112 protein-coding genes, 3 tRNA genes and 2 pseudogenes (1 of these 117 running past the window's edge) are annotated in these 110639 nt (G+C 69.0%); 36 read left to right on the plus strand and 81 right to left on the minus strand.

The genetic code is table 11. From position 1 onward, the window contains the following. From BWR60_RS06615 to putA, 3 genes are all read right to left on the minus strand, one after another. Window positions 1-260, minus strand: a 260-nt coding sequence (locus BWR60_RS06615; protein ID WP_429913010.1) for a hypothetical protein, incomplete at its 3' end; no start/stop codon positions are given. Window positions 261-650: 390 nt separating this feature from the next. Further along, window positions 651-1121, minus strand: coding sequence for a hypothetical protein (locus BWR60_RS06620; RefSeq protein ID WP_230982973.1), 471 nt, complete (start codon window positions 1119-1121; stop codon window positions 651-653). Window positions 1122-1297: 176 nt separating this feature from the next. Continuing rightward, window positions 1298-5191, minus strand: coding sequence for a trifunctional transcriptional regulator/proline dehydrogenase/L-glutamate gamma-semialdehyde dehydrogenase (gene putA / locus BWR60_RS06625; RefSeq protein WP_088150227.1), 3894 nt, complete (start codon window positions 5189-5191; stop codon window positions 1298-1300). 258 nt (window positions 5192-5449) lie between these two features. Here putA and BWR60_RS06630 point away from each other — a divergent pair, with 258 nt between their 5' ends. After that, window positions 5450-6070, plus strand: coding sequence for a hypothetical protein (locus tag BWR60_RS06630; protein ID WP_144445534.1), 621 nt, complete (start codon window positions 5450-5452; stop codon window positions 6068-6070). A gap of 96 nt (window positions 6071-6166) precedes the next feature. On the opposite strand, the gene BWR60_RS06635 is transcribed toward BWR60_RS06630, so the two are convergent. From BWR60_RS06635 to BWR60_RS06660, 6 genes are all read right to left on the minus strand, one after another. Then, the gene (locus tag BWR60_RS06635) at window positions 6167-7876 is read right to left on the minus strand and encodes an aconitase X (RefSeq protein ID WP_088150229.1); all 1710 of its coding nucleotides are present in this window, start codon (window positions 7874-7876) and stop codon (window positions 6167-6169) included. A gap of 222 nt (window positions 7877-8098) precedes the next feature. Next, a complete protein-coding gene (locus BWR60_RS06640; RefSeq protein WP_088150230.1) occupies window positions 8099-10102 on the minus strand; it encodes a CocE/NonD family hydrolase in 2004 nt (667 codons plus the stop codon). 22 nt (window positions 10103-10124) lie between these two features. Next, complete coding sequence (locus BWR60_RS38625; RefSeq protein ID WP_088150231.1) at window positions 10125-11726, minus strand: ABC transporter ATP-binding protein; 1602 nt, start codon at window positions 11724-11726, stop codon at window positions 10125-10127. Continuing rightward, window positions 11723-12538 (minus strand): ABC transporter permease, encoded by an 816-nt coding sequence (locus tag BWR60_RS06650; protein ID WP_088150232.1) that lies wholly within the window; start codon window positions 12536-12538, stop codon window positions 11723-11725. The genes BWR60_RS38625 and BWR60_RS06650 overlap by 4 nt, the downstream gene beginning before the upstream one ends. Window positions 12539-12544: 6 nt before the next feature. Continuing rightward, window positions 12545-13492 (minus strand): ABC transporter permease, encoded by a 948-nt coding sequence (locus BWR60_RS06655; RefSeq protein WP_088150233.1) that lies wholly within the window; start codon window positions 13490-13492, stop codon window positions 12545-12547. Further along, complete coding sequence (locus BWR60_RS06660) at window positions 13492-15057, minus strand: ABC transporter substrate-binding protein (protein WP_088150234.1); 1566 nt, start codon at window positions 15055-15057, stop codon at window positions 13492-13494. Before BWR60_RS06660 ends, BWR60_RS06655 begins: the two co-directional genes overlap by 1 nt. A gap of 205 nt (window positions 15058-15262) precedes the next feature. Between BWR60_RS06660 and BWR60_RS06665 the strand changes: the two genes are divergently transcribed. Beyond that, window positions 15263-15526, plus strand: a complete 264-nt coding sequence (locus BWR60_RS06665) for a CBU_0592 family membrane protein (protein WP_088150235.1) — start codon at window positions 15263-15265, stop codon at window positions 15524-15526. Here the strand turns inward: BWR60_RS06665 and BWR60_RS06670 are convergent. Continuing rightward, window positions 15523-16410, minus strand: coding sequence for a LysR substrate-binding domain-containing protein (locus BWR60_RS06670; RefSeq protein WP_088150236.1), 888 nt, complete (start codon window positions 16408-16410; stop codon window positions 15523-15525). The two genes, BWR60_RS06665 and BWR60_RS06670, sit on opposite strands and share 4 nt — an antisense overlap. A 166-nt stretch (window positions 16411-16576) precedes the next feature. On the opposite strand from BWR60_RS06670, the gene BWR60_RS06675 reads away from it, so the two are divergent. From BWR60_RS06675 to BWR60_RS06685, 3 genes are all read left to right on the plus strand, one after another. Beyond that, window positions 16577-17203 (plus strand): DapH/DapD/GlmU-related protein, encoded by a 627-nt coding sequence (locus tag BWR60_RS06675; RefSeq protein ID WP_088150237.1) that lies wholly within the window; start codon window positions 16577-16579, stop codon window positions 17201-17203. Window positions 17204-17547: 344 nt separating this feature from the next. Next, window positions 17548-18051: a hypothetical protein gene (locus BWR60_RS06680; protein WP_230982974.1), complete on the plus strand. Its 504-nt coding sequence runs from the start codon at window positions 17548-17550 to the stop codon at window positions 18049-18051. Window positions 18052-18078: 27 nt separating this feature from the next. Then, entirely contained in the window at window positions 18079-18795 is a 717-nt protein-coding gene (locus BWR60_RS06685; protein WP_088150239.1) for a metallophosphoesterase family protein, read from the plus strand. 59 nt (window positions 18796-18854) lie between these two features. Here the strand turns inward: BWR60_RS06685 and BWR60_RS06690 are convergent, their stop codons facing one another. Both BWR60_RS06690 and BWR60_RS36215 read right to left on the minus strand, forming a co-directional pair. Beyond that, window positions 18855-19391 (minus strand): DUF882 domain-containing protein, encoded by a 537-nt coding sequence (locus BWR60_RS06690; protein WP_179221655.1) that lies wholly within the window; start codon window positions 19389-19391, stop codon window positions 18855-18857. A gap of 327 nt (window positions 19392-19718) precedes the next feature. After that, window positions 19719-21401 carry a L,D-transpeptidase family protein gene (locus BWR60_RS36215; RefSeq protein ID WP_179221656.1) on the minus strand — a complete coding sequence of 561 codons (1683 nt, stop codon included), beginning with the start codon at window positions 21399-21401 and terminating at the stop codon, window positions 19719-19721. A gap of 207 nt (window positions 21402-21608) precedes the next feature. On the opposite strand from BWR60_RS36215, the gene BWR60_RS06705 reads away from it, so the two are divergent. Continuing rightward, window positions 21609-23465 (plus strand): ABCB family ABC transporter ATP-binding protein/permease, encoded by a 1857-nt coding sequence (locus BWR60_RS06705; RefSeq protein ID WP_088150242.1) that lies wholly within the window; start codon window positions 21609-21611, stop codon window positions 23463-23465. Between the two features lie 28 nt (window positions 23466-23493). Then, window positions 23494-24225 (plus strand): DUF4241 domain-containing protein, encoded by a 732-nt coding sequence (locus BWR60_RS06710; protein ID WP_179221657.1) that lies wholly within the window; start codon window positions 23494-23496, stop codon window positions 24223-24225. A 19-nt stretch (window positions 24226-24244) separates the two neighbouring features. Here the strand turns inward: BWR60_RS06710 and BWR60_RS06715 are convergent, their stop codons facing one another. Continuing rightward, window positions 24245-25552, minus strand: coding sequence for an MFS transporter (locus tag BWR60_RS06715; protein WP_088150244.1), 1308 nt, complete (start codon window positions 25550-25552; stop codon window positions 24245-24247). A 63-nt stretch (window positions 25553-25615) separates the two neighbouring features. Then, on the minus strand, window positions 25616-26443 hold the full coding sequence (locus BWR60_RS06720; protein ID WP_088150245.1) for a phytanoyl-CoA dioxygenase family protein: 828 nt from the start codon (window positions 26441-26443) through the stop codon (window positions 25616-25618). Window positions 26444-26522: 79 nt separating this feature from the next. Here BWR60_RS06720 and BWR60_RS06725 point away from each other — a divergent pair, with 79 nt between their 5' ends. Next, the gene (locus BWR60_RS06725) at window positions 26523-27311 is read left to right on the plus strand and encodes an IclR family transcriptional regulator (protein WP_179221658.1); all 789 of its coding nucleotides are present in this window, start codon (window positions 26523-26525) and stop codon (window positions 27309-27311) included. Between the two features lie 9 nt (window positions 27312-27320). On the opposite strand, the gene BWR60_RS06730 is transcribed toward BWR60_RS06725, so the two are convergent. Continuing rightward, window positions 27321-27635, minus strand: a complete 315-nt coding sequence (locus BWR60_RS06730; protein WP_088150247.1) for a metalloregulator ArsR/SmtB family transcription factor — start codon at window positions 27633-27635, stop codon at window positions 27321-27323. A 134-nt stretch (window positions 27636-27769) separates the two neighbouring features. On the opposite strand from BWR60_RS06730, the gene BWR60_RS06735 reads away from it, so the two are divergent. The 9 genes from BWR60_RS06735 (at window position 27770) to BWR60_RS06775 (ending at window position 36411) form a co-directional block, all read left to right on the plus strand. After that, window positions 27770-28687 carry an acyl-CoA desaturase gene (locus BWR60_RS06735; RefSeq protein WP_088150248.1) on the plus strand — a complete coding sequence of 306 codons (918 nt, stop codon included), beginning with the start codon at window positions 27770-27772 and terminating at the stop codon, window positions 28685-28687. Window positions 28688-28707: 20 nt separating this feature from the next. Further along, entirely contained in the window at window positions 28708-29145 is a 438-nt protein-coding gene (locus tag BWR60_RS06740) for a hypothetical protein (RefSeq protein ID WP_088150249.1), read from the plus strand. Window positions 29146-29203: 58 nt separating this feature from the next. Beyond that, on the plus strand, window positions 29204-30190 hold the full coding sequence (meaB, locus tag BWR60_RS06745) for a methylmalonyl Co-A mutase-associated GTPase MeaB (RefSeq protein WP_275542368.1): 987 nt from the start codon (window positions 29204-29206) through the stop codon (window positions 30188-30190). A 156-nt stretch (window positions 30191-30346) separates the two neighbouring features. Continuing rightward, window positions 30347-30700, plus strand: coding sequence for an OmpA family protein (locus tag BWR60_RS38940; RefSeq protein ID WP_429913014.1), 354 nt, complete (start codon window positions 30347-30349; stop codon window positions 30698-30700). Between the two features lie 337 nt (window positions 30701-31037). Continuing rightward, window positions 31038-32414 (plus strand): FAD-containing oxidoreductase, encoded by a 1377-nt coding sequence (locus BWR60_RS06755; protein ID WP_088150252.1) that lies wholly within the window; start codon window positions 31038-31040, stop codon window positions 32412-32414. Then, window positions 32411-32689 carry an acyl carrier protein gene (locus BWR60_RS06760; RefSeq protein WP_088150253.1) on the plus strand — a complete coding sequence of 93 codons (279 nt, stop codon included), beginning with the start codon at window positions 32411-32413 and terminating at the stop codon, window positions 32687-32689. Before BWR60_RS06755 ends, BWR60_RS06760 begins: the two co-directional genes overlap by 4 nt. A gap of 138 nt (window positions 32690-32827) precedes the next feature. Then, window positions 32828-34630: a tetratricopeptide repeat protein gene (locus tag BWR60_RS06765; protein WP_088150254.1), complete on the plus strand. Its 1803-nt coding sequence runs from the start codon at window positions 32828-32830 to the stop codon at window positions 34628-34630. 104 nt (window positions 34631-34734) lie between these two features. Next, on the plus strand, window positions 34735-35802 hold the full coding sequence (locus BWR60_RS06770) for an alpha/beta fold hydrolase (RefSeq protein WP_088150255.1): 1068 nt from the start codon (window positions 34735-34737) through the stop codon (window positions 35800-35802). 54 nt (window positions 35803-35856) lie between these two features. Further along, window positions 35857-36411 (plus strand): thioredoxin family protein, encoded by a 555-nt coding sequence (locus tag BWR60_RS06775; RefSeq protein WP_088150256.1) that lies wholly within the window; start codon window positions 35857-35859, stop codon window positions 36409-36411. Between the two features lie 40 nt (window positions 36412-36451). Here BWR60_RS06775 and BWR60_RS06780 read toward each other — a convergent pair whose 3' ends face one another. Then, window positions 36452-38014: a winged helix-turn-helix domain-containing protein gene (locus BWR60_RS06780; RefSeq protein WP_088150257.1), complete on the minus strand. Its 1563-nt coding sequence runs from the start codon at window positions 38012-38014 to the stop codon at window positions 36452-36454. A 107-nt stretch (window positions 38015-38121) separates the two neighbouring features. Between BWR60_RS06780 and BWR60_RS06785 the strand changes: the two genes are divergently transcribed. Beyond that, window positions 38122-38583, plus strand: coding sequence for a cupin domain-containing protein (locus tag BWR60_RS06785; RefSeq protein WP_088150258.1), 462 nt, complete (start codon window positions 38122-38124; stop codon window positions 38581-38583). Between the two features lie 58 nt (window positions 38584-38641). Beyond that, the gene (locus BWR60_RS06790) at window positions 38642-39580 is read left to right on the plus strand and encodes a GNAT family N-acetyltransferase (protein WP_088150259.1); all 939 of its coding nucleotides are present in this window, start codon (window positions 38642-38644) and stop codon (window positions 39578-39580) included. A gap of 16 nt (window positions 39581-39596) precedes the next feature. On the opposite strand, the gene BWR60_RS06795 is transcribed toward BWR60_RS06790, so the two are convergent. Together BWR60_RS06795 and BWR60_RS06800 are read right to left on the minus strand one after the other, a co-directional pair. Then, window positions 39597-39788, minus strand: coding sequence for a hypothetical protein (locus BWR60_RS06795; protein WP_088150260.1), 192 nt, complete (start codon window positions 39786-39788; stop codon window positions 39597-39599). Window positions 39789-39891: 103 nt separating this feature from the next. Further along, entirely contained in the window at window positions 39892-40245 is a 354-nt protein-coding gene (locus BWR60_RS06800; protein ID WP_088150261.1) for an ArsC family reductase, read from the minus strand. A 133-nt stretch (window positions 40246-40378) separates the two neighbouring features. On the opposite strand from BWR60_RS06800, the gene BWR60_RS06805 reads away from it, so the two are divergent. Further along, window positions 40379-40885: a GFA family protein gene (locus tag BWR60_RS06805; protein ID WP_088150262.1), complete on the plus strand. Its 507-nt coding sequence runs from the start codon at window positions 40379-40381 to the stop codon at window positions 40883-40885. On the opposite strand, the gene BWR60_RS06810 is transcribed toward BWR60_RS06805, so the two are convergent. The 3 genes from BWR60_RS06810 to BWR60_RS06820 all read right to left on the minus strand — a co-directional run bounded on the left by BWR60_RS06810 (window position 40882) and on the right by BWR60_RS06820 (window position 44068). Then, entirely contained in the window at window positions 40882-42135 is a 1254-nt protein-coding gene (locus tag BWR60_RS06810) for an MFS transporter (protein WP_230982975.1), read from the minus strand. The genes BWR60_RS06805 and BWR60_RS06810 overlap by 4 nt on opposite strands. 83 nt (window positions 42136-42218) lie before the next feature. Continuing rightward, window positions 42219-43157 carry a LysR substrate-binding domain-containing protein gene (locus BWR60_RS06815; protein ID WP_088150263.1) on the minus strand — a complete coding sequence of 313 codons (939 nt, stop codon included), beginning with the start codon at window positions 43155-43157 and terminating at the stop codon, window positions 42219-42221. 23 nt (window positions 43158-43180) lie between these two features. Next, window positions 43181-44068, minus strand: coding sequence for an arginase family protein (locus tag BWR60_RS06820; protein WP_088150264.1), 888 nt, complete (start codon window positions 44066-44068; stop codon window positions 43181-43183). Between the two features lie 95 nt (window positions 44069-44163). On the opposite strand from BWR60_RS06820, the gene BWR60_RS06825 reads away from it, so the two are divergent. Both BWR60_RS06825 and BWR60_RS06830 read left to right on the plus strand, forming a co-directional pair. Further along, window positions 44164-44496 carry an ArsR/SmtB family transcription factor gene (locus tag BWR60_RS06825; RefSeq protein ID WP_088150265.1) on the plus strand — a complete coding sequence of 111 codons (333 nt, stop codon included), beginning with the start codon at window positions 44164-44166 and terminating at the stop codon, window positions 44494-44496. A gap of 33 nt (window positions 44497-44529) precedes the next feature. After that, entirely contained in the window at window positions 44530-44976 is a 447-nt protein-coding gene (locus BWR60_RS06830; protein ID WP_088150266.1) for an SRPBCC family protein, read from the plus strand. Window positions 44977-45014: 38 nt separating this feature from the next. Here the strand turns inward: BWR60_RS06830 and BWR60_RS06835 are convergent, their stop codons facing one another. The 3 genes from BWR60_RS06835 to BWR60_RS38950 all read right to left on the minus strand — a co-directional run bounded on the left by BWR60_RS06835 (window position 45015) and on the right by BWR60_RS38950 (window position 46794). Continuing rightward, window positions 45015-45602 (minus strand): 2'-5' RNA ligase family protein, encoded by a 588-nt coding sequence (locus BWR60_RS06835; RefSeq protein ID WP_088150267.1) that lies wholly within the window; start codon window positions 45600-45602, stop codon window positions 45015-45017. Between the two features lie 218 nt (window positions 45603-45820). Next, the gene (locus tag BWR60_RS38945) at window positions 45821-46357 is read right to left on the minus strand and encodes a zinc-binding dehydrogenase (protein WP_429913011.1); all 537 of its coding nucleotides are present in this window, start codon (window positions 46355-46357) and stop codon (window positions 45821-45823) included. After that, window positions 46357-46794 (minus strand): alcohol dehydrogenase catalytic domain-containing protein, encoded by a 438-nt coding sequence (locus BWR60_RS38950; protein WP_429913012.1) that lies wholly within the window; start codon window positions 46792-46794, stop codon window positions 46357-46359. Before BWR60_RS38950 ends, BWR60_RS38945 begins: the two co-directional genes overlap by 1 nt. Before the next feature lie 91 nt (window positions 46795-46885). Between BWR60_RS38950 and BWR60_RS06845 the strand changes: the two genes are divergently transcribed. Continuing rightward, window positions 46886-47749 carry a LysR substrate-binding domain-containing protein gene (locus BWR60_RS06845; protein WP_088150268.1) on the plus strand — a complete coding sequence of 288 codons (864 nt, stop codon included), beginning with the start codon at window positions 46886-46888 and terminating at the stop codon, window positions 47747-47749. Window positions 47750-47752: 3 nt separating this feature from the next. Here BWR60_RS06845 and BWR60_RS06850 read toward each other — a convergent pair whose 3' ends face one another. Next, the gene (locus tag BWR60_RS06850) at window positions 47753-48631 is read right to left on the minus strand and encodes an aldo/keto reductase family oxidoreductase (protein ID WP_088150269.1); all 879 of its coding nucleotides are present in this window, start codon (window positions 48629-48631) and stop codon (window positions 47753-47755) included. A 97-nt stretch (window positions 48632-48728) separates the two neighbouring features. Here BWR60_RS06850 and BWR60_RS06855 point away from each other — a divergent pair, with 97 nt between their 5' ends. Both BWR60_RS06855 and BWR60_RS06860 read left to right on the plus strand, forming a co-directional pair. Beyond that, the gene (locus BWR60_RS06855) at window positions 48729-49631 is read left to right on the plus strand and encodes a LysR family transcriptional regulator (RefSeq protein WP_088150270.1); all 903 of its coding nucleotides are present in this window, start codon (window positions 48729-48731) and stop codon (window positions 49629-49631) included. Window positions 49632-49673: 42 nt separating this feature from the next. Further along, entirely contained in the window at window positions 49674-50081 is a 408-nt protein-coding gene (locus tag BWR60_RS06860; RefSeq protein WP_088150271.1) for a VOC family protein, read from the plus strand. Window positions 50082-50141: 60 nt separating this feature from the next. On the opposite strand, the gene BWR60_RS37605 is transcribed toward BWR60_RS06860, so the two are convergent. From BWR60_RS37605 to BWR60_RS06880, 3 genes are read right to left on the minus strand one after another with little or no spacing between them, the layout of a single operon-like run. Continuing rightward, entirely contained in the window at window positions 50142-51041 is a 900-nt protein-coding gene (locus tag BWR60_RS37605; protein WP_218823378.1) for a GFA family protein, read from the minus strand. 21 nt (window positions 51042-51062) lie between these two features. Continuing rightward, entirely contained in the window at window positions 51063-51311 is a 249-nt protein-coding gene (locus BWR60_RS06875) for a hypothetical protein (protein ID WP_088150272.1), read from the minus strand. Further along, a complete protein-coding gene (locus tag BWR60_RS06880; protein ID WP_088150273.1) occupies window positions 51304-52077 on the minus strand; it encodes a DUF899 domain-containing protein in 774 nt (257 codons plus the stop codon). The genes BWR60_RS06875 and BWR60_RS06880 overlap by 8 nt, the downstream gene beginning before the upstream one ends. A gap of 114 nt (window positions 52078-52191) precedes the next feature. Here BWR60_RS06880 and BWR60_RS06885 point away from each other — a divergent pair, with 114 nt between their 5' ends. Beyond that, the gene (locus BWR60_RS06885; RefSeq protein WP_088150274.1) at window positions 52192-53430 is read left to right on the plus strand and encodes a helix-turn-helix domain-containing protein; all 1239 of its coding nucleotides are present in this window, start codon (window positions 52192-52194) and stop codon (window positions 53428-53430) included. A 32-nt stretch (window positions 53431-53462) separates the two neighbouring features. Then, the gene (locus BWR60_RS06890; RefSeq protein ID WP_088150275.1) at window positions 53463-54092 is read left to right on the plus strand and encodes a DUF6923 family protein; all 630 of its coding nucleotides are present in this window, start codon (window positions 53463-53465) and stop codon (window positions 54090-54092) included. Between the two features lie 54 nt (window positions 54093-54146). On the opposite strand, the gene BWR60_RS38955 is transcribed toward BWR60_RS06890, so the two are convergent. Further along, complete coding sequence (locus BWR60_RS38955; protein ID WP_088150276.1) at window positions 54147-54824, minus strand: HNH endonuclease signature motif containing protein; 678 nt, start codon at window positions 54822-54824, stop codon at window positions 54147-54149. Then, window positions 54760-54927, minus strand: a pseudogene (locus BWR60_RS38630) (glutamine-hydrolyzing GMP synthase); the annotation flags it as partial. The pseudogene BWR60_RS38630 and the gene BWR60_RS38955, both read right to left, overlap by 65 nt. A 98-nt stretch (window positions 54928-55025) precedes the next feature. Here BWR60_RS38630 and BWR60_RS06905 point away from each other — a divergent pair. After that, on the plus strand, window positions 55026-55490 hold the full coding sequence (locus BWR60_RS06905; protein ID WP_088150277.1) for a cupin domain-containing protein: 465 nt from the start codon (window positions 55026-55028) through the stop codon (window positions 55488-55490). Window positions 55491-55643: 153 nt separating this feature from the next. Here BWR60_RS06905 and BWR60_RS06910 read toward each other — a convergent pair whose 3' ends face one another. After that, window positions 55644-56540, minus strand: coding sequence for a LysR family transcriptional regulator (locus tag BWR60_RS06910; RefSeq protein ID WP_088150278.1), 897 nt, complete (start codon window positions 56538-56540; stop codon window positions 55644-55646). Between the two features lie 270 nt (window positions 56541-56810). Here BWR60_RS06910 and BWR60_RS06915 point away from each other — a divergent pair, with 270 nt between their 5' ends. The 4 genes and pseudogenes from BWR60_RS06915 (at window position 56811) to BWR60_RS06930 (ending at window position 59517) form a co-directional block, all read left to right on the plus strand. Then, window positions 56811-57545 (plus strand): SDR family NAD(P)-dependent oxidoreductase, encoded by a 735-nt coding sequence (locus tag BWR60_RS06915; RefSeq protein WP_088150279.1) that lies wholly within the window; start codon window positions 56811-56813, stop codon window positions 57543-57545. 41 nt (window positions 57546-57586) lie between these two features. Beyond that, the gene (locus BWR60_RS06920) at window positions 57587-58189 is read left to right on the plus strand and encodes an NADPH-dependent F420 reductase (RefSeq protein WP_088150280.1); all 603 of its coding nucleotides are present in this window, start codon (window positions 57587-57589) and stop codon (window positions 58187-58189) included. A 3-nt stretch (window positions 58190-58192) separates the two neighbouring features. After that, entirely contained in the window at window positions 58193-58684 is a 492-nt protein-coding gene (locus BWR60_RS06925) for an SRPBCC domain-containing protein (protein WP_088150281.1), read from the plus strand. A 38-nt stretch (window positions 58685-58722) separates the two neighbouring features. Beyond that, window positions 58723-59517: pseudogene (locus tag BWR60_RS06930) on the plus strand (SDR family NAD(P)-dependent oxidoreductase). Between the two features lie 173 nt (window positions 59518-59690). Here the strand turns inward: BWR60_RS06930 and guaA are convergent. From guaA to BWR60_RS06995, 13 genes are all read right to left on the minus strand, one after another. Then, window positions 59691-61265: a glutamine-hydrolyzing GMP synthase gene (gene guaA / locus BWR60_RS06935; RefSeq protein WP_088150282.1), complete on the minus strand. Its 1575-nt coding sequence runs from the start codon at window positions 61263-61265 to the stop codon at window positions 59691-59693. A 126-nt stretch (window positions 61266-61391) separates the two neighbouring features. Next, window positions 61392-61667, minus strand: coding sequence for a DUF1294 domain-containing protein (locus BWR60_RS06940; protein ID WP_088150283.1), 276 nt, complete (start codon window positions 61665-61667; stop codon window positions 61392-61394). After that, on the minus strand, window positions 61664-62197 hold the full coding sequence (locus BWR60_RS06945) for a GNAT family N-acetyltransferase (protein WP_179221660.1): 534 nt from the start codon (window positions 62195-62197) through the stop codon (window positions 61664-61666). Before BWR60_RS06945 ends, BWR60_RS06940 begins: the two co-directional genes overlap by 4 nt. 1 nt (window position 62198) lies before the next feature. Then, the gene (locus BWR60_RS06950; RefSeq protein WP_088150285.1) at window positions 62199-63560 is read right to left on the minus strand and encodes an RsmB/NOP family class I SAM-dependent RNA methyltransferase; all 1362 of its coding nucleotides are present in this window, start codon (window positions 63558-63560) and stop codon (window positions 62199-62201) included. A gap of 155 nt (window positions 63561-63715) precedes the next feature. Continuing rightward, window positions 63716-64213: a type II RES/Xre toxin-antitoxin system antitoxin gene (gene parS / locus BWR60_RS06955; protein ID WP_230982976.1), complete on the minus strand. Its 498-nt coding sequence runs from the start codon at window positions 64211-64213 to the stop codon at window positions 63716-63718. 333 nt (window positions 64214-64546) lie between these two features. Beyond that, window positions 64547-65677 carry a tRNA epoxyqueuosine(34) reductase QueG gene (gene queG / locus BWR60_RS06960; protein WP_088150286.1) on the minus strand — a complete coding sequence of 377 codons (1131 nt, stop codon included), beginning with the start codon at window positions 65675-65677 and terminating at the stop codon, window positions 64547-64549. Beyond that, window positions 65674-66144 (minus strand): preQ(1) synthase, encoded by a 471-nt coding sequence (gene queF, locus BWR60_RS06965; protein ID WP_088150287.1) that lies wholly within the window; start codon window positions 66142-66144, stop codon window positions 65674-65676. The genes queG and queF overlap by 4 nt, the downstream gene beginning before the upstream one ends. Before the next feature lie 9 nt (window positions 66145-66153). Continuing rightward, window positions 66154-67281 (minus strand): tRNA guanosine(34) transglycosylase Tgt, encoded by a 1128-nt coding sequence (gene tgt / locus BWR60_RS06970; RefSeq protein WP_088150288.1) that lies wholly within the window; start codon window positions 67279-67281, stop codon window positions 66154-66156. Then, window positions 67274-68314, minus strand: a complete 1041-nt coding sequence (gene queA, locus BWR60_RS06975; RefSeq protein WP_088150289.1) for a tRNA preQ1(34) S-adenosylmethionine ribosyltransferase-isomerase QueA — start codon at window positions 68312-68314, stop codon at window positions 67274-67276. Before queA ends, tgt begins: the two co-directional genes overlap by 8 nt. 13 nt (window positions 68315-68327) lie before the next feature. Further along, window positions 68328-68867, minus strand: a complete 540-nt coding sequence (locus BWR60_RS06980) for a queuosine precursor transporter (RefSeq protein WP_343216377.1) — start codon at window positions 68865-68867, stop codon at window positions 68328-68330. A gap of 112 nt (window positions 68868-68979) precedes the next feature. After that, the gene (locus tag BWR60_RS06985; protein ID WP_088150291.1) at window positions 68980-69396 is read right to left on the minus strand and encodes a DUF3592 domain-containing protein; all 417 of its coding nucleotides are present in this window, start codon (window positions 69394-69396) and stop codon (window positions 68980-68982) included. A 215-nt stretch (window positions 69397-69611) separates the two neighbouring features. Further along, window positions 69612-70136, minus strand: coding sequence for a chromate transporter (locus BWR60_RS06990; RefSeq protein WP_088150292.1), 525 nt, complete (start codon window positions 70134-70136; stop codon window positions 69612-69614). 4 nt (window positions 70137-70140) lie between these two features. Next, on the minus strand, window positions 70141-70716 hold the full coding sequence (locus tag BWR60_RS06995) for a chromate transporter (protein WP_088150293.1): 576 nt from the start codon (window positions 70714-70716) through the stop codon (window positions 70141-70143). 148 nt (window positions 70717-70864) lie between these two features. Here BWR60_RS06995 and BWR60_RS07000 point away from each other — a divergent pair, with 148 nt between their 5' ends. Further along, window positions 70865-71116, plus strand: coding sequence for an AbrB/MazE/SpoVT family DNA-binding domain-containing protein (locus tag BWR60_RS07000; RefSeq protein ID WP_088150294.1), 252 nt, complete (start codon window positions 70865-70867; stop codon window positions 71114-71116). A 23-nt stretch (window positions 71117-71139) separates the two neighbouring features. Here the strand turns inward: BWR60_RS07000 and BWR60_RS07005 are convergent, their stop codons facing one another. The 13 genes from BWR60_RS07005 to proS form a co-directional block, all read right to left on the minus strand. After that, window positions 71140-72039, minus strand: coding sequence for a nucleoside hydrolase (locus BWR60_RS07005; protein WP_088150295.1), 900 nt, complete (start codon window positions 72037-72039; stop codon window positions 71140-71142). A gap of 25 nt (window positions 72040-72064) precedes the next feature. After that, a complete protein-coding gene (locus tag BWR60_RS07010; protein ID WP_088150296.1) occupies window positions 72065-72934 on the minus strand; it encodes a carbohydrate ABC transporter permease in 870 nt (289 codons plus the stop codon). Next, window positions 72931-73845 carry a carbohydrate ABC transporter permease gene (locus tag BWR60_RS07015; RefSeq protein WP_088150297.1) on the minus strand — a complete coding sequence of 305 codons (915 nt, stop codon included), beginning with the start codon at window positions 73843-73845 and terminating at the stop codon, window positions 72931-72933. The genes BWR60_RS07010 and BWR60_RS07015 overlap by 4 nt, the downstream gene beginning before the upstream one ends. 23 nt (window positions 73846-73868) lie before the next feature. Further along, window positions 73869-75095 (minus strand): ABC transporter substrate-binding protein, encoded by a 1227-nt coding sequence (locus BWR60_RS07020; RefSeq protein ID WP_179221661.1) that lies wholly within the window; start codon window positions 75093-75095, stop codon window positions 73869-73871. Window positions 75096-75343: 248 nt separating this feature from the next. Then, window positions 75344-75721: a glyoxalase superfamily protein gene (locus BWR60_RS07025; RefSeq protein ID WP_088150299.1), complete on the minus strand. Its 378-nt coding sequence runs from the start codon at window positions 75719-75721 to the stop codon at window positions 75344-75346. Between the two features lie 202 nt (window positions 75722-75923). Further along, complete coding sequence (locus BWR60_RS07030) at window positions 75924-76349, minus strand: hypothetical protein (protein WP_144445538.1); 426 nt, start codon at window positions 76347-76349, stop codon at window positions 75924-75926. A gap of 63 nt (window positions 76350-76412) precedes the next feature. Further along, entirely contained in the window at window positions 76413-79886 is a 3474-nt protein-coding gene (dnaE, locus tag BWR60_RS07035; protein ID WP_088150301.1) for a DNA polymerase III subunit alpha, read from the minus strand. An 85-nt stretch (window positions 79887-79971) separates the two neighbouring features. After that, on the minus strand, window positions 79972-80286 hold the full coding sequence (locus BWR60_RS07040; protein WP_088150302.1) for a type II toxin-antitoxin system RelE/ParE family toxin: 315 nt from the start codon (window positions 80284-80286) through the stop codon (window positions 79972-79974). Further along, window positions 80274-80531: a type II toxin-antitoxin system Phd/YefM family antitoxin gene (locus tag BWR60_RS07045; RefSeq protein WP_088150303.1), complete on the minus strand. Its 258-nt coding sequence runs from the start codon at window positions 80529-80531 to the stop codon at window positions 80274-80276. The genes BWR60_RS07040 and BWR60_RS07045 overlap by 13 nt, the downstream gene beginning before the upstream one ends. A 40-nt stretch (window positions 80532-80571) precedes the next feature. Continuing rightward, window positions 80572-81819: a lipoprotein-releasing ABC transporter permease subunit gene (locus BWR60_RS07050; RefSeq protein ID WP_343216378.1), complete on the minus strand. Its 1248-nt coding sequence runs from the start codon at window positions 81817-81819 to the stop codon at window positions 80572-80574. Further along, a complete protein-coding gene (locus tag BWR60_RS07055; RefSeq protein WP_088150305.1) occupies window positions 81819-82520 on the minus strand; it encodes an ABC transporter ATP-binding protein in 702 nt (233 codons plus the stop codon). The genes BWR60_RS07050 and BWR60_RS07055 overlap by 1 nt, the downstream gene beginning before the upstream one ends. Then, complete coding sequence (locus tag BWR60_RS07060; protein WP_088150306.1) at window positions 82513-83775, minus strand: lipoprotein-releasing ABC transporter permease subunit; 1263 nt, start codon at window positions 83773-83775, stop codon at window positions 82513-82515. The genes BWR60_RS07055 and BWR60_RS07060 overlap by 8 nt, the downstream gene beginning before the upstream one ends. Window positions 83776-83801: 26 nt before the next feature. After that, entirely contained in the window at window positions 83802-85115 is a 1314-nt protein-coding gene (gene proS, locus BWR60_RS07065) for a proline--tRNA ligase (RefSeq protein ID WP_088150307.1), read from the minus strand. Window positions 85116-85266: 151 nt separating this feature from the next. Between proS and BWR60_RS07070 the strand changes: the two genes are divergently transcribed. Further along, complete coding sequence (locus BWR60_RS07070) at window positions 85267-86556, plus strand: NCS2 family permease (RefSeq protein WP_088150308.1); 1290 nt, start codon at window positions 85267-85269, stop codon at window positions 86554-86556. Between the two features lie 290 nt (window positions 86557-86846). On the opposite strand, the gene BWR60_RS07075 is transcribed toward BWR60_RS07070, so the two are convergent. Continuing rightward, a complete protein-coding gene (locus BWR60_RS07075) occupies window positions 86847-87911 on the minus strand; it encodes an Ldh family oxidoreductase (RefSeq protein ID WP_088150309.1) in 1065 nt (354 codons plus the stop codon). 83 nt (window positions 87912-87994) lie between these two features. On the opposite strand from BWR60_RS07075, the gene BWR60_RS07080 reads away from it, so the two are divergent. After that, window positions 87995-88678, plus strand: a complete 684-nt coding sequence (locus tag BWR60_RS07080) for an RraA family protein (protein WP_179221662.1) — start codon at window positions 87995-87997, stop codon at window positions 88676-88678. Window positions 88679-88944: 266 nt separating this feature from the next. Here BWR60_RS07080 and BWR60_RS07085 read toward each other — a convergent pair whose 3' ends face one another. Both BWR60_RS07085 and BWR60_RS07090 read right to left on the minus strand, forming a co-directional pair. After that, window positions 88945-89520 (minus strand): DNA-3-methyladenine glycosylase I, encoded by a 576-nt coding sequence (locus BWR60_RS07085; protein WP_218823379.1) that lies wholly within the window; start codon window positions 89518-89520, stop codon window positions 88945-88947. After that, window positions 89499-89765, minus strand: coding sequence for a DUF1467 family protein (locus BWR60_RS07090; protein WP_088150311.1), 267 nt, complete (start codon window positions 89763-89765; stop codon window positions 89499-89501). The genes BWR60_RS07085 and BWR60_RS07090 overlap by 22 nt, the downstream gene beginning before the upstream one ends. A 192-nt stretch (window positions 89766-89957) precedes the next feature. Between BWR60_RS07090 and BWR60_RS38055 the strand changes: the two genes are divergently transcribed. Then, window positions 89958-91475 carry a calcium-binding protein gene (locus BWR60_RS38055; protein ID WP_088150312.1) on the plus strand — a complete coding sequence of 506 codons (1518 nt, stop codon included), beginning with the start codon at window positions 89958-89960 and terminating at the stop codon, window positions 91473-91475. A gap of 312 nt (window positions 91476-91787) precedes the next feature. Here BWR60_RS38055 and mce read toward each other — a convergent pair whose 3' ends face one another. From mce to BWR60_RS07200, 21 genes are all read right to left on the minus strand, one after another. Next, window positions 91788-92192, minus strand: a complete 405-nt coding sequence (gene mce / locus BWR60_RS07100) for a methylmalonyl-CoA epimerase (RefSeq protein ID WP_088150313.1) — start codon at window positions 92190-92192, stop codon at window positions 91788-91790. A 163-nt stretch (window positions 92193-92355) separates the two neighbouring features. Beyond that, window positions 92356-94032 carry a ribonuclease J gene (locus BWR60_RS07105; RefSeq protein ID WP_088150314.1) on the minus strand — a complete coding sequence of 559 codons (1677 nt, stop codon included), beginning with the start codon at window positions 94030-94032 and terminating at the stop codon, window positions 92356-92358. Continuing rightward, the gene (locus BWR60_RS07110) at window positions 94029-94814 is read right to left on the minus strand and encodes a type III pantothenate kinase (protein ID WP_088150315.1); all 786 of its coding nucleotides are present in this window, start codon (window positions 94812-94814) and stop codon (window positions 94029-94031) included. Before BWR60_RS07110 ends, BWR60_RS07105 begins: the two co-directional genes overlap by 4 nt. 1 nt (window position 94815) lies before the next feature. Next, window positions 94816-95574, minus strand: a complete 759-nt coding sequence (locus tag BWR60_RS07115; RefSeq protein WP_230982977.1) for a biotin--[acetyl-CoA-carboxylase] ligase — start codon at window positions 95572-95574, stop codon at window positions 94816-94818. Beyond that, window positions 95575-97041 carry an NADH-quinone oxidoreductase subunit NuoN gene (nuoN, locus tag BWR60_RS07120; protein WP_088150316.1) on the minus strand — a complete coding sequence of 489 codons (1467 nt, stop codon included), beginning with the start codon at window positions 97039-97041 and terminating at the stop codon, window positions 95575-95577. A 16-nt stretch (window positions 97042-97057) separates the two neighbouring features. After that, entirely contained in the window at window positions 97058-98578 is a 1521-nt protein-coding gene (locus BWR60_RS07125; protein WP_088150317.1) for an NADH-quinone oxidoreductase subunit M, read from the minus strand. A 9-nt stretch (window positions 98579-98587) separates the two neighbouring features. Further along, window positions 98588-100534 (minus strand): NADH-quinone oxidoreductase subunit L, encoded by a 1947-nt coding sequence (gene nuoL / locus BWR60_RS07130; protein ID WP_088150318.1) that lies wholly within the window; start codon window positions 100532-100534, stop codon window positions 98588-98590. 10 nt (window positions 100535-100544) lie between these two features. Continuing rightward, a complete protein-coding gene (gene nuoK, locus BWR60_RS07135) occupies window positions 100545-100853 on the minus strand; it encodes an NADH-quinone oxidoreductase subunit NuoK (RefSeq protein WP_034832270.1) in 309 nt (102 codons plus the stop codon). A gap of 4 nt (window positions 100854-100857) precedes the next feature. Then, window positions 100858-101457, minus strand: a complete 600-nt coding sequence (locus tag BWR60_RS07140; protein ID WP_088150319.1) for an NADH-quinone oxidoreductase subunit J — start codon at window positions 101455-101457, stop codon at window positions 100858-100860. Between the two features lie 122 nt (window positions 101458-101579). Beyond that, a complete protein-coding gene (nuoI, locus tag BWR60_RS07145; protein WP_034832276.1) occupies window positions 101580-102068 on the minus strand; it encodes an NADH-quinone oxidoreductase subunit NuoI in 489 nt (162 codons plus the stop codon). Window positions 102069-102079: 11 nt separating this feature from the next. Beyond that, window positions 102080-103087 carry an NADH-quinone oxidoreductase subunit NuoH gene (nuoH, locus tag BWR60_RS07150; protein WP_088150320.1) on the minus strand — a complete coding sequence of 336 codons (1008 nt, stop codon included), beginning with the start codon at window positions 103085-103087 and terminating at the stop codon, window positions 102080-102082. 7 nt (window positions 103088-103094) lie between these two features. Continuing rightward, window positions 103095-105149, minus strand: a complete 2055-nt coding sequence (nuoG, locus tag BWR60_RS07155) for an NADH-quinone oxidoreductase subunit NuoG (protein ID WP_088150321.1) — start codon at window positions 105147-105149, stop codon at window positions 103095-103097. A 10-nt stretch (window positions 105150-105159) separates the two neighbouring features. After that, on the minus strand, window positions 105160-106458 hold the full coding sequence (nuoF, locus tag BWR60_RS07160) for an NADH-quinone oxidoreductase subunit NuoF (RefSeq protein ID WP_088150322.1): 1299 nt from the start codon (window positions 106456-106458) through the stop codon (window positions 105160-105162). Beyond that, window positions 106458-107123 carry an NADH-quinone oxidoreductase subunit NuoE gene (nuoE, locus tag BWR60_RS07165; protein WP_088150323.1) on the minus strand — a complete coding sequence of 222 codons (666 nt, stop codon included), beginning with the start codon at window positions 107121-107123 and terminating at the stop codon, window positions 106458-106460. Before nuoE ends, nuoF begins: the two co-directional genes overlap by 1 nt. Continuing rightward, window positions 107120-108301 (minus strand): NADH-quinone oxidoreductase subunit D, encoded by a 1182-nt coding sequence (locus tag BWR60_RS07170; protein WP_088150324.1) that lies wholly within the window; start codon window positions 108299-108301, stop codon window positions 107120-107122. The genes nuoE and BWR60_RS07170 overlap by 4 nt, the downstream gene beginning before the upstream one ends. Before the next feature lie 5 nt (window positions 108302-108306). Further along, window positions 108307-108957 carry an NADH-quinone oxidoreductase subunit C gene (locus tag BWR60_RS07175; RefSeq protein WP_088150325.1) on the minus strand — a complete coding sequence of 217 codons (651 nt, stop codon included), beginning with the start codon at window positions 108955-108957 and terminating at the stop codon, window positions 108307-108309. Between the two features lie 17 nt (window positions 108958-108974). Then, window positions 108975-109535 (minus strand): NuoB/complex I 20 kDa subunit family protein, encoded by a 561-nt coding sequence (locus BWR60_RS07180; protein ID WP_429913013.1) that lies wholly within the window; start codon window positions 109533-109535, stop codon window positions 108975-108977. Window positions 109536-109558: 23 nt separating this feature from the next. After that, complete coding sequence (locus tag BWR60_RS07185; protein ID WP_034832298.1) at window positions 109559-109927, minus strand: NADH-quinone oxidoreductase subunit A; 369 nt, start codon at window positions 109925-109927, stop codon at window positions 109559-109561. A gap of 334 nt (window positions 109928-110261) precedes the next feature. Continuing rightward, window positions 110262-110338: transfer RNA gene (locus tag BWR60_RS07190), tRNA-Asp, on the minus strand. A gap of 73 nt (window positions 110339-110411) precedes the next feature. Then, a tRNA-Asp gene (locus tag BWR60_RS07195) sits at window positions 110412-110488 on the minus strand. A 149-nt stretch (window positions 110489-110637) separates the two neighbouring features. Further along, a tRNA-Val gene (locus BWR60_RS07200) sits at window positions 110638-110639 on the minus strand (it continues 74 nt past the right edge of the window).

Raw genomic sequence — 110639 nt, forward strand, 5'->3', positions numbered from 1 at the left:
CCCGCGGCGGCAGCCGGGGCTGCCGCCGCGGGAGCGGCCGCGGCCGGCGTCGCCGCCGCCGGGGCGGCGTCTGCGCCGCATTCGGCCTTGCGGAAGTCGTTCCACTTCATGCCGTTGAGCGTGCCCGCGGTCTGCGCCGCCTGATACTTGACGCTGCATTCCTGCATGGTCAGGGCCTGGGCCGGCGACGCCAGGACGAAGGTCGCGCCGGCCGCCAGAACCAGGGCACCCACACTGTTCCGAATTGTCAGACTGATCATCGGCATCCTCCCGACAGAGTACCGAATCGCTCGGATCGAGCAGCGGCATCGACCCGTCACCACGAGCAGGCGCATGCCGGCGTCGATACTAACACTCTATGTTCTTGAAGGTTGCAAGAATTGACGGCGGCACGCCCCAGTAGAGCGGCCGCCGCGTCTGTACGTCCGACAAGTCCTCAGCGCGCTTCCCCTACCCGATCGTCATCAGGCTGGCATTGCCGCCGGCGGCCGCGGTGTTGTCGCTGACCGACCGCTCCAGCACCAGCCACTCCAGCGCGTAGCCGGCACGGCTCTCGGCCAGATCGGCGCGGCCACGCCCTGCACCGGCACCAGCAGGCCCGGCCGGGCCGCAAGCCGCCTCTCAGGCCAGCATGCGGCCCGGCTCAGGGATCAGCTCTTCAGGCGGGCGTTGCACTGGCTGTAATAGCCGCCGCCGGTCTGGATCCAGCGCAGGCCGCCATTGCTCTTCGTTGTCTTGTTGAGGTTGTACTGGTCGCGGCAGGTGTGCATCCGCGCCCTGGCCGGGGGCTCGGCCGCGTATTTGGACGAGACGGCCGGCGGGAACACCGCATCGCCGGCCGCCGCCGGCACCGCCGGGGCGGCGGCGGGCTTGGCGGCAGCGACAGGCACGGCCGACGCCTGGGCGGCCGGAGCCGCAGCCGGGGCGACATCGGCACTGCACTCGGCCTTGCGGAAGTCACTCCACGTCATGCCGTCGAGTTTGCCCGCGGCCTGCGCCGCCTGATACCTGGCGCTGCATTCCTGCAGGGTTGCGGCCTGCGCCGGTGACGCCGCAGCGAACACCGCGCCGGTCGCCAGAATCAGTGCGCCCACACTGTTCCGGATTGTCTGGTTGATCATCGGCATCTTCCCCACAGGTGAGAGTCGCTCCGATTGAGCAGCGGCAGCGCCCACGAGCAGGCGCGTGCCGACACGCATCCTAGCAGTTTACTCTATTAAAGATTGCCGAAAATTATTGGATACTATTTATTTTCCCCCATCGGTATGTCGAGCCGGCCGGACACATCGCCGGCGCGTCACCCGATCGTCATCAGGCTGGCATTGCCGCCGGCCGCGGCGGTGTTGTTGCTGACCGACCGCTCCAGCACCAGCCATTCCAGCGCATAGCCGGCGCGGCCCTCGGCCAGGTCGTCGCGGGCCGCGCCCTGCACCGGCACCAGCGGGCCGGGCCGGGCCGCGACCGCCTGGTTGACCGCGTGCAGCGCGTCACCGTCGCCCTCGAACAGCACCGCGTCGGCCGGCGCCGCGGCCCAGTCGTCGGCACGGGACAGCAGCGGCTTCAGCGACGCCGGCAGCGCGCCGAGCAGGGCGTCGGCGACCTCCTTCGGGGCCGAGAGAGCGGCTTTGTTGCCGGTGGCCAGCGCCGCGCCGATCTGCAGCGCCGCGCCGGTCGCGGTCTGGGCCAGGCACAGCACCGTACCGCGCGGCTCGACGCTGTAGCTGTTCTTCTCGCCGACCGGGCCCGGCAGTTCGAGCGTCACGCCGATCGGGCTCAGCGCCTCATAGCCGGAGACGCGGTCGGCCTCCGCCGCCCGGCCGGCCTTGCGCAGCGCGGCCGCCCAGTCGCGCAGCGGCTGGAAGCGCTTCTCCGCCCCGGCGCCGGCATCGGCCGCCACCGGCCCGGCCTCGGGCCGGACCGAGAGCAGCCGGTACAGGTACATCGGGCCGCCGGCCTTGGGGCCAGTGCCGGACAGGCCGTGGCCGCCGAAGGGCTGCACCCCGACCACCGCGCCGATCAGGTTGCGGTTGACGTAGACGTTGCCGGCCGTGGCGCGGTGCGACACGCGGGCGATGGTCTCGTCGATCCGGGTGTGGACGCCGAAGGTCAGGCCGTAGCCGGTGGCGTTGATCGCGTCCAAGAGCTGGTCCAGCTGGCTGCGGCGGTAGCGCAGCACATGCAGCACCGGCCCGAACACCTCGCGCTTCAGCTCGGCGATCGAGTCAAGCTCGATCAGCGTCGGCGGCACGAAGGTGCCGTGCTTCGCCGCCTCGGGCAGCGGCAGGGCCTGGACCTTGCGGCCCTTGGCCTGCATCGCCTCGATGTGCGCAGCGATGATCCCGCGCGCCTCGTCGGTGATCACCGGGCCGACATCGGTGGCCAGCCGGTCCGGGTTGCCGACGGCGAGCTCCGCCATCGCCCCCTTCAGCATGGTCAGGACGCGGTCGGCCACATCCTCCTGCAAGCACAGGATGCGCAGGGCGGAGCAGCGCTGGCCGGCGCTGTCGAAGGCCGAGGCCAGCACGTCGCCCACCACCTGCTCCGGCAGGGCCGAGCTGTCGACGATCAGCGCGTTCTGGCCGCCGGTCTCGGCGATCAGCGGGATCGGCCGGCCCTCCGGATCCAGCCGGTCGGCCAGCACCTTCTGGATGATCTTGGCGACCTCGGTCGAGCCGGTGAACATCACGCCGCGGGTGCGGCCGTCGGCGACCAGCCGCGCCCCGACCTCACCGGCGCCCGGCACCAGTTGCACCGCCCCGGCCGGCACCCCGGCCTCGCGCAGGATTCGGACCGCGGCGGCGGCGATCAGCGGCGTCTCCTCCGCCGGCTTGGCCAGCACGGTGTTGCCGGCGGCCAGCGCCGCCGCCACCTGGCCGGTGAAGATCGCCAGCGGGAAGTTCCATGGGCTGATGCAGACCACGGGGCCGAGCGGCCGGTGGGTGTCGTTCGAGAAGCCGTCGCGCACCTGGGCGGCGTAGTAGCGCAGGAAGTCGACCGCCTCGCGCACCTCGCCGATCGCGTTCGGCAGGGTCTTGCCGGCCTCGCGGATGATGGTGCCCAGCAGGGCCGGCATCCGCGCCTCCATCAAATCGGCGGCGCGCATCAGGCAGGCGGCGCGGTCGCCCGGCGGGGTGGCCTGCCAGATCGGCGCGGCCGCGGCGGCCTGGGCCATGGCTTCGTCGACCTGCTCGGCCGAGGCCTCGACCACCTGCCCGACCACGTCGCGCCGGTCGGCCGGGTTGCGGACCTCTCGCGCGGGCCCGTCGCGGTCGCCATCGCCCAGCATCGGCACGGCGCGCACCGCGGCGTCGACCCCGCCGAGCAAGGCGGCCGACAGCGAGGCCAGGCGCTGCTCGTTCGACAAATCGATGCCGGCCGAGTTGTCGCGGCTGTCGCCGAACAGGGCGCGCGGCTGGGCAATCTTGGCGTGCGGGGCGCCCAGCGGCTGCACCTTGCGCGCCGCCTCGACCGGGTCGGCGATCAGCTCGTCGATCGAGACATCCGGGTCGCCGATGCGGTTGACGAAGGAGGTGTTGGCCCCGTTCTCCAGCAGGCGGCGGACCAGATAGGCCAGCAGCGTCTCATGGGTGCCGACCGGCGCGTAGATCCGGCACGGCCGGTCCAGCTTCTCGCGCCCGACCACCTCCTCATACAGCCCCTCGCCCATGCCGTGCAGGCACTGGAACTCGTACTGGCCGCGATAGTAGTTCTCGCCGGCCATCTTGTAGATGGTCGCGAGGGTCTGGGCGTTGTGGGTGGCGAATTGCGGGAACACCGCGTCCGGCGCCGCCAGCAGCTTGCGGGCGCAGGCCAGGTAGCTGACGTCGGTGTAGATCTTGCGGGTGTAGACCGGGAAGCCTTCGAGGCCGTCGACCTGGGCGCGCTTGATCTCGCTGTCCCAATAGGCGCCCTTGACCAGCCGCACCATCACCCGGTGGCCGCTGCGCCGGGCCAGGTCGACGACGTAGTCGATCACGAAGGGGCAGCGCTTCTGGTAGGCCTGGACGACGAAGCCGATGCCGTTCCAGCCGGCCAGGGCCGGGTCGAAGCACAGCGCCTCCAGCAGGTCGAGCGACAGCTCCAGCCGGTCGGCCTCCTCGGCGTCGATGTTGAGGCCGATGTCGTAGCTGCGGGCCAGCACCGCCAGGGCGGTCAGTCGCGGCAGCAGCTCCGCGGTGACGCGGTCGGCCTGGGCGCGGGAATAGCGCGGATGCAGCGCCGACAGCTTGATCGAGATGCCCGGCCCCTCATAGATGCCGCGCCGCTCCCCCGCCTTGCCGATGGCGTGGATCGCCTGCTCGTAGTCGCGGTAGTAGCGGTCGGCGTCGGCCGCCGTCGTCGCCGCCTCGCCCAGCATGTCGTAGGAGTAGCGGAAGCCCTTGGCCTCCAACTTGCGGCCGTTGGCCAGCGCCTCGGAGATGGTCTGGCCGGACACGAACTGCTCGCCCATCATCCGCATCGCCATGTCGACGCCCTTGCGGATCAGCGGCTCGCCGCCGCGACCGATCAGCCGGGTCAGCGCGGCGGACAGGCCGGCCTCGCTGTTGGTGGTCACCAGCTTGCCGGTCACCACCAGGCCCCAGGCGGCGGCGTTGACGAACATCGACGGGCTCTGGCCGACATGGGACTGCCAGTCGCCGGAGGAGATCTTGTCGCGGATCAGCGCGTCGCGGGTGGCGCGGTCGGGGATGCGCAGCAGCGCCTCGGCCAGGCACATCAGGGCCACGCCCTCATGGCTCGACAGCGAGAATTCCTGGATCAGCCCCTCGACCCCGGCGCCGACGCCCTTGGCGCGCAGCGCCTCGACCAGGGTGCGGGCGATGCCCCGCGCCCCGTCGGTCACCGGCTTCGGCAGGCTGGCGCCGGCCAGGATGAAGGGCAGGCACTCCTCCTCCGGCCGGCGATAGGCGGCGGTGATCTTGGCGCGCAGCACCGTCTGCGGCTGCACCGACTGGGCGAAGTCGAGGAAGGGCTGCGGCCCGGCCTGCTCGGCCGACGCGCCATCGGCCGGGTCGCCGGCATCGGCCTCGTCGGGGCCGCCGAAGGTCTCGCCGCGCTCGACCCGGTCGAGCATCAGCAGCATGGCTTGCTTGACCAGCCAGTGCGGGGTGCGGCCCTGCTTCTCCGCCGCCACCTTCAGCCGCGCGCGCAGCTCGTCATCGATCTTCACGCCGAACGTCGTGCTGGCCATGGTCCCGCTCCACGGGCTTGTTCTGCGGAAGTAGTACCATTGACAGGGAGGAAGGTGCAACCTCACTCCCTAGAGGTTGCACCTCACCTGATGCCGAGGTCTCGCAAGCGGGATGGGCAACGATTCCAGCTACGTTTGCAAGCATCCTGCTTCAGATGTCATCACAAGCATCATAGCGGCCCTGGGTTTGTAGGTCTCCGGCAACAATTGTGGAGGAATCTTTAGCCTGGCGTGAAATTCAGTCGACTGGAGGATGGCGTGTACGACAGAAGCGCTTTTTTGTCAGAACTCGATACCCTGGAATCTAAATACAAGGGGAATATTCCGCGCTGGAAGAAGCGAGTGAATTATCAGGAGGAGACAAAGAAGGCATGGACGCTGTACAGCAATGCATACTTCACACAGCTCGACACGCTCCTTCTTGGTGGGATCGAGATCCGGGGTGACAAGGCGCTGCTCGGTAATTTCGGAACGACCGCGCAGAAGCCGGTCAAAGGGAAAGCGGCCAATACGAAGGGCGACGGCACCGCATCGATAACACAGGGCAGCGTTCTCAACGACGTGGAGTGGTGGCCTTTGCTGAACGATGCGTGGATCCTGGGCGGGATCACGTCCGGGTCGGATTTTTATCTGGCGTCCCAGAAGATGCCAGCCGACGACGACATCTGGGACGAGAGCTTCAGGCGCCCCCGGGTGCTGGGGCGGGAGCTCATCGCCCTGGCATCCTTCGGATACCAGAGGACGGCGCACTCCAAGCTGGGCACGGCCTTCGTGGCGGATGACGCCGACCGGGCGCGTGGCGCCACCTTTACGGCCTATCTCGACGCGATCGGCCAGTACGGCAGCGCCGCCGAGATCCGGGCCGCCATCCTCCTCTAACGAATTGGCGGGACAGGAAGAGTCCGGCTGAGGATCCTGTCCGGACACCATCGTCGCCGCCAGAAAGCGTGGGGTCCAAACGTTGGAGACAATCCACTAGGACAGCCAGCCCGGCCGCCGCAGCGGGGCGCGCCCGGTCAGCGCCGCCTCGATGCAGTCATCGAGGGTGCCGAGGCGCACGGCGCAGCCCGACAGCCCGGGCCCGTAATGGGCGTATTTGCCCGAGGTGGTGATGACCGTCTTCGCCGCCGCCGGGAACACCGGCCGCGAGATCGAGCACCAGCACAGATCGGGAATCACGTCGACGCCAGCGGCCCGCAGGGTCGCCATCGTGCCGTCGGCCTCGGCGGCGGCGATCACCTGCCGGCCGGCGGTGACGATCGCGGCCACATCCGGTGCCCGCGGGCGGCCTGCAAGCCCATCGGCCAGCGCGCGGCATTCCGAAAGCGAGGCGTGCGGGCTGCCGATGGCGACAAGGTCCACCGCCTCCGGCCCGCCGCTCAGCCGATCCCAGCCCTCGGCGAGCTGCGCCCGGGTGATGACCACGCGATCGACACTGGCATCGACCTCCTGCCCCGCCTCCGGCGTGACGCCCTCGACATGCAGCATCGGTGCCGCCGAGGTCGTGCCGAAGGCGGCGCAGAGCGCCTTCAGATCGTCCTGGGTTGGTTTCGCCTCGGCCAGCCCCCGCAGCAGCGGCACCCGGTCCGGCGCGGCATGGCCGGCGAGATAGCCGATCAGCGGCCAGGCCTCCGGCCCGGCGCCGTCGGAAAGCTCGATCTCGATGATCCGCCTCGCCCGCCGGTGCTCGTCCAGGAAGGCGCCGGCGAGAGGGGCGCGGCCGGTGAGCGCGATGCAGAGGTCGAGGAAATCCGGATGCTTCGCCGTCCGGGCACCGAGGACGGAGTTGGCGAAGATCACCGCATTCGATTCCGACCAGCCGATGGTTTCGCCGGGGGTCGGCGGATCGTCCAGAAGATAGGGGGCACAGGTGAAGCTCGGCCGGCAGCCCATCCGCACATGGGAGTCGGCCAGCCGCGCCGCCGGCCCGCCGAACTCCGGCGGCACACCCTGGGCCTGCCAGTTCTCCCGGTCGACCGAGATGGCGTTCATCGTCGTCGGGACACGGACCCGAGCGCCCAGCTGCTCCATCGTCTCGGCGAAGACGAGGTTCGCCGGCCCGGCATAGATGCAGCCGTCGATATGGGCGCGCGTCACGTCGGTGAGCGCCGCCGCCCCCTGCTGCCGCGCCATGGCGCAGAGGATGCGCATGGCCTGCTGCAGGGCCGGGCCTTCGGTGCCGTCGAGCATGGCCCGGTCGCGCGCCTCGAGCGCCAGCGCATCGGCCGGCGGCGGCGCGACCGGGATCCGCAGGCCGTCGATCTCCACGGCCTCCGGCGTGATCGACGCCGTCCCGGCAGCCGCCACGGCCGCGAAGGCTGCGGCCGGCAGACGCAGCACCGGGATCACCCGCCCGGCCAGCTCCGCGGCAACGATCGCGCCGAGGGTCAGCGTGTCCTCCGGCTCGGAGAACACCAGCGCCGCCGGCGCCCGGCCGGCCATCGCCAGCTCGAGCAGCACGCCAGACCCCGAGCAGGATCCGCGGCTGGTGGGCATCAGCACGACCGCCCCAGCCAGCGCGGCGCCGCGCCGGGGATGATGGACATCGATCACCATCCCGGTGGCGGCATCCACCCCGCCCCAGAAGCTCAGCCCTTCCGCCATCGCGACGACGGGGCCGCTGGCGGTCCCACTCAGGAGGCTGAGACCCTGGTCGAGGCGGGGGCTGTCGGCGCTGGCTGGCATGGGTGCGTCCGCTGGCTTCAGGCCGACAACTGTAATGCGTCCCGATCCGGCGCAACACAGACGGCCTGAATTATTGAGCCGTCATGGCGAGCCCCGAAGGGGCGTGGCCATCCAGGGGCGGCTCGCACCGGCCCCTGGATGGCCACGTCGCTGCGCTCCTCGCCATGACGGTGAGTGATTGGCGACGTCGGTTGTTGAGGCCGCCGATACAAATCGGCCCACCTACACCAGGTCGCGCGGGATGTCCTCGGTCCAGGAGCGCTCGGTCACGACCTCGCCATTCTCCTTCGCCGTCAGCTCGGTGGTCAGGTGCCAGCGATCGAGATCCGCGGTCAGCACCGACCGGCTCTCGATCAGGATGCGCCAGCCCTCGCGGCCCATCTCGTAGGACTGGGTCAGCACGTAACGGGCCGAGAGCGGGTCGTCGTCGCGGATCGTCAGCTCGCGCTTCAGGCTGTGGGCCAGGGTGGTGTCAATCTCGTCGAAGCGCAGGATGCCCTCGCCGAACACGCCGCCGACGCCCTCGGTGACATAGATGGTCTCGCCGCTGATGTGGTCCTGCTTCGAATACCGCCGGATGCTGCCGGCCGACACCTGCGTCGTGGGCGCGGCCGGGCCGCGCACCGGCGGCTCGAAGGCCACGACGCCCCCTGCCCCGCCTTGCCGCACCGGCAGGTCGAGATGGCTGGCCCCGGCCCGCAGGGTCAGGGTGGCGGCGGTGGGCGCCGGCCAGACGGTCGGCCAATAGCCGGTGGCGACGGCGATGCGGATGCGGTGCCCGGCCGGGAAGCGGTGGCCGCAATCGTTCAGCTTCACCCGCACCTGATAGCGCTTGCCCGGCTCCAGCGGCGCCGGGGAGTCGTGGCCGTCGCGATGGGTCAGGTTCAGCACGCCGTAGCTGATCCGGGCCGAGCGGCCGTCCGGCGCCACGTCGCACAGCCGCACCGCCAGCTGCGCCACCGGCGCGTCGGCGGCGAGGTCGAGCAGCAGCTCCGGCGCGCCCAGGATCTCCACCGCCTCGTTCAGCGGCGCGGTGTCGAACAGCTGCGCCGCGCCGTCATCCAGGCGCTGGTCGACCGGCAGCTCGCCGGGGCAGCCGGTGGCCATCCATTCGCCGGCCGCCTTGCCGTGGCTGAGCGGCGAGCGGACCGGGATGTCGCTCTCATCAGCGGCCGTGTCGGCCAGCGCGCCCGGCGCATTCAGGGCCCAGCGCCGCGGCTGGATGGCCGGGCTGGGCCATTCCGCCTCGCCGACCCAGCGGCCTTCGGTCTCGGCCCGGGTGCCGGCCGGGACGTTCCAGTCCTCGACGAAGGCGCGCAGCATCGGCTCTTCCATCACCCCGGTGTCGTGGCCCTTCAGCCACTGGTCCCACCAGCGCAGCGCCTCCTGCAGGAAGCCGATCGCCGGGCCCGGCGCGCCGTCCTGCGGGTAGACATGGCCCCAGGGCCCGATGATGCCGCGGCGCGGCACGGTCAGCCCGGCCAGCAGGCGCGGCACGGCGTTGGTGTAGCTGTCGGCCCAGCCGCCGACCGCCAGGACCGGGACCTGGATCGCCGACCAGTCCTCGCAGACCGAGCCGTGCTTCCAGTATTCGTCATAGCGCTGGTGGCGCAGCCACAGCGCCGGGAAAAACGGCATCCGCTCCAGCCGCTCCAGCCACTGCCGGCGCCAGCCCTCGCCGACGATCGCCGGGTCGGCCGGCCGGGCCTGGTACGCCAGCATGATGGCGCCCCACCACAGATTGTCGTTCAGCAGGCAGCCGCCCTGGTAGTGGATGTCGTCGGCATAGCGGTGGTCGGTCGAATAGACGGTGATGATCGCCTTCAGCGCCGGCGGCCGGCGCGCCGCCACCTGCAGCGCATTGAAGCCGCCCCAGGACTTGCCCATCATGCCCACGGCGCCGGTGCACCAGGGCTGCGCGGCGATCCAGGCGATCACCTCCAGCGCGTCATCCTGCTCCTGCTTCAGGTACTCATCGGCCATGTGGCCGTCGGATTCGCCGGTGCCGCGCATGTCGACGCGGAGGGCGGCATAGCCCTGGGCGGCGAACCAGCCATGCATCGGCTCGTCCCGGCCGCGGGTGCCGTCGCGCTTGCGGTAGGGGATGTATTCCAGCACGGCCGGCGCGGGCGCCGTCTCCGCCCCCTCCGGCAGCCACAGCCGGGCGGCCAGGCGGGTGCCGTCGGCCAGCGGAATCCAGATGTTCTCCTCGACGCGGATCGGCATGTCGGGTCTCCCTTGAAGAGGGTCAGGCAGTGGCGCGCGCGGCCAGGACCTGGTCGAGCCAGTCGCGGCGCAGCTCGGGGACGGAGGCCAGCAACCGGCCGGTGTAGTCGTGGAAGGGCGGCGCGAAGATTTCTTCGGTCGGCCCCTGCTCCACCACCCGGCCGCGCTGCATCACCGCGGTGCGGTCGGCCAGGCGGCGGACGACGCCGAGGTCGTGGGTGATGAACAGATAGGCGACGCCGAGCTCGTCCTGCAGCCGGCGCAGCAGGCGCAGGATCTCCTCCGCCACCAGCGGGTCGAGCGCCGAGGTCACCTCGTCGCAGATCATCAAATCCGGCCTGGCCGCCAGAGCGCGGGCGATGCAGACGCGCTGCTTCTGCCCGCCCGACAGCGCGCCGGGCAGCCGGCCGGCGAAATCCGGATCCAGGCCGATCAGGCCCAGCAGCCGCGCTACCTCCTGCCTCTGCTCGCGGCCCTTCAGCCCGAAATAGAAACCGAGCGGCCGGCCGATCGCCTCGCCCACCGTCTGGCGCGGGTTCAGCGCCACGTCCGGCAGCTGGTAGACCAACTGGATCCGGCGCAGCAGGTCCCGCTTGCGGGCGGTGTAGGATTGCGGCAGCGCCTGCCCGTCCAGCCGCACCGAGCCGGCGGTCGGCGGCAGCAGGCCGGTGATCACCCGCGCCAGGGTCGACTTGCCGGAGCCGGATTCGCCGACCACCGCCAGCGTCTCGCCCCGGCGCAGCGACAGCGAGACGTCGGCCAGCACCGGCACCTTGTGATAGGCGGCGGAGATGCCGTCGACCGCCAGCAGCTCGGCGCCGCCCTCATGCCGGCGCGGCTCCCCGGCCAGGCTGGCCTGCCGCTCGCCGACCAGCCGGCGCGTGTAGTCCTCGCGCGGCGCTTCCAGCACCTGTTCCGTCGGGCCGAGCTCGACCGGCTTGCCGTGGCGCAGCACCTGGATCCGGTCGGCGATCTGCGCCACCACGGCAAGGTCGTGGCTGATGTACAGCGCCGCCGTACCGTAGCGCTGGATCAGCCGGCGCAGCAGGGCCAGCACCTCGATCTGGGTGGTGACGTCCAGCGCCGTGGTCGGCTCGTCCAGCACCAGGATGTCGGGGCGGCAGGACATCGCCATCGCGACCATGGCGCGCTGCAGCTGCCCGCCCGAGACCTGGTGCGGGTAGCGGTCGCCGAAATGCTCCGGGTCCGGCAGGTCGAGGGCACGGAACAGCTCCAGCATCCAGGCGCGTGCCGCGGCCTTGCCCATCGCCCGGTGGTGCTTCGGCCCTTCCAGCACCTGGCGGCCGATGGTCAGCGCCGGGTTGAAGGCGGCCGCCGCGCTCTGCGCCACATAGGCGATGCGGGCGCCGCGCAGCCGGGCGCGGCCGGCCGAGCCGACGCCAGTCACCGTCCGGTCGCCGATCGCCACGGTGCCGCCGGCGATGCGGCAGCCGCCGCGGCCCCAGCCCATGGCGGCCAGGCCGATGGTCGACTTGCCGGCGCCGGATTCGCCGATCAGGCCCAGCACCTCGCCCTTCCTGAGGTCGAGGTCGATGCCATGCACCAGCACGGTGCCGTCCGGCGCCTCGACCCTGAGGCCGCGGATGGTGAGGATGTCGGTCATCGTCCCTCTCCCTGCGGCCGGGTGCGGCCGGCCAGCAGCCAGTCGACCACCAGATTGACCCCGATGGTCAGCAGCGCGATCGCGGCCGCGGGGTACAGCGGCGCGTAGAGGCCGTAGAGGATGCCCTGCTGGTTGTCCTTCACCATGCCGCCCCAATCGGCATAGGGCGGCTGGATGCCGAGGCCGAGGAAGGACAGGCCGGCGACGAACAGGAAGGTGAAGCAGAAGCGCATGCCGAATTCGGCGATCAGCGGCGCCGCGGCGTTCGGCAGGATCTCCTTGCGGATCAGCCACCAGGCGCCCTCGCCGCGCAGCCGCGCCGCCTCGGCATATTCCATCACGTTGATCCCCTGCCCCAGGATCCGGGCCAGGCGGAAGACGCGGGTCGAGTCCAGGAGAGCGATGGTGACGATCAGCACCGGCAGCGAGGAGCCGAGCGCCTGCAGCACCACCAAAGCAGAGATCAGCACGGGGATGCACATGATGGTGTCGACCAGCCGCGACAGCACCGTGTCGACCCAGCCGCCGCGCAGCGCGGCGAGGAAGCCGAGCGGCAGGCCGACCGAGAAGGACAGCAGCGAGGCGGCCAGCGACACGCCGATCGACATCTGCGCGCCGTACAGCAGGCGCGAGAGCATGTCGCGGCCGTTCTGGTCCAGGCCGAACCAGTTCAGCGCCGTGGCCGGGTCGAACGGGCCGCCGAGGATGTCCTCCTCGCCGAACGGAGCCAGGAGCGGCCCGAACAGCAGCGCGGCCAGGTTGAGGGCGATGATCGCCAGGCCGATCCAGGCCGTCAGGGGAATGCGTTTCATGGCCGTCTACCGGGGGTGCCGCAGGCGCGGATTCAGCGCGATGGCGGCGATATCGGCGATCATGTTCAGGATGACGTAGGCGGCGCCGAACACCATGGCGCAGGCCTGCACCATCGGCAGGTCGCGCTTGGCCACCGCGTCGACCATGAACCGGCCGAGTCCGTTGTAGTTGAACACCGCCTCGACCAGCACCACGCCGGTGATCAGGTACGCGATGTTGAAGGCGACGACGTTGACCACCGGCGCGGCGGCGTTCGGCAAAGCGTGGCGCAGCACCACGCGGCCGGTCTGCAGGCCCTTCAGATAGGCGGTCTCGACATAGGCCGAATCCATCACCGCCAGCACCGCCGTCCGGGTCATGCGCATGATCTGGGCGACGGTGACCAGCAGCAGCGTCAGCATCGGCAGCGTGGTCGCGTCCAGCCGCTCGGCGAAGCCCATGCCGGGATAGACGTCGGCCAGGCTGGGGAAGACCGGGTTCTGCACCGCCAGGACCAGGATCAGCACCAGGCCGAGGAAGTATTCCGGCAGCGACACGGTGCCGAGCGCCACGATGTTGACCACCCGGTCGAACACCCCGCCGCGGCGAACCGCGGTGAGGATGCCGAGGCCCACCGCCAGCGGCACGCCGATCACCGCGGCATAGGCGGCCAGGAACATGGTGTTCCAGAACCTTGGCCACAGCAGGTCGGCGACCGGCTGCTGGTTGGCCAGCGACTGGCCGAGATCGCCCTGGCCGAAGTCCCACAGCCACTGGCCGTAGCGGAGCAGCGCCGGCTGCTCCAGCCCCAGGCTGTGGCGCAGCGCGGCCAGCGACTCCGGCGTCGCCGACTGGCCGAGAATGGCCGAGGCGACATCGCCGGGCAGCAGCTGGGTGCCGGCGAAGACCAGCACCGACACCAGCCACAAGGTGAAGAGCCCGAGCCCGATCCGCTTCAGGATCAGCGACGCCATCACGCCGCCAGCCAGACGCGCTCCGCCAGCCGCCCGCCCATGAAGTTGAACATCGGATGCGGGGTGACGCCCTGCACCTGGGTCGACACGCCGTCGAGATAGTCGCCGAACATCGGGATCATGGCGCCGCCCAGGTCCGAGATCATCTCCTGCAGCGTCCAGTAGATCTCCTTGCGCTTGGCGTCGTCCAACAGCGCTCGCGCCTCCAGCAGCAGCCTGTCGAACTGCTGGTTCTTCCAGTGGGTGTCGTTCCACTTGGCGTCGGAGGCGTAGGCGATCGACAGCATCTGGTCCGCGGTCGGGCGGCCGCCCCAATAGCCCATGCTGAACGGCGCCTGCAGCCACACCTTGTCCCAGTAGCCGTCGGGGGATTCGCGCTTGATCGACACGTCGATCCCGGCCTTGGCCGCGGCGGTGCGGAAGATCGCGGCGGCGTCGACAGCGCCGCCGAAGGCCGCGTCGGAGGTCGAGAGCTCGACCTTCAGCTCCGACATACCGGCCTGCTGCAGGTAATGCTTGGCCTTGTCCGGGTCGTAGGCGTGCTGCGGCAGTTCGCTGTTGAAGAAGCGGTCGGTGCGCGGGATCGGATGGTCGTTGCCGAGCTGGCCATAGCCGCGCAGCGCCACCTTCAGCAGCTGCTCCCGGTCGATCGCATATTTGATGGCGAGACGGACATTGTTGTCGACGAAAGGCGGCTTGGTGCAGTCCATGAGGAAAGTGAAGTGCTGGCCGCCGGCCGACTGCACGATCTGCAGCTTCGGGTTGCGCTTCAAGAGGTCGACCGTCTTGAAGTCCAGCCGGTTGATGGCGTGGACCTGGCCCGACATCAGCGCGTTGGTGCGGGCGGCGACGTCGTTGATGACGATCACCTCGACCGCGTCGACATTGGCGCAGCCCGGCTTCCAGTAATTCGGGTTGCGGGTGAAGCGCGAGCGCACGCCGGGCTCATAGCTCTCATAGACGAAGGGGCCAGTGCCGATCGGCTTCGACCAGTCGGTGAAGCCCTCGGGCACCACCAGGAAATGATAGTCGGACAGGAGGTACGGCAGGTCGGCGTTGCCGCCGGTCAGCTCGATCGCGATCTGGCTGTCGGAGACCTTGCGGACGTCCTTGATCTGCTCGGCGATAGCGCGGGCGGCGGAGCTGGTCTCGCCGCGATGCAGGTTGATCGAGTAGATCACATCCTCGACCGTCAGCGCCTTGCCGTTGTGGAAGGTCACGCCCTGGCGGAGGTTGAACACCCATTCGGCCGCGCCGGGCTTGGCCTCCCAGCTCTCCAGCAGCTCCGGCACCGCCTGGTTGTTGCGGTCGATCTCGACCAAGCCGTTCATCAGCATGAAGGCCTGGTTCAGCGGCACCCAGTCGGTCATCACCCGCGGGTCGAGCGTGTCGGTGGTGCTGCCGCCGCCCATGCCCAGCTTCAGCACCCCGCCCTTGCGCGGCGTGTCCTGGGCGAAGGCGCGGCCGGCGAAACCCGGTGCGGCGGTGGCGAGGCCGAGGCCGGCGGCGCCCAGCAGCAGGCCGCGGCGCGTGGTTTCGAGTTGCGGGAGATCCCTGCGTGTCATGACCGATCCCTGTTGTCCGGTGGGCGGACGCTCGGCGGCGTCCGTTCGGCAGCCGTTGCGTCGCGCTGCCTTGAGCGGCCGGACCCTAGTGGATGACGGCAATAAGTCGGACATGATTTTTGGGCATGACCCCATGAGCAAGATTCGATGCCGTTTCCGCGGGCCGCCCCCTATCCAGGGCGCCTTCGTTGCTCGAGGTCGAATCGTGAGTCTGCCGGATGTCGTGGGCCTGGTCGGTGTCCTGGCCTATCTGCACGCCTATGCCCTGGCGCAGCTGCAGATCCTCGCGATCACGGACTGGCGCACCGCGCTCCTGAACATCATCGGCGGCGTGCTGGTGATGTATTCGCTGCTGTGGAGCTTCAACCTGGCCTCCTTCGTGGCCCAGGCCTTCTGGATGCTGTTCACCATCATCGGCCTGGTGAAGGCCCGGCGAATGCAGGCGCGGTCGGCGGCGGTGAGTCCCTAGCCGGCGTTGCTAGCCACCAGCCAGTCCATCGCCTGGCGCACCACCCGGCGGACATGCCGATCCAGCGGGCGCATCAGGTAGAACGATCCTTCCGAGCGCAGGTGGAAGCCATGCGCCGGCACCAGCACACCTGAAGCGAGGTGGTCGCGCAGCAGCCAGGTCCAGCCCAGCGTCGTGCCCAGCCCCTGCGTCGCCGCCTGCACCGCCAGGGCATAGGAACCCAACCGCCAGAACCGTGCCCGCGCCGGCAGCGGCATCGTCGCCGCGCCGAACCAGTGCTGCCAGTCCGTCCATTCGCGCAGCGAATCCTCGATCGCCAGCAGGGTCGGCGCCGGGTCGTCCTGCAGCGCCGGCCGGCCCGGCGCCGCCACCGGCACGACATCCTCGGTGCCCAGCACATGCAGCGCCACGCCGGTCGGCCGCTCGCGCCGGTAGAAGATGGCGAGGTCGAATTCGTCGAGCCGAAGATGGTGGACGTCGTCCGTCACCCTGAGCCGCAGCTCGATCCCCGGCAGGGCGGCGTCCAAAGCCTGCAGCCGCGGCATCAGCCAGAGATCGGCGATGCCGTGCGAGCAGGCCAGCGTCACCTGCCTCGGCCCGGCGGAGCCGCGCGCGCCATGGGTCACCGCGACCAGGTCGCCGAGGATGCGGCGGACCTCGGCAACATAGCTCTCGCCCAGCGGCGTCAGGCTGACGCCGGACGGGGTGCGCTGGAACAGCTTGCCGCCGATGAAGGCCTCGAGCTTCAGGATTTGGCGGCTGACCGCGCTCTGGGTCAGGCCCAGCTCGGTGCCGGCACGGGAGAAATTGGCCAGCCGGGCCGCGGCCTCGAACACGACCAGGGCATTGAGCGGCGGCAGGCCGAGATGGGAGGAAGCGGGCATTCACGGGCCGGGGGATACCGTCCGGGCCGATGCCGGACGCCGCGCCAGCCTAGCGATCCGGCGGCCCGGCACAAGCCGCAGCAGCACGGCGATCGTCATCCGGACGACAGCAGAATCGTCATCGAACTTGTCTAGACCTCTACATGAATCCCGTCCGGAGAGTCCGATGAGCGCCAAGACCCTGGGGCCCGAGCCCCTGATCGCCCCGACCGCCCGCGTGTCGGCCTGCAGCCTCGGCGTCTATACCGAGGTCGGCGCCCATGCCGTGCTGAACGAGGTCACGCTGGGCGACTACAGCTACCTGATGGACGGGTCGATGGCCTGGTGCGTCGAGATCGGCAAGTTCTGCTCGATCGCCGCCTACACCCGCCTCAACGCCCCGAACCACCCGACCTGGCGGGCGACGCAGCACCATTTCACCTACCGCTCCTCCGCCTACGGCCTCTCGGACACCGACGACACCGACTTCTTCGGCTGGCGGCGAGAGAACCGGGTGACGATCGGCCATGACGTCTGGATCGGCCACGGCGCCATCGTGCTGCCCGGGGTCACGGTCGGCACCGGGGCGGCGATCGGCGCCGGCGCCGTGGTCACCCGCGATGTCGCCCCCTACACCATCGTCGCCGGCAGCCCGGCCCGGCCGATCCGCCGGCGGGTGACCGAGGCGGTGGAGGCGCGGCTCATGGCGCTGGCCTGGTGGGACTGGCCGCATGACCGGCTGCGCACCGCACTGCAGGACTTCCGCACGCTCGACGCCGAGGCGTTCTGCGCCAGGCACGCAGCCGGGGGCTGAACCGCCGACCGGCGACGGAACCGACGGTCCCGCCATCCGGTTGTTGCAACGCCTGCCGCAACCTGGAGGACCGGCCGATTCCGTCGATCACCGCCGCCGCCGCGCCGACGCTGCACGATCCGCAGGCCGAGGCCTTCTATTCCGACGCGCTGCGTGATCTGGCCGCGACCGGCCTGCCGTTCCTGCTGGCCGGCACCTACGCCGTCAGCGCCTATACCGGCATCTCGCGGCCGACCAAGGACCTGGACATCTTCTGCAAGGCCGGGGACAGCCCGCGCATCCTCGGCCATTTCCACGACCAGGGCCTCTCGATCGAGATCGAGGACGAGCGCTGGCTGGGCAAGGTGCACAAGGGCCGGCATTTCTTCGACGTGATCTACGCATCGTCGAACGGCACCATGCCGGTGAACGACCAGTGGTTCGAGCATGCCCGGGAGATCGAGGTCTTCGGCAGCAAGGTCCGGATCGTCGCCCCGACCGAGCTGATCTGGTCCAAGGCCTTCATCCAGATGCGCCATCGCTACGACGGCGCGGACGTGGTCCATGTCATCCTCAAGCAGCATGACGAGATCGATTGGCCGCGGCTGCTCGCCTACATGGAGCTGCATTGGGAGATGCTGCTGGTCCACCTGCTGAACTTCCGCTGGGTCTACCCGACCGAGCGCGACCGGGTGCCGCGCTGGCTGATGGACGAGCTGATGGACCGGCTGCGCCACCAGCTGGACCTGCCCCCGCCGCAGATGAAGGTCTGCCGCGGCCGCATGCTGTCGCGGGTCGACTACACCGCGGCGGTCGAGGACTGGGGCTTCGCCGATGTCGGCGGCGAGGGCGAGTGGCGCGACGCCTGACACGAGACAGGAGAGCGGAACCGACCCATGGCGAAAGACGGGACATTCACCGTCGCCGCGATCGGCGACATCCATGTGAAGGACGATTCCGACCCGCTGCGCGAGATGTTCGGCGAGATCGCCCAGGCCGCCGACGCCCTGGTGTTGTGCGGCGACCTGACCGACACCGGCACGGTGCAGCAGGCGGAGCGGCTGGCCGAGGACCTGCGCGCCTGCCCGATCCCGGTGCTCGGGGTGCTGGGCAATCATGACTACGAATGCGGCGCGGTCGACGAGGTGCGGTCGATCCTGACCCAGGCGGGGCTGCGCCTGCTGGACGGCAGCGCGGCCGAGCTGGACGGAGTCGGCTTCGTCGGCGTCAAGGGCTTCGCCGGCGGCTTCGGCCGCCGGATGCTGGGATCCTTCGGCGAGCCGGAGACCAAGGAGTTCGTTTCCGTCGCCGTGTCCGAGGCGATGCGGCTGGAGAACGCGATGCGCACCGTCAAGACGCCGCGGGCGATGGTGGTGCTGCATTACGCCCCGATCGTCGAGACGATCGAGGGGGAGCCGCTGGAGATCTACCCCTTCCTCGGCTCCTCTCGCCTGGCCGAGACGATCGACCGCTTCCAGGTCAGCGCCGTGGTGCACGGCCACGCCCATCGCGGCGTGTATCAGGGCCACACTCCGGGCGGAGCGCCGGTCTACAACGTCGCCTGGGCGATCGAGAAGCCGAGCGGCCGGCCCTATGCGCTGATCGAGCTGTGATGCGGCTCAAATGGAAAGGGCCGCCCGAAGGCGGCCCCTGCCCGTCCGCATCACGCCCATCACCAGGTGCGGATATCGCCGGTGTCGACGTGGACGAAGTTGGAGCGCGGATAGTAGCCGACGCCGCCGGCCTGCATGTCGACCGCATTACGGCGCAGGCTGGCCAGGCTCATATTCGGCATGAAGATGTCCGCCGCCTGCCCCTGGATGTGCAGGGAGTTGCGGGCGACGCCGCGGCTGCGGCGGGCCAGCATGGCGTTGGTGGCGCGGGAGCGATAGCCGCAGACGACGTGGATCGGCTCGTCCGATCCGCCCTTGCGCTGCAGAGCATTGAGGATGTCGAGCAGCTTCGGATCCATCACCCGGACTTCGTCCGACCGCCAGTCGCGCAGGAAATAGTTGAACTTCGCCAGGACGTCCGGGTTGTACCAGCCGTCGGCAAAGTACTCTTCCTTGATTTCGACCAGATTATGGGCGTCGTAGAGATGGAGCGTTCTTCGATTGGTGGCGGCAAGGGCTGAGAGTGGTGCGATGGGCGCGACGGCTGCGGCTGCGACAGCCCCGGCCGACATCCTCAGGAATTGCCGTCTCTGCATCGTTCCCGCTGCTCCTAACATCACTCGCTACGCTTCCGGCATTTCTGACGCTTTACACGCCTATACTCGGCGCCGGGCGTTCGATGGCGTCCTTTGTGAAGCAGGCCGAAGCGGGAATCAACCATTTCTTCTCACGTTTACAAAGAAACTCTGTGATATAATGGCAACATTGTGGTAGATCTGTCGCACTTCTGGTGAAACCCAAAGTAAAATTTCGGAAAATCATAATAGAGAACTTACGGCATCACGAAACCATCAAGGAAAAATGAAAAAGGGCGACCGAAATTCGGCCGCCCTCTGGAGCAATGTCTGAATCGTACGAGGATTTCAGCGTGAAGATGCGAGTTGTTCGCGCTGGGTTTCACGGGCCTGCAGCGCCGCGATGACCTTGGCGTCGATGCCGTAGATGTCGTCCCGGAACGCCACCTCGCCGCTCTGATCGATCCATGCGGTCTGGTAGACGAGGTAGAGCGGCATCGGAGTCGGCAGGTTGATTCGAGTCGTCGGGGTCCAGCTGCCCATCACCCGCTCCCGCCGCGCCGGCGACCAATCGGGCGATCCGTTCAGCAGGTAGTCGGCCAGCCAGATCGGATCCTGCAGCCGCACGCAGCCATGCGACAGGGCCCGGTTGCTGCGCTTGAAGTAGCTCTTCGACGGCGTGTCGTGGAGATAGACGGCCCAGTTGTTGGCCATCATGAACTTGACCTTGCCCAGGGCGTTGCTCGGCCCCGGCTCCTGCCGGATGCGCAGGCCCCGCATGGTGCCGGCCCCGACGCCGTTCCAGTCGACATAGTCGGCGCTCATCTCGCGCGAACCGCTGCCCCAGCCGGAGAACAGCTTGTAGTTGCGGCTCGCGAGATAGCCCGGGTTGCTGCGCAGCCTCGGCAGGTATTCCTTGCTGGCGATCGAGGGCGGCACCGTCCAGGTCGGGTTGAACTCGAGATAGGTCAGGGCGCTGTTGAACAGCGGCGTCTGGGTCTTGGGCTGGCCGACCACGACATCCATGGTCCGCACCAGCTGGCCGTCGGCGACGACGTCCATGGAGAAGGCGGCCAGGTTGACCATCAGGTAGTCGGGGCCGAGATCGTCCGGCAGCCAGCGCAGCCGCTCCATGCTGGCGATGATCTGGTTCATCCGCTCCGGCCCCTGCCGGTTCAGCATGGCCAAAGTGCCGCGGCCGAGGATACCGTCGGGCTTCAGCCCGTGCTTGCCCTGGAACTGCTCGACCGCCGTCACCAGTTGCGGGTCGTAGAGACGGCTCTGATCCGCCGGATCGCCGACGAACTCGCCGGTCGCGGCCAGGCGCGCGCGCAGCACCGGCACGCGGTCGCTCTCCTGCCCCGGCCGCAGGCTCTCGCCCGGCGGGATGGCGGGCCAGCCGGCCTCGGCCAGGGTCTCGTATCCCCGCAGCGCGCCCTTCAGCTTCTGGTACAGCGCATGCTTCGGCGCCAGATCGGCCAGGAACCGGTCCGGGTCGGGCAGCATCGACACGGCGGTGGCCAGGGCCGCGCGGTCGACCGGTTTCGGCGTGATGTCGAAGGTGTTGTCGATCTCGCGCGGCACCAGCCGGCCGGCATGCACATCGGCGCCGTACCGCATCACCGCGGCGCTGAGCAGGATCTCGGCGGCCACGACGTCGTCCGCATCGGCGGATCGGATCAGATCCTGCAGCGGCTCGACATAGTAGTCGGCCGGGACCAGGCCCTCGTCACGCGCCTTGGCCAGGCGTGCCATGACCGGCCCGACGCGCGGGTCCAGCCGTCCGTCCATGTCGATCCACAGCGGGAACCAGCCGCGGCCCGCATAGAGGTCCCGGACGTTCTGCGCCTTCAGGACCACACCGCCGACCGTGATCGTCTCGGCATCGCCGATCACGGCCTCGATCGCCGCCCGCGGGTCCGAGAGGGAAGCGACGTCCTGCGGGGCCGCGGTCGCGGGCGTCAGCCCGGCCTGCGCCGCAACCGGCAGCACCGCCGCGCCGAGCAGCAGGGACAGAAGCGGGATAGCCAAGCGTCGCATCGTGGAAACTCCAGCAACCTTCAGATACGTAGCGCGGGCGCGGGACCAGAGGAGTCCTTTTGCCGTGACAAAATCGTTAAAGTCACACTGCGTTGCGGCACAGCAACATAAACATACAATTTTATCCGCATTGCCAGCAAGGCGCCTGGCGCGGCTTTGCCCTTCCCGCCCGCGAGGCGCCCGCTTAGGGTACGCGCCATGAACGCCGCCACGCCCCCTTCCGTCATCGACGCCGCCAAGGGCCGTCATCCCTTGCGCTCGCTCGCCCCCTATCTCTGGCCGGCCGGCCAGCTGGAGATGCGGGCCCGGGTGGTGCTGGCGGTGCTGCTGCTGATCGCGGCCAAGGTCGCCAGCGTCTACACCCCGATCTTCTACAAGCAGGCGATCGATGCGCTGTCGCTGAAGGGCGGGCTGCCGCTGGTCCTGCCGGTCGGCATCATCCTGGCCTATGGCGCGGCCCGGGTGCTGAGCCTGGCCTTCGGCGAGCTGCGCGACGCGATCTTTGCCAAGGTGGCGCAGCGCGCCATCCGCCGCACCGGCCTGGCCACCTTCCAGCACCTGCACGCCCTGTCGCTGCGCTTCCATCTCGACCGCCAGACCGGCGGCCTGTCGCGGGCGATCGAGCGCGGCAATGCGGCGATCGACACGCTGTTGCGCTTCATGCTGTTCAACATCCTGCCGACGCTGGTCGAGATCCTGTTCGTCGTCGCCGTGCTGTGGTGGATCCTCGACCTGTGGTTCGCCCTGGTGACGCTGGCCACCGTCGTCCTCTACATCGCCTTCACCCTGTGGGTGACGGAATGGCGGACCAAGTACCGCCGGCAGATGAACGAGACCGACCAGGAGGCCAATACCAAGGCGATCGACAGCCTGCTGAACTTCGAGACGGTCAAGTATTTCGGCAATGAGGACCATGAGGCGCGCCGCTACGAGGCGTCGCTGATCCGCTACGAGCGGGCGGCGGTGCGCAGCCAGGTGTCGCTGTCGCTGCTGAACATCGGCCAGGCCGCGATCATCGCCGTCGGCCTGACCGCGGTGATGTGGATGGCGGCCCAGGGTATCGTCGAGGGCCGGCTGACGGTCGGCGACTTCGTGCTGGCCAACACCTACTTGATCCAGCTGTACCTGCCGCTGAACTTCTTCGGCTTCGTCTACCGCGAGGTGAAGCAGGCGCTGGTCGACATCGAGAAGATGTTCTCCCTGCTCGGCGTGCCGCAGGAGGTGACGGACGCGCCCGGCGCCCAGCCGCTGCAGGTCCAGGGCGGCACGGTCAGCTTCACCGATGTCGAGTTCGGCTACGACCCGCGCCGGGCGATCCTGAAGGGCGTCACCTTCACCGTGCCGGCCGGCAACACCGTCGCCATCGTCGGCCCGACCGGCGCCGGCAAGTCGACCATCAGCCGCCTCTTGTTCCGCTTCTACGACATCACCGCCGGGTCGGTGCGGATCGACGGGCAGGACATCCGCGACATCACCCAGGCCAGCCTGCGCGGCGCCATCGGCATCGTCCCGCAGGACACGGTGCTGTTCAACGACACCATCCGCTACAACATCGCCTATGGCCGGCCGGGGGCGAGCGACGAGGAGGTGGTGGCCGCGGCGCAGATGGCGCGCATCCACGACTTCGTGCTGCGCCTGCCCGACGGCTACGACACCAAGGTCGGCGAGCGCGGGCTGAAGCTGTCGGGCGGCGAGAAGCAGCGCGTGGCGATCGCCCGCACCATCCTGAAGGACCCGGCGATCCTCCTGTTCGACGAGGCGACCTCGGCGCTCGACACCAACACCGAGCGCGAGATCCAGGCCAATCTGCGCGAGGTCAGCCAGGGCAAGACCACGCTGGTGATCGCCCACCGGCTGTCCACCGTGATCGATGCCGACGAGATCATCGTGCTGGCCGACGGCCGCATCGCCGAGCGCGGCAGCCACGCCCAGCTGCTGGCCGAGAACGGCCGCTATGCCGAGATGTGGCGCCGGCAGCAGGAGGCGGCGGAGCGCGGCGAGCTGGTGGCGCCGGAACGGCCGAACCGCGATCCGGAGATGGTCGCGGCATCATGACCACGCAGCGGTAGCAGGAGCCGGGTTGATGCGTCTCTCAAGCCGATCGCTCGCCTGGAGCCTGCTGCTGCTCGCGATCGTCTGGTTCCCGGCCGGCCGGGCTCGTGCGGCGGAGACATCACAGCCCCTGTCCCAGTCGGCCCTGTTCTCGCAAGCCTTCGGCTCCCGCTTCACGGTCGCCGCCTCCGACGGGCCGATCGCGCTCTCGCGGCTCGACATCGGCCTCCTGGGGGTGCCGAGCGGCCGGATCGTCGCCTGCGACCCCTTCGTCTGCGACGGCATCGAGGCCTTCACCCGGCGCGTCCCGGCCGGCAAGTTCCCGGTCCAGCTCGCCATGGCGGAGATGCCGGACGACGAGCGCGTGGCCTTCGCCCGCATCCTCTTCGCCGACCGGCCGGCGGTGCGCTGGGAGATGGCGCTGCGGCCCGGCCAGATGCTGGCGGCGCTGAAGCCGGGATACATCCACGGCTACGGCGTCGACACCGGCACCGGCGCGTTCATGGACGCCGTCACCCACGCGCCCTACATGGCGGCCACGGCGGACGAGGCCGCCACCGAACGGCTGGTCGCGGCCCTGAACGCCGCCCCCGTCGCCAGCCGGACCTGGCTGCTGCGCCCGTATGGGCAGGCCAATGTGGCGATGTTCTCCTCGGGCTGGGGCGACGGCTTCTACGCCTCCTATTTCGGCCTTGACGAGACCGGCCGCGTGGTCGCCCTGGTCACCGATTTCGGCGTGGTGGAGTGGCGCGCCGGGAAGTGATCCCGACGCGCCACTCCAGTCACGATCGCGGCGAGCCCGCCCCGGCCAGCGACTTGGCCGGCTGCGGCCAAGCCGTCTGTACCGGGGCCGGGCTGCGCACGAAGACCGCGACCGACAGCGCGCCGACGATGGCGATCGCGCCGGTCAGCACGAAGGCGCCGGCGAAGCTGCCCGACCACTCGACCATGAAGCCGGTGACGGACGGCGCGACGATGCCGGCGAGGTTGGCGATCAGGTGGACGAAGCCGCCGACGCTGCCGACCCGCCCCTCCTCCACCGTGTCGAGGATGATCGCCCAGTAGGTGTTCGCGGTCAGGTACATGAAGAAGACCGAGACCGCCATCAGCGCCACCACGCTGATCACGCCGGTGACGACGCCGGCCAGGGCCACGCAGACAGCGGCGATCATCAGGCTGCCGACCAGGATCAGCTTGCGCGCGAACACGGCGTTGCCGGTGCGCTGGTAGAGGCGGTCGCAGACCATGCCGCCTAGCACCATGCCGATGCAGCCGACCAGCCAGGGGATAGCATTGACCACGCCCATCGTGCCGATGCTGAGGCCCTGCGCCTTGACCAGATAGGTCGGGAACCAGGACAGGAAGAAGTAGAGGATGTAGGCGTAGCCGAAGAAGGCGAAGGCGGTGGCCAGGATCGCCGGCCGGCGCAGATAGGCCGATAGTGGCAGCCGGGCGGTCACGGCCGGGGGCTTCGCCCGCTCCTCCTCCAGCTCCTTGCGCTCGGCCGTGCCGAGCCAGCGATGCTGCTCCGGCCGGTCGGTGGCCAGCAGCGCCCAGGCCACGACCCAGGCCAGGCCGACCACGGCGATGACGATGAAGGAGATGCGCCAGCCCGCCAGCACGGCGATCGACCCGACCACCGGCCCGGCCAAGGCGGCGCCGATCGGCTGCCCGGCATTGGCGAGGCCGACGGCGGTCGCCTGCTCGCGGCGCGGGAACCAGTTGCTGACCACCTTGTTGGCGGTGGCGCTGAACGGCCCCTCGCCCATGCCGAAGACCACCCGCACCACCAGCAGGAAGGCCAGGCTGGTGGCGGCGGCGGTCAGGCCGCAGAACACCGACCAGACCGTCATCGCCAGGGTGAAGACGTTCTTCGGCCCGATCCTGTCGGAGGCCCAGCCGCCGACGAAGCAGAACAGGGCGTAGCCGAAGAAGAAGCTGCTGAAGACGATGCCGAGGCGGGCGGGATCGAGCCCGAGATCGTCGGCGATCAGCGGCGCCGCGATCGACAGCGCCGCCCGATCGAGATAGCTGATGCCCCCGCCCAGGAACAGCAGGAAGACGATGAACCAGCGCAGCCGCGCTCCCATGGCGTCCCTCCTCCCTATGATCCGGCCTTTGCCGGCCGGAATGGGCGGTCGGTGGCCGGGCCGCTACATGGCCGGCGGACGGCCGGTGCCGCGCATCAGGATCTGCTGATGGGCGCCGGTGACCTGGGCGTGGAAGGCCAGCGCGGCCTCGGACAGGTCGGCGTCCGGCCGCTGCTCCGGCTCGAAATTGCCGAACTCGTCGACGCCGCGGACCAGCGTCGCCGCGTCATGGGTGCCGACGATCTGGCGGACATAGGTCGGCAGGTAGCGGATGGCGAAGCCGATCCGGCGCCGGTCCGACGGATTCGGGTCGGAGCCATGGATCAGCCGGACATGGTGCAGCGACATCTCGCCGGGCTGCAGTTGCAGCATCTGCGCCTTCGCGTCGTCGACATCGACCGCGATCTCCTGGCCACGCGACAGCAGGTTGTTGGCGGCGAAGGTGTCGCGATGCGGCACCTGCTCCATCAAGTGGCTGTCGGGGATCACCCGCATCGCCCCATTCTCGGCCGTGCTCTCGGACAGCGCCACCCAGGCAGTGACGATGTCCGCCGGGTCGAGGCCCCAATAGGTCGAATCCTGGTGCCAGGAGACGAAGCCGGGGTCCCGCGGCTCCTTGATGAAGAAGCTCGAACCCCAGACCAGGATGTTCGGGCCGATGATATCCTCGACCGCGTCGAGGATGGCGGGATGGCGGATCAGCCCGTCCAGCCAGGTGAACAGGAGGTGGCTCTTGTGGCGCATCGGGCCCTTCAGCGTCCCGTGCACGCTCTCATGGGCTTCGAGATGGCGGCGCATCTGCGACGCCTCGTCGGGCGACAGCACCCGGATCGGGGCGTGGTAGCCGTGCGTCCGGTAGTGCTCCACCGCTTCCGGGGACAGCATTTTCATGGCGCTCCTCCGATGTCGGGCATCTTTGCGATGCACTAATTTCATTGGTGTCGTTATGATTTCAAATATGGAAGACCAGATGGATCGCGATGTCAATGCCGGCGACGACAACGGTGCGGCCCGGCCCGGCGCCCCGGCGCTGGAGAAGGGGCTGGACCTGCTGGAGGCGCTGGCGGCCGAGCCTGGCGGCATCAACCAGAAGTCGCTGGCGGCGCGGGTCGGCCGGTCGGTCGGCGAGATCTTCCGCATGCTCGGGGTGCTGGAGCGGCGCGGCTATGTCGCCCGCGACCCGAAGACCGGCGAGTACCGGCTGACGCTGCGGCTGTTCCAGCTCGGCACCCAGCACCCGCCGACCCGGCGGCTGCAGCAGGCGGCGCTGCCGGTGATGGAGGGCCTGGCCGCCCAGGTTGGCCTCGCCTGCCACCTCAGCATGGCCAGCGGCGGGCATTTCCTGATTCTGGCCCAGGCCGAGCCGGACCGGCCGATGGGCTGGACGGTGAAGCTGGGCGCGGTGTTCCCGCTGTCGATGCATCTCGTCTCCGCCCGCATCCTGACCGCCTTCCAGCGCGAGCCGCGGCGCGGCGAGATGGTGCGGGCGATCGCGGAGCGGGACGAGCTGCCGGTCGACAACATCCTGGCGCGGCTGGAAGGCATCGCCGCGGCGGGCCACGACCTGGCGCCGAGCGAGACCGCCCCCGGCCTGACCGACATGAGCGCGCCGGTGCTCGACCCTTCGGGGCTGGCGGTCGCCGCGCTGACCCTGCCCTTCCTGCCGCAGCGGGGCAACACGATCTCCCAGGCGGAGGCGCTGGCCGCGCTGCGGGATGCCGCCGCCCGCATCTCGGCACAGATCGGCGGGCCGGGCTGAGCCGCCGCCTCAGCCCTCCTGCTTGGCCTTGGCCAGCCGCGCGCTTTCCTTCTTCAGCGGGCGGGCGACGGGGCACACATCCTGGACGAAGCCGTTCAGCGTGTTGGCTAGGTTGTCCTGCAGCAGCCGGTAGTAGATGAACTGGCCGCGCTTCTCCCCGGCGATCAGCCCGGCCGCCTCGAGCACGCTGAGATGCTGCGAGATCGACGGCTTCGACATCTCGAAGCGGGACGCGATCTCGCCCGCGCTCAGCTCGGCATGGGCGAGATAGGCCAGGATCTTGCGGCGAGGGGCCGAGGCCAGGGCTTCGAAGACGCGTTGCATGGTCCATCCTGTCGCCAAATCGGCGCCATCATTTAGGTAATTAACTAACCATTGACAGGCATCGCCGCCTCATAGTTAGGTAAATACCTAAATACCGAACCTTGCCGCACGGCGCAACCCTGCCGGAGGATCCGATGGCCTGCCTGTCCACCGCGCGGATGATCGCCGAACCCGACACCAGCGCCGTGCGGGGCCGGGTGGAATGGGCGCCGGCCCGGTCGCTGTGGACCGGCGGCATGACCGTCGCGGCGCTCGGCCTCGCCCCCTTCGCCACGAGCTGGAGCGCCGTGGCGCTGTTCATCGTCACCACCGCCGTCACCATCTGCGCCGGCCATTCCGTCGGCATGCACCGGCTCTTGATCCATCGCAGCTTCGCGGCGCCGCTGTGGCTGGAGCATGTGCTGGTGTATCTCGGCACGCTGGTCGGTATGGCGGGGCCAATCGGCATGATGCGGCTGCACGACACCCGCGACTGGGCGCAGCGACAGGCGGAATGCCACGACCTGCACGCCCACCGGGCCGGGATGCTGCGCGACGCCTGGTGGCAGATGCATTGCCGTCTGGTGCTGGACCGCCCACCCCGCTTCGTGCCGGAGGACCGGGCGCTGAACGACCGCTTCTACCGGTTCCTGGAGCGCAGCTGGATGCTGCAACAGCTGCCCTGGGTCCTGCTGTTCTGGAGCATCGGCGGCCTGCCCTGGCTGGTCTGGGGCGTGCCGATGCGGGTGGCGGTGTCGCTGACCGGGCACTGGTTGGTCGGGCACTTCGCCCACCGCCGGGGCGACCAGGGCTGGCGGGTCGAGGGCGTGGCGGTACAGGGCTACAACATCCGCTGGTGCGGCCTGGTCACCTTCGGCGAGTCCTGGCACGGCAACCACCACGCCTTCCCGGACTCGGCCCGGCTGGGCGTTGAGCCCGGCCAGGCCGACCCCGGCTGGTGGCTGCTCCGCGGGCTGGAGCGGCTGGATCTGGTCCACGACCTGAAGCAACCCGCCGACCTGCCGCCGCGGCCGGGGCTGCGGCGGATAGAACCGCAGCCGGCCATAAGTTGACATCAGAACGGAAGGACGCCATGCCGCCTGCCTGGATCGGGGCCACCCTTCTCGGGGCGCTGATGCCGGCCGCGATCGCCTCGGCGCCGTTCTGGAACTTGGAGGCGCTGCTTGCCGTCTTCATCGTCGCACTCGGTCATGCGCTCATCCTCGGACTGCCGATCGCGCTTCTCTACCGCGCGAAACGCTGGCAATGGCCCGGCCTCGCTGTCGCGACAGGATTCCTGATCGGGGCGATCCCGATAGGTGTCGTCATTTGGCCGGTCGAGCCCCGGCCAGGCGCTTCGACCCGGATCAACGGCGTCCTCGTCAGCGTCGATGGCGTCCCCACCCTGGCCGGCTGGCTGGACTTTCTCCGGCTCCTGGGCGTGTTCGGAGCTCTTGGCGCAGCCGGGGCGCTGGCCTTCTGGCTGACGCTGCGCTGGGCCGGCGCCTTGGATGATCCGTCCTCCGAATAGGCAGGCCTGGCCAAATCGCCTAGCCTTCCCGACGCAGAATCGGCGCGAGGGGTTGCAGGTGACAGCGGACACGATCGAGGCGATGGCGACGCAGATCCGGGGCAGCGACCGCCGCGCCCTGGCGCGCGCCATCACCCTGGTCGAGTCCCGCCGCGCCGACCACCGCGAGCGGGCCGAGGCGTTGCTGGAGATGCTGGCCCCTGCCTCCGGCGGCGCCGTCCGGATCGGCATCTCCGGCCCGCCCGGCGTCGGCAAGTCGACCTTCATCGAGGCCTTCGGCCTGCACCTGACCGGCCAGGGCCACCGCGTCGCGGTGCTGGCGGTCGACCCGTCGTCGCAGCGTTCCGGCGGGTCGATCCTCGGCGACAAGACGCGGATGGAGCTGCTGACCCGGGACCCGGCCGCCTTCATCCGCCCCTCCCCGGCGGGATCGACGCTGGGCGGGGTGGCGCGGCGGACGCGCGAGACCCTGCTGCTGTGCGAGGCCGCCGGCTACGACGTCGTCATCGTCGAGACCGTCGGCGTCGGCCAGTCCGAGACCGCGGTGGCGCAGATGGTCGACGTCTTCCTGCTGCTGCTGCTGCCCGGCGCCGGCGACGAGCTGCAGGGCATCAAGCGCGGCATCGTCGAGGTCGCCGACATCCTGGTGGTGAACAAGGCCGATGGCGACCAGAAGGGCGCCGCCAACCACGCCGCCGCCGAGTACCGCCACGCTTTGGCGCTGCTGCGCGGCAGCGGCGGCTGGCCCCCGCCGGTGCTGCAGTGCTCGGCGCTGGAGAATCGCGGCATCGACGCGGTCTGGGAGATGATCGGCAAGTTCCGCGCGCAGAGGGGCGAGGCCCTGGCCGAGCGCCGAGCCGAGCAGGCCCGCTCCTGGCTGTGGCGCGAGCTCGGCGACGGCCTGCTGGACGCGCTGCGCGGCCACCCCGCCGTGGCCGCCGCCCTGCCCGGGCTGGAGGCCGAGGTTGCCGCCGGCCGCCTGCTGCCGACCGCCGCGGCCCGCCGGCTGCTGGAGCGGTTCCTCGGAGCTGACACCCCCGATTGACACTAAGCCGGGTCGCGTCCAGCTTTTTTTGGGGGGGACAAGTCGATGTGGAATTCAGTCGCAGTTGCGCTGGCGTGCGTCGTGCTTGCCAGTTGCTCGAATCCTGGCAGGCCTAGTCCCGCAAAACAGGACTCTCAGACCAGCGACATCAACATGATGATTGAGGGCAACAGGTTGGTGTTCTTCGACACAGGCAGCGCCCGACTCGATCAGGAGGCGGATCAGATTCTTAGAGGTGCCGCCCATGACCTCCGTTGCCGACAAGTGGGTCTAATCGAGATCACGGGAAACACAGATCGATCTGGTTCAAACGCTAGCAATCAGCGCCTGTCGATTCGACGGGCTGAAGTGGTCCGGGATGCTTTGATAGCCTACGGAGTTCAGAAAGACCTGCTTGTGATCCGTGGGGCTGGTGAAACCGACCCGTTGGTGCCTACAGCAGATGGTATAAGTGAGCGACAGAATCGCTGGGTCCTGATCCACGACACCGCGCCCGAAATCTGCGACTGATAAGCCGAATACCGACAAACCGGTTCCTCCGTACCAGAGCTGACCGGCCCGGATACGGAGGAACCATCACAGCCGTTGCGATATCAGGCCTTCTTCAGGACCGAAGCCGCGGCCGCAGCGCCCTTCTTCAGCGCGGCGTCCTTCTTCGGCTTCTTGGCTTCCTTCGGCTTGCGCATTTGACCCTTGGCCATGGCATGCCTCCTTCGCTCGTGGGCGCACACATCATAGCGAAACGCCACGGGCCGTCATAAAAATTCAATACGCGCAGGCGCCGCAAGAGACCCGGTCCGCCGGCCGCCGGATGCGCTATCCTCTTCCCCGCAACAGGGAGGCCGCGATGACCAGCTATGACGCCATCATCATCGGCACGGGCCAGGCCGGACCGGCGCTGGCGGATCGGCTGAGCCGCGCCGGCCAGCGCGTCGCGGTGATCGAGCGCGCCCGCTTCGGCGGCACCTGCGTCAACACCGGCTGCATCCCGACCAAGACCATGGTCGCCAGCGCCTATGCCGCCCGGATGGCCCAGCGCGCCGCCGAGTACGGCGTGGTCCTGCCCGGCCCGGCCACGGTCGACATGAAGCAGGTCAAGGCGCGCAAGGACGGCGTTTCCGGCCAGTCGCGGGTCGGGGTCGAGGGCTGGATGCGCGGCCTTGAGAACGGCACCGTGATCCAGGGCCATGCCCGGCTGACCGGGCCAAGGACCGTGCAGGTCGGCGACGAGACCCTGACCGCGGACCGGATCTTCCTGAATGTCGGCGGCCGGGCCACAGTGCCGCCGATGCCGGGGATCAAGGACGTGCCGTTCCTGACCAACAGCACGATGATGGACCTCGACACGCTGCCGGAGCATCTGGTGATCGTCGGCGGCTCCTATATCGGGCTGGAGTTCGGCCAGATGTTCCGCCGCTTCGGGTCCCGGGTCACGATCATCGAGCAAGGCCCGCGGCTGATCGGCCGCGAGGACGAGGACGTCTCCGCCGCCATCGCCGGCTTCCTGGAGAAGGAGGGCATCGTCCTCCGCACCAATGCGAAATGCCTGAGCGTGGCGCCGGACGGCGACGGCGTGGCGGTGACGGTCGACTGCACCGCCGGCGCCCCGGTGGTGGTGGGATCGCATCTGCTGCTGGCGGTCGGCCGCCGCCCGAACACCCAGGACCTGGGGCTGGAGACGGCGGGCGTGGCGGTCGACGAGCGCGGTTACATCACGGTCGACGACACGCTGCAGACCAGCGTGCCCGGCATCTGGGCGCTGGGCGACTGCAACGGCCGCGGCGCCTTCACCCACACCGCCTACAACGATTTCGAGATCGTCGCCGCCAACCTGCTGGACGGCGACAGCCGCCGGGTCAGCGACCGGATCACGGCCTATGCCCTCTACACCGACCCGCCGCTGGGCCGCGCCGGCATGACCGAGGCGGAGGCCCGCCGCTCCGGCCGCCGCCTGCTGGTGGCCAAGCGGCCGATGGCCCGGGTCGGCCGCGCCGTCGAGAAGGGCGAGACCGAGGGCTTCATGAAGGTGGTGGTCGACGCCGGCACCCGGCAGATCCTGGGCGCCGCCATCCTCGGCACCGGCGGCGACGAGGTGGTGCACGGCCTACTGGACCTGATGTATGCCCGCGCGCCGGTCGACGTGATGCAGCGGTCGATGCCGATTCATCCCACGGTGTCCGAGCTGCTGCCGACCCTGCTCGGGTCGCTGGAGCCCGCGCCGTGAGCGGGCGCGACCGGGTCGAGGCCGAGGTGCTGCGGGTGCTGCGCGCCGCGGCCCCAGCGGCGCGTGCCGTCACCCCCGACGACCGGCTGCTGGAGGATCTCGGCCTCGCCCCAGCCGACGTCACCCGCCTGGCCTGGGACATCGAGCAGGCGCTGGGCGCCGACATCCCGCGCGACGACCTGGCCTCGGTCTTCACCGTCCGCGCCCTGATCGACCTGGTCGACCAGCATTACGACCCGCTGACCGCCGAGCCCAGGCACGGCTGGCACATGTAGCAGGCTTCGCCCTGCCCGCCCGGGGCCTGCCAGGGCTACGCCGAAAGGATGAATGCACCGCAGCGCCGTGTCGGACCTCCGGCGTTGCGGGATGGGCGGGCAGGCGCCAAGCTGACGGAGCTGCCGGAGGGTTCTGCGATGCATCCCCAGCGTCGGCTGACCGTGATCGTGTCGCTCGATGTGGCCGGCTTCACGCGGCTGGTCCAGGAGGACGAGCGCGGCACCCTCGCGGCGCTCGCCGCGATCCGCCGGGATCTGCTGGGCGCGCCGCTGCGGGCCCGGCACGGCCATGTCTTCAAGACCATGGGCGACGGCGTGCTGATCGAGTTCTCGAACATCGAGGATGCCGTGTGCTGGACGGTCGACTTCCAGAAGGCCATGGTGATCCGCAATGCGCAGAAGCCCAGGCGGCCGATGCTGGTTCGGGCTGGCGTCGCGCTTGCGGACGTCTTCGTCGAAGGCGAGGATCGGTTCGGAGCGGCCGTCGCCTTCGTCGTCCGCCTGCAGCAGGCCGCACCGCCGGGAGGCATCGCCATCACCCATTCCGTGCGCTGGCAGCTCGGCAAGGCGCTGTCGGCACCGTTCGTTCAGGAAATGAAGACCCTGAAGGATATGGGCGGTCCGATGGAAATCTGGATCTGGCGTCCTCCCGGCAGCGATATCGAGAGCGCCGCCGCCGTGAACCGCGACAGCGCTGCGGCGGAGGACGGCGAGGAGGACCTGCCCTCGATCGTCGTCCTGCCCTTCGAGAACCTGTCCGGGGATCCCGCCGCGTCCACCCTCGCCGACGGCGCGGTGGAGGAGATCACCGCGACCCTCTCCCGCATCCGCGACTTCACCGTCATCGCCCGCCATTCGGCCGTGGCGTATCGGGCCGCGGGGCGCCCCATGGACCCGCGCGAGATCGCCCGTACCTTCAAGGTCCGCTACGTGCTCGAGGGCAGCGTGCGGACATCCGGCAACCGGGTGCGGATTTCGGCACAGCTGGTCGATGCGGCCAGCGCGCGCCAGCTGTGGTCCGGACGATTCGACGGGACGGCCGAGGATGTCTTCGACCTGCAGGACCGCATCGCCGAAGGCGTCGCCGGCGAGCTGCATCCGTCGATCCGCGCGGCCGAGATCGCGCTGGCGCTGTGCAAACGGCCCGACAGCCTGGCCGCCTACGATCTGATGCTGCAGGCTCTCCCGCATCTCTGGGCCCATCGCAAACCGGAGAATGCCGAGGCGATCCGGCTGCTGCGGGATGCGCTGCAGCTGGATCCGGACTACAGCCGCGCCGCCGCGCTGGCCGCCTGGGCTCATGGGCAGCAGGTCACCTACAACTGGGCCGCCGACTATGCGGCCGAGCGGGCGGCGGGCGACATCCTGATCAAGCAGGCCTCGGAAGGGGCGCAGGACGATGCCACGGCCCTGAGCGCCCTGGCCACGGCAACTATGCTCTTGTTCGGCGACATCGGCCGGGCCGAGCAGTTCGTCGATCGCGCGCTGGCGCTCGACCCGAACCACGCCTGGGCCTGGACGCGCCGCGGTTTCCTGCATGTCTATCGCGGCAACCCGTCCGCAGGCCGCCCGTGCTTCGAGCGAGCCATCCGTCTGAGCCCACTCGACCCGTTCAGCTTCAACTGCTTCATCGGCCTGGGCCTGGCCGCCTTCGCCGAGGGTCGCCCCAAGGAAGCGGCCGGCTGGACTCGCAAGGCGCTGCATCAGAAGCCCCAGGCGACCTGGATGTTCCGCGACCTCGCCACCTTCCTGGCCCATGCCGAGCAGATCGAACCCGCCCGCGCGGCGCTGGCGCAGTTCACGGCCTCCAGGCCCGGAATCTCCCTGTCGAATGTGGCCGATGCCCTGCACTATTTCGAGCCGGACCTGCTGCGCCGCTATCTCGACGGCCTTGCCCGTGCCGGCCTCCCGCAGGAACCGACGGACACGCCGGCACGATGAGCTCCGGCCGGATCAGGCCGGCTTCCGTCAGGCCGATGGCGGATGCAGTCAAATCCGCCGGCGCTCCGACCCTAGAGTGGGCAGAATCACGGGGGGAGAGCGCGATGCGATCGTTGGTCCTGGCTACCGTCCTGGCGTTCTCAGGCTTTTCCGCCCTCGCCGCCGATCCGGCGCCGACCGACCCGGTTCCGACCGTGCCGGCCTCCGACCTCACCGGGCTGCAGACCGCCTTCGACCCGATGGGCCCGGCGGTGCAGGCGCTGACCCTGCCGGACGGCCGCGTGGTGCATTACATCGACGAGGGCGAGCCGGGCTGGCGGCCGGTGCTCTATGTCAGCGGCACCGGCACCAGCGTCCGCGCCTTCGGCATGACCGAGTATCTGCGCAGCCTGCGCACGACGCTGAAGCTCCGCTTCATCGCGGTCGAGCGCAACGGCTTCGGCGACACCGAGTTCCGGCCCGGCTGGACGACGAAGGACTACGCCGCGGAGGTCCGCGCCGTGCTGGACCATCTCGGCGTGCGGCAGACGGCCGCCCTGGCCATCTCCGGCGGCGGGCCCTACCTGGCGGAGATCGCGGCCGAGATGCCGGACCGGCTGATCTCGTTGCACTTCCTGGCCGCGACCTCCGGCTTCGATCCGGAGAAGAAGGCCTGCAGGATGTCCGACGCCGAGCTGACCGAGGCGATGACATCGGCACAGAACCCGGAGAGCTGGTGGGCCTATCCGGAGACCAGCCCGACGCGGAAGATCCCCGGCTTCGCCGACCGCGCCTATGAGGAGGGCGCCCGCACCTATTTCATCCGCGGCCAGATGGGCGACCTGCGCGGCCAGGTCGCCGAGTACCGCCGCTACTGCACCGGGCCGAAGACCGACGTCACCCGGGTGCAGGTGCCGGTCTATGTCTACCAGGGCACCGCCGACACCTCGGTCCCGCTCGATCAGGCGCGGTACTGGCAGTCGCAGTTCCCGAATGTCCGCAAGGCCCGGATCTATGAGGGCGAGGGCCATGATGTGCAGTACCGCCACTGGGACCAGCTGCTGCTGGACGTCGCCGGCCATGCCGGGCTGACGATGCTGTGCGCCGACGGCAAATCGCAGGCGGTGCCGGAGGCCGACGCCCAGACGCTGCTGGCGAAGGGAGCCACTCTGGGCATCTGCGCTTGGCGCTGAAGGCCGGCTTGCGGGTAGACTGGAGGCCGGATCCTGCAGCGAAGGACGCGCGCCATGGCCACGACGCCCCCGCCCCTTGCCCTCGACCTGCCGGCCCCCGGCTTTAGCCTGCCCGGCACCGACGGCCGGACCTATTCGCTCGACGACGTCGCCGGGCCGCGCGGCACGGTGATCGTCTTCATCTGCAACCACTGCCCCTATGTGAAGGCGGTGATCGACCGGCTGGTGGACGACGCCATGACGCTGCTGTCCGAGGGCATCGGCTTCGCGGCGATCTGCTCGAACGACGCCGCGGCCTATCCGGAGGACGGCTTCGGGCCGATGAAGGAGTTCGACGAGGCGCACGACCTGCCCTTCCCCTATCTGCATGACGAGGACCAGTCGGTGGCGCGCGCCTATGGCGCCGTCTGCACCCCGGATTTCTTCGGCTATGACGCGCAGCGGCGGCTGAAGTATCGCGGCCGGCTGGATGAGGGCCGCACCGCCCCGCCCTCGCCGCATGCCCGGCGCGAGCTGGTGGAGGCGATGCTGCAGATCGCCGAGACCGGCCAGGCCCCCGCCGACCAGGTGCCGTCGATGGGCTGCTCGATCAAATGGAAGGCGGCATGATATCGACCGGCCGGACAAGGCGCATTCCACAGATCGCCGGCTACTCCGGCAATCCGGCGTCCCGCAGCGCGCCGCCGAGAGCATCCGCGAGCGCCGGCGCGCAGTTCACGCCGGCAAACTGGCGGCTGTAGCGAAAGGCGGGCTGAAGCTCGAGCACGCGCGCCGCGGCCGCCCTCGCCTCGTCCAACCGGTCCAGCCTGGCCAGCGCGGCCGCCAGCTGCACATATGTGATGCTGTGCGCGGGATTGGCTTGCACGGATCTGTAGGCCGCACGGCACGCGTCCTCGTAACGGCCACGCAGCAGGTGGCTCATGGCCTGCGCGTCGAACGCGGCCCAGGCCCATGAATCGAACGGGCTCAGCCTCAGGCCCTGCTCACTCCACTCCAGCGCACGCTCCGGTTCGCCGCCCCATCCGAGCATGACGCTGCCGAGAATATAGGTCAGCGCCGATGACGGGCTGATGGCGAGCGCGGCCTCCAACGCCGTGAACGCCGCGGTGCGATCATGCGCATCCATGCCGATGGAAAACCCCGCCCAGGTCAGGGCGAGCGCATCGTCCTGGCCATGGACGATGGCCGACCGGGCGTGGCGGATCGAGGCAGCGCGGTTGGCCTCCCGCAGGCCGGCGCGAAGGAACAGGCAATGATGGCACATCGCGGCGTTGCCATGCGCCAGCGCGTAGGCGGGATCGAGGGCGATCGCGCGATCGAGCAGCGCCAGCGCCCTCGTCACCTGCTCCGGCATGCCTGAATCGACGTCGGGCTGGGCCTGCAGCACGAGATCATAGGCATCGAGGCTGTCGGGGCGCTTCCGCCTGACACGCTCGATCTCCGCCTTCCGCACACTCGGCGCGATCGCGCCCACCGCCGACAGCGCGATCTCGTCCTGGAGCGCGAAGATGTCCTCGGAGCTGCGGTCGTAGCGCTCGGCCCACACATGCGCGCCGGTCGACGCATCGATCATCTGCCCGGTTACGCGCACGCTGCCGCCGATCTTGCGCACGCTGCCCTCGAGGACATAACGGACGCCAAGCTCGCGGCCGACCCGCTTCACGTCCACGGCGCGGCCCTTGTAGGCGAAGGTCGAGTTCCGCGCGATGACGAACAGCCATTTGATGCGGGCCAGGCCGGTGATGATGTCGTCGACCATTCCATCGGCGAAATACTCCTGCTGCGGATCGCCGCTCAGATTCGAGAATGGCAGCACCGCAACGGAGGGCCTGTCCGGCAAGGCCGGTGCAGATGCGGCGCGGGCGGCGGCCGAAGGATCGGGAGTGTTCGCGGCGACGGCCGGCCCGACATAGCGATAGCCGCGGCGCGGCAGCGTTTCGATCCAGCCCTCGGCATCCGCCGCCTCGGCCAGCACCCGGCGCAAGGCGGCGATCTGGACCGTCAGATTGTTGTCGGCGACCGCCAATCCGCCCCAGCCGGCCTCGACCAGCGCGTCCTTCGACACGGGGACGCCCGCGTTCTGGAGCAGCAGGCGCAGCAGCGCGACGGCGCGCTGCCCGAGCATGGTCGGCTCGGCCCGGTGATAGAGGATGCGCGCCTGCGGATCGAGGCGGAACGGGCCGAACTGGAGGTGATCGCCCCCGGTTGTCATTCACGGATTTTAGCAAATTTTTGGGAACGGCTTCACGACTTCCCGGCGCAGGCGGCCGATGCTGCCCGGGTGCTTGCGAGAGCAGGCCTGATCGATGGAGGGATCACATGAGCACCGATGCCGTCATTCGCATGCCCGAGGAGAAGCCGGGGGTCATGCTGCGCGGTCATCCGATGGTCTTCCTCGTCACCGGCGAACACACCAGGCATACGAGCATGTTCGACTGGACGATCCCGGCCGGGTTCGCCACCGGACGCCACGTCCACCGGGTGCAGGAGGAGACGTTCTACCTCCTCGAAGGTGAATGCGAGTGGCATGTCGGCGACCGGACGGTCCGCGCCACGCCGGGAACCTATCTGTTCATCCCGCCGGGGGTGCCGCACAACATCACCAATGTCAGCGACAGGCCGGCCCGCGTGCTGATGACCGTCTCTCCGCCCGGCCACGAGCATTATTTCGAGGAGCTGGCGATGCTCGCGGCGCAAGGCGCGCCGGACCCCGAGGCGCTCGCCGATCTCAGGAATCGCTACGACACCGATCAGCTCTCGACCCTGACAACGCGCGCATAGGCCTGCGCCTCGGTCGCAGTCCCTCGACACGGTGGCCCGGCCCCGCCAAGGTGCCCGCATGGACACTCTCGGTGAGAACGAACTCCGGCTGATGCAGGGCCTGGCCCAGCAGGTCATGGCGCTGCGGCCGGAGCTGGTGAACGGCGATGCCAGCACCGGCGAGCTGGCCTGGGTCTGGGCCAAGGATGTCGATGCGCTCGGCCGGTTCTGGCGGCACCGGCTGTGGTTCGCCGATGGACGGCTGGCCGCGTGGGGATGGGCGCATCTGCCCTACCGGGTGCCGCGCGGCGACGGATCGTTTCGCGAGGCCGGGACGGCCAATCTGATCTGGCAGACCCATCCGGACCGGCCGGAACTGCTAGCCGAGATCCTCGACTGGTATGACGGGGTTGCAGCCCGCGCCGACCGGTCGATGCTGGTCCAGTCCGGCGATGCCCGGGCGCAGGCCATCGTTGCCGCGCATGGCTACGCATTCGACGCGGAAGCTGGCGCGGACGACGGGTCATGGGTGCAGTTCAACGCCAGGGATCTGACGGAGGTGCCGGCCCCGGTGCTCTCTGAGGGCTTCCGGTTCCTGACCGCCGCGGACGTCCCGGCGGCGGCCGCTGTCCAGGCGCATCGCGATGCGTGGCACCCTTCCAGCCTCACCGAAGCGGCGTTCGAGCGGGTCCGGCGGACCTGGCCGTACCGGGCCGACCTGCATCCGCTGGTCGCGGCGCCCGATGGCACGCTGGCGGCGACCGCGATCATCTGGCTGGACGAGGCGACGCGCACCGCCGAATTCGAGCCGGTCGGAACGCATCGCGACTTCCGGCGGCTGGGGCTGGGCACCGCGCTGCAGCTGCACGGCATGCACCTGGCCAGGGCGGCCGGCGCGACCCGGATGCTGGTCGCCTGCCTGGGTGCGCCGGGGCACCCGGCCGCCCGCGACCTGTATTACGGCGTCGGCTTCCGCCCGTTCACGCGGGACCTGCCGCAGATCAAGGCCGCGCGATAGCGCCGGGCGGCGTGCTTCAGAAGGACCGGGATACTCCGTCCAGACGCAAGGACCGTGCCGGCGCGGTCCGGCCCCACGCTTCATCGGCGCGTTCCTCGCGGGCGATCTGCTCCTCGTCCTCGACCGGATCGGGACCGCTGAACACCAGTGCCGTCGCCACGAAAACCACCGCCTCCGTCGCCACGAACATCATCAGCTCCCCGAGCATCGGTCTCCCTCCATCGGTGACGGCCGTCGGAGGGGAAACAGGGTGAGAGGGATATTCGTCTCGCCCATGAGCCATGGATTTTCGGAGCCCGGCCCGGAGGGCCTCAGCGCCCCGGGAACGCGGCCTCGTACGGCTCCGGCCTGAAGCCCACCAGCAGCCGGCCGCCGATATCGAGCACCGGCCGCTTGATCATCGAGGGCTGGTCGAGCATCAGCGCGATCGCCTTGGCCTCGGTCAGGTCCTCGCGGACGGCGTCGGGCAGCTTGCGGAAGGTGGTGCCGGAGCGGTTCAGCAGCACCTCCCAGCCGGCCTGCTTCGCCCAGCCCTCGAGCGTGGCGCGGTCGATGCCCGCGGCCTTGTAGTCGTGGAAGGCATAGGCGACGCCGCGGCCGTCGAGCCAGGCCCGCGCCTTCTTCATGGTGTCGCAGTTCTTGATGCCGTAGATCGTGACCGCCATCTTGCGTTCGCCTGTCCTTCCGCGATGCCGGTCCGACCATAGGGTCTGCCGCGGCCGGCGTCATCCCCGATACCTGACAGCCGGTGACAGCCATCGCCTGTACAGTGGCGGCAGATCGAGCAGCGAGGCGGGAATGACGAAGACAACGGTCGGACGGAAGGTGCGGACGGCGCCGGCGGAGACCGCGGAGGGCCGGTGCCTGTGCGGCCGGGTGCGGGTGGAGATCGGCGTGCCGGCGCGCTGGGCCTGGCACGACCATTCCCGCAACAGCCGGCTGGCGCATGGCGCGGCCTATGCCACCTATGTCGGGTGCTGGCGCAGCCGGGTGCGGATCGTCAAGGGCGAGTCCGCCCTCGCCCGCTTCACCGAGGAGGAGACCGGGCGGATCCGCAGCTTCTGCCGCCATTGCGGCACGCCGGTGCTGTATGAGCGGCCGCACGCGCAGCAGATGGTGAACATCCCGCGCGCCCTGTTCGAGACCCGCACCGGCCGCGAGCCGTTGTATCACATCGCCATCGAGCAGGCGCAGGAATGGACCTGGCGGGGCGAGCCCCTGCGGCCGCTGAAGGGCTTCCCCGGAGTGGTCTGGACCGGGCCGAAGCGCCGGAAGAAACGGCCGCTGCTGGACGAGGAATTCTAGGCGGCCGCGCGCGCCGGGGCGGCGACCGTCGCCGGCGTGTCGTCGATCGGGAAGTGCAGCAGCGCCGCCACCAGCCCGGCGATCGCGGTGGCGATCCAGACCAGGGAATAGGAGCCGGTGACGTCGAAGACATAGCCGCCGGCCCAGGCGCCGAGAAACGACCCGATCTGGTGGCTGAGGAAGCAGACGCCGAACAGCGTGCCCAGGTGGCGCACGCCGAACACCTTGGCCACCAGCCCGCTGGTCAGCGGCACGGTGCCCAGCCAGGTCAGCCCCATCACCGCGGCGAAGGCCACCACCGACGCCTCGCTCTTCGGCGCCAGGAAGAAGGCGGCAATGGCGGCGCCGCGGATCAGGTACAGCCAGCCCAGCACCTGCTGCTGGCGGTAGCGCCCGCCGAGCCAGCCGCAGGCCCAGCTGCCGGCCATGTTGAACAGCCCGACCAGCGCCAGCGCCGTGGCGCCCAGCCCCACCGGCATGTGGCACAGCAGCAGGTAGTTCGGCAGATGCGTGCCGATGAAGGCGAGCTGGAAGCCGCAGGTGAAGAAGCCGAGCGTCAGCAGCCGGTAGCCGCGATGCCCCAGCGCCTGCGCCACCGCCTGCCGCAGCGGCATCGCCGGCTCGGCCTGCTGCACCGCCGACGCGCCGGCGCGGCCGCCGCGGTCGAGGAAAAGCCCCAGCGGCGCCACCGCCAGCAGGCAGGCGGCAAGCACCAGCAGCGACATGGCCGTGCCCGAGGCGTTGGTGATCCATTGCGCCACCGGAACCAGCGCCACCTGGCCGAGCGACCCGCCGGCGCTGGCCAGGCCCATCGCCATGCTGCGCTTCTCCGGCGGGGCGGCGCGGCCCAGCGCGGTCAGCACCACGCCGAAGGTGGTGCAGCTGATGCCGATCCCGACCAGGAGGCCGAGGCCGACCACCAGCAGCACGCCCGAGGAGGCGAAGGCGGTGAGCACCAGTCCTGAAGCGAAGCAGACCGCGCCGAAGGCCACCACCGGCGGCGAGCCCCAGCGGTCGGCGGCGGCGCCGGCAAAGGGCTGGGTGAAGCCCCAGACCAGGTTGTGCAGGGCGATGGCGAAGGCGGTCAGCGTCACCGGCAGGCCGCGGTCGAAGGAGAACGGCCCGATGAACAGGCCGAAGGTCTGCCGCGCGCCCATCGCCGCGCTCATGATCAGCGCCCCCGCCAGGATCACAACCCCGATCCGCACCGCCGGGGATCCGATCGACCTGCTGTCCGTCGCCACCATCATCCGGGCCCTCCTCGCCCGGCCCAGAATGGCAACCGGCGTCAGGGCCGGCAAAAGAGAAGGTTGCGACGACGGGTGAAGGATCTTCACCCGTTCCTGCGGGCCCGGGCGGCGCCGCGTCCTGGCGCGGCCGGTTCCGACGCCTCGATCTCGCCCAGCAGCCAGCGCCGGAAGCCCAGCAGGTCCGGCCGGCGCTCCGCCCCCTCGGCGCCGACCAGCCAATAGGCGGTCTCGGCCTCGATCTCCGGCAGCCCGGCCTCGACCAGGGTGTCGGCGGCGAGGTCCTGCCCGACCAGCGGCCGCCGGCCGAGGGCGACGCCGAGCCCGGCGGCGGCGGCCTCGAAGGCCATCTGGATGGTGTCGACGCGCAGGCCCCCGCCGAGATCCGCGCCCTCGGTGCCGGTGCGCTCCAGCCAGGCCTGCCAGTCCTCGCTGGCGGGGATGACATGGATCAGCGCGGCGCGGCGCAGATCGACCGCCCCACTTTCGCCCGCCAGCCGCCGGCGATAGTCCGGGCTGCACACCGGCACCAGCCGCTCGCCGAACAGCCGGGTCCAGGCGGCGCCGGCCGCCGCCGCCCGGCTCATGCGGATGGCGAAGTCGAAGCCGTCGACCGGGAAGCCGACCTGCCGGCGCGAGGTGTCGACGGTGACGGCGATGGTCGGCCAGCGCTCGCCGAAGCGGTGCAGCCGCGGCAGCAGCCAGCGCGAGGCGAAGGTCGGGGCGCAACTGACGGTGATGGCGCGGCGCCCGCGGTGGTGCGGCAGGCGCTGGGTGCCGATGGCGATCAGCGACAGCGCCTCGGCGACATAGGGCAGGTAGTCCGCGCCCTCCGGCGTCAGCGACAGCCGGCGCGGCTCGCGCACGAACAGCTCGACCCCCAGCGCCTGCTCCAGCCCGACGATGCCGTGGCTGACGGCGCTGGGGGTGACGTTCAGCTCGGCGGCGGCGAGCTTGAAGCTGAGATGGCGCCCCGCCGCCTCGAAGAAGCGGAGGGACGAGAGCGGCGGCAGGCGGAGCGGCATCCGCGGAGCATACCCGGCCGGACCTAGGAGCGCAGCCCCCGGGCGATGGCGTCGCTAAAGGCGGCGGCGATGGTGCCATCGGGGTCCAGCGCCGGGTTGAAGATGGTGATGTCGATCCCGGCCAGCCGGCCGCTCGCCGCCACGGCGGCCAGGACCGTTGCCAGCTCGTCGAAGGACAGGCCGCCCGGCATCCGGTAGTCCACCGCCGGCATCACCGCGTCGTCGAGCACGTCGGCGTCGAGATGGACCCAGACGCCGAACAGCTCGGGCCGCGTCAACCAGTCCAGCGCCCGCTCCAGCGCGGCGTCAAAGCCGGCCTGCCGGATCGCGGCGAGGTCGAGCAGCTCGATGCCGCTGTCCTCGATCCGCTGGCTGCCGAAATTCGCGGCCTCCTCCCCGTCGCGGATGCCGAAGGCGACCACGTCCTCGTCGCGCACCAGCGGGCGCAGACCTTCCAGGTCAGTGATCACGGCCGGGCCGCGGCCGGTGGCCAGGGCCAGGTCCATCGACGCGGCCTCGCCGTTCGGCTCCGCCTCCGGCTGGTAGAAATCGGCATGACCGTCGAGGAACAGGAGGCCGAAGCGCCCGCGCCGGCGCAGCGGCAGCAGGCAGCCGAGCAGGATCGAGCAGTCACCGCCCAGCACCACCGGCACCTCCCCCGCCCCGCAGACCAGCCCGACGGCGTCGGCCAGCGCGGTCGAGTAGGCGGCGATGCCGGCCGGGTTGAGCAGCCCGGTCGGGGGGTCACGCCGCGGATCATAGGGCGGCGGCTCGACCCGTCCGGCCCGGCGCGCGCCGAGCCGGTCGGCCAGACCGGCGCCGAGCAGCGCCTCGGGCAGCCGTTCGACGCCCTTCGGGAACAGCCCCAGCACCGAGGGCGCCTCGACGATCGCGTAGCGGGGACGGGCCATGGCGACGCCTCCTCTCCGGCTCTCGATCCTAACCGCATCCCGGCGATCCCGGTTCCCGATCTTGACATGCAACTGAAAGGTTGCATATTAAGGCGATGCAGAGCGACGATGACGCCGTGTTCCGGGCCCTGGCGGATGCCAGCCGCCGGGAGCTCCTGGACCGGCTGCACGCGGAGAGCGGCCAGACCCTGGGCGAGCTGTGCCGGGGGCTGGCGATGACGCGGCAGGCGGTGACCAAGCACCTGGCGATCCTGGAGGAGGCCAACCTCGTCTCCTGGAAGCGGCAGGGCCGGGAGAAGCTGCACTTCATCAACCCGGTGCCGATCGCCGCGATCGCCGAGCGCTGGATCCGCAAGTTCGAGCAGCCGGCGCTGGACGCGCTGTCGGAGCTCAAGCAGCGCCTGGAACGGCCGGGCGGCGACAGCTAGCACCGGACAATCGAGACAACAAGGAGCGGCATCATGAGCACCTTCGTCTACGTCACCTTCATCCGCACCACCCCGGAGGCGCTGTGGCGGGCGCTGACCGACCCGGAATTCACGCCCCGCTTCTGGCTGGGCGTCCATCAGGAGGCGGAGTGGCGCGCCGGCGGCGCCTGGAAGCTGATCCTGCCGGACGGCCGGGTCGGCGACACCGGCGAGGTGCTGGAGTTCAACCCGCCGCGGCGACTGGTGCTGCGCTGGCGCAACGAATTCCGGCCGGAGCTGAAGGAGGAAGGCTGGTCCCGCTGCGTCATGGACATCGAGCCGGCCGGCGAGGCGGTGAAGCTGACCGTCACCCACAGCATGGACCGCGAGGGCTCGAAGTTCATCGAAGCGGTGTCCGGCGGCTGGCCGCTGATCCTGTCGAACCTGAAATCGCTGCTGGAGACCGGCTCGGTGGTGCTGACGTCCCACGGCAAGTATTGAGGCCGGCCCGGAACCGCCTTGGCGGCCTGGGTCGGGTTTCAGGCCGCCAGCGGCCAGCGGTCGATCACCTCGTACCGGGTGAGGCCGAGCCGGCTGTGGATCAGGACGAAATCCTTGACCACGAAGCCGACCGGCTCGATCGCCTGGATCGGGACCGGCTGCGGGCCGTAGGACAGCGTCATGTGCGGGTTGAACTCGGTTGTCATCTTGAGCCCGACCTGCGTCATCGCGATGCCGAGTGTCCGAAAGAGGTCCGACAAGGCGTCACCGCCTTCACCGAGAAGCACCAATGGCTGCCGGTCCCGCTTGTGTGGGGCCGGCTCGAAGCTCTGGACGAAGCGGAACTTGATGTCGAACGGTCTCGCGGAGACCGCCTTCCCGGCCAGCTGCGCCGCATAAAGAAGCTTCGTGCGCAGGCGCTTGTAGTCGCCGACATGCTGCAGCGAAACGTGCAGGCGTTCCGTCTTGAGCCTCGTTCCTCTCAGGCGCTTCTCGGAGAAAAGCCGGTCGCCGATCCGCGACACGCGGTTGCGCGTCTCGTCATCCGGCATCAGGCAGAAGAACAGCCGTTCCCGGTTCTTCGGCCGGTTGCCCTGGTCGTCGAAGAAATCGAAGGTGCCTTGCATCTTGGGGGCCTCCCTGGATCAAGCCTGCCTTCCCACTTCCTTGCTCTTTGGTATTGGGAGCTAGATTAGAACATAACAAGAACATATGCAAGCCGTCCGGAATCCAACACCGTCATTGCGAGCGAAGCGAAGCAATCCAGGGCGGCGCGAACCGGCCCCTGGATGGATTCGTCGGCTTCGCCTCCTCGCGATGACGGCGAGGGCTGGGCGGCAGTCCCTCACGGCAGCAGCACTGTCGCGCCGGTGGTCTCGCGCGCCTCCAGCCGGCGATGCGCCTCGGCGGCCTCGGCCAGCGGCAGGCGGGCATGGACCGGCACCGTCACCGCGCCGCTGGCCACCACGTCGAACAGCTCGCGGCTCATCGCCAGCACGTCCTCGCGCCGCTTCAGATGCTCGAACAGCAGCTGCCAGGTGGCGAAGAGCGAGCCCTTCCGCATCAGCAGGGTGATGTCGAAGGGCGGGATCGGGCCCGAGGCCGAGCCGAAGCTGACGAAGGTGCCGAAGGGCCGCAGGCTGTCCAGCGAGCCCTCGAACGTCGCCCGCCCGACGCCGTCATAGACCACGTCGGCCCCCTGCCCGCCCGTGATCTCGCGCACCCGCGCGGCGAAGCCCTCGTAGCCGATCACGTGGTCGGCGCCGTTCTCACGCGCCAGCGCGGCCTTCTCCGGCGACCCGACCGTGCCGATGACGGTGGCGCCGAGATGCTTCGCCCATTGCGTCAGGATCAGCCCGACTCCGCCCGCCGCCGCATGCATCAGGACGGTGTGGCCGGGCCCGACCCTGAAGATCCGGCGATCCGGCGCAGCAGGACTTGCGCCGTCAGCCCCTTCAGCATCATCGCGGCACCGGTCTCGAAACCAATCGCTTCGGGCAGCGGCACCAGGAAATGCGCCGGGACGATGCGCTGCTCGGCATAGGAGCCCAGGGTCTCGACATAGGCGACGCGGTCGCCGGGCGCGAAGCCGGCCACACCCTCCCCCACCTCCAGCACCTCGCCGGCGCCCTCATTGCCGGGGATGAAGGGCAGGCCCGGCGGCGCATAGGCGCCGGTGCGGAAATAGGTATCGACGAAGTTGAGGCCGATCGCCCGGTTGCGCACCAGCACCTCGCCGGGGCCGGGCCGGCCGATGCCGACCTCCTCATGACTCAGGACCTCGGGGCCGCCATGGCGGTGAACGCGGATCGCTTTCATGGACATCTCGCTGCGTTGCCGATGTCCGGGAGATGGCCCGCGGCGGGACTCCGCTGTAGCCTGATATTGGCAACATCAGAGTTCAGCGAAGATGATATCCGAGCAGATCGGCCTCGGCCTTCTCCGCACCTATGTCGCGGTGTGCCGGCAGGGCAGCCTGAGCAAGGTCGCGGCCCAGACCGGCCGCACCCAATCGGCGCTGAGCATGCAGATGCGACGGCTGGAAGGCCTGCTGGAGCGTCACCTGTTCCAGCGCACCGGCCGCGGCGTGGTGCCGACGACGGAGGGCGAGATCTTCCTGGGCTACGCCACCCGCATGCTGGCGCTGGGCGACGAGGCGGCGGCCCGACTGCAGCAGAAGGAGCTCCGCGGCGGCGTGCGCATCGGCCTGGCCGAGGAGGTGGCGACGGCGGCGCTGCCGGCCGCGCTGGGCCGGCTGCACCGCGCCCATCCCGACATCCGCCTGGACGTGGTGGTCGAGCACAGCATGGCGCTGGGCAAGCTCTGGGGCGAGGACGGGCTGGACATCATGCTGGGCCCGACCTCGGTGGTGGCGGCCGACGCGTTGGCCACCTGGACGGTCGCGCTGCAATGGGTCTGCGCGCCCGACCACGCCCCCGATCCCGCCCGCCTCCTGGACCTGGTGGCCTTCACCGCGCCCTGCCTGTGGCGCCGACGCATGCTGGAGGCACTGGCCGAGGCCGGGCGGGAGCATCGCGTCACCTTCACCAGCCAGAGCGTTACGGCGCTGCAGGCCGCGGTCGAGAACGGGCTGGGCGTCGGGGTGCTGCCGCCGGACTCGATCCGCCCAGGCTCGATGAAGCTGCTGAAGGCCGGGGTGCCGGGGCCGCTGGCCGCGCAATACGGCCTGTTCGCGCGCGACCGGCGGCCCCCGGTGGTGGAGGCCGCGATCGCCGTGCTGCGCGAGGGTCTGCCGGCGGCGCCCCGGCCCTGACCGCTACGCCGCCCGGCCGATGGCGTCGAGTTCGGCCATCGCCGCGTCCTGCAAGACCAGCTCGGCCGCCTTCAGGTTCTCGCGCAGATGGGCGGGCGACGAGGTGCCGGGGATCAAGAGGAGGTTCGGCGCGCGGCGCAGCAGCCAGGCCAGCGCCACCTGCCGCGGCGTCGCGCCCAGCCCCTCGGCGATCCGCGACAGGGCCGAGGACTGGATCGGCGTGAAGCCGCCCAGCGGGAAGAACGGCACATAGGCGATCCCCTGCCCCGCCAGTTCATCCACCAGCGCCTCGTCCTCGCGCTGCACCAGGTTGTACTGGTTCTGGACGCAGACGATCGGGGTGATGCGCCGCGCCTCCGCCAGCTGGGCCGAGGTGACGTTGCTCAAGCCCACATGGCGGACCAGGCCGCGGCGCTGCAGCTCCGCCAGCGCCGTCACCTGCGGTTCGATCGTGCCCTCGCTGGGGCTGTGGATCGAGCCCATGATCCGGATGTTCACCACGTCCAGCACGTCGAGGCCGAGGTTGCGCAGATTGTCCAGCACCCCGCGCTCGAGGTCGGCCGGCTCCGGTGCCGGCAGCCATGCGCCGTCGTCGCCGCGGAAGGCGCCGACCTTGGTGACGATGGTCAAGCTGTCCGCATAGGGGTGCAGCGCCTCGCGGATGATCTGGTTGGTGACGTGCGGGCCATAGAAGTCGCTGGTGTCGATGTGGTCGACGCCGGACTCCACGGCCTCGCGCAGCACGGCGACGGCGGCGGCGCGGTCCTTCGGCGGCCCGAACACGCCGGGGCCGGCCAGTTGCATGGTGCCGTAGCCCATGCGGTTCACGATGCGGCCGGCGAGCGGGAACGTGCCGGCGGCGGAGAGGGAAAGGATCGGCATGGCGGAACCTCCTTGAAGTGTCGGGGTCCGATATGGCGGCGTTTGTCCCGTTTGATAATTCACCCTAATCTGCACGGGCTGTTGAAGGCTGTGAACAATGGACCTGAACGACCTCGCCGCCTTCGTCTCCGTCGCCCGGGCCGGCGGCTTCCGCGACGCGGCCCGGATCGGCGGCGTCTCGCCCTCCGGCCTCAGCGTCGCCGTCGGCCGGCTGGAGGCGCGGCTGGGCCTGCGCCTCTTGAACCGCACCACCCGCAGCGTCACCCCGACCGAGGCGGGCCAGCGCCTGGTCGAGCGGCTGGCGCCGGCGCTGGGCGAGATGGAGGCGGCGCTGGACGTGCTGAACGCCTTCCGTGACCAGCCGTCCGGCACGCTGCGCCTCAACATGCCGTCCAGCGCCGCGCGCATCGTGCTACCGCCGATCGCGGCGGGGTTCCTGAAGGCCTATCCCGATATCCGGCTGGAGGTGGTGGTCGAGGACAGCTTCGTCGATGTGTTCGCCGCCGGCTGCGACGCCGGCATCCGCTATGGCGAGCGGCTGGAGCAGGACATGATCGCCGTGCCGATCGGCCCGCGCATGCAGCGCTTCGCCACCGCGGCGGCGCCTGAGTATCTCGCGGCCCGCGGCCGGCCGCAGCATCCGCGCGACCTGCTGTCCCATGCCTGCCTGCGCGGCCAGTTCGCCGGCGGCGCCATGCCGACCTGGGATTTCGAGCGCGACGGCGAGGCGATCCGGGTGGACCCGCCCGGGCCGCTGCTGGTCCGCCCTGGCGCGGCGATCGAGCTGGCGGTCAGCCTGGCCGTCGCCGGCGTGGGGATCGTCCACCTGTTCGAGGGCATGCTGCGCCCGCATCTGGACAGCGGCGCGCTGGAGCCGATCCTGGAGCCGTGGTGGGAGAGCTTTCCGGGCCCGTTCCTGTACTATCCCGGCCGCCGCCACCTGCCGGCGCCGCTGCGCGCCTTCGTCGACTTCATCAAGGACCGCGGCGCGGCGCCGTAGAATCGTGCGATCAGCGACAACGCTGCAATGACGGAGGAAACCATGCCCAAGATGATTTTCGTGAACCTGCCGGTGCGCGACCTGCCGGCCTCCGCCGCCTTCTATGTCGCGCTGGGCGGCACGGTGAACCCGCAATTCTCCGACGACCAGGCCAATGCGGTGATGTTCTCCGACGCGATCGGCGTGATGCTGATGACCCATGATCGCTATCGCCAGTTCACCCAGCGGCCGATCGGCGACGCCCGGCGCGAGAGTCAGGCGCTGATCGCGCTCAGCGTCGACAGCCGCGACGCGGTGGACGCGACCCTGGCCAAGACGGTCGCCGCCGGCGGCCGGGCCGACCCCAACCCGGCGCAGGACCACGGCTTCATGTACAACCGCAACGTCGAGGACCCGGACGGCTATGTCTGGGAGATCATGTGGATGGACCCGGCCGCATTCGCCGGCTGACCCGGCCGCCACCGGCTCAAAACAAAGGGCGCCCGGACGGCTCCGGGCGCCCTTTCGCCGTCACATCGGCGGCATCTTCTCGAATTGCGGCAGCGCCTCGTCGATGCGGTCCCAGCCGTGGCCGCGGATGCGGTAGGTCACGACCTGCGGCCTGAACCGGGCGGGATCGTCGAGGCTGGCGGCGTGCACGGTGAAGAAATCGGGCTTGGCCGCAGAGGTCAGGTAGACCGGAGATCCGCAGATCGGGCAGAAGGCGTGGCTCTTCACGGTGCCGTTGTCGGCGACGATGTCCCAGCGCGTGGCCTCGCCCTGCAGCTTCTTCACCCCCGCGCTCGGAAAGGTCAGGTAGGAGCCGTGGCCGGTGCCGCTGCGCCGCTGGCAGTCGCGGCACTGGCAGTCATTCATGAACACCGGCCCGGCCGCGATCTCGTAGCGGATCGCGCCGCAGGCGCAGCCGCCGGTCCAGGATTCGTCCGTCCCGCCCCGCTCCCGCGCAGGCCCACCCTCATCGGCGACGGCGCCGATCTTCGGGACGACCTTCTTCCAGCTGTCGCCGAGGGTGGCGAGGGCGGATCCGTTCCGCGCGGTGACGAAGCCGGAATGAACCAGGCGAAGGCGCGTCCCGGTTTCGGTCGCGGCCAGCGTCCAGGTGACCACCGTGTCCAGCCGCGAGCCGTATCCGGCGTTTCCTTCGTGCCCGCCCTTCCAGCTGTGGACCAGGCGCGCGTTCGGGACCACCTCCAGCACCTGGCAGTGGATGACGCCGTCCCAGGCGCCGGCCGGCGTGGTCTGGAAGGTGAAGCGATTGCCCTCCACCGGCGCGAACCCCGTCGGCACCATCATCCAGCGGCCGATCAGCTCGCTGGTGGTCAGCATCCGCCAGATCGTCTCCGGCGGGTGCGGGAAGTCGGTGTCCACCACGATGTCCTGGGTGCCGGATTTCGGCGCGATGTCGTTCATGATCGATCTCCTTCAGAAGGATCAGGAGCCGGCGGCGCCGCAGCGGCCGGCGATCAGCCGCAGCCAGGGCGCGGCGTGGAACACGGCCATCAGCAGGTACATCGGCACCATGCCGGCCAGCGGAGAGGCCCTCATGGCCGAGCACAGGACATCCGCCTCGCCGCCGGACACGGCCGTCGCCAGCGCCATGGCGGCGAAGACCGGCGTCGCCGCCAGGTGCAGCCAGCCGGCCGCGTCGAGGAGGCGGCGAGGCGTCGCGAGGTCAGCCATGGCCGTATTCGTCATGGCGGCGCCCCCAGGGGGTCCCGATGTCCGTCTCGTTGCGGCCCTTCGGAGCGCGGTCGAGCCACTGATACACGGCCCACAGGCTGTCCAGACCGCGGGCATAGGCCGAATAGGTGTGATGCACGGCGCCGTCCTGCAGCGCGAAGGCGCTCATCCCCGGCCGGTCGCGGTTGTAGGCCGGCGCGTCGGTGCCGCATGCGGTCGCGAGATCGACGATCGGCTGCGGCGCCGGGTCCAGGTCCATGCCATGGCCGCCGCGCCGGAAATTGTATTCGATGGTGCCGCCGCGCTGCTGCTCCTCGGTGAAGCAGACGTTGAAGTCGAAGTTGAAGTCGCCGCCGGCCGAGGACGCCCAGGGGAAGCTCCAGCCCATCCGCCGCTTGTAGGCCTGCAGCTTCGGCAGCGGCGCCAGCGACACCGCCCACAGTATGACGTCGTGATTCGCCAGATGGGTGGCGCAGCCGTTGAAGCTGTCCGCGATCATCGAGCAGGACGGGCAGCCCGCCGCCCAATCGGCCCCGAACATGAAGTGGTAGACGATCAGCTGCGACCGCCCCCGGAACAGGTCCCGCAGCGAGGCGGCGCCGTCCTCGGTCTCGAAGCGGTAGTCCTTGTCGATGCAGACCCAGGGCAGCGCCTGCCGCTGCTGCGCCAGCGCGTCGCCCTGTCGCGTGAGATCCTTCTCCGCCGCCAGCAGCGCGCGCCGCGCCGCCAGCCATTCCTCGCGGGTTCCGGTCGGGTGATGGGTCATGCCGTCTCTCCCTCGGATGCTGTCGCCCCGGTTGCGGGCCGACGCGTGGTCGTGATGCGGTAGAGTTGTGCCGGCGGGCGAAAGGCGGGGAGTGACAAGTGTGACGGGATTCCGATGGACTCTCTGATCACCGCGGCGGCGCGGGCGCTGGCGACGGGCGATCCGCTCGGCGCCCTGAACCGGGTGGCGCTGCGCGACGACGCGCCGGCGCTGGCGCTGCGCGGCATCGCCATGGCGCAGCTCGGCGACCTCGCCCGGGCCAAGGCGCTGCTGCGCCGGGCGGGCCGCGCCTTCGGGGCCCGGGAAGCGGTGTCCCGCGCCCGCTGCATCGTCGCCGAGGCCGAGGTGGCGCTGGCCTCGCGCGACCTCGGCTGGCCGCCCAAGGCGCTGGACGCGGCCCGGGCGGTGCTGGAGGCGCAGGGCGACCGGCTGAACGCCGCCCATGCGCGGCTGCTCGCGGTCCGGCGCCTGGTGCTGATCGGCCGGATCGACGAGGCCGAGCAGGCGCTGGCCGGCCTCGACCCCGCCGCCCTCCCCCCACCCTGGCGGACCGTGCATGAGCTGGTGGTGGCGGGCATCGCCATGCGCCGCCTGCGCACGGCCCCAGCCCGCGAAGCGCTGGCCCGGGCCAGCCAGGCCGCCCGCCTCGCCCGGATTCCGGCGCTGGCGGCGGAGGTCGAGAGCGCGTCCCGCATGCTGGAGGAGCCCGCGGCGCGGCTGATCGCGCGTGGGCGAGAGCGACCCTTGCGGCTGCACGAGGTCGAGGCGCTGCTGGCCTCGCCGGCGCCGCCGGCGTCGCCGACGCTGGTGGTGGATGCCTGCCGCCATGCCGTGCGCGAGGCGGACACGGCCATCCCCCTCGCCCGCCGGCCGGTGCTGTTCGCGCTGGCCCGCGCCCTGGGCGAGGCCTGGCCCGGCGACGTACCGCGCGGCGTGCTGCTGCAGCGGGCCTTCGGCGCGAGATTCGCCGACGAGTCGCATCGCGCCCGGCTGCGGGTCGAGATCGGGCGGCTGCGCGCGGCGCTGCGGCCGCTGGCGGGCGTGACCGCGACCGCGCGGGGCTTCGCCTTGCTGCCGCGCGACGGCCGCGAGGTGGTGGTGCTGGCCCGGCCGGTGGAGGAGCGGCATGCGGCGGTGCTGGCCTTCCTGGCCGATGGCGAGGCCTGGTCGAGCTCGGCCCTCGCTTTGGCGCTGGGGGCCAGCCAGCGCACGGTGCAGCGGGCGCTCGACGCGCTGGCGGAGGCCGGCAAGGTGCAGGCCTTCGGCCATGGCCGGGCGCGCCGCTGGGTGACGCCGCCTTTGCCCGGTTTCACGACCGCCTTGTTACTCCCGGCCCCGCTGCCCGAGGGCTAGGGTGGCCCATCACATGATCGGAGGAGCGATCCATGGCTGACATCATCCGCGAATACGGGCCGTTCCCGGGCATCACGGACGTGGCCGGCGTGACCTATGACGGGGAGCATGTCTGGTTCGCCTCGGGCGACAGGCTCAACGCCCTGGACCCAAAGAGCGGCCGGGTGACGCGCTCGCTCGACGTGGCGGCGCATGCCGGCACCGCCTTCGACGGCCGGCACCTGTTCCAGATCGCCGAGAGCCGGATCCAGAAGATCGACCCGGAGACCGGCCGCGTGCTGGCGACCATCCCGGCGCCGGGCGGCGGCGGTGACTCGGGGCTCGCCTGGGGCGAGGGCACGCTGTGGGTCGGGCAGCATCGCGACCGCAAGATCCACCAGGTCGACCCGGAGACCGGAAAGGTGCTGCGCACCATCGAGTCCAACCGCTTCGTCACCGGCGTCAGCTGGGTCGACGGCGAGCTGTGGCACGCCACCTGGGAGGCCGAGGAGAGCGAGCTGCGCCGGATCGACCCGACGTCGGGCGAGGTGCTGGAGAGCCTGGAGCTGCCGGCCGGGGTGAACGTGTCGGGCCTGGAATCCGACGGCGGCGACCGGTTCTTCTGCGGCAGCGGCAACACCGGCAAGATCCGCGCGGTGCGCCGGCCGAAGCGGGGCGAGTGAGCGCCGCGCCTGCGGGGGCGACGTTCGCCGAACGACACTTGTTCCAGATCGCCATCAGGATCCGAACGTCGCTGCGTCCGACTTTGGCCTTTGTTCAGATCTCAGATAGCGGACCGCTAACCCAATCAAGGTTGCGGGAGTCAACCGGCACGACACCGGGGCATAGTTTGACTGGGGTCTGTGCGGACCTATCTTGTCGCGCTTCCAAATCGCAAAATCTGGATTTTCAAGAACCCGCAGGAGTTCGTGATACTGCTCCGGACCAACATCGAATGACCGCAACGCTTCCGTGATCTTCGCTGTTTCGCGCCGCCTGGAGCATTGAGCTCGGGCCCATTCGAAGAAGATCTCATGCAGCGTAGTGTTGGGTGCCAAGTCGTGGCACTCGCGGCACATCAGGAACAGGTTATCTGGCTCGTCGGTCCCGCCTAGCGATCGAGGAACGATATGACACCGCTGGAGCGGGATGCGTTGCCACCCATCAAGTATGTCACTCCAATCCGCGTCCGGCGACTTGATGTCATATCTGACGCCATAGTGAAAGCCGCACACCCAGCAGCTCGGCTCACCCCAATCGACGAAAATGCCAATGTCCTCGAAGCGATCCTTCCAGTGGCTGAATATCTCAGTCTTGGATGGAAGCGTCTCGATATAAGGCACGGCCTCGTCACTCCCGCTCACTGGTCCCCGCTGGCTTCGAGGTGACGTCGGAGACGATACGGATGATGCCACGAATCTCGTTGACGATACGGGTCGAGATCTGGCCCGGGAATTCGTGGTGGAAGGGGTAGTCGTCGGCGGCCATGCCGTCGGTCGAGGCTATAGCGCGCAGCGCAGGGCTTTCCTTCAAGCGGGCCCCCTCTAAATCCCAAATCCGCCATCCCCGCGAAAGCGGGATCCCGCGCTCCCCCACCTGCACGAAAGGAAACGACCATGGGCAATATCGCCGGCAAAGTGTTCGTTCTTACAGGTGTCGTGATGAAGCGCCTGCTGTCCGGCGAACAGACCGCGGGGCAATTCTGCCTCTTCGAGAACAGAGGCCACGGAAACACGAAGACGCCGATCCATGTCCATGCCAGGGACGACGAGACGGTCTACGTCATCGAAGGCGAGCTGACGGCGGTGATCGACGGCCAACCCCGGCACCTGACGGCGGGCGAGAGCATCTTCCTGCCGCGCGGCATTCCACACCAGCTTCTGAACATGAGCGGCACTCCCGGCCGGTATATCCTGATCGGCACCCCCGCCCTGTTCGACCGGTTTCTCGAGGAAGCCGGCCACGAACTTCGACCGGGCGAAGCCGCGGGACCGCCGACGCCCGAGGAGATCAAGCGCCTCCGCGAGGCCTCGCCGAGATTCGGCATAACCCTGCTCCCGGACTGGCCACCGCCCGAGTGACGCGGTGTATTGGGCGGCAGACGTCTCCTGCGCTCAGCCTTCATCTCAGCGCGAGGCTGTCTACCACCAGAGTCCGTCGCGAGATTTCCATCGGGCTGCCGTAGTTGATACAGCGGTAGGCTTGAGACAGCGCCATCGGCGGCCCGCCGTGCGTCAGTCGCGCGATACGGACAGCCCCGCGAGAAGCGGCGCGTATGCGGCGAGCCTGCGGGATACGAACTCGGTGAAGAGCCGCACGCGCTTCGTCTTGCGTGTCTCGCCCTGTGTGAGAAGCCAAACGGTTCCGTACATGTGCAGGTCGGTGCCCGGCACCCTCACCAGCAGGGAGTCGGCATCTCCCACGAAGCACGGCAGTGTCGTCATCCCGACCCCTTGCCGTGCTGCAACGATCTGCGCCTCGCCATCCGTGGTCCTGAACGGAACCCCTGAGGTGCGAACCTCGCCCTCGCTGGCCCAGGCCGGGACCCCATGACTGCTGATGACGATCCACCGGATGGGATCCGGCGCGCCCGCGCGCCACGCGGCGAGCCGGTCGCGGGACATGTAGACACCGCCGAACAGCTCTGGTCCCTTCAGGCCGTGAAGATTGGGCGGCAGGGTTTTGCGGTCGTAGACGACGCGGATCGCGACGTCGGCCTCTCGGTTGGTCAGATTTGCCAGCTCGCCGGACGACAGGATTTCCATCTCGATGTCCGGGTGCAGGCGCGCAAAATCGGCGAAATCCGGCATGAGCAGGTGTGTCGCAAGCGGCGGCGCCAGCGTCACCCGCAGAAGCCCACGCACGCTCTGGTCGCGACCGAAGACGCGCGTCTCCAGCTCGTGCGACGACGCTTCCATCCGGTCCGCGAGCTCGAGGACCTCCTCCCCCGCAGCCGTCAGGCGGTAGCCCGAAGGCAGCTTTTCGAACATGCGCGCCCCGAGGCGTCCCTCGAGCTGGGCGATGCGTCGCAGCACGGTCGAGTGATTGACGCCGAGGCGCTGGGCGGCGGCCCGCACCGAGCCTCCGCGCGCGACGGCCAGAAAGTGGCGAACGTCATCCCAGTCGATCATGGTGCAATCCAGCACCGCGCGGTGCGTCTTTCAAAGCCCGTATCCAACACGTCGAACAGTAGTGCGGGCGAGCCTGCACCGGCAAGCGCGGCCCGATTCCGAACGGCGGACACCGATCACGTCGCGGCCGACATCAGTCGTCCTGCCGGATGGATTTCGCACCACGGATATGCGTGCTTCCGCACTCAACGCCTGACTCCGGCGGACCCATCTCGAGGGCCCCGGGGACCTCCCCGGACAAGCCAAGGACGGAGCCTGGAAGGAGAAGTCATGGGAAAGCTTGAGGGTAAGGTTGCAGTCATCACGGGTGGATCGAGCGGCATGGCGTTGGCGAGCGCCAGGCGGTTCGTTGAAGAGGGCGCCTATGTCTTCATCACGGGCCGGAGGCAGGAGGTGCTCGACGAGGCCGTCAGGCTGATTGGCCGGAACGTGACCGGCGTGCGCGGCGACGCCGCCAATCTCGACGACCTCGACCGTCTGTTCGACACGGTCAAGCGGGACAAGGGCAGGATCGACGTCCTGTACGCGAGCGCCGGCATGGGCGAAGCCCTCCCGCTGGGCGAGATTACCGAACAGCATTTCGATGCGGCCTTCGGCCTGAACACGCGCGGCACGCTGTTCACGGTTCAGAAGGCGTTGCCGCTGTTCAACGACGGCGGATCGATCTTCATGACCGGGTCGGTTGCTTCGGTGAAGGGATTTCCCGGTTACGGCGTGTATGCGGCGAGCAAGGCGGCGTTGCGCTCATTCGCGCGCACATGGCTCAACGAGCTGAAGGGCAGGAATATCCGGGTGAACGTGCTGAGCCCGGGGCCGATCGCCACGCCGATGCAGGACCAGGTTCTCACCGAGGAGGCGAAGCGGATGTTCGAATCCCTGATCCCGCGGGGAAAGATGGGGCGTCCCGAGGAAATTGCGGCGGCCGCGCTGTTTCTCGCGTCTGACGATTCCACCTTCGTGAATGGGGTGGAGCTGTCCGTCGACGGCGGCTTCTCGGCCATCTGAAAGGCCGGGGACTCAATATCAACACGGATCGGAGACGTATCATGAGCTATGCGATTGTAGGATTCGGTGCGGTGGGCCAGGCCCTCGCCCGGGCTTTCGCCCGCAAGAACATCGAGGTGGCCGTCGCGAGCCGCCGGCCGCCCGAGGCGTTGGCGCCGCAGGCCCGGGCGATCGGACCCACGGTCGTCGCCAGGTCGCTGCAGAATGCACTCGAGGCCGACACGATCATCCTAGCGGTCCCGTTCGGGGAGCATCGCGAGGTTGCGAAGGCCCTGCCGAGCTGGGAAGGCAAGACGGTCATCGACGCCACGAACACGTTTGGAGTTCCCCCTGAGGAGCTGGACGGCCTCCCGTCCTCCGCCTTCGTCGCGAAGGCGTTCACCGGCGCCAGGCTCGTGAAAGGGTTCAATCATCTGGCTGCGGCCACCCTGGCTGCCGATCCGATCGTCGAGGGCGGCCACCGGGTCGTCTTTCTGTCGAGCGACGACGAGGACGCGACCGCTCCCGTGGCGGCCTTGGCCAAGCAACTCGGATTCGCACCCGTCAAGCTGGGAAAGCTTGACGAGGGTGGCGCGCTGGTGCACGCACGCGGCCGCATCTGGGGCCAGCTCATCTTCCAGGATCTGTTCAAGAAGGAAGCTTGAGCGATGTACGACAAGGTCATCTGGCCGGAGCGCTACGATCCAAAGATATCGGCCATCTATGCGCTCAACGACATCGACGTGAAAGCGCCGCCGGAAGTGGTCTGGAAGCTGCTGGTCGACGCCGAGAACTGGTCGAGCTATTTCCCCCCCGAGGATCAGGTGAAGATCCTGTCGGGCGGGCCTGAGCTGGCGCTCGGAACGCGATACCACCGCGTCACGGTCGGCTTTCCCATGAGCCTGGTGGTGACGGAGTGCGAGCCGCTCCGCAGGCTTGCATGGTCCACCACCGTGGATGGCGACGACAGCGGGTCCAGCGCTTACCACGGCTGGGTCATCACCCCGACGGAGGGTGGCTGCCACGTTCTGACGGAAGAGACGCAGCAGGGGCCCTGGTTCCTCGAGATGATCGGCCGCCAGCACCCTGGCGCGCTCTACCGATACCACCAGCAGTGGGTCGAGGACCTAGCCCGTGCCGCACGCAGGGCCTCCGCCTAGGGCGCGCAGCTCGCGACCATGAGAACAGGAGACAGCGTATGATCATCGATCTCAAGGGCCGCAGGGCTATCGTGACCGGCTCGACCGCCGGAATCGGCCGCGCCACCGTCGAAGGGCTCGCGCGCGCCGGCGCCTCCGTCATCGTCAGCGGCCGCGGCACGGAGCGGGTCCAAGAGGCTGTGCGGGCGATGCGATCGGACTTCCCTGACGTGGATATCTCGGGGATCGCCGCCGATCTCTCGACCGCGAACGGTGCGGAAGAGTTCTTCGCTCAGGCCGCGGACGCGGACATTGTCGTCAACAATCTCGGCACGGCGGTGCTGAGGGAATTCGGCGACACCACCGACGAGGATTGGGAGCAAATCTTCCAGATCAACTTCATGAGCGGCGTCCGCATGACGCGGAATTACCTTCCCAAGATGGTAACCCGCGGCTGGGGCCGCGTGGTTTTCGTCAGCAGCGAGTCCGGCCTGAACATACCGAAGGAGATGATCGACTACGGCACCACCAAGACCGCCCAGCTGGCGCTTTCGCGGGGGCTCGCCGAATCCGTGGCCGGCACGGGCGTCACCGTCAACGCCGTTCTGCCCGGTCCGACGTGATCGGAGATCCTCGGCAACTGGATGGCCTCACAGGCGAAAGAAAGAGGCATTTCGCAGGAAGAGGCGGAGCAGGCGTTCCTGAAGTCGGCCCGGCCCACAACGCTGATCCAACGGTTCACCACGACCGACGAAGTCGCCAACATGATCGTCTATGTGTGCTCGGACCAGGCATCGGCCACCACCGGCGCTGCCCTGCGCGTCGATGGTGGCGTGGTCCGCTATTTCGCGTAGCGGAGGCCCCTCGCAAGCTCATGCAAGCAGAGCGGCAGCTATTCACGTTCCTGCTCTCAAAGCTGTCCGACCCGCAAGTCCCGCCTGCGGACATTCATCGGTATCTATTGCTTACGTTGGATCCGCCGAAACTACGACGCAGTATCCTGGGTTATCCGGAACTACGCTCCCCCTCACTCCCACTCGATCGTCCCCGGCGGCTTCGAGGTGATGTCGTAGACGACGCGGTTGATGCCTCGCACCTCGTTGACGATACGGGTCGAGACCCGGCCCAGGAACTCGTGGTCGAAGGGGTAGTAGTCGGCGGTCATGCCGTCGGTCGAGGTCACGGCCCTGAGCGCGCAGACATAGTCGTAGGTGCGGCCGTCGCCCATCACCCCCACCGTGCGCACCGGCAGCAGCACCGCGAAGGCCTGCCAGATCGCGTCGTACAGGCCGGCGCGGCGGATCTCCTCGAGATAGATCACGTCGGCCTTGCGCAGGATCTCCAGCATGTCGCGGCTGATCGCGCCCGGGATGCGGATGCCCAGGCCCGGCCCCGGGAACGGGTGGCGGCCGACGAAGCTTTCCGGCAGGCCGAGCTCGCGGCCCAGCGCCCGGACCTCGTCCTTGAACAGCTCGCGCAGCGGCTCGACCAGGGCCAGCTTCATCCGCTCCGGCAGGCCGCCGACATTGTGGTGGCTCTTGATCGTCACCGACGGGCCGCCGGTGAAGGACACGCTCTCGATCACGTCGGGGTAGAGGGTGCCCTGGGCCAGGAAGCGGGCGCCGTCGATCTTCTCGGCCTCGGCGTCGAACACCTCGACGAAGGCGGCGCCGATGATCTTGCGCTTCTGCTCCGGGTCGCTGACGCCCTCGAGCCGGCCGAGGAACAGCTCCGACGCGTCGACATGCACCAGCGGGATGTTGTAATGGCCGCGGAACAGCGACACCACCTGCTCCGCCTCGCCCGAGCGCATCAGCCCTGTGTCGACGAAGATGCAGGTCAGCTGGTCGCCGATCGCCTCATGGATCAGCACGGCGGCCACGGCGCTGTCGACGCCGCCGGACAGGCCGCAGATCACCTTGCCGGTGCCGACCTGGGCGCGGATCTTGGCGATCTCCGCATCGCGGAAGGCGGCCATGGTCCAGCTGCCTTCGCAGCCGCAGACATGGTGGGTGAAGTTGCGCAGCAGCTGCGCGCCATGCGGGGTGTGCACCACCTCGGGGTGGAACTGCACGCCGTAATAGCGGCGGGCATCGTCGGCGATTGCGGCATAGGGCGCATTCTCGCTGGTGGCGACGATGCGGAAGCCGTCCGGCAGGCGGGTGACGCGGTCGCCATGGCTCATCCACACCTGCTCGCGCGCGCCGACCGCCCAGGCGCCGTCGAACAGGGTACAGTTCTCGCGGATATCCAGCCAGGCGCGGCCGAACTCGCGATGGTGGCCGGCCTCGACCGCGCCGCCCAGCTGCTCGCACATGGTCTGCTGGCCGTAGCAGATGCCCAGCACCGGCACGCCCAGCTCGAACACCAGCTGCGGCGCGCGCGGCGAGCCGTCCTCGGTGACCGAGGCCGGGCTGCCGGAGAGGATGACGCCGCGCGGGTCGAAGGCCCGGATGCGGTCGTCGCCGGCATGGTTGAACGGCCAGATCTCGCAATAGACGCCGGATTCGCGGACCCGGCGGGCGATCAGCTGGGTGACCTGGCTGCCGAAATCGAGAATGAGGATGCGGTCCGGCGACGGCTGGGCGGTCGGGGCGGGCATGGCAACTCCGGGGTCGGGCGGTGGGACGGAGCTTTACCCTCCCCCCGCCCGCAGGACAAGCGATGCCGCCCGCGCCGGGCGCGCAACATCCATGCGCGGATGACGGTTCGGTGACGACGCAGGCAGTCAGGCCAGCGCCAGCGCGGCGAGGATCGCGACCAGGACCAGCTGCGCCCCGGCGATCCACAGCAGCCGGGTGCGGAACGGCTCCTTCACCGTCTTGTGGCGCAGCAGCCGCTGCGCGGCGATGGCGCCGGGTGTGCCGCCGATCGCGGCCACGGCCAGCAGCGTGCGTTCCGGGACCCGGCGGCGGCCGGCGACGGCGCATCCCTTGTCCCAGGCGAACAGGGCGAAGGCGGCCAGGCTGGCGGCGACGAGGTACAGCGCCAGGACGGTTCTCATGCGGCCGCGGCGGCGATCGGGCGGTCGAAGCGGAAGGCGCTCTCGGCCAGCACGGCGCCGCCGAACTGCTCCAGCCGGTCGGCATAGGCCTCGCCGCCGAGATGGCGGTAGAAGCCGGTGGCGCGGAAATTGGCCGTGAGGGCCCACAGCATGAAGGGGGTCATGCCGCGCTCGGCGAACCAGGCGGAGGACGCGGCCATCAGCGCCCGCCCGTGCCCCTTCCCCTTCGCCCGGTCGAGCAGATAGAGGGCATAGATCTCGCCCCAGCCGTAGCCGGGCGCGCCGCGGGCCCGGCCGCACAGGGCGAAGCCGACCGGCACCGCCCCGCCGGCCGGGGTCGGGGCCAACGCCAGGAAGGTGGCGGTGCCGTCCTCATAGGCCAGCGAGCGCTCATGGCCACGCTCGCGCTGGGTCACGGTCATGCGGTCGAGATACTCGTCCGGCACCAGGCCGCGATAGGTCTCCTGCCAGGCCTGGACATGGATCCGCGCGATCGCCGGCGCGTCGGCCAGGATCGCGCGGCGGATCATGTCAGCCCTCGTCGCCCGCCGGCTCCTCGCCGGCATCGGCGGGCTCGCCGGCAGCCTCGGCCTTCGGCCCGCGCTCCAGCACCGCGACGAAGAAGCCGTCGGTGCCGTTGGCGGCGGGCGACAGGCGCAGCATGCCGCTGGTCGGCGCCTCGCCGCTGCCCACCGCCTCGTCCCACACCGTCTCCACCGGCACCAGCCGGTAGTCGGGATGGCTGGCCAGGAAGCCCTCGACCTGGGCCTCGTTCTCCTCGCGCAGCAGCGAGCAGGTGGCGTAGATCACGCGGCCGCCAGCGGGCTTGGCCAGGCGGGCGGCACTGTCCAGGATCTCGCGCTGGACGCCGAGCAGGCGCTCCAAATCCATCGGCCGCCAGCGGGCGTCGGGGTTGCGGCGCCAGGCGCCGGTGCCGCTGCAGGGCGCGTCGATCAGCACCCGGTCGAACTTGCCGCGCTGCTTCTTCACCCAGCGGTCACGCTCATTCTCCAAGAGGCGCGGCTCGACATTGTCGATGCCGGCGCGGCGCAGCCGCTCCTTGCCACGGTCGAGCCGGCCCTTGGACACGTCGCAGGCGACGACCCGGCCCTTGCCCTTCATCCGCGCCGCGATGGCCAACGCCTTGCCGCCGGCGCCGGAGCAGAAATCGACCACCTGCTGGCCCGGCCGGGCGTCGACCAGCAGCGCGATCAGCTGCGAGCCCTCGTCCTGCACCTCGATCAGGCCGGACTGGAAGGCGGGGTGGCGGCCGAGCTGCGGCCGGCCCTTGACTCGGATGCCGAGCGGCGACAGCGGCGTCGCCACGACGTCGAGCTTGCCGGCGGCCAGGGTGTGCACCACCTCGTCGCGGGTGCCGCGCAGCTCGTTCACCCGCAGGTCCAGCGGCGCCTGGTCCAGCAGCGCCGCGACCTCGGCCTCGTAGCGGTCGCCGAAATTCTGCTCCAGCGAGGCGGCGGCCCAGTCCGGGATCTCGCTGCGCACCGGCTTCGGCATGTCGGGATGGTCGAGCGGCTGGCCGGCGGTGGCCTTGACCAGCCTGTCCTCCGGCCCGTCCAGCGGGATCGGCGCGTAGGTCTCGCCGGAGAACAGCCGGCCCATGTCCTTGATCGCGACGCCCTCGGCCAAAGTCAGCTCGGCGATCACCCGGTTGCGCGGCGTGTCCTCGGCCTCGACCTTGGCCAGCCACCAGCCGAGGCGGGCGTGATGGCGCAGCACGGCGTAGACGCGGGCGGCGATCTCGCTGCGGTCCTTCGAGCCGATGAAGCGGCGGGTGCGGAAATAGGCCGAGACCAGGGCGTCGGCGGGGCGGTTCTCGATGCCGAGGCGCTCGAGAATGTCGATCGTGGCCTGGATGCGGGCGGAGGGGGTCATGGTCCGGAGCGTAGCAGGAAAACGCGCCTTCTACCGCGCTTCGGCCATCGTGCGCCAGCCTTTGGCGGGAAGTGCGGGCGAGCTATGCGTTTGCCCGTATCAACCTCGTGGGGTTCGCGGTCAGCGAACCCAACAGGCCACGGCGTGCGTCGGCGTCATGCGTAGACGCCGTAATCGAGACGGATCAGGTGGTCCACGACCAGCCCGACCCCGGCTGGTGTCGACAGCAGGTCGATCGGGCGGCGTTGATCGAGGCCGATCGCCGGCGTCTCCATCCACCTCTCGGCGGCCTCCTGTGAGCCGAAGACGTCGGTCGTCCTCGCCAGGATCTCGGCGAACTTCCAGATCCTGCCGCTCTGCTCGGGATTGAGCGGCTTCTGCGACCCGGCAGCCTTGCGCTGCAGGGTGCGGAGGCTCATCCCGAGCGCCCGTTCCAGCGGCCCGCTGATCTCCAGGGAGGAGAAGCTTCTGATCAGATAGGTCAGGGCCTCGGCCGGCATGCCGCGTTCCAGCATGTCATGTGCCTCAAGCGGGCTGTCGGGAGGGTGCCGGAACACCTCGGCGCCGCCCAGCACGGACGCGACCCGTGACGGATCGTGCGCCGGCCGGCGCCGGGCATTAGGATTGCGAGAGAGAACGTCGGACATGGTCATCGTCGCCAATTGTCGTGGAAAATGTGACACTCGTCGCGACGGTGTTCAAGAAGGCGCACCGAAACCGCCACGGCAGTGGCTTGAATACAGCGCGTATTGACGGCCTCGCGCCTCTCTCGCCTGACGAGATCCTTTCAAAATAACCAACGCCGTCATTGCGAGCGCAGCGAAGCAATCCATCGGGCCGCACGAGCAGCGGCATGGATTGCTTCGTCGGCTTCGCCTCCTCGCAATGACGATCAGGAATGGGCGTTGTGAAAAGGTCTCGCCAGCGAGAGGGGCAATCGGATTGAGCCCTGCTGCCGGATGCGCTGCCCGGCCGAGCCCTCTGCGTCAGGCGGCCTGCAGCCCGGCCTGCCATTCCTCGCGGACCTCCGCCTCCGGATCGTCGGCCCTCGCCGAGGCTAGGCGGCCCAGCCCGCCCGGGCCTAGCAGCCGGGCCAGGGCCCAGACCGCAGCGCCGCGGACCAAAGGCGAAGCGTCGTCCAGCAGCGGCTCGACATCCCGCGCCAGCGCCGGGTCGGCGCTGTTGCCGAGGGCGACCAGCACGTTGCGCAGGAAGCGGTCGCGGCCGATGCGCTTGATCGGCGAGCCGGAGAAGGCGGCGCGGAAGCCGGCATCGTCGAAGCCGAGAAGCGACGCCAGAGCCGGGCCGTTCAACTCCGGCCACGGTGCCAACGCCGCCTCACGCCCCACGGCGGCGAACTTGTTCCAGGGGCACACCGCCAGGCAGTCGTCGCAGCCATAGATGCGGTTGCCGATCAAGGGCCGCATCTCGCGCGGGATCGGGCCCTTGTGCTCGATCGTCAGATAGGAGATGCAGCGCCGCGCGTCGAGCCGGTAGGGCGCCGGGAAGGCCGCGGTCGGGCAGATGTCGAGGCAGGAACGGCAGGAGCCGCAGCGGTCGCGCTCCGGCTCGTCCGGCGGCAGGGCGATCGCCAGGTAGATCTCGCCGAGGAACAGCCAGGAGCCCCAGTCGCGCGACACGAGGTTGGTATGCTTGCCCTGCCAGCCGATCCCGGCCCGCATCGCCAGCGGCTTCTCCATCACCGGCGCGGTGTCGACGAAGACCTTCAGCTCGGTCTTGAAGCTGCGGTGGATCCAGCCGCCCAGCGCCTTCAGCTTCTTCTTGACCACGTCGTGATAGTCGCGGCCCTGGGCGTAGACCGAGATCACCCCCCTCTCCCGCTGGTCGAGCAGCGGCAGCGGATCCTCGGCCGGGCCGTAGTTGAGGCCGAGCGACAGCACGGTCAGGGCGTCGGGCCACAGAATCTGCGGGTCGGCACGGCGGTCGGCATTCGCCTCCAGCCAGCCCATGTCGCCATGCTGGCCCTCGCCGAGGAACAGCTCCAGCCGCTCGCGCAGCCTGGGGTCGGGCGTGGCGGCGGCGAAGCCGGCGCTGTCGAAGCCGAGGGCGAAGGCCTCGGCCCGGATACGGTCTTTTATCTCGGCCGCGCCGCTCATCCCCGTCCGCGATAGGGCGGCACGCCCTGGTCCGGCAGCCACAGACCGTCGGGCGCCGGCCCGCTCTGGTAGAACACGTCGATCGGGATGCCGCCGCGCGGGTACCAGTAGCCGCCGATGCGCAGCCAGCGCGGCTTCATCGCCTTGATCAGCCGCTCCGCCACATAGACGGTGCAGTCCTCGTGGAAGGCGCCGTGGTTGCGGAACGAGCCGAGGAACAGCTTCAGCGACTTGCTCTCGACGATCTTCGCCGCCGGGGCGTAGTCGATCACCAGATGGGCGAAGTCGGGCTGGCCGGTGATCGGGCACAGCGAGGTGAATTCCGGCGCGGTGAAGCGCACCAGGTAGAGCTGCTTCGGCCGCGGATTCGGCACCGTCTCCAGCACCGCCGCCTCGGGCGATGCCGGCAGCGCCGTGGCCTGGCCGAGCTGGGTGAGCGCTTCCGTGCCTTTTGCCTTGCGGGCCATGGTGTTTCCTCAGAGGGCCGAGATGTCGCCCAGCGCCTGCTCCGCCTCGAAATCGGCGGCGAAGGCGTCGAGCGTGCCGGCGGTGATGGCGCCGCGCAGCCCGGCCATCAGGTCCTGATAATAGGTCAGATTGTGCTGGGTCAGCAGCATCAGCCCCAGCACCTCCTCGCTGCGCACCAGATGGTGCAGATAGGCGCGGCTGTAGCTGCGGCAGGCGGGGCAGCGGCACTCCTCGTCCAGCGGCCGCTGGTCGTCCTGGTGCCGGGCGTTGCGCAGGTTGACCGTGCCGCGCCGGGTGAAGGCCTGGCCGGTGCGGCCGGAGCGGGTCGGCAGCACGCAGTCGAACATGTCGACGCCGCGGCGGACCGAGCCGACCAGGTCCGACGGCTTGCCCACGCCCATCAGGTAGCGCGGCCGGTCGTCCGGCAGCGCCGGCACGGTGACGTCGAGGGCGGCGAACATCCGCTCCTGCCCCTCGCCCACCGCCAGGCCGCCGATGGCATAGCCCTCGAAGCCGATCGCGGTCAGCGCCGCGGCGGATTCCAGCCGCAGCTCGGGATACACGCTGCCCTGGACAATGCCGAACTGGCCATAGCCGGGCCGGGCGACGAAGGCGTCGCGCGAGCGCTGGGCCCAGCCCATCGACAGGCGCATCGAGCTGGCCGCCACCTCCGGCTCCGCCGGGAAGGGCGTGCACTCGTCGAAGGCCATGGTGATGGTGGCGTCGAGCAGATGCTGGATCTCGGTCGACCGCGCCGGGGACAGACGGTGCTCGCTGCCGTCGAGATGCGAGCGGAAGGTCACGCCGTCCTTGTCCATGCGCCGCAGCTGCGACAGCGACATCACCTGGAAGCCGCCAGAATCGGTCAGGATCGGGCCGGGCCAGTTCATGAAGCGGTGCAGGCCGCCCAGCCGGGCCACCCGCTCCGCCCCCGGGCGCAGCATCAGGTGGTAGGTGTTGCCCAGCACGATCTGCGCGCCGGTGGCCGCCACCTCCTCCGGCCGCATCGCCTTCACCGTGGCGGCGGTGCCGACCGGCATGAAGGTCGGGGTCTGGACCACGCCATGGGCGGTGTGCAGGCGGCCGGTGCGGGCGGCGCCGTCGCGCGCCAGGGGTTCGAAGCGGAACTCAGTCATCTTTGTCCGACCGGTGCAGCAGGCAGGCGTCGCCATAGGAGTAGAAACGGTAGCCCGCGGAAATGGCATGGGAATAGGCCTGCTTCATGCGCTCCGTCCCGGCGAAGGCGCAGACCAGCATGAACAGGGTCGAGCGCGGCAGATGGAAATTCGTCACCAGCAGGTCGACGGCGCGGAAACGATAGCCCGGGGTGATGAAGATCGCGGTCGACCCGTCGAAGGGCCGCATGGTGCCGTCCTCAGCCGCCGCGCTTTCCAGCAGGCGCAGGCTGGTGGTGCCGACCGAGACGATGCGGCCGCCGGCGGCGCGCACGGCGTTGATCCGGTCGGCCACCTCGGCGGTCAGCACGCCGCGCTCGGCATGCATGACATGACCTTCGACCGTGTCGCTCTTCACCGGCAGGAAGGTGCCGGCGCCGACATGCAGGGTCAGGCGCACCGTGTCGATGCCCCGCGCCGCCAGCGCATCGAGCAGCGGCGGGGTGAAGTGCAGCCCGGCGGTCGGGGCGGCGACGGCGCCGTCATATTTGGCGAAGACGGTCTGGTAGTCGGTGCGGTCGCGCTCGTCCGGCCCGTCCGGCCGGTCGATATAGGGCGGCAGCGGGATCTCGCCATGGCGCTGCAACTGGGCGGCCAGGCCGGCGGGATCGTCGAAGGCGACCTCGACCTCGCCGGCCTCGCCCTTGGCGACGATGGTGGCGGCGAAGTCGTCGGCGAAGCGGACCACGTCGCCCGGCTTCAGCTTCTTGGCCGGGCGGGCGAAGGCGCGCCAGCGCCCGGCCTCGGCCGGCTGGTGCAGCATGATCTCAATGCCCGCCAGGCCGCGCTTGCCGTGCAGCCGGGCCGGGATGACGCGGGTGTCGTTGACCACCAGCAGGTCGCCGGACCTGAGGCGCCCCGGCAGATCGGCGATGTGCCGGTCGACCAAGCCGTCGGCCGCGACCTCCAGCAGCCGGGCGGCCTCGCGCGGCTCGGCCGGCCGGTCGGCGATCAACTGCCGCGGCAGGTCGAAATCGAACTCGTCGACACGCATGGCGGAACCGGGGTCAGCCGTTCTGCAGCGCCGGCATCGGCATGAGCAGGTTCATCAGCGCCCGGAACGGCGCCAGGAACAGCAGGGCGCAGGCCAGCTTCACCGACAGGTCGCCGGCCATCAGGGTCAGGATCGGCAGGCCGGTGCCGGCGAAGGCGATGGTGAAGAAGATCGCGGTGTCGACCACCGAGCCGAGGGCCGAGCCGATGAAGGGCGCGCGCCACCAGGCGGCGCGGCGCAGCCGGTCGAAGATGTGGATGTCGAGCAGCTGCCCGACCAGGAAGGCGGTGCCGGAGGCGACGGCGATGCGCCAGTCGGCCAGCCACAGCGACAGCACCACGGCCAGGGCGAAGCCGGTATAGGCGACCTGGCGGGCACGATGCGGACCGAAGAAGCGGTTGGTCAGGTCGGTGACCAGGAAGGTGACCGGATAGGTGAAGGCACCCCAGGTCAGCCAGTCGTTGATCGGGAACTGGACCAGGTAGTTCGAGGCCAGCACGACGGCGATCATCGCGATCAGCGCCAGGCCCATGCCGCGGGTTTCGGTGCGCAAGACAGGCTCTTCCAATGCAAAACGCCCGCGGCGCAGCCATCTGGCGCCCGGGTCCGGTGGGGCTTTTAGCGCAACTCGGCCGGCTTGGCCACCATCCTGGTCTGCGGAACGGTCATGCCGGCTGGCGGGGCCGCAGGACCCGCCCGAGCAGCGAGAGCGCGAGGCCGATCACCAGGAACACACCGAAGATGAGGCCGAACAGGCTGGGCAGGAACCAGCGCCCGGCGAAGCCGTCGACCGCCGCATCGCTGGGATCGGCCGGATCATAGGCCACCGGCAGGTGCTGGCCGCGGACGAAGGTGGTGCTGCGCACCGGGCTGCGGAACTGCGCCACCGTGCCCTGCGCCGTGGTGAACTCGACCACCGGGCCGTTGTTGAAGTCGACGATGACGCCGTCGGCCGTGGCCGTGCGGCTGCTGTCCATCTCGCGCCAGGCGAGCGCGCCGGCCGCGATCAGGCCGGCGAGGCCGAGGCAGAAGAAGACCAATCCCAGGATGGGCAAAGCCCGGACGCCGGTGACCCGTGCCATCGCCGCCTCCCCTCGTTTCGTTGGGATCAGGCATATTCCGGTATTGTGGCAATCTCCGGGATGTCGCCGGTCAGAGACCGTTTGGAAAGGCGCTGGCGTGAGTCGAATGGCGGTGGTTTCGAGAACCGGCGCGCAGCGGACGTTTGGGTCCGTGAGCACCGGAAGCGCAGAAACCGCCGTCAGGCGGCCGCGCCAGCGCCTTTCCAAGCGGTCTCTCACGGCTGGACCAGCAGGAACAGCACGGCGCCGGCACCCAGCAGCAGGAACGGGCTGACCCGGGTGAACAGCAGCGCCAGGCAGGAGATCGCGGCGATGGCCCAGGCCAGCACCCCGCCCTCCGCCGCCTGCAGCAGGCTGAAGGAGGCGGCCAGCACCATGCCGGCGGCGACCGGCGCGAGGCCGGTCTCGACCGCGCGCTGCCACGGCGCGCCGCGGTACCGGGCCCAGAGCCGGGCCAGGCCGTAGACCAGCAGCGAGGACGGGGCGAAGATCGCCGCCGTCGCCACCAGCGCCCCGGCCCAGCCCGCGGCCTGCCAGCCGACCAGCGTCACCAGCAGGGACCCGGGTCCCGGCGTCATCCGCGACAGGCCGAACAGGTCGAGGAAGCGGGCGTCGGTCATCCAGCCATAGACGCCGACCGACTGGCGGTGGATGTCGGCGACGATGCTCTGGCCGCCGCCGACGCTGAGGAAGGACAGCGGCACGAAGACGATCAGCAGCCGCACCAGCACATTGTCCATCGCCTCAATCCCTCCGCGGCCGCCAGGCGGCATAGGCGATGCCGAGCGGCGCGAGCACCGCCATCACCGGCAGCAGCGGCAGGCGCAGCGGGCCGATCGCCACGAAGGTGACGATGATGATCGCCACCGGTACGGCGGAGCGGGCGGCCCGGCGCGCGGCGCGGACGCCCATCTGCAGCGACAGCCCGACCGCCGCGGCCGCCGCCCCGGCCAGCGCCAGGTGCACGGAGCGATACTGCGCCACCTCGGCGAAGGCCGCGGCGGCGGCGATGGCGACCAGCATGGCCGGCACGATCATGCCCAGCACGCCGGCAAGCGCCCCCGGCCCGCCGCGAAGGCGAAAGCCGATCCAGAGCGAGAGATTGACCACGTTCACGCCCGGGAATGCCTGGGCCAAAGCCAGGCCGTTGAGGAAATCGGCCTCGGACACCCAGCGCCGGTTCTGCACGAACTCGCGCAGCATCCAGCCGCTCAGGCCGCCGCCGAAGCTGGTCAGCCCGATCTTGGTGAAGGCCAGGAAGATCTGCCCCAGGCCCGGCGGCCCGACTGGCGCCACCGCCTCCGCTGCGGTCTCAGCCATGCCGGCCCCCGATTCTCCGCGACGCCTCCACTCAAGCCCAGGCGCGGCGCGGCAACAAGAGACCGGACATCGCGTCTGCCATGGCGCGACAACGCAACTGGCCGATATTGCCGGTCACAAGCGGGATCTCCTGTCGTATAAACGCAGGATGCGAACGACCATCGGGAAATGGGGCAACGGCGCCGCCGTGCGCATCCCTGTTGCGATCATGAAGAGCGCGAGGCTCTCAATCGGCCAGCCCGTGGATGTTTGCCATGAGGGCGGCCGCATCGTCATCGAACCGTTCCTACGCGACGGCATCGGCTCTGCCGATCTCGATACCCTCCTGGCCGGTGTCACCGACGAGAACCGGCCCGATTTAGTCGACTTCGGCCGGCCTGTCGGCAAGGAAGCTTGGTAGACGGCGAGACCGGTCCCTCCCCGTCAGCCGAAGGTCGCGAACTCCTGCTCGCCGCGGGTGAAGCGGGCGAGCTTGGCGAAGAAGTCCTCGAGGATCCAGCGCGTGTCGATCGAATGGTACAGCTTGATCGGCCGGTGCTGGCCGGTATGGATGTAGTGCATCTGCGGGCTGAACTCCGGCGCCGGCACCCATTCCGAGACGCCGCCATTCGGGTTGAGGATCACCGACAGGGCAGGCGTGTCGCCGAGCGAGCGATGCTCGATCGGGCCGGGATGGGCCCTCAGGTTCCACTCCACCAGCTGGTCGACCAGGTACTTGCCGATCGGGCCCTTGTCGTAGACCCGCTCGTACAGCTCGGCATAGCCCACCGCCATCATCCGGTAGACGGTCATCGGGATCTGCCACAGCTGGACCTTCGACCGCATCACCACATTGGCGGCGGCAATGTCGTTGGACAGGTTGTATTCCCGGCCGCCGGTCGGCCACGGCCCGCCGCCGATCCAGACAACGACGACATTGCGCTCATTCAGCCGCGGCTCCATGAGCAGCGCCGAAGCCATGTCGGTGAGCGGCCCGAGGAAGGCGACATAGAGCGGACGCGGATCGTCCTTCATCGCCTCCTCGACGATGAGATGGGCGCCGGCGGAGGGCACCGGCGTCCGCTCGTCCGGCAGCGGCCCCTCGGCGCCGTCGGCCACCCGGACCCGGCCGGAGAGGTCCATCAGCTGCAGCAGCTTGACCACCTCGTCATGGCTGTCCTTGAGGCTGGTCTTCGACTTCACCGCGCCGAAATGCGCCGGGCTGATGCCGTGCAGGTCGAGGCTCGGCGTCAGCAGCGCATGGACGATGGTGTACTGGTCGTCCGCCTCGTTCTTGGCGTCGGTGTTGAGGATGAGGCGGGCTTTCTTCTCCGGGGGCAGCACGGTCGTTTCCCTTTCGCTGGCGCGCTCATTTCACCGCCCCGGCCATGCCGTGGACGAAGTAGCGCTGGAAGAACAGGTAGAGCAGGAGCAGAGGCGCGATGGTGATCAGCTGGCCGGCCGCGAGCAGGTCGTAGGCGGTCGAGAACTCGGTGCTGAACTGCACCACCCCGAGCGGCAGGGTGCGCTGCGCCTCGGTGCGGATGAAGATCTGGGCCAGGATGAACTCGTTCCAGGTGGCGATGCCGTCGAGGATCAGCAGCGAGACCACGGCCGGGGTGGCCAGCGGCATCACCACCCGCCGGTACACGCCCCACCAGGAGCAGCCATCGATCCGCGCCGCCTCGATCATCTCGGCCGGGATCGAGCGGAAGAAGCCGCGCAGCACCAGGATGCCGAGCGGCAGGCCGAAGCCGAGATAGAGGAAGAACAGCCCCGGCAGGCTGTCGATCAGGTCGAGCCGCTGGTACAGCAGGGTCAGCGGCACCAGCGTCATCTGCATCGGCACGATCATGCCGAGCAGGAAGATGGTGAAGACCAAGCCGCCGCCGCGCATCTTCATCTTGGTCAGGGCGAAGGCGGCGAGCGAGCAGATGAAGACGCCGGCCGGCACCTTGAGCACGGTCAGCACCAGCGAATTCCAGAAATAGGTCTGGATGCCGATCGCCCAGGCCTTGGCGAAATTGCCGAACTCCAGCGACTGCGGCAGGGCAAAGGCGCCGTTCTGGGCAAAATCCCCGGCGCTCTTCAGCGCGGTGAACACCAGGATGATCAGAGGCGCGGTCCAGACCATGCCGCCGATGGCGAGCGCAGCGTAGAAGCCGAGCGACCCGAAGCGCAGGCGGAACGGGCGGGCGCGGGCCGCCGCGCCGGCGAGGGAAACCGCGGCGTCGGTCATCGGCTGCGCACCATGTGGCGGGTGTAGGGGACGGCGAAGACCAGGGTCAGCAGGAACAGGATCACGGCGATGGCGGTGCCGAGCCCGACATCGTTGTGGTTGTAGGTCAGGAAATACATCCAGCTGCCCAGCACCTGGGTGCGGTTGGCCGGGCCGCCATAGGTCATGACGTAGATGATGTCGTAGACCTTCAGCGAGTTGATCGCGGTGATCGCGACCACGACCATGGTGGTCTCGCGCAGCAGTGGGAAGGTCACGTGCCAGAAGCGCTGGAACCGGCCGGCGCCGTCGATGCGGGCGGCGTCCAGCACCTCCTTGGAGATGGTCTGCAGCCCGGCCAGGAACAGCAGCATCGGCAGGCCGGCATTGTGCCAGGCGGCGGCGACGAAGACGGAGTAAAGCGAGATCTTCGGGTCGGACAGCCAGTTGCGCTCCAGGCCGGACAGGCCGAACACCTCCAGCATCTGGTTCACCAGGCCGAGGCTGGGGTGATACATCCAGCTCCAGATCAGCCCGACGATGCTCATCGACAGGATCGCCGGGAAGTAGAAGACGCTGCGGAAGAAGGCGCTGCCGCGGAACCGGCCCTCGAGCGCCAGCGCCAGGGCCAGGCCGATGCCGGTCGGCACCACCAGCGACAGCAGGCTCCAGATCACGTTGTTCTTGAGCGCGATCCAGAACACCCGGTTGCGGGTGAACAGCTCGACATAGTTGCCGAGCCCGACCCAGAGGCTGTCCGGCGACACGCCGTCCCAGCGGAACAGGCTGAGCCAGCTGGAATAGGCCATCGGATAGACCAGCACGATGGCGAAGATCAGCGCCGCCGGGGCCAGGAACAGCCAGGGCACCAGCACCTCGTCCTTGAGCTTGCGCGGCAGCCGCCGTCTCGTCTCCAGGCTGGTGTCGGCCATGGCCGCGGACCTCCTGTCTCGGGTCAGTTGCTGGCGCGGCTCTTGCTGCGCTCGATCGCCTCCTGCACCTGGGCCGCCGCCTCCTCCGGCGACATCAGGTCGAGCAGCACGGAGTCCTGCGCCTCGAAATAGGCGGCGACGACGTCCTGCGGCAGGCCCTGGTCGGTCAGCCGGTAGAAGCCGATCTCGCTTTGGGTCCATTGCGACCATTGCCGCTGGATCGGCAGGTCCTCGGCCGGCAGGATGCCCTTGGTCGCGCTCGGGAAACCCACCGCCTGGGCCGTGACCGGCGCGATCTCCGGCCGCACGGCGTAGCTGGCGAACAGCAGCGCGGCCTTGCGCACGTCGTCGGACGCCTTGGCGTTGACCTGGATCTGCGACGGCGACCCCGGCACCCGCTTCGGCGTCCGGTCGGTCGGCAGCGGGAAGGTGCCGTAATCCGCCGGCGACTTGCCCTCGCGGAGGATGCGGGCGGTCTCCAGGCTCGGCGTGTCGAACACCATCGCCGCCTGGTCGTTGTAGAGCAGCGGCATGTTGGTGGCGGGGTCGACGGTCAGGAACCCGTCCGGGAAATAGCCCTTGTCCGCCCAGTCCTTCAGCTTGGCGAAGGACTGGGTGACCGGCTCGGACTCCCAGGACTCCGCCATGTCCAGCAGCGCGTCATGCCCCTCCGGCCCGGCATAATGCTCGAGGAAGAAGTCGAAGAAGCGCATCGTCATCCAGCTGAACTTGCCGCCGATCGAGAACGGCGTGACGCCGTTGGCCTTCAGCGTCTCGGCGACCTTCTCGAGATCGGCGAAGCTCTGCGGCGGCTGCAGCCCGTACTTGTCGAACAGTGCCTTCTTGTAGACGAAGCCGAAGGGCCCGATCTTGTTCGGGATGCCGTAGAGGTCGGCGCCGTCGCGGGTGATGTCGAGCGCCGCCGGCGTCACATTCGCCTCGACTCCCAGCGCCGCCAGCAGCTCCGGCGTCAGCTTCAGCGCATGGCCGGCCCGGTTGTAGGGCGAGGCCAGCGATCCGCCCCAGTTCCACCAGGCATCCGGCAGCTTGCCCGAGGACGCGCCGACCCGCAGCGCCTGCTTCAGCTCGTCGGTGCCGAATTTGGTGAAGTGGACGGTGATCGTCGGATAGTCGGCCTGGAAGCGCTCGATCACCAGCGGCCAGTTGTGCGAGGCGAGGCCGAAGAACTCGATCGTGACCGGCTTGGCCGGCGCCTCCTGGCTCCAGGCGGGATCGGCAGCGAAAGCCATCGCCAGCATCGCTGCGCCCGCGACCATGGATCGACGCGTCAGAGCCTGCATGTCGCCCTCCCCCGGCGATGGAGACGTTGTCGTCGTCTGTGTCCGGCGGTTCGGCCCGCCTGTTGGTTACCGGCATTATGGTGTGCTGGTATGATGAGTCAACCAGCAAAGTCGAACAGGGCAGGCACAAGGAAAAAGCCCCGCGGCGGGTGCCGGCGGGGCCTGGATAGCGACAGGTTCGAACAGACGGCTGCGGATCAGATCGGCTGGCCGACATCGATGCGGTTGCCGTCCGGATCCTCGAAGACGAAAGCGCGGAGGCCATAATCCTTGTCGCGGAGGCCCTTGACGATGCGCAGCCCGTGCGCCTGGCAGATCCGATGCAGCGCGTCGGCGTCCTCGACCATCAGATGCGCCACGTTGAACGGCGCCGCCCTGTGGTTGGGCTGCAGCGTCAGATGCAGCTCCGCCCCGTCGCGCTTCAGGATCATGAAGCCGACCGGGTCGCCGTTCTGGAAGGTTTTCCGGAAGCCCAGAACGGAGGTGTAGAAGGCCTCCGCCCGCGGCATGTCGCGGACCGGGAGCATGGCGGCGATCCGCCCGAAACGGATGCCGTGATCAGTGTCGTCACTCATAATGCAAACTCGGTGGGAGCGGCAGCGGCGACGACCCGGACGGTGCCGGCCGGTCACATGCCCTCCGGTGCGGTCGGAGGACGGTGCCCCCGGCTCCGTTCGTTGTATCGGGCCGTCGCGATGGTGGGCAAGATCGATCGCGGTCCATCGACAAGTGTCGGCCCCGCCGACAGAGAGCCGAACCAGATGCGACAGGCGCCGGTCAGCCTTCCGATTCAAGCTGAAATGTGAAGTTCACTCGGAGGAAAGGCTGCCAGTCTGGCACCACCTCCTCAGCCAATTTGGCTTCGGCGATTTGGTCGCGAGCCATAGCCACTGATCGCCCGACGAGCTCGGCCCACGGCTCCGACTCCCTCCGACCGCTGACCAGACCTCCCCCGATGACGGCCGGAACAGACGTCGTGATCACCGGAATCAGCCCGCACCACTGGCCGATCTCGAAAACGGGAGATCCGCTCGAGAGATCCGCATCATGATCAACGATCCAAACCTCCCAGCCCAGGATGACTGCATCCCCCTGCTCGCAGGCGATGAAGAATGTCTCGATATCCTGCAAATGAATGCCAAGTTCGCCGTTCCTGGCGACGAATGTTCTCGGGCGTATTTGGGAGGGTAGTGAAATTGCCACGATGGAAATCCCTATTGCAAAGACATCGGGTGGTTCCGCAATCCGCGAACACAATCAGCTCTCTCAGAACTCCTCGACGCTGAGCACGCCGGGCACCGATTTCAGCGCCGCCTTGGCCTTGCCGCCGACCGCATAGCCGCCGGGCAGCTCGATCTCCACCTCCTCGGTCGGCGACAGCAGCAGCTGCAGGTTGACCTTGCAGCGCCCCTGCCCTTCGCGGTCCAGCAGCCCGTGCAGCGGCTGGATCGCCTGCACCCCGTCGACATAGATCACGAACCGGGCGGCGCTCTTCGCCAGGGCCTGGTCGATCGGCTCCACCGACAGCGCGGTCAGCCGCAGCTCCTCGCCGCGGCTCTGGATCTCCACCGCCATGGCCAAAGCGGCGCCGACCTCGAGCAGCTGCCGGGCCGTGGCCAGCGTCTCGGCGAAGAAGGTCACCTCGAACACGCCGCTGGCGTCGGAGAAGGTGCCGAAGCACATCCGGTTGCCGGTCTTGGTCGTCATCTCGCGCTTGGCCATCAGGATGCCGGCGAGGCGGAGCTGGGTGTGGCCGAGCCGCATCTTCTGGCCGATCTCGGCCGAGCGCACCGAGCCCAGGCGCTTGGTGTTATAGGTGTCGAGCGGATGGGCGGAGAGGTAGAAGCCGACCGCGTCGAACTCCTGCCGCAGCCGCTCCATCGAATCCCAGTCCGGGATGCTGGGCAGCGGCGGCGCGCTGAGGCCGCCACCGGCCGGGCCGCCAAACAGGCCGATCTGGCCGCTGTCGCGCTCCGCCGCCACGGTGTGGGCGTAGCGCAGCAGCGTCTCGAACGAGGCGACGACGCGGGCGCGGTTCTTGTCGATCGAATCGAAGGCGCCGGCGCGGGCCAGGTTCTCCAGCTGCCGCTTGTTCAGCAGCTTGAGGTCGAGCCGCCGGGCCAGGTCGAACAGGTCTCTAAAAGGCCCGCCGCGCTCGCGTTCCTGCACGAGGCTGCGCATCGCTTCCGGCCCGACGCCCTTGATCGCGCCGAGGGCGTAGCGGATGGCCTTGGCGCCGTCGGGCAGCGTCTCGACCGCGAACACCGCGTCGGACTTGTTGATATCGGGGATCAGCAGCTTGATCTTGAGGCGCGTCAGCTCCTGCCGGAAGACGTTCAGCTTGTCGGTGTTACCGAGGTCGAGCGTCATCGACGCGGCCAGGAACTCGACCGGATGGTTGGCCTTCAGATAGGCGGTCTGGTAGGCGACGATGGCGTAGGCGGCGGCGTGCGACTTGTTGAAGCCGTAGCCGGCGAACTTCTCGACCTGGTCGAAGATGCTGGACGCCTGGCCGGCCGGCACGCCGCGGGCGACCGCGCCCTCGACGAAGGTCAGCTTCTGGGCGTCCATCTCCGCCTTGATCTTCTTGCCCATGGCGCGGCGCAGAAGATCGGCGCCGCCGAGCGAATAGCCCGCCAGCGTCTGGGCCACCTGCATCACCTGCTCCTGGTAGACCATGATGCCGTAGGTCTCTTCCAGGATCGGCTGCAGCGACGGGTGCAGGTAGTCCGGCGCCTTGGTGCCGTTCTTGACCTCGATGAAGGTCGGGATGTTGTCCATCGGGCCCGGGCGGTACAGCGCCACCAGCGCGATGATGTCGCCGATCCGGTTCGGCTTCATCCGGCGCAGCACGTCGCGCATGCCGGAACTTTCCAGCTGGAACACCCCGGTCGCCTCGGCCCGCCCCAGCATGGCGTAGGTCGGCCCGTCGTCGAGCGGGATATGCGCCAGGTCGATCTCGACCCCGCTGGCCTTGATCAGGTTCTCGGCCACGCGCAGCACGGTCAGCGTCTTCAGGCCGAGGAAGTCGAACTTCACCAGCCCGGCCTGCTCGACATACTTCATGTTGAACTGGGTGGCCGGGATCGGCGAGCGCGGGTCCCGGTACAGCGCCACCAGCTCGTGCAGCGGCCGGTCGCCGATCACCACGCCGGCGGCATGGGTCGAGGCGTGGCGGTACAGCCCCTCCAGCTTCATCGCCAAGTCGATCAGGTGGCGCACCCGCTCGTCGTTGTCGCGCTCCTGCTGCAGCGCCGGCTCGCCGTCGATCGCCTGGGCCAGGGTGACCGGGTTGGCCGGGTTGTTCGGCACCAGCTTGCAGATGCGGTCGACCTGGCCATAGGGCATCTGCAGCACGCGGCCGACGTCGCGCAGCACGGCGCGGGCCTGCAGCTTACCGAAGGTGATGATCTGCGCCACCCGGTCATGCCCGTATTTGTCGCGGACATAGGTGATCACCTCGTCGCGCCGGTCCTGGCAGAAATCGATGTCGAAGTCCGGCATCGACACGCGCTCGGGGTTCAGGAACCGCTCGAACAGCAGGCCGAAGCGCAGCGGGTCGAGGTCGGTGATGGTCAGCACCCAGGCGACGACCGAACCGGCCCCGGAGCCGCGGCCCGGCCCGACCGGGATGTCGTTCGCCTTGGACCATTTGATGAAGTCCGAGACGATCAGGAAGTAGCCGGGGAAGCCCATCTTCTCGATGACGTCGAGCTCGTAGGCCAGCCGGGCGGTGTAGGTCTCCCGCACCTTCTCACGCTCGGCCTGGTCCATCTCGGGCGTGTAGACATGCGCCTCCAGCCGGGCGGTCAGGCCCTGATGCGCCTGGGCGCGCAGCTCCTCCGCCTCGGTCCGGCCGGCCTCGCTCGGGAAGGTCGGCAGGATCGGCGCCCGCTTCTTCGGCATCACCGCGCAGCGCCGGGCGATCACCAGGGTATTGTCCACCGCCTCCGGCAGGTCGGCGAAGAGCTGCCGCATCTCCTCGGCCGGGCGGAAGCGGTGGTCGCGCGTCACCCGGCGGCGGTTGGCCTCGACCACATAGGCGCCGTCGGCGATGCACAGCAGCGCGTCATGCGCCTCGTACATGTCCTCGGTGGTGAAGAAGCAGTCGTTGGTGGCGACCAGCGGCACGTCCTCGGCATAGGCCAGGTCGATCAGCTCGGCCTCGATCCGGTTCTCCTCCTCCAGCCCGTGCCGCATCAGCTCGACATAGAGCCGGCCGGGGAACAGGGTTTTCAGATAGCGCAGCGTCGCCAGGGCCCGCTCGGGATGCTCGGCCAGCAGCAGCCGGCCCACCGGCCCCTTCGGCCCGCCGGTCAGGGCGATGACGCCGTCCGTATGCCCTGCCAGGTCTTCCAGCGCCAGCTGCGGCGCCAGCCCGCCCTCGGTCTCCAGATAGGCGCGGCTGGTCAGCGCCATCAGGTTCTCATAGCCGCGCTCGTCCTGCGCCAGCAGCACCAGGCAGTCCGGCTCGGCGATCGCCGGGCCGCCGACCCGCGCCCCGGTCTCAATCTCGGTGCGGGTGATGGCCAGGACGGTGCCGATGATCGGCTGGATGCCGTAATCCTTGGCCGCCAGGGCGAATTCCAGCGCGCCGAACAGGTTGCCGGTGTCGGTGACCGCCACGGCCGGCATCTGCATCTTCTTGCAGATGCCGATCAGCTCCTTGGTCTTGATCGCCCCTTCCGAGAGGGAATAGGCGCTGTGCACGCGCAGATGGACGAAATCGGCGTGTGTCATGGCGGCTCTCCGCGGCGACGGGACGGCCCGGTTCGACGGAATCGGGTGACGGATTATTCATAGCGCATCGACGCGACCTTCGCCGTCACGATGATGTGGTGCGATCCGCCAGAAGTTCGGGTCGGAGAACTCGCTCTCCCCGCATCACATGGAGAATGAAGACCCGCTCCCCATCCTCCCGGTAGAAGATGCGGCAAGGCGGTTCAACGATCTGCCGATAGCGGGAGTCGGCAAGCTCCGGCGGCTTCGGTCCCAGGCGCGGATGGTCTGCCAGACGGCCGACATGCCGGAACACACGCTGGACCAACTGCTGCGCCGCGACCCGATCCTCGATCGCGATGTAGTCGGCGATCGCATCCAGGTCGCCGAGCGCCGGCTCGGTCCAGACTATTTCAGCCATCGCGCCATGCGCTGCATGGCCTCGTCCTGCGTCAGCGTCCGTCCTTCCTCGACCGCCTGCTCGCCACGGGCGATGCCTTCCAGCAGCTCCATCCGCCGCTGCAGGGTCTCGAAGGTCTCGACGTCAACCAGATAGGCGCTCGGCAGCCCATGCTGGGTGATCAGGATCGGCTCGCGATCCCGCTCCAGCTCGGCGAGAAGGTCGGTGGCCTTGCGCTTGAGGGTCGTGACCAGTTCGGTTCGCATGAAGTGATACTAGAGTATCACTTCATCTTCAGCAAGCCGCTCACTCGTACCGCAGCGCCTCGACCGGGTCGAGCCGGGCGGCGCGCCAGGCGGGGTAGATCGAGGCCAGCAGCGACAGCGCCAGCGCCATGCCGCAGACCAGCACCACCTCGCCCGCGTCGATCTCGGTCGGGATCCGGGTCAGGGAGTATTGCCGCGGGTCGAAGATCGGCGTGCCGGTCAGCTGCTGCAGCCCTTGCCGCAGCACCTCCAGGCTGTCGGCCAGGGCGATGCCGAGGCCGAGCCCGGCCACGGTGCCGATCACGCCGATGGTCGCGCCGGCCAGGAAGAAGATGCGCAGGATCGATCCGCGCGACGCGCCCATGGTGCGCAGGATGGCGATGTCCGCCCCCTTCTCCTTCACCAGCATGATCAGGCTGGAGATGATGTTGAAGGCCGCCACCAGCACGATCAGCGACAGGATCACGAAGATCACGTTGCGCTGCCCGGCGACGATGTCGAGATAGCCGGACAGGGCCTGCTTCCAGTCGAAGAAGCGGACGCCTGCCCCGGCGGCCTGCTGCAGGGGCGCGGCGATGTCGCCGATCCGCTCCGGGTCGCGGACATTGACGTCGAGCCGGGTGACGCCCCTGAGGCCGAGCAGCGACTGCGCCGCCGGCAGCGGCAGCACGGCGACGCCGCTGTCGAACTGGTAGAGCCCGGCATCGAAGATCGCGACCACGGTGAAGGCGCGCGCGACCGGGCCGGCCGACTGCTCCCCCTGCCCCGGCGCGCCCGGCGCCAGCAGGGTGAGCTTGCCGCCGAGGGCGAGGCCCAGCTTCTCCGCTAGGCCGCGGCCGATCGCCACCGCGTCGCCGCCGCTGAAGGCACCGGGCGCCTGCAGCTGCAGGTTCTGCGCCACCAGCGGCCGGGCCAGGAAATCCTCCGGGCTCTCGCCGCGGATCTGGACGCCGGCCGAGGCCTTGCCGGCGCTGGCCAGGGCCTGGCCCTCGACCACCGGGATCACCTTGGTGACGCCCGCCACCGCGCGCAGCCGATCGGCCCGCGCCTGGTAGTCGGCCAGGTCGCGGCCGCCCAGCGGCACGACGCTGACATGGGCGTTGAAGCCGAGGAACCGGGCCAGCAGCTCGGTCTGGAAGCCGTTCATCACCGAGGTGACGGTGATCAGCGTGGCGACGCCGATGATGATGCCCAGCAGCGAGAAGCCGGCGATCAGCGAGACGAACCCCTGGCCGCGGCGGGCCCGCAGGTAGCGGAAGGCGACGGCGCGTTCGAAGGCGTTGAACATCAGCGTGCCGCCAGCACGCCGTCGCGCATCTCCACCACCCGGTCCATGCGCTCGGCCAGCTCCAGGTTGTGGGTCGCGATCAGGGCGCCGACGCCGGTCGACCGCACCACCTCCAGCAGCATCTCGAACACCGCCTCCGAGGTGGTGTGGTCGAGATTGCCGGTCGGCTCGTCGGCGATCAGCACCTTCGGCGCGTTGGCCAGCGCCCGGGCGATGGCGACGCGCTGCTGCTCGCCGCCCGACAGCTGCGCCGGGCGATGCTCCAGCCGTCCGGCCAGCCCGACCCGGGCCAGCAGCTCCCGCCCCCGCTGGCGCGCGGTCTCCCGCTTCTGGCCGGCGATCATCTGCGGCAGCACCACATTCTCGATGGCGCTGAACTCCGGCAGCAAATGGTGGAACTGGTAGACGAAGCCGATGGCGGAGCGGCGCAGCGCCGTGCGCGGCCCGTCGCCCAGCCCGTCGCAGCGCTGGCCGGCGATGGTGATGGTGCCGCCATCCGGCTGTTCCAGCAGGCCGGCGATGTGCAGCAGGGTCGACTTGCCGGCGCCGCTGGGGCCGACCAGGGCGACGATCTCGCCGCCGGCCAGCGACAGTTCGGCGCCGCGCAGCACGTCCAGCCGGGTCTCGCCCTGGTGGAAGCTGCGGCGGATCCCTTCGAGGCGGAGGACCTCGGCGGCGGAAGACGGCATGGCGTCACTCATAGCGCAGGGCCTCCACCGGATCGAGCCGGGCGGCCCGCCAGGCCGGGAAGATCGAGGCCAGGAAGGTCAGGCCGACGGCGAGCAGGCAGACCGCCACCACCTGCCCCGGATCGACCAGGGCCGGCAGCGAGGCCAGGAAGCTGAACTCGGCGGCGAAGGTGTCGGGGCCGAGCACGCCCTGCAGCCAGATGCGGATGGCGTCGATATTGGCGGCGAGGCCGAGGCCCAGCGCCAGCCCGGCCAGGGTGCCGACCGTGCCGATGGTGGCGCCGGCCAGGAAGAAGATGCGCAGGATGGCGCCGCGGGAGGCGCCCATGGTGCGCAGGATGGCGATGTCGCCGCCCTTGTCCTTCACCAGCATCACCAGGCTGGAGACGATGTTGAAGGCGGCCACCAGGATGATCAGGGTCAGGATGATGAACATCACGCTGCGCTCGACCTGCAGCGCCGTGAAGATCGTGGCGTTGGCGTCGCGCCAGTCCGTCACCTTGAGGTCCGGCCCCACGATCTCCGCCACCTTCGACCGCACCGCGTCCAGCCGCTCCGGATCGGTGGTGAAGATGTCCAGGCCGCCGGCCTGGTCCTTCATCTGGAACAGCTGCTGCGCCGCCGCGAGCGGCATGTAGACGGTGGCGGAATCCGGCTCCTGCAGCCCGGTGGTGAAGATCGCCACCACGGTATAGGTCTTGGCCCGCGGCACCGAGCCGAAGGCGGTGCGGTTGAAATGCGGCGTGACCAGCGTCAACTCGTCGCCCAGCCGGACGCCGAACTGGGCGGCCAGGCCGCTGCCGATGGCGATGCCGTCGGTGCCGGAGAAATCCTCCGGCTTGTCGATCAGGATCGACCGGGCGATCGCCGGGCGGCCGAGGAAATCCGCCGGATCCACGCCCTCCACCGCCGCCGGCGCCCCCTGGAAGCTGGTGAAGTCGGACTCCCGGCTGACGAGGGCCTGGTCCTCGATCACCGGCGACACCCGCACCACGCCCGGCACCTGCCGCAGCCGGTCGGCCAGCGGGCCGTAATCCGGCACCCCGGCGCCGGCGGCGGCGCTGACCTTGAGATGGGCGTCGAGGCCCAGCACACGGTCCACCAGCTGGGCGCGGAAGCCGTTCATCACCGACATGACGATGATCAGCGTCGCCACGCCCAGCAGGATGCCGGCGAAGGAGAAGCCGGCGATGACGGAGATGAAGCCTTCCTTCCTGCGGGCCCGCAGGTAGCGGAAGGCGACTTTCCGTTCGAAGGCGTTGAACATGCGGGGCGCGCCGGCCGTTCCCGGCCTCAGCCCTTGATCCGCGCCACCACCGCATCGAGCGGCAGCTCGATCTTCTCGCCGGTGGCCCGGCGCTTGATCTCGGCCACGCCGTTGGCGGCGCCGCGCGGCCCGATCACCACCTGCCAGGGTAGGCCGATCAGGTCCATCTCGGCGAACTTCGCCCCCGCCCGCTCGTCGCGGTCGTCATAGAGCGGGTCGAGGCCGGCGTTGTGGAAGCGCTGGTACAGGTCCTGGGCCACGGCGTCGCAGGTGGCGTCGCCCGGCTTCAGGTTGATGAGGCCGACATCGAAGGGCGCCACGGCATCCGGCCAGATGATGCCGGCATCGTCGTGGCTGGCCTCGATGATGGCGCCGGCCAGGCGCGACACGCCGATGCCGTAGCTGCCCATCTCGACCGGCCGCGGCGTGCCGTCCGGCCCGGCCACGGTCGCGCCCATCGGCGCCGAGTACTTGCTGCCGAAATAGAAGATGTGGCCGACCTCGATGCCGCGCCGGGTCTGCAGCTCGGCCGCCGGGACCGGGCAGCTGGCGGCGTCGTGCATCTCGTCCGCCGCGGCGTAGAGGCCGGTGACGCGGTCGACGAAGGCGGCCAGATCGTCATCGGGGCCGAGCTGGCGGGCCTCGGTGTCCAGCTCCAGCAGCCGGGGATCGACATAGACCTGGCTCTCGCCGGTCTCGGCCAGGATCTGGAACTCGTGGCTCAGGTCGCCGCCGATCGGGCCGGTGTCGGCCTTCACCGGCACCGCCTTCAGGCCCAACCGGGCGAAGGTGCTGAGATAGCAGACGAAGAACTTGTTGTACGACCGCCGCGCGGAGTCGTAGTCGATGTCGAAGCTGTACGCGTCCTTCATCAGGAACTCGCGGCCGCGCATCACGCCGAAGCGGGGGCGCACCTCGTCCCGGAACTTCCACTGGATGTGGTACAGCAGCTGCGGCAGCTGCTTGTAGCTCTTCACCGACGACCGGAAGATGTCGGTGACCATCTCCTCATTGGTCGGGCCGTACAGCATGTCGCGGTCGCTGCGGTCGCGGATGCGCAGCATCTCCTTGCCGTAATCGTCGTAGCGGCCGCTCTCGCGCCACAGATCGGCCGGCTGGATCGTCGGCATCAGGATCTCCTGGCAGCCGAAGCGGTCCTGCTCCTCGCGCACCACCTGCTCGATCTTCTTCAGCACCCGGAAGCCCAGCGGCAGCCACGAATAGATGCCGGCCGCCTGCTGCCGGATCATGCCGGCGCGCAGCATCAGCCGGTGCGACACGATCTGCGCCTCGCTGGGATTCTCCTTCAGGGTGGGCAGGAAGAACTGGGACAGGCGCATCGAGCGGGCTTCCGTCTGGAACCGTTGAGAAACACAGGCGCGCGACTTTAGGGAAGGACCGGCGGCCTGTCCATGCGGGGTTCCGCGGGCCGGCGAATCCGCCGATAATTGCCGCAATTCCTTCACATGCGGCGACCGGGGGGTCAGCATCATGCTCGAGCGTCTGTTCGGACTGTCCGAACACGGCACCAATGTGCGCACCGAAATTCTCGCGGGTGCGACCACCTTCCTGACGATGGCCTACATCATCTTCGTCAACCCGCAGATCCTGGCCACCACCGGGATGGACCACGGCGCCGTGTTCGTGGCCACCTGCCTGGCCTCGGCAGTGGCATCGGCCTTCATGGGCTTCTACGCCAACTACCCGATCGCGATGGCGCCGGGCATGGGCCTGAATGCCTATTTCGCCTACACCGTGGTCGGGCAGATGGGCTATTCCTGGCAGGTGGCGCTGGGGGCCGTGTTCCTGTCCGGCGTGCTGTTCCTGGTGATCAGCATCCTGCCGATCCGGGAAGCGATCGTGAACAGCATCCCGCGGTCGCTGAAGATGGCGATCTCGGCCGGCATCGGCCTGTTCCTCGGCATCATCGCGCTGCAGAACGCCGGCGTCATCGCCGCCAACCCGGCGACCATGGTCGGCATCGGCAACCTGCACGCCGTGCCGACGATCCTGGCGGCGATCGGCTTCATCGTCATGGCGGCGCTGGTGGCGCTGCGGGTCACGGGCGCCATCATCATCGCCATCCTCGGCGTCACCGTGGCCGGCATCCTGCTCGGCGTGGCCAAGTTCAACGGCATCGTCGACCTGCCGCCGTCGCTGGCCCCGACCTTCCTGCAGCTCGACCTGTCGGGCGCGGTGCATGTCGGGCTGATCAGCATCGTCTTCGCCTTCCTGTTCGTCGACCTGTTCGACAATGCCGGCACGCTGATCGGCGTGGCCCACCGCGCCGGGCTGCTCGATGCGCAAGGCCGGCTGCCGCGGCTGCGCAAGGCCCTCCTGGCCGACAGCACCATGGCCTGCCTGGGCTCGGCGCTCGGCACCTCGACCGTCACCAGCTATATCGAGAGCGCGGCCGGGGTGAATGCCGGCGGCCGCACCGGGCTGACCGCGGTGGTCGTCGCCATCCTGTTCCTGCTGTGCCTGTTCCTGGCGCCGCTGGCCACCAGCATCCCGGCCTTCGCCACCGCCCCTGCCCTGCTGTTCGTCGCCTGCCTGATGGTGCGCGGCCTGGCCGAGATCGACTGGGAGGACGCGACCGAGTTCGTGCCCGCCGTGGTCTGCGCCCTGGCGATGCCGCTGACCTACTCAATCGCCCACGGAATAGCCTTCGGCTTCATCACCTATGTGGGCATTAAAGCACTCGCGGGACGTGTGCGGGATATCCATCCGGCGGTGGCGATTCTGGCGATTTTGTTTGTGTGCAAATTTGCCCTGATCTGACCGCATGGGGGGCATGCGATTCTGCGTGACAGCTGCGTTTAACCTCGCTAAGGTCCGCCTCGCCTGAACAAAAGCAATGACAAGGGCAGGCTCGAGTTTAGGGAGGAAACTGTCGGGAGTGACAGCAGGACTTAAGTCCGCTGGACACAATTAATAAGACAGGTTTTCGACCGGCAGGTGCTTTGGCCCTGCCGTTTTTTTGTGCGCCGATACAGGCGTTGCAGCGGCCCTCCACTGGCCCGGCTGCGGCAGGCTTCGCTCCCCCGGCAGAATCGCTCGAAGCCGTCGCGCTAAGGCCCCGCATCCGGCACCATGGCATCGATATCGGCCTCCAAAAGGCCGACGGAGGCCGCCGCGGCGCGGATGTCGCCCCAGGTCGCATCGTCGATCGGGATGCCTTCGGCGGCGCGGCGCCGGCGGGTCGCGGCTTCGACCTCGCCCGGCAGCAGCACCGGGGCCGCCGGATCGGCCGGCGGCGATTCCTTCACCCAGCCTGAGAAGCGCAGGATCTCGGCCGCATAGGCGGCACGGTCCGGCAGCCGGTTCACGTCGATGGCGATGCTGGTCATGGTGTTCTCCAGCACCGTGACGCCGGGGGCGGTGCAGCCGCCGCCCGACAGCGCGCCGGACAGGATGTCGGTCAGGATGTTGAGGCCGGCGCCCCGGTGCCCGCCGAAGGGCAGGATGGCGCCGCCGGCGTAGAAATCGGCCGGATCGGTGGTCGGCTGCCCGGCCTTGTCGACGATGATGCCGGGCGCGACCGGCTCGCCCTTGTTCTTCGCCACCAGCAGCTTGCCCTCGGCGGTCATGGCGGTGGTGATGTCCAGCAGGATCGGGTCACGGCCCTCCACCGGCACGCAGATCGCCAGCGGGCTCGGCGACAGGCGCCGGTCGCTGCCGCCGAACGGCGTCACCATCAGGCCGAGGCCGGTGGTGTTGAGGAAATGCAGCGACACCAGGCCGTGCCCCGCCAGCCGCTCGGCCCAGTCGCCCAGCCGGCCGAGATGGCCGGACCGGCGGATGGTGACCAGCGCGATGCCGGTCGCCTTGGCGCGCTCGGCCAGCAGGTCCATCGCCTGCTCGCCGATGGTCTGGCCGAAGCCGAACTGCCCGTCGATCACCAGCAGGCTGCCGCCGTCGAACACCAGCTCGGCGCTGCGGCCGGGGAAGACCGTGCCGGCGCGCAGGAAGTCTATGTAGCGCCGGGTGCGCACCACGCCGTGCGAGTCATGGCCGCACAGGTTGCTGTCGACCAGATGGCGGGCGATGCGCCCCGCCTCCTCCGCCCCGCAGCCGCCGGCGGCGAAGATCCGCTCCACGATGCCCGTCAGGGGCCCGGTCCCGATCAGCCGCATGATGTCCTCCCCATTGTCTTGGTTTTGCCAGGCAGTATAGCGTTTGCCGGGGTCGATGGACCCGTCGCCAAATGGGGTGCGCCATGATCGATGATCCGCCGCTGCTGACCATCCGCCGCCGCTTTCCCCGGCCCGACCCGGCCCTGGTCGAGGCCTTGCGCGGCATCCAGACCGGCTTCGCCGTCGACGCCATGGACGGCTCGGGCGCGCTGCATCACCGGATCAAGCCGGTCGACCCCGCCGGCTTCGTCGGGGTCGCGGTCACCTGCGACTGCGGCCCGGCCGACAACCTGGCGGTGTTCGCGGCGCTCGACATCGCCGGGCCGGGCGACGTCCTGGTCTGCGCCACCGGCGGCCATGAGGGCACGGCGGTGATCGGCGACCTGGTGGCCGGCATGGCCCGCAACAAGGGCGCCGTGGCGGTGGTGACCGACGGGCTGGTGCGCGACCTGGCCGGGCTGCGCCAGGTCGGGCTGCCGGTGTTCGCCGCCGGCATCACCCCGAATTCGCCGACGCGGCAGGGCCCGGGCACGGCCGGGCTGCCGGTGGTGGCCGGCGGGGTGCGGGTCGATGCCGGGGACGTCCTGGTCGGCGACCTCGACGGCGTGGTGGTGATCCCGCGCGAGCGCCTGGCGGCGGTGGTCGAACGCCTGGCGACGATCCGGGAGAGGGAGGCGGCGATGGACGCGGCGGTGCGCGGCGGCCTGACCATGTCGAACGCCGCCCGTCGCCTCCTCGACTCCGACCGGGTCCGCTGGGTCGATTGAGGGATGGGCGGCTAGAGCAGGATGACTTGAGGTCGGATCAGATCACTGCGTTGCAGCGCATTCTAACGTCGAGCGTCTCTCCTATTGCCTCTCCCGCGTGGCGGGAGAGGTCGGACGCCCGCAGGACGGCCGGGTGAGGGCTGGTCCCGGCCTCGACAAACTCCCCTCACCCGGAGCCGCTTCGCGTCTCCGACCTCTCCCGCAAGCGGGAGAGGCTACGTGTTAGTGTCTTGATACGATCCGATCTGACCTGAGCCCATCCCGCTCTAAGCCCCGCGCCGCCAGGGCGGGTCGAGCGTCAGGATCGTGTCGTAGACCGGGCAGCCGGGGTGATGCGTGCCCTGCAGATAGCCCAGGCTCATCAGGAACTCGTTGACGATCTCGCCGCCGGTGAAGCGGAAGGTCTTCTTGAACAGCTTCACCCATTCCGCCTTGGTCAGCGGGTGATGGGCGTCGAGCCAGGCGGCGAAGCTGCCATGGCTGTCGCGGATCGCCTGCAGCCTCTTGGCATTCTCGATCGCGGCATCGACCTTCAGCCGGTTACGGATGACGCCGGGATCGGCCAGCAGCCGGGCGCGGTCGGCGTCGCCGAAGGCCGCCACCTTGTCAATGTCGAAGCCGGCATAGGCCTGGCGGAAGGTCTCGCGCTTCTTCAGCATGAGGTCCCAGGACAGGCCGGCCTGGTTGATCTCGAGGATCAGCCGCTCGAACAGCACTGCATCGTCGCGGGCCGGGAAGCCGTATTCGGTGTCGTGATAGGCCTTGTGCAGCGGGTCGCGCCCGGCGATGGCGCAATAGCCCTTCAGCGGCGCCGGATCCGTCACTGCTGCGCTTTCGTCCATGATTCCGCCCAGTCCCGGAAGGAGAACACGTTCTCGGTGATGAGGACGTCGATCACCACCCATAGCACGACGGTGATGGCGGTGGTGATCAGCACCTTGCGCCAGATCCGCGGATTGGCCGGCGCCCCGACCTGATGGCCCGGCTGCGCGTCGTCGACCTCGGGCCGCACCCCCCAGGGCAGGACTGCGAAGATCACGGTCCACCAGATGATGACGAAGACGACGATGCCGCTGACCAGGCCCATCTGGTTCCCTCCCGGAGTGTTCCCGCCTGCTTACCCGCCTGGCGCGCGGCGAGATATGGGTCTTTTCGTCCTGGCAGATCTGCCGCGGGCATCCGGCAAGTTCCGGCGATAGCATTAAATCGCATCAAATGCCCTGGTGAAGCCGAGACGGCCATCCTATCGTTCAGGCTTATTTTTCATGAGGCCTTTGTCATGGATATTCTCGGAACGGACAATCCCGATACTCTCACCGGCACCAGCGGCGACGACCAGATCGAGGCGCTGGCGAGCAGCGACGTCGTCAGCGGTGGCGACGGCAACGATTCGCTCGACGGCGGGTCCGGCAACGACCAGCTGCTGGGCGGCGCGGGGTCGGACGACCTCTATGGCGGCACCGGGCGCGACCTGCTCAACGGCGGCGCCGGCGCCGATCTGCTGTATGGCGGCGATGGCATCGACACCGTCGACTACAGCACCAACAGCACGGCCATCGCTGTCGACGGCGGCCGGGTGACCGGCGGCGGGGACGCGGCGGGCGACCGCCTGGACAGCATCGAAAGCGTCATCGGCACCGCCTTCGCCGACGCGATGCACTTCACCGGCGCCTGGTCCCTCGACGGCCGCGGGGGCGACGACATCCTGAGCGGAGCGGACACGCTGCTCGGCGGCGACGGCAACGATACGTTGAGCGAGGGGCACGAACTGCATGGCGGCGCCGGTGACGACACCGTCACCGGGTCAGTCGGAGCCCTGCTGTTCGGTGACGACGGCAACGACCTGTTCCGTGGCCCCGCCGCGACCATCGACGGCGGCGCCGGAACCGACACGTATCAGATCTCGCTGTCCTCGGTGGGCGTCAACCTGGCCAAGGGCTATGTCAGCTCGGCGGACGGCGTCACCCTGATCAGCAATGTCGAGAACGTCACCATCGACGAAGGATCCGATGTCCGGATCACGGGCACCGACGGCGACAACGTCCTCATCCTCACCCGGGGCGGCGGCGACAATACCCTGCTGGGCGGGGCCGGCGACGACACTCTCATCGGCGGCGGCGAGGTCACCCGCTTCGTCGGGGGGGCCGGCGCCGACCATTTCGAGGTCGTCGGCCTCGCGGAATACGCCTATTTCTACTACAGCGACAGCACCGCCGGGGTGAACGTCAACCTCTCGACGGGCCTGGCGACCGGCGGCGAGGCGCAGGGCGACAGCTTCGAGCTCCGGGACGATACCGTGACCGGCCTGATCGGTTCGCAATTCGACGACACGTTGCGGGACAGCGACGTACGCGACCTCCGCTATCCCCACCAATTCGACGGCATCGTCTATGGCGGCGCCGGCAACGACCGGATCATCGGCGGCCTCGGCCGGGACTGGCTGAGCGGCGGTACCGGGGCCGACACCTTCGCCTATGAGAAGATCGCGGACACTGCGGACCGCCTGGGCGGCGAGGATCGGATCATCGACTTCTCCTCGGCGCAGGGCGACAAGATCGACCTCAGCGCCATCGATGCGGACGACAATTCCACCAATGGGCGGACGCCCTTCACCTTCGTCGGCCAGATCGGCTCGGATCCCGATGTGCTCCACGTCGGCGAGATCGGCTACACCCATCAGGGCACGAACCTCATCGTGTATATCGGAACATCGCAGATCGTCGGCCCGCAAGGCTACGCGGCAGCGATCTATCTGCAGGACGTGTCGAGCCTGACGGCCGGGGATTTCGTTCTCTGATCGACCGAGTGCGCGGGGCGGGCGCGGTTCGCCGCGCCGCTCCCTAGCCCGTATTTCTCACACTCCCTATGCCCAGCGTCGTCTTGTGGCGAGTCGGATGCGGGGGCGGGACGCGAAAAGCGTATAGGGACATACGGTTGAGCGTCCTGCGCCCGCAGGCGGCCGCCACAAGACGACCCTTCGGGCCGGTTGAAAATGCCGGCAGGGTGCGTCGAACGGCTTGCCCGATGCTTAAGCATCGCGCTGCGCCGCTCTCCTGCCCCGTCGGCATTTTGAACCGGCGCTGGGCACAGGGAGTATGAGAAATGCGGGCTAGACCTGCTCGATCTCGGTCAGCGTCCCGGCCAGGTCGGCCGGGTGCAGGAACAGCACCGGCTTGCCATGGGCGCCGATCTTCGGCTCGCCGTCGCCCAGCACGCGCAGGCCGGCGGCCACCAGCCTGTCGCGGGCCGCGCGGATGTCCTCGACCTCGTAGCACAGATGGTGGATGCCGCCCTTCGGGTTGCGCTCCAGGAACTTCGCGATCGGCGAGGCCTCGCCCAGCGGGTGCAAGAGCTCGATCTTGGTGTTGGGCAGGGTGACGAAGACGGTGGTGACGCCGTGCTCCGGCAGGTCGACCGGCGCCGACACGTCCGCCCCCAGCGTCGCGCCGTAGAGCGCCACGGCGGCCGGCAGGTCCGGCACGGCGATGGCGACGTGATTGAGGCGGCCGATCATGCTGCGCTCCCCCCGGGCTGGTTCCTGCCCTGCTCCATAGTGTCATGCCCGGGCCTGACCCGGGCATCCAGAGACTGTCGATGCCGCTCCGGGTGGCCCCTGGATTGCCGGGTCAAGCCCGGCAATGACAGGAAAAGGGGCGTAAGAGGCGGCCCTTCGCGCCCTACAGCCGCACCAGATGCACTTCGGTGACCGGCTTCTTGCCGTGCCAGTTGCGGATCGTGCGCCGCACCGTCACCCGTGCCGCCTCAGTGATCGCGGTGTCGTCGTTGCGCTGGGCCCGCGGCAGGGAGCCGATCGCCTGGCGCACTTCCTCCGCCACCTCGGCCTCGCTGTCGGCCTGGTCCTCGGCGTCCTCGATGCCCAGCAGCGCCACCTTCGGGTCGGCGGCCAGGCGGCCGTCGCGGTCCAGCACCAGGGTCACCACCGCGGCGCCGTTGTGGATGATACGCTGGCGGTCGCGGATCGCCTCGCCACCGATCGGCACCAGATGATGCCCGTCCAGCGCCAGCTTGCCGTGCTCGACATTGTCGACGATCTCCAGCGGCCCCGGCGCCAGGCGGATCAGGGCGCCGTTGCGCGGGATCAGCGTCTGCTTCACCTGCCCGGCCTCGGCCAGCGCCGCATGGGCACGCATGTGCCGCTCCTCGCCATGCACCGGCACCACCGCCTGCGGCTTCAGCCACTGGTAGAGCGTGGTCAGCTCGTCCCGCGCCGGATGGCCGGAGCAATGGACATTGGCGTCGTCCGGCGTGATCAGGGTGATGCCCTGCCCGACCAGCGCGTTCTGCACTCGGCCGATCGCCTTCTCGTTGCCCGGGATCTCACGGGCCGAGAACACCACCGTGTCGCCCGCTTCCAGCGTGATGTGCGGGTGGCTGTCGCCGGCGATGCGCGACAGGGCCGACCGCGCCTCGCCCTGGCTGCCGGTGCAGATCAGCACGATCTTGTCGCGCGGGATGTAGCCAACCTGGTCCTCGCGCACAAAGGGCTCCGGCAGGTCGGTCATGTAGCCGGTGGCCTGCGCCGCCTCCATGATCTTCCATAGCGACCGGCCGACCAAGGCGCATTGCCGCCCGGCCTGCTGCGCCGCCAGCGCCACGCTGTGGATGCGCGCGACGTTGGAGGAGAAGCAGGTGACGACGACGCGGTTCGTCTGCGCCGCGATCACCTCGGCCAGCCCCTTGCGCACATCCTCCTCTGAGCCGGAGCGGCCGGGGTTGAGGGCGTTAGTGCTGTCGCCCATCACCGCGACCACGCCCTCCTCGCCGAGCCGGCGCAGCTTGGCCTCGTCGGTCGCCGCGCCGATCTGCGGCGCCGGGTCCAGCTTCCAGTCGCCGGTGTGGATGATGTTGCCGTGCCGGGTGCGGATCACCAGGGCGTTCGGCTCCGGCACCGAATGGGTCATGGTGATGAAGCCGACGCCGAACGGGCCGATCTCGACATCGCCGCCCAGCGGCACCTCGATGATCGGCACGCGGTCGGCGAAATCGGTCTCGCGCAGCTTGATCCGCAGCACCGCGGCGGTGAAGGGCGTGGCATAGATCGGGCAGCGCAAATCGGGCCACAGATGGGTGATGGCGCCGATATGGTCCTCATGGGCATGGGTGACGACGAGGCCCAGCAGCTTGTCGCGCCGCTGCTCGATGAACACCGGGTCGGGCACGATCAGGTCGACGCCCGGCACCGATTCGTCGGCGAAGGTCACCCCGCAATCGACCATCAGCCAGCGGCCCGCGTGACCGTAGAGATACAGGTTCATCCCGATCTCGCCGGCGCCGCCGAGCGGCAGGAAGTAGAGGGCGTCGTCGGGGCCGTTGGCCGCGGGAGAGGCATTCATGTGGTGGCGTTTCGCTCGTAGATGAGGCGCAGTCCGCGCAGGGTCAGTTCGCTGTCGATGTGGTCGATCATATGGGTCGCCTGGGCGAAAACGCTACCGAGGCCTCCAGTCGTCACCACCGTCACCGGCGGCGTGCCGGTCGGCGACAGCTCGGCCTTGATGCGGGTGATCAGGCCTTCGATCATGCTGAGATAGCCCCAGAACATGCCGGATTGCATGGCGCTGATGGTGCCGTAGCCGATCACCTGCTCCGGCCGCACGATCTCGACCTTCGGCAGCTGGGCCGCCACCTTGTGCAACGCGTCGAGCGCCAGCTGGGGTCCCGGGGCGATGATGCCGCCGAGGAAATCGCCATCGGCGTTGATCACGTCGAAGGTGGTGCCGGTGCCGATATCGACCACGATCAGCGGCTTGGGATAGCTGGCGCCGGCGGAGACGGCGTTGACCAGGCGGTCGGCGCCGGCCTCGCGCGGGTTGCGCAGCAGGTTCTTGATGCCGAGCTCGACCGACGGGTCGCCGACGCGCATCGGGTCGGTGCCGAAATGGTCGCGGCACAGCTTGGCCAGGTTGAAGGTGGCGGCCGGCACCACGCTGGACAGGATCGAGCGGGTGACGTCGACCGGGCGCAAGCCCCGCATCGCCATCAGCGAGACCAGCCACACGGCGTATTCGTCCGAAGTGCGGCGGCTGTCGGTGGCGATGCGCCACTGGCCCTTCTGCTGGGCGCCGTCGAACACCGCGAAGACGATGTTGGTGTTGCCCGCATCGATGGCGAGAAGCATCTCAGCCCCTCCCGAAGAAGACGTCGCCTGCGGTAATGCTGTGCCGGCCGGTGTCGGTGCGCAAGATCAGAGCGCCGGTCGGGTCGATATGCTCGAACACGCCCACCAGCGTCTCGGTCTCCAGCCGCACCGTGATGCGGGCGCCGAGGCCGACGGCGCGCCCCAGCCAGGCGGCGCGGGTGGCGTCGAAGCCCTCGGCCCGCCACTCCGCCAGGCGCCGGTCCAGCGCCGCGGCCAGCCGTTCCAGCACGGTCTCGACCGTCGCATCCTTGGCGCCGGCGGCATGCAGGCTGGTGGCGTTGTAATCGGCGAGCTGCGGGTAATGGGCGACGTTCACCCCGATGCCGGCGACGATCCAGTCGACGGATCGGTCCGGGGTGACCGCGGCCTCGAGTAGGATGCCGCACAGCTTGTCGCCGGCGATCTGCACGTCGTTCGGCCATTTCAGCTTCGGCTCGAGCCCGAAGCTTGCCACCGCATCGGCCACGGCGACAGCGACCACGAAGGTCAGCTCGCCCGCCCGGCTGAACGGCACCTGCGGCCGCAGGATGGCGGTACAGTAGAGGTTGCCTTCCGGCGCGGACCAGGCGCGGCCGCGGCGGCCGCGGGCCGCGTCCTGCCGCCGGGCCGAGACGATGGTGCCGTGCGGGGCGCCCGCCGCGGCGAGCGCCCGCGCCTCGTCATTGGTGCTGCCGACGCGGTCCCTTGCGTCGAGCCGCCAGCCTGTCGGCAGCGTGATCGAGAGTGAGCTGTCGGGCAATCAGCCCCCGAACAGGCTGGCCGCGGCCGCCTGGGCTGCCCCGGTCAGCGGCGCCGGCAGCAGCCAGAACACGACGATGAACAGGGTCGAGACGGTGAGGATGGCCGGGATCGCGGCGCCTTCCGGCTTGTCGAAGGCGACCTTCGGCTCGTCGAAATACATCACCCGGATGATCTTCAGGTAGTAGACTGCCGACACCACGCTGGCCAGCACGCCGATCACCGCCAGCACGTAGAACTGCTGCTCGATCACCGCCTTGAACACGTAGAGCTTGGCGAAGAAGCCGGCCAGCGGCGGGATGCCGGCCATCGAGAACATCATGATGACGAGCGCGAAGGCCAGGCCCGGGCTGGTCTTGCCGAGGCCGGCGAGGTCCTGGATGCCCTCGACCTGCTTGCCGTTGATGCGCATCGACAGGATCACGGCGAAGGCGCCCAGGCTCATCGGCACATAGATCGCCATGTAGACGATCACGCCGGTGATGCCCTGCTGGGTGCCGGCGGCGAGGCCTAGCAGGGCGAAGCCGACATGGCCGATCGAGGAATAGGCCATCAGCCGCTTGATGTTCGTCTGCGCGATCGCGGCATAGGCGCCGAGGATCATCGACAGGGCCGAGGCGACGACGATGATCTGCTGCCACTGGCTGGTCAGGTGGCCGAACGGCTCGACCAGCACGCGGACGAACAGCGCCATGGCCGCCACCTTCGGCGCCACCGCGAAGAAGGCGGTGACCGGGGTCGGCGCGCCCTCATAGACGTCCGGCGTCCACATGTGGAACGGCACGGCCGAGACCTTGAAGGCCAGGGCGGCGCAGATGAACACCAGCCCGATGATCACGCCCATCTGGCTGCCGCCCAGCACGCCGCCGGCCGCGGCCTGGCCGGACAGGGCCTGGGCCAGCGCGTCGAAGCTGGTGGTGCCGAGGAAGCCGTAGACCAGCGAGGTGCCGTACAGCAGCAGGCCCGAGGACAGGGCGCCGAGCACGAAGTATTTCAGCCCGGCCTCGCTCGACCGCTCCGAATCCCGGTTGAAGGCGGCGACGACGTAGAGCGACAGGCTCTGCAGTTCGAGGCCGAGATACAGCGAGATCAGGTTGTTGGCGCTGATCATCAGCATCATGCCGACCGTGGCCAGCACGAACAGCACCGGGAACTCGAAGCGCGACATGCCCTCATGCTCGATGTAGTCGAGCGAGAGGATCAGGGCCAGCGCCGAGCCGATCAGCACCAGGATCTTCATGAACACGGCGAAGCCATCGGCCACGAACATGCCGTTGAAGGTCACGGCCCGGCCGCCCTGCCCCATCACCAGCAGCGCCCCGGCGATGATGAAGGACATCACCGCCAGCGAGGCGACGATCCGGGTCGACTTCTCGCCCAGGAAGACACCGATCAGCAGCAGCGCCATGCCGGCGCAGGCCAGGAAGATCTCCGGCAGGGCCGGCATCAGATCGGGAAGAGACACCATGGATCGGATCCCCGGATCAGCGGACGGCCACCGCGACCGCGTCGGCGCGGCCGAGATCGGCGTGGTATTGGGTGACGAGGTGGTCGACCGAGACCGACATCACGTTCAGGAAGCTGGACGGGTAGATGCCCATCCACAGCACGACGATCGCCAGCGGCACGAAGAGGCAGATCTCGCGCGGGCTGAGATCGGTCATCTTCCGCACGTCGTCGCGGGTGATCTCGCCGAAGATGACCTTGCGGTACAGCAGCAGCATGTAGGTGGCGCCCAGGATCAGGCCGGTCGCGACCAGGGTCGCGACCCAGGTATTCACCTGGAACAGGCCCAGCATGATCATGAACTCGCCGACGAAGCCCGAGGTGGCCGGCAGGCCGACCGAGCCGAGCAGCATGATCATGAAGAACACGGCGTATTTCGGCATGTTGGTGGCCAGGCCGCCATAGCGCGCGATCTCGCGGGTGTGCAGCCGGTCATAGACCACGCCGACGCAGAGGAAGAGCGCCGACGAGACCACGCCGTGGCTGAGCATCTGGAAGATCGACCCCTCGACGCCCTGCTGGGTCAGCGAGAACATGCCGGCGGTGACGAAGCCCATATGCGCGATCGAGGAATAGGCGATCATCTTCTTCATGTCCTCCTGCGCCAGGGCGACGAGGGAGGTGTAGATGACCGCGACGATCGACAGGCCGTAGACCAGCGGCGTCAGCAGCGCCGTCGCCTCCGGCAGCATCGGGATCGAGAAGCGCAGGAAGCCGTAGCCCCCCATCTTCAGCAGCACGCCGGCCAGGATCACCGAGCCCGCGGTGGGCGCCTCGACATGGGCGTCCGGCAGCCAGGTGTGGACCGGCCACATCGGCACCTTCACGGCGAAGGAGGCGAACATGGCCAGCCACAGCCAGACCTGCATGTGGTAGTTGAAATCCGTCGCCAGCAGCGTCGGGATGTCGGTGGTGCCGGCCTGGACGTACATGGCCAGGAGCGCCACCAGCATCAGCACCGAGCCGAGCAGCGTGAACAGGAACAGCTTGAAGGCGGCATAGATGCGCCGCTCGCCCGAACCCCAGATGCCGATGATCACGAACATCGGGATCAGCACGCCCTCGAAGAAGACATAGAACAGCACGTAGTCGAGCGCGCAGAACATGCCGATCATCATGGTCTCGAGGATCAGGAACGAGACCATGTACTCCTTCACCCGGCTGTGGATGCTCTCCCAGCTGGCGAGGATGCAGATCGGCATCAAGAAGGCCGAGAGGACGACGAACAGCACGGAAATGCCGTCCACGCCCATGTGGTACGAGATGTTGAGGTCCGGGAACCAGGCCACCTTCTCTTCCATCTGGAAGCCGACCACCGAGGGGTCGAAGCCGAGCCAGACGGCGATCGTGAGGGCGAAGGTGACGAGCGTGGTCCACAGCGCCACCCAGCGCGAGGTGGCGGCCACGGCGGCCTCGCTGCCCCGGGCCAGCAGCAGGATCAGGGCTGCGCCGACCAGCGGCAGGAAGGTGGCGAGCGAGAGGATCGGCCAATTACCCATGGGTCACCCTCAGATCCGGCCGCCGAAGACATACCAGGAGACCAGCGCGACCACGCCGATCACCATGACGAAGGCATAGTGGTAGACATATCCGCTCTCGAGCCGGCTGGCCCTGCGGGCGATGCCGATCGAGGTGGCCGCGACGCCGTCCGGCCCCAGCCGGTCGATGATCGCGCCGTCGCCGGCCTTCCAGAAGACGCGGCCCAGGACGAAGGCCGGCTTGACCAGCAGGGCGTCGTAGATCTCGTCGAAGTACCACTTGCGGAAGAACAGCTGGTGGATCGGCTTGAACGCCCGCACCACCGCGCCCGGCAGGCCCGGCGACTGGATGTAGAACAGCCAGGAGGCGCCGAGGCCGACCAGCCCGGCCAGCAGCGGCAGCAGGCTGACCCATTCCGGCGCGTGGTGCGCGGCCTCGATGCTGTCCTGGCCGTGCAGGACCAGGATGGCCTCGCGCCAGAAGCCCTCGCGGCCGTCGCCGACGAAGATCCCGAAGCCGATCACGCCGGCCAGCACCGCGCCGGCCGCCAGGACGATCAGCGGCACCAGCATCACCGGCGGTGATTCATGCGCGTGCTCCATCGTGTGATGGTCGGCGCGCGGCTTGCCGTGGAAGGTCAGGAACAGGAGGCGGCCGCTGTAGAAGGCGGTCATCAGCGCGGCGATGACACCGAGCCAGTAGGCCAGGTTGCCGACGCCGCTATGGGCGGCCCAGGCGGCCTCCAGGATCATGTCCTTCGAGTAGAAGCCGGCGAAGCCGAACACGCCGGGGATGCCGATGCCGGCCAGCGCCAGGCTGCCGATCCACATCAGGGCGTAGGTGGTCGGGATCAGCCGCCAGATGCCGCCCATCTTGCGCATGTCCTGCTCGCCGCCCATGGCGTGGATCACCGAGCCGGCGCCGAGGAACAGGAGCGCCTTGAAGAAGGCGTGCGTCATCAGGTGGAAGATCGCCGCCTGGTAGGCCGAGACGCCGATGGCGAAGAACATGTAGCCGAGCTGGCTCATCGTCGAATAGGCGATGACCCGCTTGATGTCGAACTGGGTCAGGCCGATCGTCGCGGCGACGAAGGCGGTCAGCGCGCCGACGACGCAGACCACGGCCAGCGCGTCCGGGGCGTATTCGAACAGCGGCGACATGCGCGCCAGCATGAACACGCCGGCGGTGACCATGGTGGCCGCGTGGATCAGGGCCGAGACCGGGGTCGGGCCTTCCATCGCGTCCGGCAGCCAGGTGTGCAGGCCCAGCTGGGCCGACTTGCCCATGGCGCCGACGAACAGCAGCAGGCAGGCGGTGGTCAGGGCCGGCAGGTCCATGCCGAGGAAGTTGATCCGCGCATCGACCATGTGCGGCACGGCGGCGAAGATCTCCTCGTACCGCACCGTGCCGAAGATCTTGTAGACGGCGAAGATGCCCAGCGCGAAGCCGAAGTCGCCGACGCGGTTGACCAGGAACGCCTTCACCGCGGCGGCGCGGGCGCTCTCCTTCTCGTACCAGAAGCCGATCAGCAGGTAGGAGGCCAGGCCGACGCCCTCCCAGCCGAAGAACAGCTGGATCAGGTTGTCCGCCGTCACCAGCATCAGCATGGCGAAGGTGAACAGGCTGAGATAGGCGAAGAAGCGCGGCTTGGAGTGGTCGTGCGACATGTAGCCGATCGAGTAGATGTGCACCATCGCGGAGACGGTGTTCACCACGATCAGCATCACGGCGGTCAGCGTGTCGAACTTCAGCGCCCAGTCGGCGACGAAGGTGCCGCTGTTGATCCACAGCAGCAGCGAATGGGTGCGAACGTTGCCGTCGATGGCGACGTCGAAGAACAGCCACCAGGAGATGAGCGCGGCGACGCAGACGGCGAGCGTCGTCACGGCCATCGAGGCGCGGTCGCCGATGAGGCGGCCGAACAGTCCTGCGATCAGGAAGCCGGCCAGCGGCAGGAAGATTGCTGCGATGTCCATCGGGGGCGCCTCAGCCCTTCATCATGTTGATGTCCTCAACCGCGATCGAGCCGCGGTTGCGGAAGTAGACGACGAGGATCGCGAGGCCGATCGCCGCCTCGGCGGCGGCGACGGTCAGCACGAACAGCGCGAACACCTGCCCCACCAGGTCGCCGAGGGCGACCGAGAAGGCGACGAGGTTGATGTTGACGGCGAGCAGCATCAGCTCGACCGACATCAGGATGACGATGACGTTCTTGCGGTTCAGGAACACGCCGAAGATGCCGAGCGTGAACAGGATCGCCGCGAGAACGAGGTAGTGCCCGAGTCCGATCGTCATGGCGTCAGGCCCCTTCCCCGGTGCCGATCTTCTTGATCACCATCACCTCCTCGCGCCGGCGCGCGAGCTGCTGCGAAATCACCTGGCGGCGGACGCCGGCGCGGTGGCGCAGGGTCAGCACGATCGCCCCGATCATCGCGACCAGGAGGACGAGGCCCGCGGCCTGGAACGGAAAGGCGTACTGTGTGTAGATCAGCTGGCCCAGCGCCGCCGTGTTGGTCGGGCCGACATGCGCCGCGCCCGAGGCCAGGATCGACGGCCCGCCGACCGAGCCGTAGAGCAGGAACAGCTCGACCAGCAGCACCACGCCGATCAGCGCGCCGATCGGCAGGTAGCGCAGGAAGCCGGCCCTGAGCTCGGCGAAGTTGATGTCCAGCATCATCACGACGAACAGGAACAAGACCGCGACCGCGCCCACATAGACGACGACCAGGATCATCGCCAGGAACTCCGCCCCGATCAGCACGAACAGCGCCGCCGCGTTGAAGAAGGCGAGGATCAGGAACAGCACCGAGTGCACCGAGTTGCGGGCCGAGATCACCATCACGGCGGAGGCCACGGTGATCGCGGCGAAGATATAGAAGGCCAAGGCCTGGATGATCATCTCACGGTGCTCCCTGTCGTCCCCTGCGGACGCTCGAGGTCACGGTTGCTCTACCCCTCATCGCGGCCTGGCCCCCGTGCGGGAGCCGGGCCGAATCCCCCGGCGAGGCGGCGCGGCGGGTCTTACCGGTACGGCGCGTCGACCGCAATGTTCGCGGCGATCTGCGCTTCCCAGCGGTCCCCGTTCTGCAGCAGCTTTTCCTTGTTGTAGAAAAGCTCCTCGCGCGTCTCGGTCGCGAACTCGAAGTTCGGTCCCTCGACGATCGCATCCACCGGGCAGGCCTCCTGGCACAGGCCGCAATAGATGCACTTGGTCATGTCGATGTCGTAGCGCGTCGTGCGGCGGCTGCCGTCGGCGCGCGGCTCGGCCTCGATGGTGATGGCCTGGGCCGGGCAGATCGCCTCGCACAGCTTGCAGGCGATGCACCGCTCCTCGCCGCTGGGATAGCGTCGCAGCGCGTGCTCGCCGCGGAAGCGCGGGCTCAGCGGGCCCTTCTCGTACGGATAGTTCAGGGTGGCCTTCTGCTTGAACATGTAGCTGAAGGTCAGCGCCAGGCCGCCCAGGATTTCCTTGAGCAGCAGGCTGCGGGCGGTGCGGTCGATGAACGCCATGTCTCGGCCTCTCAGTTCGGCAGCCAGCCGAAGGCGGTGAGCACGCCGGCGGTGATCACCACCCAGGCCAGCGAGAACGGAAGGAACACCTTCCAGCCCAGCCGCATCAGCTGGTCGTAGCGGAAGCGCGGCAGCGTCGCCCGGACCCAGATGAAGACGAACAGGCAGAAGAGGATCTTCGCCACGAACCAGATCACGCCGGGGATCCAGGTGAAGGGCGCGAAGCCGAAGGGCGGCAGCCACCCGCCGAGGAACAGGATGGAGGTCATCCCGCTCATCAGGATCATGTTCGCGTATTCGCCGAGGAAGAACAGCGCGTAGGTCATGGACGAGTACTCGACCATGAAGCCGCCGGTGATCTCGGATTCGCCCTCGGGCAGGTCGAACGGCGCCCGGTTGGTCTCGGCCAGCGCCGAGATGAAGAAGATCACGAACATCGGCAGCAGCGGGATCGCGAACCAGATCGTCTCCTGCGCATGGACGATGTCGGAGATCCGGAGCGAGCCGACGCAGAGCAGCACGGAGATCATGACGAAGCCGATCGAGACTTCGTAGGACACCATCTGCGCCGCGGAGCGCAGGCCGCCGAGGAAGGCGTATTTCGAGTTCGACGACCAGCCGGCGATGATGATGCCGTAGACGCCGAGCGACGAGATCGCGAACAGGTACAGCACGCCGACATTGATGTCGGCCAGCACCCAGCCGTCGTCGAACGGGATCACCGCCCAGGCCACCAGGCTGAGGAAGAAGGTGATCATCGGCGCCAGGATGAACAGCATCCGGTTGGCGCCGGAGGGGATGATCGTCTCCTTGCTCAAGAGCTTGAGGCCGTCGGCGATCGGCTGCAGCAGGCCGAAGGGGCCGACCACCATCGGGCCCTGGCGCAGCTGCATCGCGGCCATGACCTTGCGCTCGGCATAGGTCAGGTAGGCCACCGCGATGATCAGTGGCAGGATGATCGCGATGATCTGAAGGACGACGAGAACCGTCGGCCAGGCGTATCCGCTCCAGAAGTCCATCGCCGCGTTACTCCGCCGCCGCTTTGTGCTGGCCCAGGATCTCGTCGATGCACAGCGCCATCGTCTCCGAGGCGCGGGTCACCGGGTCCGTCATGTAGAAGTTCTCGACCGCCGAGGCGAAGGGCGCGGAGCCCATCGCGCCCTCGGCGCCGAAGGCCCCCCACTCGCCCGCACCTTGGGTGTCCGGCGTCCCGAAGACCGGGTTCACCGCGACCAGGCGCTGGCGCACCTCGCGCAGGCTGTCATAGGGCAGCTTGCGGCCCAGGGCCTCGCTGGCGGCGCGCAGGATCTTCCAGTCCTCGCGCGCCTCGCCCGGCGGGAACACCGCCATGCGGGCCTGCTGCACGCGGCCTTCGGTGTTGACGTAGGTGGCGTTCTTCTCGGTGTAGGCGGCCCCCGGCAGGATCACGTCAGCGCGATGGGCGCCACGGTCGCCGTGATGGCCCTGATAGACCACGAAGGCCTTGTCGAGCCGGCCGGCGTCGATCTCGTCGGCCGCGAGCAGCCAGACGAAGTCGATCTCGCCCTTCTGCGCGCCGTCGAGGATGCCGGCGACGTCGCGGCCGCCCGGGCCCGGCAGGAAGCCGAGATCCAGGCCGCCGACCCGCGCCGCCGCGGTGTGCAGCACGTTGAAGCCGTTCCAGCCGTCGCGGACCAGGCCGAAGGACTCGGCGATCTTACGGCAGGCGGCCAGCACCTGGGCGCCGTCCTTGCGGGTCAAAGCCCCCTGCCCCACGATCAAGAGCGGCGCCTTGGCGTTGCGCAGCACCTCGGCGAAGCCGTCGGTGCCGTCGGCGATCGCCGCCAGCGTCTCCGGCCCGGCGCCGAGATGGCGGGTGCGATAGGTCAGGTCGACATCGGGGCCGACCACGCCGACGGTCAGGCCGTTCTTCAGCCAGCGCTTGCGGATGCGGGCGTTGACGATCGCCGCCTCGGAACGCGGATTGGTGCCGACCAGCAGGATGACGTCGGCCTGCTCGATCCCGGCGAGGCCGCTGTTGAACAGGTAGGCGCCGCGCGGCCCGGCCGGCAGCTTCGCCCCGTCCTGGCGGCAGTCGAGATTCGGCGAGCCGAACGCCGTCATCAGGTCCTTCAGCGCGACCATCGCCTCGGCATCGACGGTGTCGCCGGCGATCGCCGCCATGCGCTGGCCGTCCAGCCCCTTGGCCTTTTCGGCGATGGCCTGGAACGCCTCGGCCCAGCTGGCCGGCTGCAGCTTGCCGTCACGCCGGACATAGGGCCGGTCGATGCGGCGCCGCTTCAGCCCGTCGATGGCGTAGCGGGTCTTGTCGCTGATCCACTCCTCGTTGACGTCCTCGTTGAGGCGTGGCAGCACGCGCATCACCTCGCCGCCGCGGGCGTCGATGCGGATGTTCGAGCCGACGGCGTCGAGCACGTCGATGCTCTCGGTCTTGCGCAGCTCCCACGGCCGGGCGCTGAAGGCGTAGGGCTTGGAGGTCAGCGCGCCGACCGGGCAGACATCGACCAGGTTGCCCGACAGCTCGGAGGCGATGGCCTTCTCGACGTAAGTGGTGATCTCCATGTGCTCGCCTCGGTTCACGCCGCCGAGCACCGGCACGCCGGCGATCTCGTCGATGAAGCGGATGCAGCGGGTGCACTGGATGCACCGGGTCATGAAGGTCTCGATCAGCGGCCCGAGATACTTGTCGGTGACCGCGCGCTTGCCTTCGGTGTAACGGCCCCGGTCGAAGCCGTAGGCCACGGCCTGGTCCTGCAGGTCGCACTCGCCGCCCTGGTCGCAGATCGGGCAGTCGAGCGGATGGTTGATCAGCAGGAACTCCATGATCCCGCGCCGCGCATCGCGCACGACATCGGTGTTCGTCTTGATCACCATGCCGTCGCCGGCCGGCATCGCGCAGGACGCGATCGGCTTCGGCGCCTTCTCCATCTCGACCAGGCACATGCGGCAGTTCGCCGGCACCGAAAGCTTGTCGTGGAAGCAGAAGCGCGGCACCTCGATGCCGAGGCGCTCGCAGGCCTGCAGCACCGACGTGCCCGGCTCGACCTCGATCTCGATCCCGTCAATCGTCAGCTTGGGCATCGGTGCCTTCCTATTCCGCAGCTTCGCGGCTATGGGCGCGGTCGCGATAGTCGCGGATCCGCTCCTCCATCTCGTCGCGGAAATGCCGGATCAGCGCCTGGACCGGCCAGGCGGCCGCGTCGCCGAGGGCGCAGATGCTGCGGCCGTCGATCTGCTTGGTCACCTGCAGCAGCATGTCGATCTCGTCCGACCGGGCGTTGCCGGTGACCATGCGCTGCATGACGCGGTACATCCAGCCGGTGCCCTCGCGGCACGGCGTGCACTGGCCGCAGCTCTCATGCATGTAGAAGCGCGACAGGCGGGCGACCGCGTAGATCACGTCGGTCGACTTGTCCATGACGATCAGCCCGGCGGTGCCGAGCGCCGACTTGACCTCGCGCAGCGCGTCGAAGTCCATCAGGACGGTATCGCAGATGTCCTTCGGCAGGATCGGGGCTGAGGAGCCGCCGGGGATCACCGCCTTCAGGTTGTCCCAGCCGCCGCGCACGCCACCGGCATGCTTGTCGATCAGCTCCCGCATCGGGATGCCGAGCTCTTCCTCGACATTGCAGGGCTGGTTCACATGGCCGGAGATGCAGAACAGCTTGGTGCCCTGGTTCTTCGGCCGGCCGATGCCGGCGAACCAGGCGCCGCCGCGGCGCAGGATCTCGCCGACCACGGCAATGGTCTCGACATTGTTCACCGTGGTCGGGCAGCCATAGAGGCCGGCGCCCGCCGGGAACGGTGGCTTGTTGCGCGGCTGGCCCTTCTTGCCCTCCAGGCTCTCCAAGAGGGCGGTTTCCTCGCCGCAGATATAGGCGCCGGCGCCGCGGTGCAGGTACAGGTCGAAGTCCCAGCCGGTGCCGGCCGCGTTCTTGCCGAGCAGGCCGGCGTCATAGGCCTGGTCGATCGCGACCTGCATGTTCGAGGCTTCGCCGTAGAACTCGCCCCGGATGTAGATGTAGCAGGCGTGCGCCCCCATGGCGAAGGAGGCCAGCAGCGCGCCCTCGATCAGCCGGTGCGGGTCGAAGCGCAGGATCTCGCGGTCCTTGCAGGTGCCCGGCTCCGACTCGTCGGCGTTGATGACGAGGTAGCTCGGGCGGCCGTCCTTGCTCTCCTTCGGCATGAAGGACCACTTCATGCCGGTCGGGAAGCCTGCGCCGCCGCGGCCGCGCAAGCCGGAGGTCTTGACCTCCTCGATGATCTTGTCGCGGCCGAGGTCGACCAGCGATTTCATGTCGCTCCAGATGCCGCGGCGGCGGGCGCCGTCCAGGCCCCAGTCGTCCCAGCCGTAGAGATTGGTGAAGATGCGGTCTTCGTCGCGCAGCATCACTTCTCTCCCTGATCCGGAGCGGTGGCCGAGGCCGGCACCGCCGGGCGGTGGCCGGGCTTCATGTTCAGCAGCGTGGTCGCGCCGGACAGCGCCTCGGAATTGGTGCGGCCGTTCTGCGGGCCCGGCGTGGTCTGCTGCCCGGCCTTCAGCGCGTCGATCAGCGAGACGGTCTTGTCGTAGTCCAGATCCTCATAGAAATCGTCGTTGATCTGGACCATCGGGGCGTTGACGCAGGCGCCCAGGCACTCGACCTCGAGCACCGAGAACTGGCCGTCCTCGCTGGTCTCGTGGTTGCCGCAGCCGGCCCGGTCCTGCAGCGCCCGCATCACCTCGCCCGACCCGCGCAGCCAGCACGGGGTGGTGGTGCAGACCTGGAAGAAGTGGCGGCCGACCGGCGCCTTGTTGAACATGGTGTAGAAGCTGGCGACCTCGTACACCCTGATCCGCGGCATCTCCAGCAGGTCGGCGACGTAGTCCATCGCCACCCGCGGGATCCAGTTGTGGTGCTGGCGCTGGGCGATGTCGAGCAGCGGGATCACCGCGCTCTGCTGCTTGCCCTCGGGGTATTTGGCGATGATCTTCTTCGCCCGTTCGAGATTCTCGGGCGTGAAGGCGAAGTCCTTCGGCTGGTCCGCCTCCGGCGCAATCCCTGCGGCCGTCATCGGTCGATCTCCCCGAACACGATGTCCTGGCTGCCGATGATCGCGACGGCATCGGCCAGCATGTGTCCCCGGCTCATGAAGTCGAGCCCCTGCAGATGGGCGAAGCCCGGGGCCCGGATGCGGCAGCGATACGGCCGGTTGGTGCCGTCCGCGACCAGGTAGACGCCGAACTCGCCCTTCGGGGCCTCGACCGCGGCGTAGGTCTCGCCGGCCGGGACGTGGTAGCCCTCGGTGTAGAGCTTGAAGTGATGGATCAGCGCTTCCATCGACCGCTTCATGTCGGCGCGCGGCGGCGGCGACACCTTGCGGTCGGTGGACTTCACCGGCCCGTCCTTCGGCATCTGCTCCAGGCATTGCCGGATGATGCGGTTGGACTGGCGCATCTCCTCGACCCGCAGCAGGTAGCGGGCGTAGCAGTCGCCGGTCAGGCCGACCGGGACGTCGAAATCCATCCGGTCATAGACGTCGTAGGGCTGCGACTTGCGCAGATCCCAGGAGACGTTCGAGGCTCGCAGCATGACGCCGGTGAAGCCCCAGGCCTTCGCCTCCTCCGCCGTCACCACGCCGATATCGACCAGGCGCTGCTTGAAGATCCGGTTCTCGGTCAGCAGGGCTTCGAGGTCGTCGACGAATTTCGGGAAGCGCTCGGTATAGGCCCAGATGTCCTCGGCCAGGCCGGCCGGCATGTCCAGGGCCACGCCGCCGGGGCGGAAATAGTTGGCGTGCAGCCGCGCGCCCGACACCCGCTCATAGAACTCCATCAGGAGCTCGCGCTCCTCGAAGCCCCACAGCGACGGGGTCACGGCGCCGACGTCCAGCGCGTAGGTGGTGATGTTCAGCAGGTGGTTCAGCACCCGGCCGATCTCGGAGAACAGCACCCGGATATACTGGCCGCGCTCCGGCACGGTGATGCCCAGCAGCCGCTCCACCGCCAGGGCGAAGGCGTGCTCCTGGTTCATCGGCGCGACGTAGTCCAGGCGATCGAAATACGGCGTCGCCTGCATGTAGGTCTTGTACTCGATCAGCTTCTCGGTGCCGCGATGCAGCAGCCCGATATGCGGATCCGCCCGCTCCACCACCTCGCCGTCCAGCTCCAGCACCAGGCGCAGCACGCCGTGCGCGGCCGGGTGCTGCGGCCCGAAGTTCATGGTGTAGGGCTTGATCTGGGTCTCGACCATGATGCTTACGCCTTCGGCTCGTTCAGCGCGGCCTTCTCGTCGCCCGGCAGCACCGGGGCCACGAATTCAGGACCGGCGCGCGTCATCCCCTCCCACGGGCTGAGGAAGTCGAAGGTGCGGAAATCCTGGGTCAGCTTGACCGGCTCGTAGACCACCCGCTTCTGCTCGGTGTCGTAGCGGACCTCGACATAGCCGGTCAGCGGGAAGTCCTTGCGCAGCGGGTGCCCCTCGAAGCCGTAATCGGTGAGGATGCGGCGCAGGTCCGGATTGTCGGCGAAGAAGATGCCGTACAGGTCCCAGGCCTCGCGCTCGAACCAGGTCGCGGCCGGGAAGACACCCGCGGCGGACGGCACCGGCGTGTCCTCGTCGGTCGTCACTTTGAGCCGGATCCGGCGGTTATGCCGGAAGCTGAGCAGGTGGTAGACCACCTCCAGCCGCTCCGGCCGGGTCGGGTAGTCGGCGCCGCAGATGTCGGTCAGCTGCTCGAACAGGGCGTCGGCCGCGTCGCGCAGATGGGTCAGCACCCGGACGATCGACTCGCGCCGCACGGTCAGGGTCAGCTCGGCCGTCGGCGACACCGCGTGATCGAGCACATCCGCGCCCAGCGCCGCCGCGAGGGCCGTGCCGAGGTCGGTCAGTTCCTGGATCGATGCCATTCTCGCTTCCCGATCCCTCAGCGGATGATCCGGTTGCCGCGCCGGATCTTCTTCTGCAGCTGCATGATGCCGTAGACCAGGGCCTCGGCCGTCGGCGGGCAGCCCGGGACATAGATGTCGACCGGGACGACGCGGTCGCAGCCGCGCACCACCGAGTAGGAGTAGTGGTAGTAGCCGCCGCCATTGGCGCAGGAGCCCATCGAGATGACCCAGCGCGGCTCGGGCATCTGGTCGTAGACCTTGCGCAGGGCCGGGGCCATCTTGTTGGTCAGCGTGCCGGCGACGATCATGACGTCGGACTGGCGCGGGCTGGGCCGCGGGATGACGCCGAGTCGGTCCAGGTCATAGCGCGGCATGTAGGCGTGGATCATCTCCACGGCGCAGCAGGCCAGGCCGAAGGTCATCGGCCACAGCGACCCGGTGCGCGCCCAGCCGAGCAGCGCGTCGAACTGGGTCAGCAGGAAGCCTTTGTCCTGGATCTCGGCGTTGGCGGCGCGGATCACCGCGTCCTGCCCGGGGCCCGGGGGGATCGGAGTCCCAACGCCGATGGGGCCGATGCCCACGGGGCTGGTCGCCACCGGGCTGCTCGGCTGAGTCGCGCTCACTCCCATTCCAGCGCTCCCTTCTTCCACTCGTAGATGAAGCCGACGGTCAGGACGCCCAGGAACACCATCATCGACCAGAAGCCGAACATCCCGATGTCCTTGAGCGCCACCGCCCAGGGGAACAGGAAGGCCACTTCCAGGTCGAAGATGATGAACAGGATCGAGACCAGGTAGAACCGGACGTCGAACTTGGAGCGCGCGTCGGCGAAGGCGTCGAAGCCGCACTCATAGGCCGAGAGCTTCTCGCTGTCCGGGTTCTGCTTCCCGACGACGAGGGACGCGCCGACCGCGGCGCCGGCGATCACGATGGCGATCGCCAGGAAGACGAGGATCGGAAAGTACTCCGACACTAGAGAGGTCGTCATCGCTCACCCGTCACACGTGGAGCCTGCTCGATCTTGATCGGCAGGCGCTCCACCCCAAATCTCATTCTTCGTCGAGAGGGTGGCCCGTTCCGGGTCCCTTCCGGCGCGGCCTTTATAGGCCGGCATGTCGGACGAGAGAAGCGAATTTCCGCCACATTTTCTAATTGCGAATGCTTCTCAACTTCATGATTTTGCTGGGATCTTCGCCTTTCCCCGGGATGTCGCGGGCGGCCATCTGGACCGGCGGGTCCAGCCGCGTCCAAATGCAGCAAGGGCCGCGAACCCGTCACAGACGAGGCGGCCCGGAGCAAGTAACGGCGATGATCGGGGGAAGTGGCGCGAGTGACGGGACTTGAACCCGCGGCCTCCGGCGTGACAGGCCGGCGCTCTAACCAACTGAGCTACACCCGCGCAGGGTGCCGGCAACGATCACGGGGCCGTCGGCGTCTGGCCGAACCCCGGAGCGAGACCGGAATACAGGAAGTGGCGCGAGTGACGGGACTTGAACCCGCGGCCTCCGGCGTGACAGGCCGGCGCTCTAACCAACTGAGCTACACCCGCGCATCTGGCCGCTCATCGCGGCGAGGCGCTTGAGATACCCACTCCACCGGGGGCTGTCAACTCGAATTGCCGGCGGAGGAGCGGGAATTTCGCGGCGGCCGGACCGGAGGATTCGGAAGGCCGCGACAGCGGCCGGAGCGGCCGGGAACTG

The organism is Inquilinus limosus (assembly GCF_002195995.1).
GTDB lineage: Bacteria > Pseudomonadota > Alphaproteobacteria > DSM-16000 > Inquilinaceae > Inquilinus > Inquilinus limosus_C.

Coding starts and splice junctions, on each gene's coding strand:
- BWR60_RS06675 (WP_088150237.1), top strand. CDS start 16,577: ATGAGCGCCAAGACCCTGGGGCCCGAGCCCCTGATCGCCCCGACCGCC.
- BWR60_RS06710 (WP_179221657.1), top strand. CDS start 23,494: ATGCGTCTCTCAAGCCGATCGCTCGCCTGGAGCCTGCTGCTGCTCGCG.
- queF (WP_088150287.1), bottom strand. CDS start 66,144: ATGGCCCGCAAGGCAAAAGGCACGGAAGCGCTCACCCAGCTCGGCCAG.
- dnaE (WP_088150301.1), bottom strand. CDS start 79,886: ATGACACACGCCGATTTCGTCCATCTGCGCGTGCACAGCGCCTATTCC.
- BWR60_RS06660 (WP_088150234.1), bottom strand. CDS start 15,057: ATGACACGCAGGGATCTCCCGCAACTCGAAACCACGCGCCGCGGCCTG.
- BWR60_RS06855 (WP_088150270.1), top strand. CDS start 48,729: ATGGACCTGAACGACCTCGCCGCCTTCGTCTCCGTCGCCCGGGCCGGC.
- queA (WP_088150289.1), bottom strand. CDS start 68,314: ATGCGTGTCGACGAGTTCGATTTCGACCTGCCGCGGCAGTTGATCGCC.
- BWR60_RS07020 (WP_179221661.1), bottom strand. CDS start 75,095: ATGGCTTTCGCTGCCGATCCCGCCTGGAGCCAGGAGGCGCCGGCCAAG.
- BWR60_RS06825 (WP_088150265.1), top strand. CDS start 44,164: ATGCAGAGCGACGATGACGCCGTGTTCCGGGCCCTGGCGGATGCCAGC.
- BWR60_RS06715 (WP_088150244.1), bottom strand. CDS start 25,552: ATGGGAGCGCGGCTGCGCTGGTTCATCGTCTTCCTGCTGTTCCTGGGC.
- BWR60_RS06910 (WP_088150278.1), bottom strand. CDS start 56,540: ATGATCGACTGGGATGACGTTCGCCACTTTCTGGCCGTCGCGCGCGGA.
- BWR60_RS07010 (WP_088150296.1), bottom strand. CDS start 72,934: ATGACCGACGCCGCGGTTTCCCTCGCCGGCGCGGCGGCCCGCGCCCGC.
- BWR60_RS07185 (WP_034832298.1), bottom strand. CDS start 109,927: ATGACGACCTCTCTAGTGTCGGAGTACTTTCCGATCCTCGTCTTCCTG.
- BWR60_RS06635 (WP_088150229.1), bottom strand. CDS start 7,876: ATGCCAGCCAGCGCCGACAGCCCCCGCCTCGACCAGGGTCTCAGCCTC.
- BWR60_RS06925 (WP_088150281.1), top strand. CDS start 58,193: ATGTACGACAAGGTCATCTGGCCGGAGCGCTACGATCCAAAGATATCG.
- BWR60_RS06995 (WP_088150293.1), bottom strand. CDS start 70,716: ATGGCTGAGACCGCAGCGGAGGCGGTGGCGCCAGTCGGGCCGCCGGGC.
- BWR60_RS07110 (WP_088150315.1), bottom strand. CDS start 94,814: ATGCTTCTCGCCATCGATGCGGGCAACACCAACATCGTCTTCGCGGTG.
- BWR60_RS38950 (WP_429913012.1), bottom strand. CDS start 46,794: ATGAAAGCGATCCGCGTTCACCGCCATGGCGGCCCCGAGGTCCTGAGT.
- nuoE (WP_088150323.1), bottom strand. CDS start 107,123: ATGACGGCCGCAGGGATTGCGCCGGAGGCGGACCAGCCGAAGGACTTC.
- BWR60_RS07015 (WP_088150297.1), bottom strand. CDS start 73,845: ATGGCCGACACCAGCCTGGAGACGAGACGGCGGCTGCCGCGCAAGCTC.
- BWR60_RS06690 (WP_179221655.1), bottom strand. CDS start 19,391: ATGCAGAGACGGCAATTCCTGAGGATGTCGGCCGGGGCTGTCGCAGCC.
- BWR60_RS07000 (WP_088150294.1), top strand. CDS start 70,865: ATGCGAACGACCATCGGGAAATGGGGCAACGGCGCCGCCGTGCGCATC.
- BWR60_RS06890 (WP_088150275.1), top strand. CDS start 53,463: ATGGCTGACATCATCCGCGAATACGGGCCGTTCCCGGGCATCACGGAC.
- nuoN (WP_088150316.1), bottom strand. CDS start 97,041: ATGGTGTCTCTTCCCGATCTGATGCCGGCCCTGCCGGAGATCTTCCTG.
- BWR60_RS06755 (WP_088150252.1), top strand. CDS start 31,038: ATGACCAGCTATGACGCCATCATCATCGGCACGGGCCAGGCCGGACCG.
- BWR60_RS06640 (WP_088150230.1), bottom strand. CDS start 10,102: ATGCCGATCCGCGTCGAGGAGAACATCTGGATTCCGCTGGCCGACGGC.
- BWR60_RS06740 (WP_088150249.1), top strand. CDS start 28,708: ATGCCGCCTGCCTGGATCGGGGCCACCCTTCTCGGGGCGCTGATGCCG.
- BWR60_RS07075 (WP_088150309.1), bottom strand. CDS start 87,911: ATGCGGCTGATCGGGACCGGGCCCCTGACGGGCATCGTGGAGCGGATC.
- BWR60_RS06990 (WP_088150292.1), bottom strand. CDS start 70,136: ATGGACAATGTGCTGGTGCGGCTGCTGATCGTCTTCGTGCCGCTGTCC.
- BWR60_RS37605 (WP_218823378.1), bottom strand. CDS start 51,041: ATGAACGACATCGCGCCGAAATCCGGCACCCAGGACATCGTGGTGGAC.
- BWR60_RS38945 (WP_429913011.1), bottom strand. CDS start 46,357: ATGCATGCGGCGGCGGGCGGAGTCGGGCTGATCCTGACGCAATGGGCG.
- BWR60_RS06830 (WP_088150266.1), top strand. CDS start 44,530: ATGAGCACCTTCGTCTACGTCACCTTCATCCGCACCACCCCGGAGGCG.
- BWR60_RS06785 (WP_088150258.1), top strand. CDS start 38,122: ATGAGCACCGATGCCGTCATTCGCATGCCCGAGGAGAAGCCGGGGGTC.
- putA (WP_088150227.1), bottom strand. CDS start 5,191: ATGGCCAGCACGACGTTCGGCGTGAAGATCGATGACGAGCTGCGCGCG.
- BWR60_RS06820 (WP_088150264.1), bottom strand. CDS start 44,068: ATGGCCCGTCCCCGCTACGCGATCGTCGAGGCGCCCTCGGTGCTGGGG.
- BWR60_RS06940 (WP_088150283.1), bottom strand. CDS start 61,667: ATGAGAACCGTCCTGGCGCTGTACCTCGTCGCCGCCAGCCTGGCCGCC.
- BWR60_RS06725 (WP_179221658.1), top strand. CDS start 26,523: ATGGATCGCGATGTCAATGCCGGCGACGACAACGGTGCGGCCCGGCCC.
- BWR60_RS06655 (WP_088150233.1), bottom strand. CDS start 13,492: ATGGCGTCGCTGATCCTGAAGCGGATCGGGCTCGGGCTCTTCACCTTG.
- BWR60_RS06985 (WP_088150291.1), bottom strand. CDS start 69,396: ATGGCACGGGTCACCGGCGTCCGGGCTTTGCCCATCCTGGGATTGGTC.
- BWR60_RS07085 (WP_218823379.1), bottom strand. CDS start 89,520: ATGGACGAAAGCGCAGCAGTGACGGATCCGGCGCCGCTGAAGGGCTAT.
- BWR60_RS06770 (WP_088150255.1), top strand. CDS start 34,735: ATGCGATCGTTGGTCCTGGCTACCGTCCTGGCGTTCTCAGGCTTTTCC.
- BWR60_RS06880 (WP_088150273.1), bottom strand. CDS start 52,077: ATGACCCATCACCCGACCGGAACCCGCGAGGAATGGCTGGCGGCGCGG.
- BWR60_RS06885 (WP_088150274.1), top strand. CDS start 52,192: ATGGACTCTCTGATCACCGCGGCGGCGCGGGCGCTGGCGACGGGCGAT.
- nuoH (WP_088150320.1), bottom strand. CDS start 103,087: ATGGACTTCTGGAGCGGATACGCCTGGCCGACGGTTCTCGTCGTCCTT.
- mce (WP_088150313.1), bottom strand. CDS start 92,192: ATGATCGGCCGCCTCAATCACGTCGCCATCGCCGTGCCGGACCTGCCG.
- BWR60_RS07060 (WP_088150306.1), bottom strand. CDS start 83,775: ATGTTCAACGCCTTCGAACGGAAAGTCGCCTTCCGCTACCTGCGGGCC.
- BWR60_RS06735 (WP_088150248.1), top strand. CDS start 27,770: ATGGCCTGCCTGTCCACCGCGCGGATGATCGCCGAACCCGACACCAGC.
- BWR60_RS06875 (WP_088150272.1), bottom strand. CDS start 51,311: ATGGCTGACCTCGCGACGCCTCGCCGCCTCCTCGACGCGGCCGGCTGG.
- BWR60_RS07045 (WP_088150303.1), bottom strand. CDS start 80,531: ATGCGAACCGAACTGGTCACGACCCTCAAGCGCAAGGCCACCGACCTT.
- parS (WP_230982976.1), bottom strand. CDS start 64,213: ATGACCATGTCCGACGTTCTCTCTCGCAATCCTAATGCCCGGCGCCGG.
- nuoG (WP_088150321.1), bottom strand. CDS start 105,149: ATGCCCAAGCTGACGATTGACGGGATCGAGATCGAGGTCGAGCCGGGC.
- BWR60_RS06845 (WP_088150268.1), top strand. CDS start 46,886: ATGATATCCGAGCAGATCGGCCTCGGCCTTCTCCGCACCTATGTCGCG.
- proS (WP_088150307.1), bottom strand. CDS start 85,115: ATGCGCCTGTCCCAGTTCTTCCTGCCCACCCTGAAGGAGAATCCCAGC.
- BWR60_RS06860 (WP_088150271.1), top strand. CDS start 49,674: ATGCCCAAGATGATTTTCGTGAACCTGCCGGTGCGCGACCTGCCGGCC.
- BWR60_RS06670 (WP_088150236.1), bottom strand. CDS start 16,410: ATGCCCGCTTCCTCCCATCTCGGCCTGCCGCCGCTCAATGCCCTGGTC.
- nuoI (WP_034832276.1), bottom strand. CDS start 102,068: ATGGCGTTCATCGACCGCACCGCCCGCAGCCTGCTGCTCAAGGAAATC.
- BWR60_RS06720 (WP_088150245.1), bottom strand. CDS start 26,443: ATGAAAATGCTGTCCCCGGAAGCGGTGGAGCACTACCGGACGCACGGC.
- nuoK (WP_034832270.1), bottom strand. CDS start 100,853: ATGACGATCGGACTCGGGCACTACCTCGTTCTCGCGGCGATCCTGTTC.
- BWR60_RS07175 (WP_088150325.1), bottom strand. CDS start 108,957: ATGGCATCGATCCAGGAACTGACCGACCTCGGCACGGCCCTCGCGGCG.
- BWR60_RS06685 (WP_088150239.1), top strand. CDS start 18,079: ATGGCGAAAGACGGGACATTCACCGTCGCCGCGATCGGCGACATCCAT.
- BWR60_RS06620 (WP_230982973.1), bottom strand. CDS start 1,121: ATGATCAACCAGACAATCCGGAACAGTGTGGGCGCACTGATTCTGGCG.
- guaA (WP_088150282.1), bottom strand. CDS start 61,265: ATGCCCGCCCCGACCGCCCAGCCGTCGCCGGACCGCATCCTCATTCTC.
- BWR60_RS06795 (WP_088150260.1), bottom strand. CDS start 39,788: ATGCTCGGGGAGCTGATGATGTTCGTGGCGACGGAGGCGGTGGTTTTC.
- nuoL (WP_088150318.1), bottom strand. CDS start 100,534: ATGGACATCGCAGCAATCTTCCTGCCGCTGGCCGGCTTCCTGATCGCA.
- nuoF (WP_088150322.1), bottom strand. CDS start 106,458: ATGCTGCGCGACGAAGACCGCATCTTCACCAATCTCTACGGCTGGGAC.
- BWR60_RS07105 (WP_088150314.1), bottom strand. CDS start 94,032: ATGAATGCCTCTCCCGCGGCCAACGGCCCCGACGACGCCCTCTACTTC.
- BWR60_RS06800 (WP_088150261.1), bottom strand. CDS start 40,245: ATGGCGGTCACGATCTACGGCATCAAGAACTGCGACACCATGAAGAAG.
- BWR60_RS38625 (WP_088150231.1), bottom strand. CDS start 11,726: ATGACCGACATCCTCACCATCCGCGGCCTCAGGGTCGAGGCGCCGGAC.
- BWR60_RS06765 (WP_088150254.1), top strand. CDS start 32,828: ATGCATCCCCAGCGTCGGCTGACCGTGATCGTGTCGCTCGATGTGGCC.
- BWR60_RS07140 (WP_088150319.1), bottom strand. CDS start 101,457: ATGATCATCCAGGCCTTGGCCTTCTATATCTTCGCCGCGATCACCGTG.
- tgt (WP_088150288.1), bottom strand. CDS start 67,281: ATGACTGAGTTCCGCTTCGAACCCCTGGCGCGCGACGGCGCCGCCCGC.
- BWR60_RS38940 (WP_429913014.1), top strand. CDS start 30,347: ATGATTGAGGGCAACAGGTTGGTGTTCTTCGACACAGGCAGCGCCCGA.
- BWR60_RS06920 (WP_088150280.1), top strand. CDS start 57,587: ATGAGCTATGCGATTGTAGGATTCGGTGCGGTGGGCCAGGCCCTCGCC.
- BWR60_RS06905 (WP_088150277.1), top strand. CDS start 55,026: ATGGGCAATATCGCCGGCAAAGTGTTCGTTCTTACAGGTGTCGTGATG.
- BWR60_RS07125 (WP_088150317.1), bottom strand. CDS start 98,578: ATGGGTAATTGGCCGATCCTCTCGCTCGCCACCTTCCTGCCGCTGGTC.
- BWR60_RS06945 (WP_179221660.1), bottom strand. CDS start 62,197: ATGATCCGCCGCGCGATCCTGGCCGACGCGCCGGCGATCGCGCGGATC.
- BWR60_RS06650 (WP_088150232.1), bottom strand. CDS start 12,538: ATGAAACGCATTCCCCTGACGGCCTGGATCGGCCTGGCGATCATCGCC.
- BWR60_RS06705 (WP_088150242.1), top strand. CDS start 21,609: ATGAACGCCGCCACGCCCCCTTCCGTCATCGACGCCGCCAAGGGCCGT.
- BWR60_RS07170 (WP_088150324.1), bottom strand. CDS start 108,301: ATGGTCGAGACCCAGATCAAGCCCTACACCATGAACTTCGGGCCGCAG.
- BWR60_RS06790 (WP_088150259.1), top strand. CDS start 38,642: ATGGACACTCTCGGTGAGAACGAACTCCGGCTGATGCAGGGCCTGGCC.
- BWR60_RS06780 (WP_088150257.1), bottom strand. CDS start 38,014: ATGACAACCGGGGGCGATCACCTCCAGTTCGGCCCGTTCCGCCTCGAT.
- BWR60_RS06810 (WP_230982975.1), bottom strand. CDS start 42,135: ATGATGGTGGCGACGGACAGCAGGTCGATCGGATCCCCGGCGGTGCGG.
- BWR60_RS38055 (WP_088150312.1), top strand. CDS start 89,958: ATGGATATTCTCGGAACGGACAATCCCGATACTCTCACCGGCACCAGC.
- BWR60_RS06915 (WP_088150279.1), top strand. CDS start 56,811: ATGGGAAAGCTTGAGGGTAAGGTTGCAGTCATCACGGGTGGATCGAGC.
- BWR60_RS06835 (WP_088150267.1), bottom strand. CDS start 45,602: ATGCAAGGCACCTTCGATTTCTTCGACGACCAGGGCAACCGGCCGAAG.
- BWR60_RS07050 (WP_343216378.1), bottom strand. CDS start 81,819: ATGTTCAACGCCTTCGAACGCGCCGTCGCCTTCCGCTACCTGCGGGCC.
- queG (WP_088150286.1), bottom strand. CDS start 65,677: ATGAGCGGCGCGGCCGAGATAAAAGACCGTATCCGGGCCGAGGCCTTC.
- BWR60_RS06850 (WP_088150269.1), bottom strand. CDS start 48,631: ATGCCGATCCTTTCCCTCTCCGCCGCCGGCACGTTCCCGCTCGCCGGC.
- BWR60_RS06730 (WP_088150247.1), bottom strand. CDS start 27,635: ATGCAACGCGTCTTCGAAGCCCTGGCCTCGGCCCCTCGCCGCAAGATC.
- BWR60_RS07090 (WP_088150311.1), bottom strand. CDS start 89,765: ATGGGCCTGGTCAGCGGCATCGTCGTCTTCGTCATCATCTGGTGGACC.
- BWR60_RS07080 (WP_179221662.1), top strand. CDS start 87,995: ATGATCGATGATCCGCCGCTGCTGACCATCCGCCGCCGCTTTCCCCGG.
- BWR60_RS06775 (WP_088150256.1), top strand. CDS start 35,857: ATGGCCACGACGCCCCCGCCCCTTGCCCTCGACCTGCCGGCCCCCGGC.
- BWR60_RS06815 (WP_088150263.1), bottom strand. CDS start 43,157: ATGCCGCTCCGCCTGCCGCCGCTCTCGTCCCTCCGCTTCTTCGAGGCG.
- BWR60_RS07070 (WP_088150308.1), top strand. CDS start 85,267: ATGCTCGAGCGTCTGTTCGGACTGTCCGAACACGGCACCAATGTGCGC.
- BWR60_RS06950 (WP_088150285.1), bottom strand. CDS start 63,560: ATGACCCCCTCCGCCCGCATCCAGGCCACGATCGACATTCTCGAGCGC.
- BWR60_RS07040 (WP_088150302.1), bottom strand. CDS start 80,286: ATGGCTGAAATAGTCTGGACCGAGCCGGCGCTCGGCGACCTGGATGCG.
- BWR60_RS07055 (WP_088150305.1), bottom strand. CDS start 82,520: ATGAGTGACGCCATGCCGTCTTCCGCCGCCGAGGTCCTCCGCCTCGAA.
- BWR60_RS07025 (WP_088150299.1), bottom strand. CDS start 75,721: ATGAGTGACGACACTGATCACGGCATCCGTTTCGGGCGGATCGCCGCC.
- BWR60_RS06805 (WP_088150262.1), top strand. CDS start 40,379: ATGACGAAGACAACGGTCGGACGGAAGGTGCGGACGGCGCCGGCGGAG.